Below are 112,840 nucleotides of genomic sequence, written 5' to 3'. Positions count from 1 at the left end.
CGACGTGATCCTGATCTCGCGTTTCCGTCTGAACATCGACGGCATCGTTGAAACCGATGGCGGCGTTGAGTTCTCGGCTCGTGTTCGTCTGCAAGCTGACGAAAACGCCGGTAACGGCGAAGCTGGCGAAGCTCAGCTGAGTGGTGCACGCTTCACCGTTCAGTACGGTGGTCTGCGTGTTGACGCGGGCAACGTATCGGGCGCCTTCGACAACTTGGCAAACTACTACGGTAACGAGCCTGGTCTGGAAAACTTCATCGGCCAGTACTCGGGCGTGAACTATGACTTCCTGGCCTTCTCGTCGACCGGCGCAGGTTCGAACGCTGTGTTCTTCCAGTATGCTGTTGGTGACTTCGCGTTCGGCGCGTCTTACGACCAGCTGACCGGTGGTCTGAATGGCGAAGCGATTGATCTGGACCGCTGGGACATCAGCGCGACCTACACCTTCAACAACATCACCGCGGCGATCGCTTATGGTCAAACCGACGCTGGTGACCTCGGCCTCGAAGATCCGAGCCTGCTGGTTCTGACCCTGGGTGCTGACTTCGGCGACTTCTCGGGTACCGTGTTCATCGCTGACGATAAAACCGAAATCGACGCAACCGACGGCACTGCATGGGGTGTTTCGGCAGCCTACAATGTTGGCTCCGCTCTGACCCTGACCGCAGCTTACGGTGACGGTAACGCAGATGCTGACACTCAGCAGTACGGTATCGGCGCGATCTACGACCTGGGTGGCGGTGCATCGCTGCAAGGTGGTATCGGCAACAGCGACTGCGACATCTGCGAAGACTCGACTCTGCGCGCAGACTTCGGTGCTCGCTTCAACTTCTAAGTTGAGCTGAACCGCAAGGTTTAAGGGCAGGTCTTCGGGCCTGCCCTTTTCTTTTGCGCCGACATGGTGTTTTCCTGCGCTCAGGTCAATTCGAGGGAACCCATGCCGCTGCACGATATCTCAACCCGTATCACCAAGGCCGAGGCTGCCGCAGGACGCGTTGCTGGCTGTGTCAAACTGATCGCGGTGTCCAAGGTCCAGCCGAACGACCGCGTACTGGACGTTCTGGCGCAGGGCCACAGGTGCTTTGGGGAAAACCGGGTGCAGGAAGCGGCCGGAAAGTGGCCCGGTTTCATGGAAATATATCCCGATGTCGATTTGCACCTGATCGGCCCTTTGCAAACCAACAAAGCCCGTCAGGCGACCGAGCTGTTCAGCACAATACACTCAGTTGATCGCCCCAAGCTGGCCAAGACACTCGCACGGTTGGCGCAAGAAGTGGGCGCGTGCCCTGACCTGTTCATTCAAGTCAACACGGGGGAAGAGGCGCAAAAGGCTGGCATTAAACCATCCGAAGCTGACACGTTTATTGCCGAATGCAGGGCGCTGGATCTGCCGGTCGTCGGGCTGATGTGCATCCCTCCGGTCGATGAAGAAGCCGCACTGCATTTTGCATTGCTGGCGAAGATCGCCGCCCGCAATGGGCTTGAGGGGCTGTCGATGGGTATGAGCGACGATTTCGAAAAGGCCATCGCCTTAGGTGCAACCCATGTGCGTGTCGGCTCGGCGATCTTTGGCGAACGCGTCAGGCCCGAGGAATAACTACCCGCGTCCCGGGCAGCACCCTTTGCGCGATCCAGAGCAGATGATCGCGCCGAAAGGCAATGCAACCTTCGGTCGGAAATCCGGGTCGCCGCCATTGATGCAGAAAAATGGCCGACCCACGACCCGGAACTGCATTGGGCCAGTTCCAATCCGTCAGCAGCACAACATCGTAGAGCGGATCAGCGCGGCGCAGTCTCTCGTGGCTGAACGGGTAGGGCGCGCGTACCAGTTGATTATATCGAGAATCGCTTCCGTCATCGGACCACAGATCCTGCGGTCCAGTCGGGATCGCCCAAGAGGTCGGCGCCACAACACGATCCGGTCGGTACAGAAGCCCGACGATGTGATGAATGCCGGTCGGGGTCGCCCCATCGCCCTCGCGTTTGTCGTTGCTCAGCCCGCCTTTGCCGATTGAGCAAGGAAACAAACGCCCGGCAAACCGAACGCCGCGCGGGGTCAGAACCAGATCTTGCGGGGTCACAGCAAGTGGCCGGACTTGGCCGCCTTGGTTGCCAGATATCCGCGGTTATGCGCGGTTTCGCCCACCTTCAGCGGTACACGCTCGGTCACGGCGATGCCGGTTTTCTCCATCATCGCAATCTTGGCAGGATTGTTCGTCAGCAATCGGACCGAGTTGAATCCCAGCGATTTCAGAATATCCGAACCCAATCGGAAATCACGCTCGTCATCCTCGAAACCCAGCCGGTGGTTGGCTTCGACCGTGTCGAACCCCTGATCTTGCAGGAAATAGGCGCGCATCTTGTTGGCCAACCCAATGCCCCGCCCCTCTTGGTTGAGGTAGAGCAGCACCCCGGCGCCCTCCGAACCCATCTGCGCCAGTGCCCCCCGCAGTTGCGGGCCGCAATCGCATTTCAAGCTGCCCATCAGGTCGCCGGTGAAACAGGCCGAATGCAGCCGCGCCAATACTGGTTTGCTTCGGTCCGGTCGGCCGATTTCGATGGCGTAATGTTCTTCGCCGCCATCTTCGGGGCGGAATACGTGCAACCGGCCTGCCTCGGACACCTCCATCGGAAGGCGCGCGGCGACAACGGCATTCAGGATGCTGCGATCGGCCAGATGCGGTGCGGCGCGAGTGTGGTCGATGCAGGTCAGACCGTGCGCCGCGGCAAATGCGCGCCCGTCCTCGACCGGGACCACAACGGCTGCGGGCAGCAGACGCGCTGACTTGGTCAGCGCAATGGCGATGCGGTGCAGATTGGCATTACCCTGACGTTCCGTCATCAGGGGGCCCTTCATAGGTGCGTTCAGATCGTCCGAAGGGTCGGCCACAGCCTGAACCCAACCGATATCGGTATCTGCCGGAATGACCACCCTCGCGAGATCACCGTCATAGGCCCGCGCTTTCAGAGTCTCAGCTCGTCTTACGGTGATTGCAACCACTGGCTCGCCGCCAAGGCTGCGCAAATCCGCAAGCCGTTGGGCGCTCAGGGTTTCTGAGGCAATGGCCAGCACGCTGAACCCACTGTCATCCGTTAGCACGACCGGGACACCCATACGCAGGTCCGCGCGGGCGCGTGCCAGCAGTTCCGATATGTCGGGGATAAGACTCATTTATGTTACCCTGTAACGATCAGCCTCTTTCTGTATCCTGATCCGCAGGAAATGTGAAATAATTCCTACTCGCCGGACACGAGGGCGTGAGACGATTGCAGCAAACCTTGTTGATTGCATATTCGACACGCAAGTGTCCGAAAAGGCTTAGGAGGACCGGGAATGGCACAGCTTAAGAAAATCCTGCTGGTGGATGATGATGAAGACCTGCGCGAGGCGCTGAGTGAGCAGCTCGTGATGACAGAAGACTTTGACGTGTTCGAAGCGTCAGATGGTGCCTCGGCCATGGAGCGAGCCCGCGAGGCGATTTATGACCTTGTTATTCTGGACGTCGGTCTGCCTGATACGGACGGGCGCGAGCTGTGCCGCCTGATGCGCAAGCAGGGCGTCAAAAGCCCGATCCTGATGCTGACCGGTCACGACAGCGACGCCGACACCATTCTGGGCCTGGATGCCGGTGCCAATGACTATGTTCCTAAGCCGTTCAAGTTCCCGGTTCTTTTGGCCCGCATCCGTGCCCAGCTGCGCCAGCACGAACAGTCCGAAGACGCCGTCTTTGTTCTTGGGCCGTATACGTTTAAGCCTGCGATGAAGATGCTGATCACCGAGGAGGATCGCAAAATCCGCCTGACCGAGAAAGAGACGAACATCCTTAAGTTCCTCTACCGCTCGGCGGATGGCGTGGTCGCGCGCGACGTGCTGCTGCACGAAGTGTGGGGTTACAACGCTGGTGTCACCACCCATACGCTGGAAACCCACATCTATCGCCTGCGTCAGAAGATCGAGCCTGATCCGTCCAATGCTCGCCTTTTGGTCACAGAATCGGGCGGATATCGTCTGGTCTCTTAACTGCCGGTGGATTGATGTGGATCAAAGTGATACCCTGAAGTCATCATTAGGTTACTCCCAACCCGCGCATGTCCGGGTTATGACATGCACCTCCCTGTTGGACTGCCGGGCCTGATGGCCCGGCCTTTTTTTGTGGAACGAGTCTGTATGACGCCTGGCCACCGTCAGTGACCACCCAAATTCCGGACGCGCTTGACTTGTCCCCCGGTACCGGTGCCAACTCGGCCCATCGTTTTGGGGGGGGATGGGATTTGTCCAATGACATTCGTGAATTGTTGAAGATTGAAAAGCCAATTTTGTCAGCGCCGATGGGGGGCGCGGCGGGACCGGATCTGGTGGCGGCTGTCTGCAATGCGGGCGGTTATGGCGTCATCCCGTTGTGGGGCAAACCCGCGGCGCAGGTTGCAAGCGGCATTGAGGCGGTGCGTGCCCTGACGGACCGTAACTTTGCGGTCAATATCAACCTTGAATTTCCGTATGAGGAACAGCTTCAGACCTGTATCGACAAACAGGTTCATGCGGTTTCGCTGTTCTGGGGGATGGAGCCTGAGGCGATTTCCAAAGCCAAAACGGGCGGCTTGCTGGTGATGGCCAGCGTCGGCAACGCAGCCGAGGCCAAGGCGGCGGAAGAGGCTGGCGCAGATATCATTGTCGCCCAAGGGTGGGAGGCCGGAGGCCACGTCTGGGGCCAGGTCGCAACCATGGCGTTGATTCCCGCTGTTGTGGACGCGGTTTCGGTTCCGGTTGTTGCGGCGGGGGGCATAGCGGATGGGCGCGGCATGGCGGCTGCGTTGATGCTGGGGGCTTCGGCCGTTTGGGTCGGCACCCGGTTTCTAGCCAGCGTTGAGGCCACGATTCATGACGAATACCGCCGCCGCGTCCTGAACGCGACCGAGGCGCAGACCGAATGGTACTACGACCTCTATGATGTGAAATGGCCGCAAGCCCCGCATCGGGCGCTGGCCAATTCCACCGCGCAAAAGTGGAAAGACGCAGGGTCCGCCGCGCCGGGCCAGCGTCCCAACGAACAGGAAATTATCGGCCACCGTCCTGATGGTGAGGCCGTGGTGCGGTACCAAAGCTATACCCCGCTGCCCGAAACACAGGGCGATGTCGAGGCAATGTCGCTTTGGTCCGGGCAAGGCGTTTCGATGGTGCGCGAGGTGATGCCCGCCGCACAGATCGTCGATGAGATATTCAACGAGGCGCAAGCCCTGCTGAATGCGGCGCCGTGCCGGCTCTGACATACCGGTTTTTCCGATGGCACCCCGCCCCGCACCGCGCTAACGTCGCGGCCAACCGCGACAGAGGAGTCCCCCATGCCCTTTACTCTTGCCACCTGGAACATCAATTCGGTCCGCCTGCGCGAGCCTATCGTGCTGAAATTGTTGCAGGAAGAGGCCCCAGATGTGTTGTGTCTGCAAGAGTGCAAGTCACCGGTCGAGAAGATCCCGACCGAAGGCTTCGCCGAACTGGGGTATACCCACATGGTCGCGCGGGGGCAAAAGGGCTACAACGGTGTCGCAATCCTGTCGCGCATCCCGATGGAGGAGGTGGGCGACAAGGATTTCGCCAGTCTCGGCCACGCCCGCCACATTGCGGCACGGCTGGAAAATGGCGTGACCATCCAGAACTTCTATGTCCCCGCAGGTGGCGATGTGCCCGACCGCGAGGTGAATGAAAAGTTTGGGCAAAAGCTGGATTACCTCGCCGACATGCGCGATTGGTTTCGCGCTGAAAAGCCCGAAAAATCCATTCTGGTCGGCGATCTGAACATCGCCCCACGCGAAGATGACGTGTGGTCGCACAAACAACTGCTCAAGGTTGTCTCGCACACCCCGATCGAGGTCGAGGCGCTGGCTGAGACGCAAGATGCAGGCGGTTGGGTTGATGTTACCCGTCAGAACATCCCCGAGGGGCAGCTCTATAGCTGGTGGTCCTACCGCGCGCGTGACTGGGAGGCAGCGGACAAGGGGCGGCGACTGGATCACGTCTGGGCCACGCCCGATATCTCGAACGCGGGACATTCCAGCCGCGTTCTTCGCGACGCGCGCGGGTGGGAAAAACCCAGCGACCACGCCCCGGTCTTTGCCACATTCGACCTGTAATCGCGCAAGTCAGCCCTTGGTTTCTGCCTGTTGCGGTTGCATATAGGGCGCAAGTACGAACGAAAGAGTGACAGCCATGGATATTCTGAATACCGCCCCCGACTCTGCCGCTGCCGACCTGATCAAGGAAGGGTCCGAGGCCACTTTCATGGCCGACGTTGTGGAATCCTCGCAAGAGGTGCCGGTCATCGTCGATTTTTGGGCCCCGTGGTGTGGCCCGTGCAAAACGCTGGGCCCGATGCTGGAAGAGGCCGTCACCGCCGCCAAGGGCGCGGTCAAGATGGTCAAGATCAACGTGGACGAGGCGCAGATGATCGCCTCGCAAATGCGCATTCAGTCGATCCCGACGGTCTATGCCTTTTTCAAGGGTCAGCCTGTCGACGGGTTTCAGGGCGCGCTGCCGGGGTCCGAGATCAAAGCGTTCGTTGATCGGGTGATCGAGGCGGCAGGTGGCGAAAGCCCCGGTGGTCAGTTGGACGAAGCTGTCGCGGCGGCCGAGGAAATGCTGGCCGAAGGTGCGGCAAGCGATGCGGCCCAGACTTTTGCCGCGATTTTGGGCGAAGATCCCAACCATGCCGGCGCTTATGGCGGTCTGGTGCGCGCGCATATCGCCGCAGATGATCTGGAACAGGCCGAGGCAATTCTGAACGGTGCCCCGGCGGAAATCTCCAACACTCCGGAACTGGAAGCCGCCCATGCGCAGTTGGAACTGGCCAAGCAGGCTGCGGATGCGGGCCCCGTAGCCGAGCTGACTGCGGCGGTTGAGGCGGACCCCGACAACCATCAGGCACGCTTTGATCTGGCGCAGGCGCTGCACGCGAACGGGGATGTGGAAGAGGCCGTCGCGCAATTGCTGGACCTGTTTCGCCGCGACCGCGAGTGGAATGACGGCGCCGCCAAGGCGCAGCTCTTCACGATCTTTGATGCGCTCAAGCCAAATGACCCGATTGTCTTGAACGGGCGGCGTAAACTTAGCTCGATGATATTTGCCTAATTTCTGAACAGAGCTACACTCCGGTCTATGATGCATCCCGCCGACCTGCCGGAAACGGTATCCGTTTTTCCTTTGCCCGGGGCGTTGCTGTTGCCCCGTTCGCGCCTGCCGCTGCACATTTTCGAGCCGCGCTATTTGCAGATGCTGGACGATGCCCTGAAAACGCCTGAGCGGTTGATCGGAATGGTGCAGCCGAACCCCTGTCAGAGCAACGACTCCAAACTGCATCAGATCGGTTGCGCCGGACGCGTCACTCAGTTCTCTGAAACCGAGGATGGGCGCTATCTGATCACGCTGACCGGCATTTCCCGGTTTCGGGTGAAATCTGAACTCGACGCTTTTACCCCTTATCGGCGGTGCGCGGTGTCATGGGACGGGTTCGACCGGGACTTGGGCAAAACCGAACAGGATGACGGGTTCAATCGACCGCGGTTCCTGAATCTGTTGGAAAAATTCTTTTCGTCGCAGAATCTTTCGACCGATTGGGACACGCTGAAAGACGCGGATGATGAGTTGCTGGTAAATTCGCTGTCCATGCTGCTGGATTTCGACCCTGAAGAGAAACAAGCCCTGCTTGAGGCCCCGTGCTTACGGACCCGGCGCGAGACGTTGGTAACATTGATCGAATTCGCCATGCGCGGCGGATCGAGCGAGGAACATTTGCAATGACTGAACACGCGTTTGACCGTCACATGCTCGAGGCGCTGATTTGCCCGCAGACCCACACGACCCTGCACTATGATGCGGACAAACAAGAACTGGTGTCGAAAGCCGCCGGTCTGGCCTTTCCGATCCGCAATGGCATTCCGGTGATGCTGGTGGATGAGGCGCGCGAGCTGGACTAAATCGCGCGACCCTGCAGCAATTTGGGCAGGTCCCCGGTCAACCCGGCGGCCTCGCGCACAAAGCCGCGTCGTAGGCCTGGCAGCGATCCGACGATTCCCATCCCGATATCGCGGCCTGCACGCAGAAGCGGATTGTCGTTGGAAAACAGCTTGTTGAACACGTCTGTCGCCATCGCCAGCGAGGCCGTGTCGAAGCGCCGCCACTCCTGATAACGCTCTAACACCAGCACCGATCCGATATCCTCACCCCGTCGCCCAGCTAGGGTCAGAACCTCGGCCAATGCGCCCACATCGCGCAGACCGGCATTCAGGCCTTGCCCTGCGATTGGGTGCATACCGTGGGCGGCGTCGCCCACCAGCGCCATGCGGTCGCCGATAAAGGAATTGGCGATGGTCAAGTTCAGCGGATAGGTGAACCGGTCACCTTGCAGCCGGATGTCGCCCAGAAAATCGCCGAAGCGGGGGCGCAGGACTTGCATATAGTCGGCCTCGGACAGAGCATTGATGCGCTCGGCAGCTTCGGACCGTTCGCTCCAGACGATCGAACTGCGATTGCCAGTCAGCGGTAGGATAGCCAGCGGGCCGGGCGGCATGAAGAACTGATGCGCGATACCGTGATGGGGCAGGTCATGTTCAATCGCACACACCAGCGCGGTTTGGCCGTAATCCCACCCCGTCCGCTTGATGCCCGCGCGCGCAGCGGTGCCGCTGCGGCGGCCATCGCAGCCCACCAGCAGCCCGCCCGTCACGGTCGCGCCATCATCCAGTTTCACGGTCACGCCGGTCGCGTCAGCCTCTTGCGCGACAACCGTGCGTCCGTTGATCTGCGTGATCCGGGTCTCGTCGGCCATGGCGTCCAGAAAGGCACGACGCAGGTGGCGATCTTCGACCATGTAGCCCATCGGGCCCTCTTCGATCTCGGCATGGTCGAAATGCATGAAGAACGGCGAGGGGCCCACGCCCGCATGTCCATCCGTGACCTTGATTTCAAGCATCGGCTGGGCGTGACCAGAGACCTTATCCCACACGCCCACAGCATCCAGCAGCCGTTGCGAGGCCAGCGCCAGTGCATAGGCACGCCCGTCAAACGCAGCGTTCTTGCGGACTTTCTGGGCCAAGCTGTCGATCACGGTGACAGAATGCCCTGTTTGGGCCAGCGCCAAAGCCAAAGCCGGGCCGTTCAGCCCGCCGCCTACGATCAGGATATCGGTCTTGTGTTTCATGCCTCGCAATATGCGCGCCCTTTCGGGATTGTCCATGTGCGGTCCTGTCGCTACCGTCGCCTCATAGCAGAATTTCCAAGGGGGTAGGGATGCAGGACTGGCTGACCATGACGGCGTGTGATCTGGGGCGGGGGATCGGCATGGGCCAGATTGACCCGGTCGAGCTGACCGAGACCTATCTGACCGCCATCGACGCCCATCCCTACCGCGACCGCATCTATGCGCGCGTCACCCATGATCGCGCCCGGGCCGAGGCGAAAGCCGCGCAGGATCGCGCCGCGCTGGGTCTGCGCCGGTCACTGCTGGACGGGGTGCCGATCAGCTGGAAAGACCTGTTCGATACCGCTGGTACCGGGACCGAGGCCGGATCAGCCCTGCTGAAAGGCCGTGTGCCGCAGGCGGACGCGGTTGTCGTGCGCAACGCCACGGCCATGGGCACGGTGTGTCTGGGCAAAACCCATATGAGCGAGTTGGCCTTCTCGGGCCTTGGTCTGAACCCCATCACCGACACACCGCCCTGCATTGATGATGTGGATGCCGTTCCGGGCGGGTCATCCTCGGGCGCGGCGGCATCGGTCGCTTGGGGCTTGGCGGCCTGTGGGATTGGGTCCGACACCGGAGGCTCGGTTCGTATTCCATCCGCATGGAACAATCTGGTGGGTCTGAAAACAACCGCAGGGCGGGTCAGCCTTGAAGGCACGGTACCACTGTGCCTGCGCTTCGACACTGTGGGCCCGCTGGCCCGGTCGGTTGAGGACGCGGCGCATATGCTAGCCCTGTTGGAAGGCGGCACACCCGCCGACCTGCGTGGCGCTGGCTTGAAAGGCCGCCGCTTTGCCGATCTGCAAAACATCGCCAAGGATGACCTGCGCGACGCTCCTCGTGCCGCCTATGGCAGCGCGCTGGAGCGGCTGCGCGATGCAGGGGCCGAGATCGTGCCGCTGGAAGTGCCCGAACTGGCGGATGCGATGGCGCTGTCTGGTGTGCTTTACACGACCGAGGCCTATGGCCTGTGGCGCGATGTGATCGAAGCCAACCCGGATGCGATGTATCCAGAAATCCTCGAACGGTTCCGCACGGGCAAGAATGTCTCGGGTGCGGATTACATCGCGGCGTGGTCCAAGCTGAAGGCCTCTCGCGCTGCCTGGGACGCGGCCACATCCGGGTTTGATGCTGTTCTGGCTGCAACAGCGCCGATTCTGCCGCCCAATCTGGAGCGTTTGCTGACCGATCACGACTACTACGTCACCGAAAACCTGCTGGCCCTGCGCAACACGCGGATCGGCAACCTGATGGGTCTGGCCGCGCTGACCTTGCCGACAGGAACACCGGGCTGCGGGTTGATGATGATGAGCTATCCGGGGTCCGAGGAGGCTCTGCTACGGATAGGATCAGCGGCCGAGGCGGCATTGGCCTGAATGCCACAATCCCCTGATTCGCCGCCACTTTGTCTGGACGAAGTGGGGTGCGGCCTGTAACCTGCCTTAAAACGGGGCGGTATGATCCCGAACTTGAGGCAGTAGATATGAATTTCCCCGAGCGGTTTTCGAACCTACCGGAATACGCTTTCCCGCGCCTGCGCACCCTGTTGGACCACCATCAACCGGGCGGCGGTGTGATTCACATGACCATCGGCGCGCCGATGCATGATTTCCCGGCCTGGGTGACGGATGTCATCGCTGAGAATGCCGCAGGATTTCAAGGGTATCCGCCCAACGAAGGCTCACCCGAGCTGCGTGGCGCGATCACCGACTGGATCGCGCGCCGCTATGGCGTGACGATGGACCCCGACACCAACGTGATGGCTCTGAACGGCACGCGCGAGGGGCTGTATAACGCCGCCATGGCGCTGTGCCCCGAGGAAAAACACGGTCAGAAACCGGTCATCCTGTGCCCGAACCCGTTCTATCAGGTCTATATGGTAGCCTCGATCTCGGTCGCGGCGGAACCGGTTTTTGTATCGGCCACTGCTGCCACTGGCCATCTGCCCGACTATGCAGGCCTGCCCGAGGATGTGCTGAACCGCACCGTCGCGGCTTATATCTGTTCGCCCGCCAACCCGCAGGGCGCTGTGGCCTCGCGCGACTATTGGGCCGAACTCATCGGGTTGGCCGAAAAGTACGATTTCCGCATCTTCGCGGATGAATGCTACTCCGAGATCTACCGTGAAGAGGCACCAGTCGGCGCCCTGACCATCTCGCAAGAGATGGGTGCAGACCCTGAACGTGTGGTGCTGTTCAACTCACTCTCGAAGCGGTCGAACCTGGCTGGGCTGCGCTCGGGCCTGATTGCGGGCGGGCCGGATACGATCAAACGGGTCAAGCAGCTGCGCAACTATGCCGGATCGCCACTGCCCCTGCCGTTGCAGGCCGCCGCTGCACGTGTTTGGGCCGACGAAGAGCATGTCATCCAAAACCGCGCGCTTTATCAGGAAAAATACGCCATCGCGGATGAGGTGTTTGCAGGTGTGCAAGGCTATATGTCACCCGAGGCCGGGTTCTTTCTGTGGTTGCCGGTCGAAAATGGCGAAGAAACCGCATTGAAGCTGTGGCGGGAAACCGGGGTTCGGGTTCTGCCGGGCGCATATCTTTCCCAAGGCGATCCGGGGCAAAACCCGGGCGAGCATTTTATACGAGCCGCGCTTGTGGCTCCAAAAACAGAGTTGCAGCAGGGGCTAATCACGCTCCGCGACTGCATCTATTCGTGAGGTACGAGGGCAAAATGGCATCATTGAACGCGCGCAACCGCGATCCATTGCTGGACAGTACAACGCAAGCCGCCATTGAACGGCGCAGCAAAGAGCTGATCGGGATTGCCTTGATCCTGCTGGGGTTGGCCTCGGCGGCGATGATCTGGTCCTACACGCCGGATGATCCGAACTGGATGGTCTCGACCGATGCGCCGGTGCAGAACTGGATGGGGCGGATTGGGGCCTCGATCGCGGCACCCTTGTTCATGATCGTGGGCTGGGGCAGTTGGAGCATCGCCTTGGTCCTGATCGGCTGGGGCGTGCGCTTTGCCGGGCATTTTGGCGAGGATCGCGCGATTGCACGGCTGATCTTTGCGCCGATTTGGATTGCCGTCGTCTCGGTCTATGCAGCGACTTTGGTGCCCGATGAGGCTTGGCGTTCGACCCATAGTTTTGGTCTGGGCGGGCTGTTTGGCGACACCGTCATGGGCGCGTTGCTGACACTGTTGCCGGTCGCATCGCATTTCATGGTCAAGCTGATGTCACTGGCCATGGCGCTCGGAATGCTGGCGCTGGGCGTTTTTGTTCTGGGCTTCACGCGCGACGATGTGCGCAAAGGATTCCGGGCGTTTCTGCTGGGTTTGGTTATGTCCTATGACGGGTTGATGAACCTGCTGGGTCGTGGGGCCGCCGCGACCGCGCAGGCCGCCCGTGATCGCCGCGCGCAATGGGATGAGCGCAAGGTCGCACGCGCCGAGGCCGCGGAGGCTGTGTTCGAAGATGAACTGGCCTACGCCGACCCGGTCTTTGACGAACCGCCGCTGACCGCGCCCGAGCCCGCGAAACCGGGCCTGCTGTCACGCATCCCCGATCTGATCCGCCGCCCCGATCCGATGCCCGAGCCCGAACTCATTGACCGGGAATCTCTGGTCGATGTTGACGAGATGCCAGGCGAGGACCGCATCCGGTCGAAGATTTCCGCCGCTGTACGCAACCGCAAGGTCGCCGCGGGTGAGATGGCGCCCGAATATGACCCGAACCTGCCGCTGACCAAGGGGCGGGGGCGTGGGCCTGATCCGTTGATCCTGAACTCAGGTGCGGGCGAATTGCCGCCGGAACCGCCGATGACTTCGACTGGTTTCCCGCCCAAGTCTATGCTGACGGCAGAACCAACCGAATGGCAGGAGCCCTTACATCAGGACTTCGCGCCCGAGCCGGACTATGACGACGCCGTATTCGAGGACACGCCCGAGCCTGCGCTGCAGTCTCGGCCCGCGATGAAAATCCCCGTGGCGGAGCCACGCAAACAGGTTGTCGCGCAACCTGTGCGCCGCGCGCCTCAGCCTTCGCGCCGCGCGCAGGCCGAAGCGCAGCCTGCGCTGTCGTTCGAGGACAAGCATTCCGATTTCGAATTGCCGCCTTTGGGCCTGCTGGCCAACCCGGCGAACATTCAGCGCCATCACCTCAGCGATGAAGCGTTGGAGGAAAACGCCCGGATGCTGGAAAACGTTCTGGATGACTATGGCGTCAAGGGGGAGATCGTCAGTGTTCGCCCGGGTCCGGTTGTTACTATGTACGAACTAGAGCCCGCGCCCGGTCTGAAAGCCAGCCGTGTGATCGGTTTGGCCGACGATATCGCACGCTCGATGTCGGCGCTGTCGGCGCGTGTTTCGACCTTGCCAGGGCGCTCGGTCATCGGCATCGAACTGCCCAACGAAAATCGCGAGATGGTGGTGCTGCGTGAAATCCTTGCCAGCCGTGATTTCGGCGACGGCAACCATGCGCTGCCGTTGGCCTTGGGTAAGGATATCGGCGGTGAGTCAGTCGTGGCGAACCTTGCCAAGATGCCTCACCTGCTGATCGCAGGGACCACGGGGTCCGGTAAGTCGGTGGCGATCAACACGATGATCCTGTCGCTGCTCTATAAGTTGACGCCTGATGAATGCCGCCTGATCATGATCGACCCCAAGATGCTGGAACTGTCTGTTTATGACGGTATCCCGCATCTGCTGTCGCCCGTTGTGACCGACCCGAAAAAGGCGGTTGTCGCCCTGAAATGGGTCGTTGGCGAGATGGAGGATCGTTATCGCAAGATGTCCAAGATGGGCGTGCGCAATATCGCGGGCTATAATGGCCGTGTGAAGGATGCGTTGGCCAAGGGCGAGATGTTCAGCCGCACGGTCCAAACGGGCTTTGACGATGAAACCGGCGAACCCACCTTCGAGACCGAAGAATTCGCGCCCGAGGCAATGCCCTATATCGTCGTCATCGTCGACGAGATGGCCGACCTGATGATGGTCGCGGGCAAAGAGATCGAGGCGTGTATTCAACGTCTGGCGCAGATGGCGCGGGCCTCGGGTATTCACCTGATCATGGCGACGCAGCGGCCCTCGGTCGATGTGATCACCGGCACGATCAAGGCAAACTTCCCCACCCGGATCTCGTTCCAGGTGACCTCGAAAGTCGACAGCCGCACCATTTTGGGCGAGATGGGTGCCGAGCAACTGCTGGGGCAGGGCGACATGCTCTATATGGCCGGCGGGGCCAAGATCACCCGTTGCCACGGCCCGTTCGTGTCGGACGAAGAGGTCGAAGAAATCGTCAACCACCTGAAACAGTTCGGCCCGCCCGATTACATGAGCGGTGTCGTCGATGGTCCGGCCGAGGAAAAGGCCGACAATATCGATGCAGTTCTTGGCCTGAATACCGGTGGCAACACCAATGGCGAGGACGCTCTCTATGATCAGGCTGTGGCGATTGTGATCAAGGATCGCAAGTGCTCGACCTCTTATATCCAGCGGAAACTTGCCATCGGTTACAACAAAGCCGCGCGTCTGGTTGAGCAGATGGAGGACGAAGGCGTTGTTTCCGCTGCCAATCACGTCGGAAAGCGCGAAATCCTCGTCCCCGAGCAATAGGATATTTAATAACAAGGGCAGAAGGCCTATCTGTGCCTCATGAAACAGATTGCTTTTGCCCTTGCTTTGACATTGTCCGCACCCGCCGCGTGGGCGGCGGACAAGCTGCCGCTATCGCAGATATCAAACTACCTGAACGAGCTGAAAACCGTTGAGACCACGTTCACGCAGGTCAACGACGATGGCTCGCTCAGCACCGGGAAATTGTGGATCGAACGCCCTGGCAAGATGCGGTTCGAATATGATCCGCCCAACAGCGCAGTGGTACTGGCGCGGGCTGGAACCGTTCAGATATTTGATCCCAAGTCCAACCAGCCGGCTGAGCAATATCCACTAAAACGTACGCCCCTGTCGCTGGTGCTGGCGCGGAATGTGAATCTGGGACAGGCCAATATGGTGGTCGGTCACGATTTTGACGGTACCGCCACGGTCGTGACGGCGCAGGATCCCAAGAACCCGGATTCGGGTCGGATCGAGCTGATGTTTACCGGTGATCCGGTCGAACTGCGCAAATGGGTGATCCACGATAACGCAGGCAGCCAAACGACCGTTCTGCTGGGGCAGCTGGAAACTGATGGCAAGCTGAACAGCGACCTGTTCACGAAAAGGACGCGGAGCGGGTCAGGCGATCGCTGACCCGCTGGGCTGTTAAATTCGGCAGCCCGCCAGCTGTGCCTGATAGAGTTTGGCGCGCGCGTCCACATCATTGGCCACGTTCAACAACCATGTTTTGCTGTAATGGCTCCCACGAGCGTAGCCGGTATGGCCTTCGTGATAGGCCAGATACTGGTTGCGGGTGTCATGCAGCTGGATGCCGTTGCGCTGGTTGGTTTTGTTCATGTACCAACCGATGAAATCCGACGCGTCGCGGATACGGTCGCGCTTGGCGCGGCGCTTGCCGGTTTCGCGCTGGTATTCCTCCCACGTGCCGTCCAAAGCTTGACTGAACCCATAGGCGCTGCTTTGACGGCCCATCGGGATGACACCCAACACGTATTTATGCGGGGTGCGCGCATCGTGGCGATAGCGGCTTTCCTGATAGATCGTCGCCATCTGAACGTGGACGGGGACACCCCATTTCCGCTCGGTGCTTTTGAAGGCTTTGATAAAATCAGGACGTTCACGCGCAATGCTGCACGCGTCATTTAGCTTGCTGGGCGGCTGTTTGGAGCCACCACTACAGGATGCCAAAAGCAGCACCCCGAAGAGTACGATAAGAATTCTGCTCATGTGCCTCGTGCCTTTTTTCTTTATTCTAGCGCAGATTGAGCCTTTAGGAAATCACAATCGCTACAACACAATAGCTAGAATTAAAGGCGACGCGCCCACAGACAGGACAGTTGACACCATAACCAGGCCTGCGACGGCGTCTGCGTCCGCTTCGAACCGTTCGGCCAGCAGGTACGAGGTCACAGCCACCGGGGTGCACATTTGCAGGACCAGAACGCCAAACGCGACGCTATCCAGGTCAAATGCCAGCGCGATGCCCCAGCCCAGCCCAAAGCACACCGCCAGTTTCAGCGCAGACAGCCAAAGCGCCTGTCCCAAACTGCGCGAGGTCAGCCGCGCGATCGCCACGCCCAGCGTGATCAGCATCAGGGGGATGGCCATTTGCCCAAGAAGGTCCAGCGTATTGGTCAGGAAAACGGGCGTTTCCCAACCGCGCCACAGGAACAGGGCACCCAGCAGGGTGGCCCAGACCATCGGTTCGCGCGCGGCTTTGCCGAACGCACCTTTGCCCGCCACAAGATAGATCCCATAGGTAAAGGAAAAGAGCGCCGTTACAGCCAGAAAAACCACCGCAAATCCCAGCCCCGCCTGCCCAAAGGCAAAGATGCACAGCGGCACCCCCAGATTGCCTGTGTTGCCAAAGATCAGCGGGGCCAGAAATGTGCGGCGATCCAAGCCGCTGAGCCGCACGAACAGGCCAAAGGCCACCGCAAGCACCACATGTCCGGTGATGGCCGCCAACGTGAACCGCGTCAACTCGGTGGCTGTGATCTCGGTCTGCATCAGGGCGACAAAGATCAGACAGGGCACCGCCAGCGTAACGCCCAGACGGGTCACAAATTGCAGCCGGTATTCGAACCCCAGCTTGACCCACGCAAATCCGATCCCGGCCAAAAGAAAGACCGGAGCCGCAATTTCGAACACTGTTAGTAGAAGGTTCACAGACTGTTTCCCTTAAAATCCGATCATTGATTGGCATTTCCGCCGGGAAAAGAGTAGTAAGTTCTTTGGGGGCTGAAGATATGCTGAAGACACATGCCAAGTACAAATTGGGCCAGGTGGTCCGTCACAAGAAACATCCCTTCCGAGGGGTGATTTTTGACGTGGACCCGGAATTCTCGAACACCGAAGAATGGTATCAGGCCATCCCCGAAGATAGCCGCCCGATCAAGGATCAGCCGTTCTATCATTTGTTGGCCGAAAACGACCAATCCTTCTATGTTGCTTATGTTTCTGAACAAAATCTGGTTGCCGATCAGTCCGGCGAGCCGGTGGAACATCCTGATATTCCAGACATGTTCGGCCCGTTTGAAAACGGCGCATACCCGCTGCATTTCCACCTAAATTGATCGGCGCATCGTGCGCGTTCAGGATCAGTAGCCAAGAGCGCAACCGTCTTTTCGGGGGTCGCTGGCACCTTCCAGAACACCGTCATCGCGGATTCGGATAGCCTGCGCTCCACCCAGTGGCGTTTCCGGGATTTGAACGTTGTGGCCCAGATCTGACAATTGTTGCACGACGCTGGGCGGAATTCCGCGTTCCAGTTTCATAACGTTTCCATCGGCGAAGGCGCGCGGGGCGTCGATGCTGTCCTGCAATCCCAACCCGTGATCCGTCAGGTTGGACAACAGGCGTGCGTGTCCGGTGGGTTGAAACGATCCGCCCATTACGCCGAATGGCATGGTGATGCGGTCGTTCTGTTTCAGCATACCGGGAATGATTGTGTGCATCGGGCGCTTGCCCGGCCCCATCTCATTCGGATGTCCGGCCTGCAAGGTAAAGCCAGCGCCCCGGTTTTGAAGCAGTATCCCGTATTTCGGTGAGGCGATGCCCGACCCAAAACTGTGAAAGATCGAATAGATCAGAGACACGGCCATCCGATCCCGATCGACGACGGTAATATAAACCGTATCCTTGTGGATCGCCTCGGTCAGCGGAGCGGCGGCTGGCATCGCCCGCTTAGGATCGATCAGGGCGGCGAGCTGATCTGCCAGCGCCTGATCGGTGAACTTTTCAGCCTGCGTGGCGTGATCAGGATCGGCGATAAAGCGATTACGCGCGTCATAGGCCACTTTTGAGGCCTCGGCCTCGATATGAATACGTTCCGCGCTGAACGGTTCCATCCCGGAAAGGTCGAAATTTTTCAGGATATTTAACAACAAAAGCGCCGTCGCCCCCTGACCGTTGGGGGGGTGTTCGTACATCTCGACACCGTTGTAGCTGCTGTTGACTGGTAGGGTGACGGTACATTGGGTGGTCCGAAAATCTTCGATCGTGTGAACACCGCCCAATTGCGACAGTGCGGCAACCATGTCCTCGGCAATGTCGCCGGTATAAAACGCATCGCGCCCGTGTTGTGCGATTTGGCGTAGAACTTCTGCCTGACCCGGAGAGCGGAAGATTTGCCCCGTTTTGGGGACCTTGCCGTCGATCAGGTAGTGATCTCGCGCGGACCCTTGCAGCGTGGCTGCTCCAATATTCCAGTCCAAAGCCACGCGCGGGGCCACAGGCACGCCGGTATCCGCATAGTGGATGGCAGGGCTAAGGACCGAATCCAACCCGATCCGGCCCTCGGTTTCGGCCAGGTGGCAAAAGGCATCGACCGCGCCTGGTATTGTCACCGCCTCGGGCGAGGTCAGGGGAACCGCATGCAGACCCTGTGAGCGCAAGGCGTCCGCATTGGCCATCGCGGGAGCGCGGCCTGATCCGTTAAGGGCGCGGATTTTGGTTTCGCCAGCACGGTTGAACAGGACAAAGCAATCTCCGCCCAATCCGGTCATCTGTGGCTCGCACAGTCCCAGCAGAACTGCGCCCGCAATCGCGGCATCCATCGCATTACCGCCCTGTTCCAGAATGCTTATCGCAACTTGCGCAGCCAGCGGGTGCGATGTTGCGCACATGCCTTCCGTTGACAGGACTTCGGACCGACCCGGAATGTGAAAATCGCGCATATCAGTATTCCCCATTAACTCGCGCCGAAGGTATCGCGCGGCGGTTTATTGTCCAGTCAAATCAAGGGGAAATTCCTCGGCGCCGTTCACTGGGTGGGGGCTGTGACACTTGGCGCCGAGGGAAGCTATCTGAGCTACAGGTAAATGTATGACCCTGATTTGCGGCGCGACAATGGTTCGATTTGGGCGTTATTGTGACCTTTTGCCTGTCACTCGGCGTCCGGGAAATCAAAGCGCAGGGACAGCCTGTTGCAGCCGTTGCTGCGCTCATACCGGATATCGCTGGTCAATTCATGGATCAGGAACCAGCCAAATCCGCCCTCGGGCAGTTCGTCGCGCGATGACCCCAGCGCCGCCGGCATGCCTTCGGGCACCCGAAATCCGGGCAGAGGGTTGCCGGTGTCCGAAATCAGTATTTCAAGCCAGTCTTGGTTCAGCCGACACCGCACCTTGACCTGAGCGGGTGTGACCCCGGCATAGGCATGCTCGACCACGTTGTTGATTGCCTCGGCTAGCGCGATTTTTACGTCCCCCGCCTTGTGCGCGGGCAGGCCTTGCGCTTTCAGGCAGGCGCTGAGCTGAGCGATGCCCGCGCTGGCATCGGACGCTGTGGCTGAGAACCGAAGATCCAGGCAGTTACCGGTACACATGGGCAGGGCGCTTATTCATTCGATCTGCGGGCTCAGTCGGTGGCGGACGCAAGCGCGTCGCCCAGCGTCGGGTATAGCTTGAAAACCGTGTCCATACGGGTCAGGCGAAAAACCTTTTCGACAAAGGGGTGCAACCCCGCCAGATCCAGCCTGCGATCACTGCCAAGCTGTTTCATGGCGGCGACGATCGCCCCGAGACCGCTGGAGTCGATGAATTCCACCCTCGTCAGATCTAGCACCACCCGCGCAGCACCGCCTTCGGCCTCTTGCCGCATCTCTTCCTTGAACTGGATGGCCATGGCGGCGTCGATCCGGTCGGAATGCACCGTGATAATCTGGGCCGAGTCGGTTGTTTTGCTGGTCAGGCTCATGCGCGCCGGTCCTCTGAATTGCAAATCATGCGTAGAAATACGCTAGACGCCAATTCTTACCATTCGGTATCCATCCATACGGAAAAGCAGAAAAGGAGCCTCCCGATGAAGCAAGTTGTAATCGCAGGTGCAGCACGGACCCCGATGGGTGGGTTTCAAGGGATGTTCGATGGCGTCAGCGCCGCTGATCTGGGCGGAACGGCAATCCGCGCCGCCTTGCAGGGCGCCGGGGCCGATACTGCGGACGAGGTGCTGATGGGCTGCGTCCTGCCCGCGGGTCAGGGCCAAGCCCCTGCGCGGCAGGCAGGTTTCGCCGCCGGTCTGGGTGAAGAGGTTCCCGCGACCACCCTCAACAAGATGTGCGGGTCGGGAATGAAGGCTGCGATGATGGCCTATGACCAGATCGCCTTGGGGCACGCAGACACGATGGTTGCTGGCGGGATGGAGAGCATGACCAACGCCCCCTATCTGTTGCCCAAAATGCGCGGCGGCGCCCGGATCGGCCATGGGCAGGTGGTTGACCACATGTTTTTGGACGGGCTCGAGGACGCCTATGACAAGGGGCGTTTGATGGGTACCTTCGCCGAGGATTGTGCAGAGGCCTATCAGTTCACCCGCGAGGCACAGGATGACTACGCGCTGCAGTCTCTGTCGAACGCGCTGCAGGCACAAGAAACCGGCGCCTTTGCGGATGAGATCACGCCTGTTACACTGAAAACGCGCAAAGGGGACGTCACACAATCCACCGACGAGCAACCTCTTTCGGCCCGGCCCGAGAAAATCCCGACCCTGAAACCGGCCTTCCGCAAGGATGGAACGGTGACAGCGGCCAATGCCTCGTCGATCTCGGACGGGGCTGCGGCCTTAGTGCTGGCGTCGGAGGAAGCCGCCCAGGCGCAAGCCCTGACCATCCGCGCCCGTATTCTGGGCCATGCCAGCCACGCACAAGCCCCCGGCCTGTTTACGACTGCTCCGGTGCCTGCCGCGCAAAAACTGCTGACGCAGATCGGTTGGACCACTGATGATGTGGACCTGTGGGAGGTGAACGAGGCCTTCGCCGTCGTGCCCATGGCCTTCATGCACGAAATGGGTTTGCCGCGCGACAAGGTGAACGTGAATGGCGGCGCGTGCGCTCTGGGCCATCCCATCGGCGCATCCGGCGCGCGGATCATGGTCACATTGCTGAATGCGCTCGAGAAACGAAACCTCAAACGCGGCGTTGCGGCCATCTGCATCGGGGGTGGCGAAGGCACCGCCATTGCCATAGAACGCGTTTGACCATTCTTCTTGTTTCAAATACGGCGGAGGTGAATTGAGCCACTGGCTCATGAGGGGGCAGCGCCCCCTGATACCCTTGCCTCAAAGTGCTGCCATGACCGTTGACTATTCCACCCTCGCAAAAACCATCGCCGCCCTGACCGAAGGCGAAACGGATCAGGTCGCCCTGATGGCCACTGTCACCTGCGAGGTGCATCACAGCGATGACCGCTTCAACTGGACCGGGTTTTATCGCGTGACCGAGCCCGAGGTGTTGAAGATCGGGCCGTATCAGGGCGGACATGGCTGTCTGGTGATCCCGTTTGCACGCGGCGTCTGTGGAGCAGCAGCCCGCACCGGAGAAGTGCAAATTGTACCCGATGTGGAGGCTTTTCCTGGTCATATCGCCTGTGCGTCCTCGACCCGGTCGGAACTGGTACTGCCTGTCTTTGACTCGCAGGGTGAGGTGATCGCGGTGTTTGATATCGACAGCGATCTACCAGATGCGTTTACCCAAGCGGATGCTGATGAGCTCGCTGCCATCTTGCGCGATGTGTTTGCGCGTTAAGGTCGGTTAGCCCAGCAACGGGGGCAGATAGGTGAAGGCCGCATAGCAAGCAGCGGCCTGAACTATCAGAATTGCAAACAGCCATGCTGAAAACCGGCCTTTGCGGGTTTTGTGGCGAAAAATCCAGCGCCCAACCACGGCTCCGGGGCCGCCACCCAGCGCCGCCAGCCACAAAAGGCGGCGTTCCGGCACCCGGCGCTTGCGCCGCCGCGCGCGAAGTTTGTCCCAGCCAAAGGCCAGCAGAGTCAGGGTATTGATCGCCCACAGATACATCACTGCTATCCACATGCGTGACCGATACCGAACCCGGCCGCGTGACCCAAGTGAAAAAACGCTTGGTTTTTTCATCGATTCGCGCCATCGTGAAAAACAGGGATGAAATTTCACGACAACGCGGAGCGGCAATTGAACTCGCAGGCCCCCCAAAGCGCGACCCTCGGTGCCGATATCCGCGCCTTGCGCAAAGCGCGCGGACTGACGCTGAGCGAGATTGCGGCAAAGCTGAACCGCTCGGTCGGGTGGCTGAGCCAGGTCGAGCGGGATATGTCTGACCCGTCCATCTCGGACCTGCGACAGATGGCCGATTGTCTGGGCGTGCCCATGTCGATGCTGTTTGCCCATTCTGCCGCCCCGGCGGCCGAACAGGGATATGTCGTCCGCGCAGGCTCGCGCCGTCCAATGGGATCGGGTGAGGAAGGACTGATCGAGGAATTGCTCTCACCCGATCTGACCGATGATTTTGAGATGGTGCATTCCACCTTCGAGCCCCGCTCGCAGATGCAGACCCCTGCCAATCGCCCGACGCAAGAGGTGGGCTATATGATCTCGGGGCGGTTGGACCTGACGATTGGAGGGCGGCAATTCTCGGTCGGGCCGGGGGACAGTTTCCGCATCAAACACGAACCCTATCATTGGGCGAACCCTTATGATGAGCCCGCCGTGGCCATCTGGGTCATCGCCCCGCCGGTGTATTGAATGAGCTTCGAGGCTTGGACCATATTCGCCCTGTTCTGGGTGGTGTTCGTCACCACACCGGGACCGAATGCGGTCAATTGTATCTCAAACGGGATGAGCCTGCCCTTTCCCAAGGCGATGCTGGGCGTGCTGGCGATCCTGACACAGGCCAGCGCCTTTCTGATTCTGTCCGCGTTGGGCGTCACGGCGCTGATTGCGGCCTCACCCACCGGGTTTTTCATCGCCAAACTGATCGGCGCGGGGTTCCTGATCTGGATGGGCATCCGCGGCTGGATCAATGCCAGCAAACCCGCGCCAGCCTCTGAGCGACCCGCGCGCCACGTCTATCTGCACGCGCTGGCGGTGGCGACGATCAACCCCAAAAGCGTGGCCGGGTATCTGGCAGCGTTTTCGCAATTCGTGCAGCCCGAGGTTCCGGTCTGGCAGCAGATGGGAGTGATCATGCCCACCGCGTTGGTCATCACAACGCTCAGCTATACCGGGTTCACCTTGCTGGGCGCGCTGATGGGCAAGGCTGCGCTGGGGGCTGTGTTCAACATCTGGGTCCGCCGCGTGATGGCGACCTGTTTCATCATCTACGGCGTGTTGCTGGGTACCAGCGCAACGCCTACAGCAAGGGGGTAAAGACATGCACACCGGTTCCTGCCTCTGCGGCAAGGTGGCGTTCACCATTGACGGAGACCTCGCCGCACCCAATGCTTGCCATTGCGGCCAATGCCGCAGGCAATCTGGGCATCTCTGGGCCTCCTCCGAGACGCATGAAGACAACCTCAACTTTACCTCCAGCGAGACGTTGGGCTGGTATCGCGCCTCGGACATCGCCAAGCGCGGCTTTTGCAGCGCCTGCGGCTCGTTCCTGTTTTGGCAGCACAATGATGAGGACACGATTGCGGTTTCGGTAGGGTCTTTGGATGAGCCCACCGGGCTGAAACTCGCCCAACATATCTTCGTCGCCGACAAGGGCGACTACTACGACATTCAGGACGATCTGCCCCAGCGGGCATACTAACAGGGAAGCAAAACCATGAGTGATTTTCCAACCAAGGCCCGTGTGGTCATCATCGGCGGCGGCGTCGTCGGCTGTTCATCGCTTTACCATCTGGCCAAGAAGGGCTGGACCGACTGCGTTCTGCTGGAAAAGAACGAACTGACAGCGGGCTCGACGTGGCACGCGGCGGGCAATGTGCCGACCTTTTCGACCTCATGGGCGATCATGAACATGCAGCGCTACTCGACCGAGCTGTATTCGCGGCTGGCGGATGAGGTCGATTACCCGATGAACTACCACGTCTCGGGCTCGATCCGACTGGCGCATAGCAAGGAACGGATGCAGGAGTTCGAACGCGCCCTGTCCATGGGCCGCTATCAGGGCATCCCGATGGAGATGTGGACAGCGGAAGAGGCCAAAGAGCGCTATCCCTTCCTTGAAACCCATGATCTTGAGGGCGTTCTGTACGATCCGACCGACGGCGATATCGACCCGGCGCAGCTGACGCAGGCTCTGGCCAAAGGCGCGCGGGACATGGGGCAAAAGATCATCCGTTTCTGCCCGGCAACCGGGGTGACACAGCACGATGATGGCACATGGACCGTTCACACCGATAAGGGCGATATCGACTGTGACTATGTGGTCAACGCCGCCGGGTACTATGCGCAGCGCGTGGGGGAATGGTTCAAACCCTTTGGCGGGCGCACGGTGCCTGCGATGGTCATGAGCCACCAGTACCTGCTGACCGACGAAATCCCCGAGGTTGAGGCATGGTCGAAGGAAAACGGCGGCAAGCTGCCGCTGCTGCGCGACGTGGATATCTCGTATTACCTGCGGCAGGAGAAGAACGGCTTTAACCTTGGTCCCTATGAACCCAACTGCAAGGGCCATTGGATGACCGAAGACGATCCGATGCCCGAGGATTTCAGCTTCCAGCTTTGGAACGATGATCTGGACCGGATCGAAGACATCGTCACTGACGCGATGGAGCGGGTGCCGCTGATGGCAACCTCGGGCGTTGGACGTGTCATCAATGGCCCGATCCCTTACGCGCCGGATGGGTTGCCTCTGATCGGGCCGATGCCCGGCGTAAGCAACGCGTTCGAGGCGCACACCTTCACCTTCGGCATCGCGCAGGGCGGCGGCGCAGGCAAGGTGCTGGCCGAATGGATCGTCGATGGCGCGACTGAATGGGATATGTGGGCCGTCGATCCGCGCCGTTACACCGATTACACCGATCAGGACTACTGCAATCAGAAGGGTATGGAGGTCTACGGCAACGAATACGCCATGCACTTCCCGCATCATGAATGGCCTGCAGCGCGGGACAAGAAGCTGTCTCCGGTCCATGACAAGATCAAGGAATTGGGCGGCGTGATGGGTGCCTATAACGGCTGGGAACGCGCCAATTGGTTCGCCAAGCCGGGCGACGATACCTCGCTGGATGCGACGCATACATGGGGCCGCTCGGGCCCGTGGGAGCAGCGGATCAAAGAAGAATGCGAAGCCGTGCGCGACCATTGCGGCGTGCTGGACCTGCCGGGTTTCTCGCGCTTCATGGTCAAGGGGGAAGGCGCGGCCGAGGCGCTGCGTGGGCTGGTGACGGGTGGTCTGCCCAAGGTGGGCCGGATCAATCTGGTCTATATCGCCGACGACCGGGGCCGCATCCTTACCGAAATGTCCTGCCTGCGTCTGGGTGAGGATGAGTTCGTCATGATCACCGCCGCCACCGCGCAATGGCATGACCGGGACATTCTGGTGAATGCGATGCCCTCAGGTGTCAGTGTCGAGGATGTGACCACCACACGCGACACGCTGATCGTCACCGGCCCAAAATCGCGTGAGATCCTGTCGGGTCTGACCGATGCCGACCTGTCGCTGGGCTGGCTGACCCATCAGGCCGCCACTGTGGCAGGGAAACCCGCCTATCTGATCCGCGTATCCTTTGCTGGCGAACTGGGTTGGGAGGTTCACGCTCTGAACGACGACATGCCTGCGATCTATGACGCGATCCTTGAGGCTGGTGCCACGCCGTTTGGCATGTATGCGCTGAACTCGCTGCGGATCGAAAAAGGCTACCGCGCGTGGAAGGGCGATCTGTCCACCGATTACTCGCTGTTGGAAGGCGGGCTTGGGCGTTTTGTCAAACTAGACAAGCCGCAGGATTTCCCCGGCAAGGCCGCGATCCTGAATGAAAAGCAGCAGGGGGTGAAGAAGTCGTTCGTGACTCTGACGGTCGAGGCAGGTGACTGCGACGCGCCCTATATGTCCTGCATCTGGCAAGGCGATCAGATCGTGGGTGAGACGACGTCCGGCGCATGGGGCTATCGCGTGGGCAAATCCATCGCGCTGGGCATGATCAAGTCGGAACTGGCAAATCCGGGCACTGCGTTGGAGGTCGAAATCTACGGTCAGAAATACCCCGCTGTGGTGCAAGAGGATCAACCCCTCTGGGATCCGGCCAACGACCGGCTGCGGGCCTGACCATGGCTGTTCCGCGCGTTATGCAGGGCGTTCACCTAACCCGCCACGGCGGGCCCGAGGCGCTGGAATTTCGCGCGGATATTCCCGTGCCGCAACCCGGACCCGGTCAGGTTCTGGTCCGGGTCGCGGCAGCCGGGGTGAACAACACCGACATCAACACGCGCGTCGGCTGGTATTCCTCGGATGTGACCGGCGCGACAGATGCTGTGGATCAGGAGGTCGACGCGGGCGGTTGGGGCGGTGCGCTTGAGTTCCCGCGCATTCAGGGCGGCGATCTGTGCGGCATCGTTGAACTTGCCGGACCCGAGACTGGGTTCCAACCCGGTCAGCGCGTCACCTGCCCGATCAACTTGCCGCGCCCACGCCCCGGCAATCCGACCGGCTTCATCGCGCTGGGGTCTGAGATCGACGGGGCCTTCGCGCAATATTGCCTGGTTGAAGCGTCGGACCTGTACGACGTCTCAGCGTCTCCGCTATCTGATGCCGAGATCGCGGCCATTCCCTGCGCTTTTGGAACGGCCGAGAACCTTCTGACCCGTGCAGGCGTTACTACAGGCCACAAGGTTCTGATCACCGGGGCCTCGGGCGGGGTCGGTCTGGCCGCTGTGCAACTGGCCCGGCTGCGCGGAGCGACCGTGTGGGGTGTCACCAGCCCAGCCAAAGCCGATGTGGTCAAAGATCAAGGGGCAACGGATACGTTTGACCGTAACGCGCCCTTGCCGAAAGACATGTTCGATGTGGTGATCGACGTCGTCGGCGGTCCCGCGTGGCCCAACCTGATCCTGTCGCTGAAACCCGGCGGGCAGTATGCGGTTTCCGGTGCCATCGCCGGACCCATCGTTCAGGCAGATCTGCGCGACATTTATTTGCGCGACATCACCATCCACGGCTGCACCCATCAGGCGTTCGAGGTCTTCGGACGATTAGTCGAACTGATGAATGCAGGCCGGATCAAACCTTTGATCTCAAGAACCTATCCGCTAAGAGATATCACCAAAGCGCAAGCGGACTTTCAGTCCAAAACATTTGCGGGAAAACTGGTTCTCATTCCCTGAGGAAAGGTAAGGCTATGGCGGATATAACCCTGTTGGACGGCTCGATCGGGCAGGAATTGGTCAAACGCGGCGGCGAAAAACCCACACCTCTGTGGTCGACGCGCGTGATGATCGACCAACCCGACCTGGTGGGTCAGGTCCACGCGGATTACTTCCAACGGGGCGCGACGGTTGCCACCACCAATACCTATGCCGTCCACCGCTCGCGCTTGGTGCGGGAAGGGATCGAGGATCAACTGCCTCATCTGATTGACCAAGCGTTGACCCAGGCCGAACGTGCGCGCGGATCACGCCACAAACGGATTGCGGGGGCGCTGGGGCCTCTGCTGGCGTCGTACAGACCAGACCTGAAGCCCGATGTAGACGATGCAGCGGTGAAATTTTCCGAACTGGTGCAGATGATGAACGACCGGGTGGACCTATTCCTGCTGGAAACCGTCTCGTCCCTGCAAGAGGCCGAAGGCGCGTTGCGCGGGACGGAAAGCGCAACCAAACCCGTCTGGCTGGCGCTGTCAGTGATGGACAATGACGGCACCCGCCTGCGTTCGGGTGAGCATCTGGCGCAGGTTGCGCCGCTGGTCGATCGCTTCGCGCCCGATGCGGTTCTGATCAACTGTACTCGCCCGGAATCGGTGATGCCCGCGCTGATGATCCTTGAAACGATGGGCCGCCCTTACGGGGCCTATGCCAATGGCTTCTCTGGCATCACGCAAGGGTTTTTAGAAGACGCCCCCACTGTTGATGCGCTGGAAGAACGTCGTGACCTGACCCCCGAAGCCTATGCCGATTTCGCGATGAAGTGGGTCGAACACGGGGCCACCATTGTCGGCGGCTGCTGCGAGGTCGGCCCCGATCATATCGAGGCGCTGGCCCAGGCGCTACACGCCGCCCGACACCGGATCGTCTAGGGCGATGGCGGCACAGCAGCATTTCGATATCCTCGTCGCCCCGGGCTATGTGCTGCTGGAACTGGCGTCGCTGGTCGAGGTGCTGCGGCTGGCCAATCGCGTCTGCCCGCACCCGCCCTTTACCTATGCATATAAGTCGCTGAAGGGTGGACCGATCCATTCCAGCAGCGATGCGATGATCCAGACCGAGGCTGTCAGCACCCAGCCCAAGGCGGATTACCTGTTTGTCATCGGCAATACCGACCCTGACCATCCCGACCTTTCGCTGGGTCGCGTGGTTTCGGATTACACATATCGTGGCGCACAGGTATTCTTGCTGGCTGAAGCCGCCAGCCGTTACATCGACGAACACGGTACCGAGGATATGGCGACCCATTGGGAAAACGCCTCATTCCTGCGCGAACGCGGTGCCCGGTTCGAGGCCAAGCTCTCCATCGCGACGCAACAAGGCGCCGTCGTCACCTGCGCGGGGATGGAGGCGACGACGGATGTGGCGTTGTCGGTGATTGGCCGTCACATTTCGGGACCCGCCAAGATGACCGTGGCCGATATCATGTTGCACGAGAACATCCGCGATTTTTCTTCGATGCAGCCGTTTTCCGGCACGCGTTTGACCGCCACCGGGGATGCCAAACTGGACCAGTGCATCAAGCTGATGCAGGCCAACATCGAAGACCCTCTGCCGATCCATCAGATCGTCGAGGAACTGCATCTGTCCAACCGCTCGCTTGAGCGGAAGTTCAAGACCTTCTTCGGCACCACCCCCAACGGTTTCTACCGCGAGATGCGGCTGGCGAAGGCCAATAACCTGCTGCTCAATACCACCATGAGCGTGCGCGAGATCGGCCTTGCCTGTGGATTCCCAAACGGGTTTTCCTCGGTTTACAAAAGCTTTTTCGGCGTCACGCCGTTTGTTCTACGCCGCGAAAAGCGCGCGACATATCGGTGAAAATTACTAGTATTGTGACGCTTTTGGTGCATTTATTGTCGATCCTTCGTGGCATTTTGGCCCAAACCTGACAGTGCGGAGATTTCAGGATGGTTGATCTTCCCCCAAAGGCCCGTGTGGTCATCATCGGCGGCGGCGTCATCGGATGCTCGGTCGCATATCACCTGACCAAGAAGGGCTGGAGTGATGTCGTTCTGCTGGAGCGCAAGCAGCTGACCAGCGGCACCACATGGCACGCCGCCGGCCTGATCGCACAGTTGCGGGCGACGGCGAACATGACCAAACTGGCGAAATATAGTCAGGAACTTTACGGCTCGCTCGAAGAAGAAACCGGTGTTGCCACGGGGTTCAAACGCTGCGGCTCGATCACCGTAGCTTTGACCGAGGAGCGTAAGGAAGAGATCTATCGTCAGGCTGCCATGGCCCGCGCCTTTGGGGTCGAGGTCGAAGAAATCTCGAACGAGCGCGTCAAGGAGATGTACCCACATCTGAATGTCGAAGACGTCAAGGGCGCGGTCTATCTGCCGCTGGACGGGCAGGGCGACCCGGCCAATATCGCACTGGCGCTGGCCAAGGGCGCGCGGCAACGGGGCGGGATCGTCAAGGAACGGGTGAAAGTCACCGAGATCGTCAAGCAGGGGCGTACAGTCACGGGCGTTGACTGGATTGCCGATGACGGCAGCGCCTCGGGCCATATCGAATGCGATATGGTGGTGAATTGCGCGGGCATGTGGGGGCATGAGGTCGGGCGCATGGCAGGCGTGAACGTCCCGCTGCACGCGTGTGAGCATTTCTATATCGTGACCGAAGGCATTGACGGCCTGACCCAGCTGCCGGTTCTGCGCGTGCCGGATGAGTGCGCCTATTACAAGGAAGACGCGGGTAAAATCCTGCTGGGCGCGTTTGAACCCAACGCAAAACCCTGGGCGATGGAGGGCATCCCCGACAGTTTCGAGTTTGACCAGTTGCCCGAGGATTTCGACCACTTTGAGCCGATCCTTGAGGCGGCGGTCAATCGGATGCCAATGCTGGCCGAGGCGGGGATTCATACCTTCTTCAACGGGCCGGAATCCTTCACGCCCGACGACGCCTATCATCTGGGCCTCGCGCCTGAGATGGACAATGTCTGGGTCGCTGCCGGGTTCAACTCGATCGGTATCCAATCCGCAGGCGGCGCAGGCATGGCGCTGGCCGAGTGGATGGGTAGCGGTGAGAAGCCGTTTGATCTGGGCGATGTGGATATCAGCCGGATGCAGCCGTTTCAGGGCAACAAAAAATACTTGTTTGAACGGTCCAAGGAAACGCTGGGACTGCTTTACGCCGACCATTACCCCTATCGCCAAAAGACCACCGCGCGTGGCGTGCGGCGCACGCCCTTCCACCATCACCTGCTGGAACAGGGTGCCGTCATGGGTGAACTGGCCGGGTGGGAGCGCGCCAACTGGTTCGCCAATGCAGGTCAAGAACGCGAATACCACTATAGCTGGAAACGTCAGAACTGGTTCGAAAACTCTGCCGCCGAACACCGCGCGGTGCGCGAGAATGTGGGCATGTATGACATGTCCTCTTTCGGCAAAATCCGCGTCGAAGGGCCGGATGCCGAGGCGTTCATGAACTACATTGGAGGTGGCGATTACTCAGTGTCCAATGGCAAGATCGTCTACACCCAGTTCCTGAACCGCACCGGTGGGATCGAGGCAGACGTGACCGTCACCCGCCTGACCGAGACCGCCTATCTGGTGGTCACCCCCGCAGCCACGCGCTTGGCCGATCAAACCTGGATGCAACGCCACGCGGGTGGGTTCAACGTGGTCATCACCGATGTCACTGCAGGCGAGGGCGTTCTGGCCGTCATGGGCCCCAACGCACGCACGTTGCTGCAAAAAGTCTCGCCTGCCGATTTCTCGAACGCGGCCAACCCGTTTGGCACAGCGCAAGAGATCGAGATCGGCATGGGCCTCGCCCGCGCGCATCGCGTCACCTATGTGGGTGAACTGGGGTGGGAGATCTACGTCTCCTCTGACATGGCGGGCCACGTGTTCGAAACTCTGCACGAGGCCGGGCAAGATATGGGTCTGAAACTCTGCGGGATGCATATGATGGACTCTTGCCGGATCGAGAAGGGATTCCGCCATTTCGGCCACGACATCACCTGTGAGGATCATGTAGTTGATGCGGGGTTGGGTTTTGCCGTGAAAACCGACAAGGGCAGTGATTTCATCGGTCGTGAGGCGGTTATTGCCCGTAAAGAAAGCGGACCGCAAAGCCGGTTGGTTCAGTTCAAACTGACCGACTCTGAGCCGCTGTTGTTCCACAATGAACCCATTCTGCGGGATGGCGAATATGTAGGCTATCTGAGTTCGGGCAACTACGGTCATACGCTGGGCGCGGCAATCGGCCTGGGGTATGTGCCGTGCGCGGGTGAAAAGGCCGCCGATGTACTGGCTTCTAGCTATGAGATCGACGTCTGCGGCGTGAAGGTCAAAGCCGAAGCATCCCTGAAGCCGATGTATGATCCCAAGTCCGAGCGTACAAAAGATTGAGCCGTAACTAGGGACGCTGCCCCCGCCGCCCTTTCCGGGCGACTCCCCCGGGATATTTGAAGCCAAATGAAGCAGGAATCCTTCATTCATCTGGCAATAAATATCCCGGAGCGCGAGGCAGAGCCTCGCATCTTGATGCTCAGACTTGGGTGCGACGTATCAGATTTCTTGATAGGGTTATTCACAGTTTTCTTGGTTCCCAAAACCATTTGATTTGCCATAGAGGAAATGGGCACCAACCGGAGACCAAACGTGGCAGATACCCCCACACCAATGAACCGTGAAGATACGCCAAAGGGGTTGGCCTTAGCAGTAACGGCCTATGTTTTGTGGGGCTTTCTGCCTCTTTACATGAAAGCGATGGCGCATGTCGGGCCGGTTGAGATTGTGGCGCATCGGATCATCTGGTCAGTACCGGTCGCCGGGGCGCTGCTGGTCGTGTTGGGACGAACACAAGATTTGAAGGCGGCGCTGGGCAATCCGAAGATGTTGGGCATGGCGTGTTTGACGGCGGCGCTGATCTCAGTGAACTGGGCGATTTATGTTTGGGCCATTGCGAGCGGGAATGCGTTGGATGCGGCGCTGGGTTACTACATCAACCCGTTGTTCAGCATTGCGCTGGGCGCTGTGTTGCTGCGGGAGCCGTTGAACCGTGCGCAGCTTGTCGCTGTAGGATTGGCAGCGACGGGCGTTTTGGTACTGATCTGGCAGGCGGGCAGCCTGCCATGGGCAGCCTTGGGATTGATGGTGAGCTGGGGGTTCTACGCCTTCTTCAAACGTTCGCTTCCCATTGGGCCAAATCAGGGGTTTTTGCTTGAAGTGCTGATTCTGCTGATCCCGGCCTTAGCCTATGTGACGTGGCTGGGCGCGCAGGGGACGGGGCGCTTTGGGGTGTCGGCTTCGGATACGATGCTGCTGCTTGGCTGTGGTATCGTAACCGCGATTCCGTTGTTGGTTTATGCCAATGGGGCCAAGCTGGTGCGCCTGTCTACGATGGGGATTCTCCAATACATCGCGCCGACCATGATCTTCATCACCGCTATCACTATGTTCGGCGAGCAGATCGACCAAGGCCGCATGATCGCTTTTCCGATGATCTGGGCTGCACTTGTTATCTATTCGATCCCGATGATCCGGCAGATGCGCGCTCAGCCTTGATGCAGCAGATGGGCGGCGGCCTCTGCCCAGATCGCGTAGGTTTTGGGACTGGGATGATAGCCATCCGGTGCGGCCAGTGCAGGGTCGTCCGGTAAGTCGAGGGCCAGGTGCCGGGCTTGCGCATATTGTGTGACAACCTTTTGAAGCGCCCGGTCCAGCCTGGCTGCCTGTTGACCCAGCACCCAGGCCAGAGGGTGGGGCAGCGCGGGAAAGCGGTGCATCTGTGGAACCGCCATCACAACAACGCGACGCACCCTTAGTGGGCCGGTCAACAGTTCCATCAACCGGGCCTGTCGGTCTGCGAAGACCTTCGCAGATACAAGACGGGTCACGTCGTTGACGCCCAGGGCCGTGATTGCCATGTCGAAGGGACCGTCTAGGCCCTCCAGTCGGGCGATCGTGTCTTCGGTGGTGTGGCCAGTGGTGGCCTCCAGTTGCCATTCGACGCAGTAGTGACGGGATAGATTGCGCACCACGCATCCTGACAGAGCTTGCGTTTGTGTGCCAGCGCCCACCCCAGCAGCCGAACTGTCACCAGCAATCAGCAAGCGCAGGCGCGGACCGCGGCCGAAACGCCCGGCACGGGGGCCCGTCGGTTCGGGCAGCAGCCGCGCGTTGCGCCGCACGGCCAGCCCTTGTGCCGCCAAGACCGGCAGCAGCGGGACCCGCAGCAATTGATCGGCGGCAAAGGGCATCTTAGCTGAGCGCGTCTTTGAACTTGAGGAACCGCGCGTCGGTCATAACGCGCGACATCATCGCTTCGCGCAGGGCACCAATGGTTTTGTAGGGGCGCATGACGACCTCGAATTCCTGAATCAGGCCGTCGTCGCTGAGTGTGATCAGGTCGACACCCACCGCATCCAGTTCTCCGACCTTGCATTGGAATTCTAGCGCCCAGTCCTTGCCCTCACCCATGATCCGGCGATAGTGGAAATCAGAAAACACCTGCCCCACATGCCCCAGCACGGCGGCCACGGGTTCGCGGCCCGTCCATGTGCTGTAGTAAGTTGGGGGCGAGAAGCGCACGTCCTCGGCCAGCAACTCATGGATCAGGGTTTCGTCTCCTTTGGCGACGACCTCTTGCATGCGGGCGATTGTGGGGTGCATGTGTTCTCCTCCGCTTTGGGCCAGATTTGCTGAACTGTTGAGTTCAGGCAAGCCCGACGTTGCGGGAGGTTGCGCTGTAGGATAGGCAGGCGCGCATGAGCGACGCCTATGATCCCCCCCTGACACCCTTGGATGTGCTGCACGAAGATGCCCACCTGATCGTGGTCAACAAACCTTCGGGGCTGCTATCCGTGCCGGGCCGGGGCGACCATCTGGCCGATTGCCTGCTGACGCGGGTTCAGGCCGCGTTCCCGCAGGCGCTGTTGGTGCATCGGCTGGATCGGGATACGTCGGGCGTGATGGTATTTGCGCAGACGCCCCATGCGCAGCGTCATCTGAGTATGCAGTTCGAAAAGCGTCAGACCCGCAAGACCTATGTCGCCCGCGTCTGGGGGCAGGTTGCTGACAAGACCGGCACCGTTGACCTACCGCTGATCGTCGATTGGCCCAATCGTCCGCGCCAGATGGTGTGTCATGAAACCGGCAAGCTCGCCGTGACCGACTGGCGCGTAGTAAAACATGAGGGTCAGACGACCCGAATCCGGCTGTTTCCGAAAACCGGCCGCTCGCACCAGTTGCGGGTGCATATGCAGGCGTTGGGCCATCCCATTCTAGGTGACCCGTTTTATGCCGAGGGTCCGGCGCGGGACTTCCCGCGCCTGATGCTGCATTCCGAGGAGTTAAGGCTAAAAAGCCCCGATGGCAGCGCGTCGATGAAGTTTCGCGCCAAGGCAGACTTTTAGAACAGCCCAACCCATAGCAGTTTCAAGTTCCCAAGAGACAAGCGCCTTCTTCGCCGACGCGGGGCGCAAGGTTGGCGCGCGGCCATGATCTCGCGCTCGATCTCGAAGGCGCGCAGCCTGTGGCCTTGGGACCACGGGCCCAATTGCAGTGTCATCATCACATGATTGTCGCGGCTTGGCATGGGGACCTCCTTTGTTGCAGGTCCAATCTGGCGGGTCACTGCTGACACCACCTTGTCAGGGGGCTGTGTTAAGGTGTCAGCAGATCAACCCCGGAGACGCCGATGCGCCGCTCGACCCGCTTGTTTGAAATCATCCAGATCCTGCGCGCCACAGACGCGCCGGTCACAGCCGAGGCACTGGCCGAAAAGCTCGAAGTGTCGGTGCGTACGGTGTACCGCGACATCGCCGCGCTTCAGGCGCAACGCACTCCGATCGAGGGCGAAGCCGGGGTCGGTTACATGATGCGGCGGGGGTATGACCTGCCGCCCCTGAATTTCGACGCCGAAGAGGTTGAGGCCCTGTGGGTTGGGTTGTCGATGCTGGCCCGGACGGGTGACAGTACCCTGCAGCAGGCTGCCGACCGGGTGTGTCGCAAGATCGAAGCCCTGCGTGCGCCTGCGGATTGGCTGCAAGTGGCCCCCTGGGGCGCGCCAATGGATGACCCTGCCAAGGGATGTGTCCCGATTGTCAATTACCGTGAGGCGATCCGTTCGGAACGCAAACTGCGCATCACCTATGTGAACGCCGAAGGCCAGCGGACCGAACGTATCGTGCGGCCTGTCGCGCTGATCTACCACATCGAATGCACCATGCTGGCGGCGTGGTGCGAGCTGCGCAACGGGTTTCGCCATTTCCGCACCGACCGCATCTGGGCCTGCGCCCCGACCGAGGATCACTTTTGCGGGCAAGGCGCGCCTTTGCGTTCGATCTGGCAGGAACAGGACCCTTGGACTGATCCCACGCCACCGCACTGAACGGCGTGATCCCGCCACGTTCACCCGATTGTTGCTTGAGCCTGCGTTCAAGCGGCGCGATATAATGCGGGAAAGAACGTGGCCCCGGCAAACGGGCGCCAGAGCAGAAGGTGAACTTATGACGATTTCCAAGTTTTTTGTTGCCGCCGGGCTTAGCTCGGCTTTGGTTTTGGGGGCCTGTACGGACCCCGGTACGCTGAACCTGCCCGCTGATCCCAATCAAAACGCCAAGCAAGGCGCGATTTTGGGTGGTCTGGTTGGCGCGGGCGTTGGCGCGATTGCCAATGATTCCGACCCCTTGTTGGGCGCATTGGCCGGTGGCGCCATCGGGGCCGCTGGTGGCGGTCTGATTGGTAACCAATTGGACCAGCAGGCCGCCGAGCTGCGCCAGCAACTGGCCAATGACGGTATCATCATCGTCAATGCCGGTAACCGCCTGATCGTAACTGTGCCAAACGACATCACGTTCAACACCGACAGCGCAACGGTGCGTCCGGCGCTGCGGGCCGATCTGGTAAAGGTCGGGCAGAACCTGAACAAATACCCCAACTCGAATGTTGAGGTCATCGGCCATACCGATAGCGATGGTGAGGCGTCGTATAATCAGGGTCTGTCCGAACGCCGTGCACGCTCGGTCGCGGATATCCTGCAGGCCAACGGCGTGAACGGATCGCGGATCACCACCATCGGTCTGGGTGAAAGCCGCCCGATCGCATCGAACCTGACCGCTGCGGGCAAAGCGCAAAACCGACGCGTAGATATCGAGATCACGCCCAACTGACGGGGCCGCTCTGATAAGAGCGATTTATGCACAGTGACTGCGCGTCAACCATGCTTTGGCGCGCAGCATTCTTGGACTAACTAAAAGGAAACGAACAACCCGGAGTTTCCTCATGTCCGAACCGATCCTGCTGGGCCTCTCTGGCTCATTGCGCAAAGACGCCACCAACCGCAAGCTGCTGCACGAGGCGGCACGCCTGTTCGAGGCGGGCACTTTCATTGACGCTGACCTGAACCTTCCCCTTTATGATGGTGATCTGGAGGCGCATGAGGGTATTCCCCCAGCGGTTCAAACACTGTCCGACCAGATCGCGCAGGCCCATGCGGTGATTATCTCGACCCCGGAATACAACAAAGGGCCGTCGGGTGTTCTAAAGAACGCGCTGGATTGGGTAAGCCGCACCAAGACAAAACCATGGGCTGACAAGCCGGTTGCCGTGATGTCGGCTGCCGCAGGTCGCGCCGGGGGTGAGCGCGCCCAGATGGTGCTGCGCGGCTTTATGGTGCCGTTTCAGCCACGCATTCTGCAAGGGCCCGAATTCCATCTGGCAGACAGCTCGAATGAGTTTGACGAGGCTGGCCGGCTACGCAGCGACAGGTACGAGAACATGCTGCACAGCCTGATGCAAAAATTGCGCGCCGAAGCAGGTCTCTGACCGGTTGTTCGGGACGGGCCGGATGCCTAGTCTGGCCCCATGCAACAGGACATCCAGACTGATATGATCGACCCGGTGCGCGCCTGTGCGATGCAGGCCGCGCTGGGTCAGAAGCCCTCCATCTCGACAGACACGGTGCTGCCGCCTTTTTTTCATCAGCTTTACTTCTGGACGACCGAGCCGCCACAAGGACTGGGTCGCGACGGCCATCCGAAACGGGGCGGCCTGATCCCCGATATGGGCCTGCCACGCCGTATGTGGGCGGGTGGGCGGCTGAGCTTCCACACCCCTCTGGTCGCCGGTGAGCGGGCCGAGCGTCGCTCTGTCTGCGAAAGCACCGCGCGGAAAACCGGACGCAGCGGGCCTTTGGGATTTGTGACACTGCGCCATGAGATCTCGCAGCGGGGCAGGCTGTGCTTGACCGAATGGCAGGATCTGGTCTACCGCGAAGACCCAACTGGCCCGGCCCCCACCCCCCCGAAGGCGCGGACAGATGAGACCGAGACGCAGCAAGTCGCCTTCGACACCACGTTGCTGTTTCGATACTCGGCACTGACCTTCAATGGCCACCGTATCCACTATGATCTGGATTACGCGCGCGATGTCGAAGGATATGCGAGGCTGGTCGTTCACGGCCCGCTATTGGCGCAGTTGCTGATGCTGTTTGCCGAGGCACAGATGGGACCTTTGGCGCGGTTTTCCTTCCGGGCGTCGTCGCCGCTGATGCATTTCGAAACCGCAACCTTGTGTCGGAACGAATCCGACCTGTGGGTGCGTGGTCCCGACGGGCGTCAATGTATGCAGGCTGAAGCGCATCCTCGGTCAGAGTGACGCTTCGGGGCGGAAGTCCTCGGGGATCGTGTCGCGCCCCTCAAGCATTAGATCGGCCATGACCTCGGCCACTTTCGGGGCCATGCCGAAGCCAATCTTGAACCCTCCGTTGGCGATGAACTGTCCATGATGCAGGGGATGCGCTCCCAACATCGGGGCGCGGCTTTTGCTGCGTGGGCGAACCCCGGCCCAGCGTTCCATTACTTCGGCCCCGTGCAGCAGTGGCACCGCCCGCATGGCGCGGTCCAATACGTCGTCCAGTGCATCATCGGTGTTGGTTGGATCGTCATAATCACGTTCCGAGGTCGACCCAATCGCCAGCGTGCCATCCGCATGGGGGACGAGGTGAATGGCATCGGCAAAAAGCTGCGGCACCTCTCCGGCATCAAATCGCAAAAGGGCGGCTTGTCCTTTTACGCCATTGCCGACCGTCTTGCCCAAGGCGTTATTGAGCTCGTGTAAACCCGCCAAGCCGGTGGCGTGGACAACCTGCCCCGCGTCGGGCGCATCGGACTGCACATGCACACCCATCACCTGCAACGCAGCGACCAACGCGGCACAGGCCCGGCGCGGGTGCATCCGCGCGCTGAGCGTGTCGTGGATCACAAAACCAGTGGGGCTGGGCGGGCACCATGCGCCTACTTCAGTGGTCTCGACCACGCGCCACTCGGCCCGGCCCTGCCATAGTTCGGCCGCTGTCACCGCGCGAGCGTGGGCCAGATCCAACATGCGTTGATCTGCGATGGGCTGCAGCCGACCCAATCGCCCATAACCGGGCGAGACGCCGCCCGTGGCCTCAACCTGCGTCCAGAACGGCTCGGCCATGATCAGGCTGTCGAATTGAAAGGCTTTCTTGGCGTTCCAGTTCTCGGGCACGTGCGGGGCCAGCGCACCCACTAATCCGCCGCTGGAGCCTGCGCCGGGGCCAAACGGGTCCACCACCTGCACCGTGGCGCCACGTCGGGCGCAGGTCCAAGCGATGGACAGGCCAAAGATACCCGCACCTCGCACCGTCACATCGACCATTGCCAAACCTCATTTCCTTGTTCAGTGTCGCGCCGCTTAGCTACAGGATTCCCCGATGGCAGACCAGCGTGCCGAACTGACATGGCGGGACGGGCAGATCCCCGTCTCGGACCGTTTCGACGATCCCTATTTTTCGCTCCAGAACGGGCTGGAGGAAACGCGGCATGTCTTTCTGGCGGGCAATGATCTGCCTGCACGGTTCGCGCCGGGATTCCGCATAGCCGAGCTGGGCTTCGGCACCGGGCTGAACATGCTGACGGTTTGGTCCGCGTGGGAGATCTCGGGCCAGACAGCCCCGCTGAGTTTCACCAGTTTCGAGGCCTACCCCATGGATGGCGATGACATGTCCCGTGCCTTGGCTGCCTTTCCCGATCTGACCCCGTGGGCCGAGCGGTTTCTAAGCGCATGGCAGGGTGAGACTTGTGATCTAGGCACCCTGCGGCTGGAGGTGATCGAAGGCGATGCGCGGCAGACTCTGCCTGCGTGGTCAGGGCAGGCGGATGCGTGGTTTCTGGATGGGTTCTCGCCTGCCAAAAACCCTGAACTATGGGGCGCGGACCTGATGCAACAGGTGGCGGATCACACGGCCAAAGGCGGCACTGCGGCGACCTATACGGCGGCCGGATTTGTTCGGCGCGGACTGGCCGATGCGGGCTTCACCGTGGCCCGAGCCCCCGGATATGGCCGCAAACGTCACATGACCCGCGCGGTGAAGGAATGAGCCAGCAGAACAATATCCGCGCCGGTATCGCGCTGATGATCGCGGCGACGGTTGTGTTTGCGTTGCAGGACGGGATCTCGCGCCATCTGGCGGCGACCTACAACACCTACATGGTCGTCATGATCCGCTATTGGTTCTTTGCGGCTTTTGTGATCGCATTGGCCGCACGCGCGCCCGGAGGGCTAAAGGCAGCGGCACAGACCAGCCAGTTGGGCTTGCAGGTCTTCCGGGGCGTCTTGCTCGCGGTCGAGGTTTGCGTGGCCGTGTTCGCCTTTACAGTGCTGGGCCTGATCGACAGCATGGCGGTGTTCATCTGCTATCCGCTGTTGGTGGCAGCGCTCAGCGGGCCGGTTCTGGGCGAAAAGGTTGGCTGGCGACGTTGGCTGGCGATCGGGGTGGGGTGCGTCGGCGTTCTGATCATCCTGCAACCGGGGATGGGCGTGTTCAACCCGTGGGCCATCGTGCCGCTGATCTCGGCCTTTCTGTTTGCGTTGTATGGCCTGCTGACCCGCTATGCTGCCCGCAAGGACAGTGCGGCCACCAGTTTCTTTTGGACCGGCATAGCTGGGGCAGTGGCGATGACCCTGGTCGGCATGTGGTTCTGGGAGCCGATGGCCCGTGCCGATTGGGCGTGGATGTTACTGCTTTGCGTCGGAGGTGTCTCGGGTCACTGGCTACTGATCAAATGCTATGAGCTGGCCGAGGCCAGCGCGGTGCAACCTTTTGCCTATTTCCATCTGGTCTGGACCGCTATCATCGGTATCTCGATCTTTGGCGAAGCCCTGCGCGCCGAGGTCATTCTGGGCGCAGCTTTGGTCGTTGCGGCGGGCCTCTTTACCCTATGGCGCGAACGCTGCCAAGGTTGAACCCGTCAGCTCTTGCGAGAACGGCACCGGCAGGGCAGGTTGCCCCAGCCGTGCGCGGTAAACCGGCAAGCTTTCCGCCACGCGCATCACGTAGTTACGGGTTTCGCTGAAGGGTATGGTCTCAATCCAGTCGACCACGTCAATCTCGCCTGCCCGCGGGTCGCCATAGCGCTCCATCCACGAGATCGGACGGCCCGGCCCGGCGTTATAGCCAGCCGCCATCATCACCACATTGCCGTTGAAGTCCTCGGCCAGACCGGACAGGTAATTCGCCCCCAGCTTGGCGTTATACTGCCAGTCCGACGTGAGGCTCGAGGTCTTGTGCCCGCTAAGGATGCCCAGATTCCGCGCCACGTTCTGGGCGGTGGCGGGCATCACCTGCATCAGTCCCCGCGCACCTGCGCCGCTGATCACGACAGGGTCAAATTCGCTTTCGCGACGGGCAATGGCCAGCGTCATCTCTTTGGCCATCGGAAGACCCAGATCAGCCACCGGATGCACCGGGTAATAGGCCGCAGGCAAAACAATGCCCACTGTGGCCGCGCGCTTGGCAATCATTACGGCCAGATGGGGTTCTTTCAGTTCAATGGCCAAATCGCCCAGTTGGTTGGCTTGCGTGGAGTCCAGGCTTTCGACCAGATGAGTCAGGAACCGTTCCGACAGGTTGTCCTCACCAGCCTGCAACAGCAATAAACCGGCCTCTAACACGCTGGAATCGGCAAAATCCGCCTGCTTCCAATGTGGTGCCCGGCGCGGGTTCGCCAATTCGCTGTCAAATGGACGCCCAATCTGTTCGGCCGCCAGCAAACCATAGAATGAAGTCTGATAGTCCGCCCCCATCGCATAGGCCGCATAAGCCTTGTCCGCATCGCCCAGCGCCGCGTAGGCTCGCCCCAGCCAATACCCGCCGCGTCCTTTCGAGATCGGAGATGCTACTGCATCCGAGAAATTCTGGAAATGCCGAACCGCCGTGGCCGGGTCATTCAGTTTCCGCAGCGCCAGAAACCCGGCCAGCCACTCCAGATCGGCATAGCCATACCCATTTTCGGGCGTCATATGGTGATTGGCCGCGATTTCATAGGCTTTGGCCGCGCTGCCATTGCGCATCTCAAGCCGCGCCAGCCGGCGGCGGCCCTCGGCCCATTTGTCGGGCTCACCCAGTGCATCGGGCCCGGTCGAGCGCGCGAGCATCAGGTCAATCGCGCTGTCGTCCAGCTCTTTCCTGTCGCGCCAGACAAAGCGGTCAAAGGCCAGCCCAGGCGCATCCACCAGTGATTTAGGCACTGCGGCAACCTTGCCATCCACGCCGGGCTGGCGTTTTTGCAAGGCGATCCGCGCCTCGGCCAGCTTGCGCTGATCGGCGCTAACCAAAGGCAGCATCTGCCCCGCACTGACCAGATGGCCATCCCACAGCATCCGATCCAGCCGTGCCGTGTGATGAGGTCGCAGCATGGCCTCAAAATTCTCAAGATAGTTTTTTTGCAGACCCGCCCCCATGGGCATGGTCCGCCATGCGGTCACGATATCGGCCTCGGCATCCCCGGTGCGTCCCTTGGCCTTCAGTGCCACGGCGTAGTTTAACGCCCCCTCAGCGGTTTGCGGCGGGAGGTCGTCATAGAACTTCACCACCCGGTCGGGATCAGCCCCGGTAAAGGCCGGTTCACTCTTGCGCCGCAGCCACGCCAGGCCTGGCCAATCAGGACGCCGATCCAGAAATACCAGTACATCGCCCGAGGTCCCGAACCCTTCACGCAGCCAATGCCAGACGATGATATCGCGCGACACCGATCCTCGTGCACCGGATTCGCGCAACGCTGCGTTCCAGTCACCCTTGCGCATCTCATTCATCCCGGCGCGCAGATCGTCTACCGCATCGGCCTTTGCTTGCCCGAATGAATTCAGAATCACAGCTGTCAAAAGCGCCAGAACGCGTGTCATGCCTTGCATTTCCCAACCAACCAAGGATAGAGCCATTCAGGATAAACCTTGCACCGCCGGGATCAACACACATCGCCAAGATTGTGATGCCGCGCGAGGCAAAAAATTGCTAACCGCACACCAAGGAGCGTGTCATGTTCAAAGGCTCAATGCCAGCCCTCGTCACCCCGTTCACAAACGGCGCGTTGGACTTGGATACGCTCAAACACTTGGTCGAGTGGCACATTCGGGAAGGCTCGACCGGATTGGTCCCTGTAGGCACGACGGGTGAAAGCCCCACACTCAGCCACGATGAACACGAAACCGTCGTGGCCGAGGTGGTCAAAGCTGCCGCTGGTCGCGTGCCGGTGATCGCGGGGGCGGGCTCGAACAATACCGATGAAGCCATCCGCTTTGTGCAATTTGCTCAAACGGTTGGGGCAGATGCGGCTCTTGTCGTGACCCCATACTACAACAAGCCCACGCAAAAAGGGCTGATCGCACATTTCCGCGCGTTGCATGAATGCGCGGATATCCCGATCATCATCTACAATATTCCGGGTCGTTCGGTCATCGATATGTCTCCCGAAACCATGGGCGAACTCGCAAAACTGCCGCGTATCATTGGCGTCAAAGATGCGACAGGCGATCTGGCGCGGGTCAGCCAGCAACGCGCCACCTGCGGTCCGGATTTCTGCCAGTTGTCGGGCGAGGACGCCACAGCGCTGGGCTTCAACGCCCATGGTGGCGTCGGCTGCATCTCGGTTACTGCAAACGTAGCCCCCAAACTCTGCGCCGAGTTCCAGCAGGCCACGCTCGCGGGCGACTATGCCAAGGCGCTGGACTATCAGGACCGTCTGATGCCTCTGCACGAGGCGATCTTCATCGAACCCGGCCTTGTCGGTGCCAAATACGCACTGTCCAAACTGGGCTTGTGCAGCACCGAGGTCCGCTCGCCGCTCACGGAATTGGAAGACAGCACCAAAGCCGCGATCGAGGCTGCGATGAAACACGCGGGCCTGCTGTAACGCCGGGCCTCAACTCGGGTCCGAACTTCATCTGGCCATAAATATCCCGGGGGGTGAATTGAGCCGCAGGCTCAAGAGGGGGCTGGCCCCCTCATGCCCTATCGTTTGCCGTAATACAGCCCAACAACATGTTCGGCCTGCGCAAAGAACAACCAGCGTGACACCGCAACTCCTGCCAAATGAGACAACACCGCCAAGGCGGCAAAGAAATGGCTGAACGGCAGAACCAGCAGTAACACCGGGAACATGAAGGCCAGAACAAACGCGATGATGCGCAGTTTCTCGGCGTGTTTGCGACCCACCACAAAGACGAATTCGCGCAGAAGGTAGTTGGTTCCCGTATGCGGCGGTTCAAAGGCCCGTACCGCGCCGCGCGCACCCAAACCGGTGGCAGTGCCAAGGTCTGTGCCAGAGGTGGCAAAGGCTTTGTCCCCTAGCCACCAATAAAATGCCTGAACAAACGCCGCCGCCAGCAAAAGCGGAACTGCGAGGCTCGTCTGACCCGCCAAGAGAGCCCCACCAGCAAGGCTGAAGCTGAGAAACATGGCTGGTGTCAGTTTCATGTTCCAGCGCGGGATCGTTTTGAGTTGGGTATATATCATCGAGGTTGTGAAAACGGTCGCCAAGGCGAATCCGGCGCCGATAAGGCCGAAAAGCCCCCAACGCTGGCCAAAGAAAACAAGACCAATGGCATAAAGCGCCATCACGAGCAAAGCGATCACAGCACACCAACCCTCACGGCTGAGCCAGCTGGAACGCCATTGGGTGAATGCCTTCAAAGCCCGTTCCGGGTGGCCAAGGTGGAAGGTCGAGGCCATCAGCCCTCCGACCGACAGGCCGTAGGCGATGACAAAAAACACAAAGGCCACCCAGCCCGAAACGTCAGGCATCCCGAGGCCCAGAAAGAACAGCAACCCAAATCCCAGGCCTGAAAGTGTGGTGAAGATGATGACGGAAGGGGCTGGATGCATCAGAGCTTCTCCAGTGTTTTATCGAGCCAACCAAGGAAGCCTTTGGGTTCTTCAGCGACTGGGGCCAGAAGCGGGGCGAGGATGTCGATCTGGTCCTCAATCTGGTCCTTGGGCCGCGGCGGCAGGTACTTGTTGACGGGTTTGGTGCCCATTTCGGGCATCAGATCCATGCCCTCGCGTTCGGCGACCAGCTTGCTGACATCGCTTTCCGGGTCGCCGAGGTCTCCGAAATGACGAGCGCCGGCGGGGCAGGTGCGCACGCAGGACGGCACGCGATCCACCTCGGGCAGGTTCTCATTATAGATGCGATCCACGCAGAGGGTGCATTTCTTCATCACGCCCTCCGCCTGATCCAATTCGCGCGCGCCATAGGGGCAGGACCACGCACAAAGCCCGCACCCAATGCAGTCGCTTTCATTGACCAGAACGATCCCGTCCTCGACCCGTTTATAACTGGCCCCGGTGGGGCAGACGGTGACGCAGGGGGCATCCTCACAATGCAGGCAAGACTTGGGGAAGTGGATGAGTTGTGCGGGACCTTCAGCGGGTCGCACCTCGTAGGAATGCACGCGGTTGAGGAAGGTGCCCGAGGGGTCGGCCCCATAGGCGTCCTGATCCGACAGTGGCGCGCCGTAGTTTTCGGTGTTCCAGCCTTTGCAAGAGATCACACAGGCGTGGCAACCGACGCAGGTGTCAAGGTCGATGACGAGGCCCATTTTGCGGTCGGTCGATGAGGGGAGTTGGGTCATGTGCTTTGACCTCCGCGTAGGTGGTGAGGGTCGGTGCAAGGGGCCAGCCCCTCGCGCTCCCCGGGATATTTTTGGCCAGATGAAGATTGGACCCTGCTCATTTGCCAACCTTCCATGCCAAGTCCTTGGGGCCGGTGCCGACTGGGGACTGAATCGGGGCGAATTCCGGCTGGCTTTCGGCGTCGGATGGCGGATCGGCCTTTTCGATCTTCACCTTGAGGTCGAACCACGCGGCCTGCCCGGTGATCGGGTCCGAGTTGGCCCAGCGCATTCCGTCGCCTTTTGGGGGGAGGAGTTCATGGATCAGGTGGTTCAGCAAGAAGCCCTTGGTGGCTTCGGGCGCGTCCTCTTGCAGGGCCCATGCGCCTTTCCGTTTGCCGATTGCGTTCCACGTCCAGACGGTGTTGTCGTTGAGCGCGGCCATCTCCATCGCCGGAACGGTGATTTCGCCGTGGGGCGAGGTGACTTTGGCCCAGTCGCCGTCTTGTAGCCCGTGTTCACGCATCAGTTTGGTCGGCACGTAGAGCGGGTTGCGTCCATGGAGTTGCCGTAGCCACGCGTTCTGGGTGCCCCAGGAATGGTACATCGCCATCGGGCGTTGGGTCAGGGCGTTGATGGTGAAGCCTTCGTTGCCCTGCTGGTCGGTCTCGTACCAGATGGGCAGCGGGTCCATCGTGTCTTTGAGGCGCTGACGCAGGTGCTCGGGGGGCTGGCGGTTGCCATGCCCTTCGGCGGCCAGTTGGAATTTGCGCATCGGCTCGGAGTAAAGCTGAAACAGGTAGGGTTGTGGGCTGTCATAGAGACCCATGCTAACCGCCCAGTCCTGATAGGCCGTGTTCCACGGTTTGTAGTAATCCGCACCTTCGGGGATATGGGCGACGTAGAAGCCGCCATTGTCTATATAGCGGTTCAGCTGGTCTGGATTGACCGCGCCGCGCCCTTCTTTGTCGCCATCCTCGCCCCGGAACCCCGCAAGCGGTCCGATGCCCGGTTTGCGTTCGTGGTTGACGATATAGTCGGCGTAGTCCTTCCATTTGGGCGTGCCGTCTTCGTTTGTGAAGCCCGGCAGGCTCATGCGGTTGGCCAGTTCGATCAGAACCGACTGGAACCCGCGCACGTCGCGGTCGGGCTCGACCACTGGCCAGCGGATCGCGTCGGCGGCGGCATCGGCCTCGCAGATCGGGCGGTCCAGCAGCGAGATACAGTCGTGCCGTTCGAGATAGGTGGTGTCGGGCAAGATCAGGTCGGCATAGGCCACCATTTCCGAGGAATAGGCATCCGAGTAGATGATCTTGGGGATGACATATTTGCCGTCTTCGGTTTTGGCCGAAAGCATCTCCATCACGCCCTTGGTGTTCATGGAGGAGTTCCACGACATGTTCGCCATATACATGAACAGCGTGTCGATCTTGTAGGGATCACCAGCGGCTGCGTTCGAGATCACCATATGCATCAGCCCATGGGCCGACATCGGGTTTTCCCAGGTGAACGCCTTGTCGATGCGCTGCGCGTTGCCGTGTTCGTCCAGCAGCAGGTCTTCGGGGCCGCGTGGGAAGCCAAGGTGCGGGCCTTCCAGAGGGCGACCGGGGCGGCGGTCTCCGTGCGGGGTGGGGTGCGCCTCGACCGGTTTGGGGTAGGGTGGTTTGAAGCGGAAACCGCCGGGGACCTCGACCGTGCCCAGCAGGATTTGCAGCACGTGCAGGGCGCGGCAGGTCTGAAAACCGTTGGCATGGGCTGAGATGCCGCGCATGGCGTGGAAGCTGACCGGGCGGCCTGTCATTTTCGAGTGTTTTTCGCCCCGGAAGTCGGTCCATTCGTGGTCCAGCTCGATCGCCTCGTCAAAGGCGACGCGCGCGATTTCGGCCGCAATCGCGCGGATGCGTTTGGCCGGGATGCCGCAGCGGTCGGCGACTTTTTCGGGGGCGTGGTCGTCGGACAGGTATTTCTCGGCCATCAGGTGAAAGACCGGGCGGTGCGTAACGCCGTCTTTGTCATAGGTGGCTGACAGGTCCGGACGGACACCGGGTTTGTCAAAGGCAGTTGGTTCGCCAGTCACGCGGTCGATGACAAGTGGCTTGCCGTCGTCGTCGCGCAGGAACAGCCCCTTCTCGGGGCCTTCGGCGGCGTTCACCAGAACAGGCGCGTTGGTGTAGCGGCTTAGATAGTCGAGGTCGATCCTGCCCGCTTTCATCAGCACATGAATCAGCGACAGGATGAACAGACCGTCGGTGCCGGGCGTAATCCCGACCCAATCGTCGGCCACCGCGTTATAGCCCGAGCGGATCGGGTTCACCCCGATCACCCGCGCGCCGCGTGCTTTGATCTTGCCGATGCCCATCTTGATCGGGTTGCTGTCATGGTCTTCGGCCACACCAAACAGCATGAACAACTTGGTGTGGTCCCAATCGGGCTGGCCGAACTCCCAGAACGCGCCGCCCATTGTGTAGATTCCGCCCGCCGCCATGTTGACCGAGCAGAACCCGCCATGGGCTGCATAGTTGGGAGTGCCGAAATTCTGCGCCCAGAAGCTGGTGAAGCTTTGGCTCTGGTCGCGGCCGGTGAAAAAGGCCAGTTTCTGCGGGGCGGTCTCATGCAGCTCGTTCAGCCAGCCGACAGCGGTGCTGATCGCCTCGTCCCACTCGATCTCGCGGAACTCGCCCGAGCCGCGTGGGCCAACTCGGCGCAGCGGTTTGCGCAGGCGTGAGGGCGCGTTGACCTGCATGATCCCGGCGCTGCCTTTTGCGCACAGAACGCCCTTGTTCACAGGGTGATCGCGGTTGCCTTCGATATAGGCAACCTTGCCGTCCTTCATGTGGACATTGATGCCGCAGCGACAGGCGCACATGTAGCAGGTGGTCTTGCGGACCTCGTCGGAAACCTTGGGCGAGGTGTCGATCACTGGCTGGTTCAAATGCGCCCCCTTTTCAGCTTGCGACCCGATCATTCCCACGTTTTGCGAAAAATCGGAATAATTTTTTCGTTTTTATGCCTTAAGACGACTTATGTCCCGGCATCATTGTGTTGCGCCTGAACGGCAGTGACGGCGATCATGTGCAGGATGTCTTCGGACGAACAACCGCGCGACAGGTCGTTCGCGGGTTTCGCCAGCCCTTGCAGTACTGGGCCGATGGCCTCGACCCCACCGATGCGCTGGGCGATTTTATAGCCAAGGTTCCCAGCATTCAGGCTGGGGAAGACAAAGACATTTGCCTCACCCTTGAGCGGTGAGTCCGTGGCCTTGGTGGCGGCGACTTCGGGAACGAAGGCAGCGTCGAATTGCAGCTCTCCGTCGATCAGCAGGGTTGGGTCCTTGGCGCGTGCAATCTGTGTGGCCTCGACCACTTTGGAAACTTTGGGGTGGTCTGCGCTGCCCGAGGTAGAAAAGGACAGCATCGCAACCCGCGCTGTGTCGCCAGTCAGGGTGGTGTAGGAGTCAGCTGAGGCACGGGCGATTTCCGCCATCTCTTGCGCGTCAGGGTCCACGACCAGACCGCAATCGGCGAAGATGCGGGCGCCTTTGACGTCGTGATGGTCCTGACAGAACAGCATCAGGAAGAAGCTGGACACCATCGCCGCCTCGGGCGCGGTCCCGATGATCTGCAACGCGGCGCGCACGGTGTCCGAGGTGGTTTCAACCGCTCCGCCGACCGTGCCGTCGGCGATATCCTGTTGCACCAGCATGGCAGCATAGGTCAGGCGGTTGGTGATCTGCTGGCGCGCCTCATCCAGCGTCAGGCCCTTGTGCTTGCGCCGCTCATGCAGGGCCTGCGCAAGGCCGGGTGTCAGGTCAGAGGTGACCGGGTCGTGGATGTCGATCCAATCCGGGTCATATCCCTCATGTGCGTTGAGAAGGGTCGAAACCTCGGCCCTGTCTCCGATCAGGATGATACGTGCAACATTCTCTTTCACGGCCTTGACGGCCCCTTCGACAACGCGGGGATCGTCGCCCTCGGACAGGGCGATGATCTTGTCCGACGCGCTTGCCGTCCCGAGAATGGCGCGCAGAGGCTTCACGCGGATTACGCCCCGGCCTGCGGGGTCATGTCATCGGCAGTGACGCCTGCAACGGCCACCGGTTTCTTCATCGCGTCGCGGCGGAAGGGTTCACCCAGTTCTTGGTTGATCATGGCTTCGATCAGGGTGGTGATGCCGTTCTTCTGGTCCTCGATGGCTTGGTTCAGGGCAGCTGTTAGCTCGTCCATGGTACGTGCCACCACGCCTTTCAGGCCGCACGCCTGCGCGATACCGGCGTACGAGACCTTGGTGTCCAGCTCGGTGCCCACAAAGTTGTCGTCGAACCACAGCGTCGAGTTCCGTTTCTCCGCCCCCCACTGATAGTTGCGGAAGACGATCTGCGTAATCGCGGGCCATTCTTCGCGCCCAATGGCGGTCAGTTCGTTCACGGCGATGCCAAATGCACCGTCACCAGCAAAGCCCACAACCGGCACATCCGGGCAGCCGATCTTGGCACCCATGATCGACGGCAGGCCATAGCCGCAGGGGCCGAACAGGCCCGGGGCCAGATATTTGCGGCCATCCTCGAAGGAAGGATAAGCGTTGCCGATGGCGCAGTTATTGCCGATATCGGACGAGATGATCGCCTCTTTCGGCAGGGCGGACTGGATCGCGCGCCACGCCATGCGGGGGCTCATCCAGTCGGGCTTGGCCGCGCGGGCGCGCTGGTTCCATGTGGTGCCCGGATCGTCATCCTCGTGGTCCATGCTGGACAGCTGCTGCGCCCAAGCGGATTTCTTCTGAGCGATTTTCGCCTTGCGCTCATCGCGACCGGCGTCGCCAGCTGTGTCGCTGAGATTTGCCAGAATGCCATTGGCCACCTTGGCCGCATCGCCGATGATGCCAACCGAGACCTTTTTGGTCAGGCCGATCCTATCCGGGTTGATGTCGACCTGAATGATCTTAGCGTCCGCAGGCCAGTATTCCATGCCGTAGCCCGGCAGTGTCGAGAATGGGTTCAAGCGGGTGCCAAGGCACAGAACCACATCGGCCTCGCTGATCAGCTCCATCCCGGCTTTGGAACCGTTATAACCCAGCGGACCAGCAAATAGAGGGTGCGAGCCGGGGAAGGCGTCATTGTGCTGGTAGCCGACACATACCGGCGCATCCAGACGCTCGGCCAGTGCCTTGGATGCCTCAATCCCGCCTTCGGACAGAACCACGCCCGCACCGTTCAGGATCACTGGATTCTTGGCGTTCGACAGCAGCTCGGCCGCCTGCGCCACGGCGCTTTCGCCGCCCGAGGGACGCTCGAATTCCACAATCGCGGGTAGGTCGACGTCGATAACCTGAGTCCACATATCGCGCGGGATGTTCAACTGCGCAGGGGCGCTGGCGCGTTTGGCCTGCATGATCACGCGGTTCAGAACCTCGCACACGCGGGTCGGATCGCGGACCTCTTCCTGATAGGCGACCATGTCTTCGAACAGTTTCATCTGCTCGACTTCCTGGAAACCACCCTGACCGATGGTCTTGTTCGCGGCCTGCGGCGTGACCAGCAGCAGCGGGGTGTGGTTCCAATAGGCGGTTTTGACGGCGGTGACAAAGTTGGTGATACCGGGGCCGTTCTGCGCGATCATCATCGACATCTTGCCGGTGGCGCGGGTATAGCCGTCGGCCATCATACCGGCGCTGCCTTCGTGTGCGCAGTCCCAGAACATGATCCCCGCTTTGGGGAACAGGTCTGAGATCGGCATCATGGCCGAGCCGATGATCCCGAACGCATGTTCGATCCCGTGCATTTGCAGAACCTTAACAAAGGCCTCTTCGGTGGTCATTTTCATCTGGTTGATCTCCGCGCATATATGAGTTTGGCCGGGCTGGCAGCCCCGCCTTTAGATATGGTTTTGGCGCAAGGGACAGGGTCGCGTTAGGGCCAGAAGTCAGGGCGGGTTAGGTCCAGATCGAAGTCAAGCTTTGCGGATCTTCTCGGCGATCCGTTTCACGCCTGGATCAATTCGGTCCTGTGGGATCGAAGAATAACCCAGACGATAGAAATTCCGCGGCCGGTTTGCGCCAGAAAAGAAGGGCGCGCCGGGCTCGATATGCACGCTCTGGTCTTGTAAGGCTCGGGCCAGATCGGTCGTGTCTATATGCTCGGGGGCTGACATCCACAGAGATGAGCCACCCATGATCCCCCGACCGGCGACGGTCAGACCATGGAGTTCAACCGCCTTGTCCATCGCTGCGCGTCGATACGCCAGCGCTTTGGACATGCGCCTGATCTGTGCATCGTAATGGCCAAGCGACAGGAAATAAGCCGCCGTGCGCTGGACATGCCCCGGCGGGTGGCGCAGAACCAGCGACCGAAGGGCGCGGGCTTCGCGGATGAACGGCGCGGACCCGACCATGTAGCCAAGGCGCAGTCCGGGAAACAGCGACTTCGAGAAGCTGCCTACATAGATCACCCGCCCGTCCTGATCCATGGATTTCAGCGCCGGAGAGGGTGCACCCAAAAAGGCCATCTCGAATTCATAGTCATCTTCGACCACCATCGCATCCAAAGCGCGGGCGCGCTCCAGCAACGCAGTGCGGCGTTCGATCGGCATGGTCGCGGTGGTGGGGCTTTGGTGGCTGGGGGTGGTAAAGATCACATCGGTCTGCTCGGGCAGCGCATCCGGTGGCAGCCCGTCACGGTCCACGGCGACCGGCGCCACTTTGCAGTCGGAATGGTTCAGCAGATCGCGCAGAGCATAATAGCAAGGGTCCTCGATCACCGCCGTTCGGTTGCGGTTCAATAAGATACGCGAGGCCAACCACAATGCGTTCTGCGCGCCCAGCGTGATCAGAATCTCCTCGGGTCTTGCGGCGATCCCGCGGCGGGGTAGGGTATGGCGGGCGATGAATTCGACCAGAAGAGGGTCGTCCTGATCCACATAATCCCCGGTCAGGGAATCGAAATCCTTGTGCCCCAGCGCCCGCACCGCACACAGGCGCCAATTGGCATGATCGAACAGCGACCGGTCGGCCTGACCGTAGATGAACGGATAGCGGTAATCGCGCCAGTCGCTGGGCTTTGTCAGAGTGTCCCCGTCCGAAAATTTGCGCGCCAGGGCGGTGCTCCAATCCACAGTCTCGTCGCCGCGCGGGGTGGGCGTGTATTTCGGGGGAACCGGCGCGTTTTCCGACACATAATACCCCGACCGCCCCTTGGCTGTTAAATAGTCATTGGCCAGAAGTTCCGTATAGGCCAACGTCACCGTGATCCGGCTGACGCCCAGATGGGCAGCCAGTTTGCGGGATGAGGGCAGTTTCTCACCCACATGAAAACGGCCCGACAGGATACCTTCGGCAATCATCTGCTGGATCTGCGCTTGCAGAGTGCCCTGACCGTTGAGTTCCAGAAAGAAAGTGTCGACCGAAATACCCATGCGTATCTTATAGGGTGGACTTATGGGGGGAGCAATCTGGACTTACGCATTTTTGACTGTTGACGGGGCGATGCGAATAACCTAAAAAACTAGAAATCTAGTTTAATGGGGTTGCGAAATGTGGGAAGCCGCCGCTGCGGGATTTTCTGCCATGGGGTCCGAGGCCCGGCTGAAGGTTCTAAAAACGCTGGTCCGCGCCGGTGAGGCCGGTCTGACGGTTGGAGAGATCCAGGACCGAACCGGGATTGCACCGTCAACGCTGGCACATCACCTGCGGTTTCTGGCCGCCGGAGGGGTGGTGCAGCAGGAGAAGATCGGCCGAACCACGATCAACCGCGCGAACTATGACGAGTTGAGGAAACTGGCGCAGTTTATCCTGTCCGAGTGCTGCGCCGACGAAGTGGGAAAGGCCGCAAACGATGGCTGAGCTAACACAAAACCCGAAGGTTCCGGCGAAAGTTGCGCTGGACCTGATCAAGACACCTTGGGCGGTGATCTTGGTCCTTCTGATTGGGGTCGCCGTTCTGGACCCGGCCAATTGGACCGAAGTGGTAACGTTTGCAGGCAAGGCGTTGGCGCATACCGGGCAGTATATCCTCTTTGCCGTGTTGTTACTGTCTTACCTCAAAGCCACCGGGGCCGAGGTCATGGTCGCGCGTGCCTTTGAGGGGCGCGAGACGCGGATGATTTTCCTCGCCGCTTTGTTCGGTGGCCTTGCCCCGTTCTGTTCATGCGAGGTGATCCCCTTCATCGCCGGTCTGCTGGCGCTGGGCGCGCCTTTGTCGGCGGTGATGGCGTTTTGGTTGAGCTCACCGCTGATCGACCCGCCGACCCTGCTGATCACGGCGGGCGCGCTGGGTTGGCCGTTTGCCATAGGCAAGGCCGTCGCCGCCGTTGCTTTGGGCCTGTTCGGAGGCTTCGTGGTGCGCGCGCTGATGCGTGGCGGAGCGTTCGCGGAGCCTCTGCGCGTTTACAAACCCGCCGGGTGCTGCGGCTGTGGTCCGAAACAGGACGACAAGCCGGTCTGGAAATTCTGGCAGGAACCGGAACGCCGCACGCGGTTCCGAGCTGAATTTGTCCAGAACGGGATGTTCCTGCTGAAGTGGCTGGCTTTGGCCTATGTACTCGAGGCGCTTCTAGTTAGCTATGTGCCCGCCGACCTGATCGCGCGTGTGGTTGGGGGCGAAGGCATTGTGCCGATCGTCATCGCGGCGCTGGTCGGAATGCCTGCCTATCTGAACTCTTACGTCGCACCGCCGTTGCTGGCGGGGCTGACCGAGCAGGGCATGAGCGCAGGCGCTGCCATGTCGTTCATGATCGCAGGCGCGGTCAGCTCGATCCCAGCGATGGCGGCAGTGTGGTCGCTGGTCAAGCCACGGGTTTTTGCGACCTACCTTGGGCTGGGGATCACCGGGGCGATCATCGCAGGGGTTATCTTTCAGATGATCTAAAGGAAAAACCGCCCGGAGATGCCTCCGGGCGGTTTTGCTTATTGATTGGCCTCGCAGAGGCTCGGCATTTTGAACCGGTACCGGGGCTCTTGGCTTTTGACGTAGACGCGTTTTTCGACGCAGGCGGTATCGCCGACGGTGCGAGCTACGTGTTCCTTGGATTCGTCGATCGAGATGGTGGACCCGTCGGGCAGTTGAACCGACGCGATGACGCCGTGTTTCAAGTCTCCATTCATCGGGGTCGCCGTCAGAACCGCAACCGTCAGGTACGAGTCGTGTTCATGCGCGCCGTCATCGTTGAGTATCAGCAGCGCTGCTGCGACCGAGACTGTGCCGACGATCGCCACCATCAGCAGGCCCCATGTTTTCAGAAATGCATAGATCGACACCGCACGGTGCGGGCCGAAGACAGAGGACAAAGCATTCAGCATAGGTATCTCGTGCAAAAAAGCCCCGGCCGTTTCGGGCCGGGGCTGATTAAGTATCAGAAGCGCGGATCTTCGTCTTCTTCCTCGTTGCCGCTGCCTTTGGGCAGGTTGAAGAAGCTGTCGGCGTCGACGATCGGCTCATCGTCTTTTTCCTCGACCGGGTCATCGGACAGCGAGAAGGTTTCCAGCCCCTCGATGGCGGTCGGGATTTTCGGTGCGGCGTCCATTTCCAGCGACTGTTCGGTCGAAACCAGCTTGCGGCGCTCATCATCGCTCATGACGCCACCTTCGGCGGCTTTCTTCGCGGCCGCTTTCTGGACAATCGCGTCCAGCTCGGACTGTTTGCACAGGCCCAACGCAACCGGATCGATCGGCTGCATGTTGGCGATGTTCCAATGCGTGCGCTCGCGGATCGACTGGATGGTGGGCTTGGTGGTGCCGACCAGCTTGGCGATCTGTCCATCGCTCAGCTCGGGGTGGAACTTAACCAGCCACAGGATCGAGTTCGGACGGTCCTGGCGTTTGGACAGCGGGGTATAGCGCGGGCCACGGCGCTTTTCCTCACCTGCCGCAGCGGCGTTGAACTTGAGCTTCAGCTTGTGCAGCGGGTTGTTCTGCGCCGAGTCAATCTCGTCCTGGGTCAGCTGGTTGTTGGCGATGGGGTCGAAACCCTTGACGCCAGCAGCCACGTCGCCGTCTGCGATGCCCTGCACTTCAAGCTCGTGCATTCCTACGAAATCCGCGATCTGCTTGAAACTGATCGTGGTGTTGTCCACCAGCCAAACGGCGGTTGCTTTGGCCATAAGCGGTTTTGCCATCAGCCTGCCTCCTAATGCATACATCTGTCCCGTCGCCGGAATTCGGCGGCCCCGTGGTCTTGGGGCAGGTTTCCGTTGTCGGGGAACTTCGCGCCTATATAGTCGCGCAAAGGCAAGAAGGGAAGAGGCGAATGCGCCACGGGATTCTAGCGCTGGTCATTTGGGCGTTCAGCGGGTTGGTCGCATTGGCCGACGGCGAGAAAGCGGGCGTGTTCGACTATTACGTCCTGTCGCTGAGCTGGTCGCCCAACTGGTGCGCGCGCGAAGGCGATGCGCGCGGCTCTGATCAATGCGATGCGCGGCATGATCATGGGTGGATCCTGCACGGGCTTTGGCCGCAATTTCATCAAGGCTGGCCGTCTTATTGCCCGACGGCCAAGGCGCCACCGTCGCGCGCGATGACGCGAGAGATGGCGGACATTCAAGGCACCTCTGGGCTGGCGTGGCACCAGTGGAAAAAGCACGGAACCTGTTCGGGCCTGTCTGCATTGGACTACTACGCCTTGTCGCGGCGGGCTTATGAGGGCGTCGCCCGTCCACAGGTGTTCCGTCAATTGGACGCTTCGGTCAAGCTGCCCGCCTCAGTGGTGGAAGAGGCGTTTCTCAAGGCCAACCCCGCGCTAGAGCGCGACATGATCACCGTCACCTGCAAACAGGGCTATATCGAAGAGGTCCGCCTGTGCCTGTCCCGCGATCTGTCGCCTGTGCCCTGTGGCCTGGACGTGATCCGCGACTGCGCGGCCAAGGATGCGTTGTTCGACCCGATTCGCTAGAGCTTGCGGTTCTGGCAATCGCGCGCATAGTCCAGCGCTTTGGCCGTGCCTTTAAGGTCAATCGCCATCACAACTTCGCCTGCTGGGTTGTAGACGGTCATCGTCCTGTTCTTTGCGATTGCCTCGACAAAGCTGCGGTCGGTGAAAAAGACGGTGGCACCGGGCACATCGCGCTGGTTGAACCCGATGGCAGTGGCATCAAAGCTCTGGCCGTCCAGTTCAAAACGGATCGGATAGCTTTCGCCCTGTTTGATATCACCCCAAGCCTTGTTGTAGACGGCAAAATACCCGCGATTGTCCAACGCATCATAGCCGATACGCACGACCGAGAGGTCTTGATAGATCGTCTGTATCAAGCACCCATTGCCAAGCGCTGGATCCATCATGATGTTCCAGCCGTCGACAAAGCCTTTGTCGACTAGCTGCTGCGAAAACGCAGTAGTGGCTGTAAAGGCGGCAAGTGCGGCAGCAAAAAGGCGTTTCATTAAAGTTCCCAAAATCAAATGGACAAGGTCAAAGCCATAGTACACGCCGCGTGCGGCAGGCAAAGGTCATTCTTGACTGATGTCGCCGCGAAGAAACACCTATGTGCATGGCGGAACCCGGCTTTGCCTTGCCAAGGGAACGCTTGAAACTTGGCTGTCGCACAATAGTTTTCGTCTCATAAAACAAGGAGCGAACAATGCCGCAACATCCAAGAGCTTTCTCTCACATCGGATTGTCTGTCCCAAACGTTGACGAGGCTGTACAGTTCTACTCCGAAGTCCTTGGTTTCTACGTGATCATGCCGCCGACCGATGTAGTAGAGGACGATACGGATATCGGTGTCATGTGTACCGATGTGTTTGGCCCGGAATGGAAAAAACTACGTATTGCACATCTCGCGACTGCTGATCGCATTGGGTTCGAGCTTTTCGAGTTTGACGGGAATTATGTACCGGAAAACAATATCGACTTTCGCCAGAATGGTACGTTCCATTTTTGCGTCCAAGACCCGGATGTCGAAGGCTTGGTGGAAAAAATCGTTGCAGCGGGTGGCAAGCAGCGGATGCCAATTCGATACTATTATCCCGGTGAGAAGCCCTACCGTATGGTCTATGTCGAAGACCCCTTTGGCATTGTCTTCGAGATTTATAGCCATTCCTACGAATTGACCTACTCGTCGGGGGCTTACACCTGACATATGAGACCGAAGCTTGTGTGTGGCCGGAAGGGGCCAAAGCGTTCCGGATGCTGCCGTTTTGCTAAGTTCAGAGCTCTTTTCGTGCCCTCAGTGCTGCCGTAATCGTCCCGTCATCCAGATAGTCCAGCTCGCCCCCAATCGGCACACCCTGGGCCAGTGAGGTCAGGCGGACCTGCCCCTCCAACTGATCGGCTATGTAGTGGGCTGTGGTCTGGCCGTCTACGGTGACGTTCAGGGCGAGGATGACCTCGGTGATTCCTTCGGCCGTGACCCGATCCTTGAGGCGCGGGATGCGCAGTTCGTCCGGGCCGACGCCGTCCAGTGCCGAGAGTGTCCCGCCCAGCACGTGATAGCGGCCTTTGAACACGCCTGCGCGTTCCATCGCCCAGAGGTCGGCTACGTCTTCGACTACGCACAGCTCTCCGGTGGCGCGGGCCTCGGCGTCGCAGATGTCACAGATGTCCATGGTGCCCACGTTGCCGCAGTTCAAGCATTCGCGGGCGGTGATGGCGACCTGCTGCATGGCGTCCGACAGGGGTGTCAGCAGCAGCGCACGTTTGCGGATCAGGTGCAGCACCGCGCGACGGGCCGAGCGGGGCCCAAGCCCCGGCAGTTTGGCCATCAGGTCGATCAGATTGTCGATGTCGCTGTTCGAACTCAACGCGTGTGCTCCTGCAAAAGGGCCGAGTTTGCGGGCCCGGCCTTTGGGTCGTCAGGAGTGTGTATCAGAACGGCAGCTTGATGTCTGCGGGCAGACCCATGCTTTCGGTCAGCTTGGCCATCTCTGCCTGCGCGCGTTCGGCGGCTTTGGTCTGTGCGTCCTTGATGGCGGCGAGGATCAGGTCTTCTACGACTTCCTTATCGTCGCCGTTGAAGATCGAGGGGTCGATGTCCAGACCTTTGAGTTCGCCCTTGGCGGTGGCAGTGGCTTTGACCAGACCTGCACCGGATTCGCCGACAACCATCAGATTGTTGAGTTCTTCCTGCATGTCGGTCATCTTGGTCTGCAGATCCTGCGCGGATTTCATCATCTTGGCCATATCGCCCAGACCGCCGAGTCCTTTGAGCATTACGTTTTCTCCTGCTAATCGGTTTGTCGCCTAGATACGGATAGCGCCCGTGCGGCACAAGGGGGCAGTGCCCTCCCGCCCGTCGTCGCGGTCTTTTGCAAGACCTCTCCTCCCGTTGGGCCCGGCAGAGCGCGGGCAACGCCCGCGCTCTGCCGGGCCCAAGGTCGCTCAGGGGTATCGGCGTCAGCCGATGGCCCGTGGCGGGCGCGGGAGGGTTAGTCCTCCTCGAACGGGTCCCATTCGTCTTCGACCTCGGGCAGGGCCTCGGCTTCGACCTTGGCGGCGCGTTCTTCGGGGGTTTCGATGCGTTTGATCTTGGCTTTGGGGAATTGAGCCAGCACCGCCTGCACCAGCGGGTGCTGTTCCGCCTCGGCTTTCAACGCCAGATCGGCGGCGTCGCGGATTTCGGCGATGGTTGCTGCCTTACCGTTGGCGACAATCGTCACCGCCCACCGATTGCCGGTCCAGCGTCGCAGTGCGGTACCCATGCGAGCGGCCAGGTCGGTTGGGGCCGAGCCCGTCGGTGTGAATTCGATCCGTCCGGGTTGGTACGAAACCAGCCGGACACCGTTTTCGACCTCGACCAGCAGTTTCACATCCCGGTTGGTGCGGATCAGTTCGACCACATGTTCGAAGGTCGGGTAGCGGGCCAGAGCCGTCTGCACATCCTGCGCCAGTGCCGCCGTCGGTGCACCTGCTCCGCCGCGGACGTGTGGCGCATAGGCAGAGGCCACGGGGGCCTGCACGGCGTGCGGTGGGGCGCTCATTCCGCCGCCGGGTCCGCCATTGGGTGACGGAGGCGGGGTGTCTTGCAAACGTTTGATCAACTCTTCCGGGCTGGGCAGGTCGGCAACATGGGTCAGGCGGATCACGGCCATCTCGGCGGCCATCATGGCGTTGGGGGCGGCTGAGACCTCTTCCAGAGCCTTCAATAACATCTGCCACATACGGGTCAGGACGCGCATCGGCAGGGCCTCTGCCATTTGCTGACCGCGCGCGCGTTCGTCGGGGGACACGGTCGGGTCTTCGGCGGCATCCGGCGTGATTTTCACGACCGAGACCCAATGGGTGATCTCGGCCAGATCGCGTAGCACGGCCAGCGGGTCGGCGCCTTCGGCATATTGCGCGCCAAGCTCAGTAAGCGCCCCGGCGGCGTCGCCGCGCAGGATCATGTCCATCAGGTCCAGCACTCGGCCACGGTCGGCTAAACCCAGCATCGCACGCACCTGATCGGCGCTGGTTTCCCCGGCACCGTGTGAAATCGCCTGATCCAGCAGAGAGGTCGCATCCCGCGCCGAGCCTTCAGCCGCGCGGGTGATCAACGCCATCGCGTCCTCGGCGATTTGCGCACCTTCGGCCTCGGCAATGCGGCGCAGCAAGCCGATCATGTCTTCGGGTTCGATCCGGCGCAGGTCGAACCGCTGGCAACGCGACAGAACCGTCACGGGTACTTTGCGAATCTCGGTGGTAGCAAAGATGAATTTCACATGCTCGGGTGGTTCCTCAAGCGTCTTGAGCAGCGCGTTGAAGGCGCTGGTCGACAGCATGTGGACCTCGTCGATGATGTAGATCTTGTAGCGGGCCGAGGCCGCGCGGTAGCGGACGCTGTCGATGATCTCGCGAATATCATTGACGCCGGTGCGGCTGGCGGCGTCCATCTCCATCACGTCCACATGGCGGCCCTCCATAATGGCCACACAATGTTCGCACTGGCCGCAGGGTTCGGTGGTCGGCTTGCCCTCGCCATCGGGGCCGATGCAGTTCATACCCTTGGCGATGATACGGGCCGTGGTGGTTTTGCCGGTGCCGCGAATGCCGGTCATGATAAAGGCTTGCGCAATTCGATCCGCCTCGAACGCGTTTTTCAGCGTGCGTACCATGGCGTCCTGACCGACTAGATCGGCGAAGGTTTCCGGGCGGTATTTGCGGGCAAGAACCTGATAGGCGGGGCTGGGCGTGTCGGTCATATCTGCTCTGTCGGATTCGGAGTCCGATGCAGCGTAGTGACCCCTGCCGCCCACGTCCACAGCAGCAGCGCAGGAAATTCGATTTGCAAGCAAGGACGCAGGCGATACATCATCGGTGCAGATTGATCGGAACGTGCCATGAATAATTTCGCCATCTATTCCCTGCGACTGGGGCCGGGTCGTCTGGGGATATCTCCGCTGCCCGGCGCGGGAGGTGCCTATGCGGCCGATCTGAAGACGGTGCAGGACTGGCGACCGGATCTGGTGATTTCAATGACCACAAGCTCTGAGATGAAAAACCTGGGAGCGGCGGCGTTCGGTGGCGATCTGGAGCGGCACGGGGTCGAATGGGCTCACCTGCCGGTCCAGGATTTTGGTGCGCCGGATGCGCGGATACAGGCCATTTGGTCCAATGTCAGCCAGCGGGCCCGTGCGCTGCTGTCCGGCGGCGGAGGCGTTTTGGTCCATTGTCGGGGCGGCTGCGGGCGATCGGGTATGGTTGCTTTGCGGTTGATGACGGATAGCGGACTGCCCGCAGATACCGCTTTGCAGATGCTACGGACAGTACGTCCCTGCGCCGTCGAGACCGAGGCGCAGATGGTCTGGGCCACTTCGGCGGCCCGGACGGGCAGCTGAATTCAGGCTGAAAGCTGGTGTTCGGTCGGCGCGGCTGGCTGGGGCGCCGTGGTAACCACTTCCATCATCGCGCAGGGCGGTGTCGGCAAAAGGCTGGCTGCGTGGGCGGTGAAATCTGCTCCGAACAACATATCCGCATAGCGATCCAGCCGCTCGGCCGGAGTGTCGGCGGCCACACCGCAGAACACCCGGATCTGATCGGGTTGGGCGCGAAACCGGGCCGAGCACCCTTCGGCGCAATGGGTCAAGTCGCTGCTGCCTTCGATCTCGAACGCATCGGTTGTTGCCGGACGGGCCGTGGCCATTGCATCCGTCAGGGCGCGTGCCATTCGGGCCAGTGCCGGGCAGGGGGCGCCGGTTTTTTGGCATACCGTCGCGGTGAATTCGTGGGTCTTGGTCTTCCAGATCATGATGCGCCCTCCGCGCGCTGGACGAGGGGCATGGATCAGGTGTGACAGCGTGCTGACGACCTGTCCCGGACACCCCGCCCGAGTTTCGGTTTTCGTTCGATGGCAGGTCTCCTGACTTGCGGGTCGTGGCTTTGCCGACCTTCCCAGCCTGTTGGCCAGTGGTATCTCGGCATTGCTCACCGCTTACAGTTGCGGGGGCAGTCTCGGCCTTGATCCGTTCCGGCAATGCCGGGCAGGATCGCACCGTGTTCCCTTTTCATCCCGCCCCGTGACCGGGGACGAGAACCATCACGCCATCGCTAGCGGTTGAGCGGGCTTCGAGTCAAGCGCCATTGAATCCCGGCGCGACGTTGGGTCAATTTCTCCACGGCTTGACTCTGATGACGGAACAGGGCCGACTGCGCGGGTGAACTAAACAGTTTAGAGCATGAGGCGCGGGCGATGTTGGACAATACGCATCCTGTTTTGACCGAAGATGTCCAGTTTCCGTCCGGTCCGGCGATGCTGTCGGGGCGGCTCTATCTGCCTGCTCTGCCTCCCAAGACAGTTGTGATGATCCATGCAGCGACCGGCGTGCCCCGCGACTATTATCAGCATTTTGCCCATTGGCTGGCGGCCGAGCAGGGTATGGCTTGTCTGACCTATGACTATCGGGATTTCGGCCATTCGCTGACCGGCCGATTGCAGGACTCGCAGGTAACTATGGCGGACTGGGCGCTGGTCGACATGCCCGCCGCCCGCGCGGAAATGCGCAGACGCTTCCCGGACGCGGAACAATGGAGCATCGGCCATTCCGTTGGCGGAATGTTGGGCCCGGTTCAGCCGGATATCGCGCAGATTGACCGCATGATCTGTGTTTGCTCCGGGCTTGTCACTCTGTCTGATCACCCGTGGCCGTACAAGGCGCTGGCGGGGTTGTTCTGGTATGGCCATGCACCGTTGGTTGTCAAAGCGGCGGGGTATTTGCCGGGCAGGGCTTTGGGCTTTGGGGCTGACCTGCCCGCGCGGGTCTACTGGCAGTGGCGTAAATGGTGCACGGCACCGACGAACTACCTGCCCGATTTGGGCAAGACCCTGCCCGAGGCGCACTGGGCAGGGCAGGGAGTGCCGGTCGATCTGATCGCATTCGACGACGATCAGGTGGTGCCGCCCAAAGCGGTGTGGCGTCTGGCCGAGCTTTATGGCCCGAATGCGCGGCGTAGGTTGTTGTCACTGTCAGATTTCGGGGTGAAAGAGATCGGGCATATCGGCGTGTTCGCCCGTCGCAACGCAGCGGTCTGGCCGCAGCTTATTGCCCAGGATCATGTGGTAGATAAGTGAGAGGTTGGACATCGACCCAAGCGGGGCTCGTTGTGGCTGCTTCCTTCCGGACCTGACCAGGTTGGCGAGGCGCTCGCCCGCGCCAACCTCTCAGCACGCGATATAGGCAAGTGCGGGACAAATGACAACCCGTCAGAGCGTCAAATGGATCAGCAGAAAACCGGCCTCGTCCTCTCCAGCGATGTTGGGTACAAATTCGGCGATGTCGTCCAGATGCTGCCAGGCCTTGTGGCCTGTACGCAGAACCGCCAACGCCCCGGCCACGGGGGACAGACGGAACGGACGCTCGAACACGGTGCCGGAATGAGGCCCGGCAGCCACGTAGTTTTTGACCAGATCTTGTAGGGGCAGAAACGGCAGCGGAACGCGCGTCGCCCGCCCGGCAAAGGGGAAGTGCCCACCGCCATTTGCGCGGTAATTATTCAACGCCACCACAAAGGTCTGCTCTGCATCCAAGGGTTGGCCTTCGAAACGAATCTCGCGGACGCGGCGGGCCGATGGGTGCAAAAGTGCCCCATCTGCGCCAAACCGAGCGGGCTGGCTAAGGTCGATCCGGTATGTCAGCCCATGCAGGACGTCAAAATTATGCCCCGCGCGGTCCGAGGCCAGCAGATCGCATCGTTGGCCGGGGATCATCCTGTTAAAGACGCCTGCGGACATTTCCAGCCAGTCTTCGATTTGCGAACCGGTGACGGCGACGGCCATCATCTCATCGGGAAAGACGTTCAAGTCCGTCACATGGCGCAGGCAGATTTCCCCGGCCGGGACGTCGGTAAAGAACCGAGGCCCGGCACGCCCGCCGAATTTCGACGGGGACACGGCAGACAGGATTGGGCAGTCCCGATAGTCCGTATCCTTCAAAAAAGGTCGCAACCCGGCGGTTTGAGCGGCGGCCACGAAAGCCAAGCCCCGGTCATAGCCGCAAAAGCTGAAATAGCTGTGCATGTGCTGCTGTACCTGTCCCACAGGTTCGGCCACCCGCCGCCGCGTCTCGGCGTGACCGGTGGCAAGTAGCTGCGTCAGTGCGGCGTCTTCATCTGACGCTTCTGTCGAAACCGAACGCACCTGCGCGTGTCCATGAAGTACCTGCCATTGGTCGTCCAGTGATGTGCCGAGGGTCAGGTCGATGACGCCCAGATATGACCCCGCCGCACCGGGCATCACGACGGGGGTGCTGTGCACCAGCCCGCGATCAACGTCGATATAGCCGCTGTATTCTTGTTCAGGGCTGGGAAAAACCATATGGGAATGCCCGCCCGCAATGGCGTCGATCCCGTCGATGGCGGCCAATGGTACCAACGCGTTTTCCATGCCGGGCGTGTCTTGCGCCGGACCGAACCCCGTATGCGCCAGCGCCACAACGATATCGCAGCCCAGTTCGTGCAGTTCAGCGACTTTGCGGCGCGCGCAGTCAAGGATGTCGCCGATCTGGACCGCACCTGCCAGCTTGTGCGCCTCCCATTTTGCGGTCTGGGGTGGCAGGACCGATAATATGCCGATTGCAAGCTCGTGCGCGTGCCCTTGGATATCGACCTGACGCCTGACAATCGTGTGCTCCTGCCAGACCTGCGGGCTGGTGGATTTGTGCGCATTGCTGCACAGAACAGGGCAGGGGGCGTGCCGCATGATCCGGTCCAGCACGTCCAGACCAAAGCCGAAATCGTGATTGCCCAGCCCAATGGCATCATAGCCCAGAAGGTCGAAGGCCTGCATCAGAACATGGCGCTCGGGGTGTTGAGCCACGGCCCAGTCGCCCAGCGGTGTGCCCTGGACCGAGTCGCCATTGTCCACCAGCAGAACCAACCCGTCCTGTACCTCGCTTCGGGCCTTGCGGATCAGGTCGGCGGTCCGGGTCAGGCCAATCGTCGGTTCGTGCCTGTCAGTGTAATAGTCATATGCCGTCAGATTCATATGCAGATCGGACGTGGCCAGAATCCGCAGTTGGACGGTTTGAGAGGAAGGAAAAGTCGGCACTACTCTACTTTAGGCAGTTTTATATTAATCATTTTCAACAAAAAGAGTGTTGCGTGCAATTTTCAAGGCGGACCTGCGGTCTTTCAGCGGCAGCGGGTGTTTTTTCGGAGTTCCATGAATACCCATTGCAACCCCAGAACCATCGTGGCAGCCCTATGCGCACAATCTGGGGGGCATGCAATGAAGAATGCAGAGTTTGTGACGTTCGGCGGATCAGGGCTGGACCGTGCGGCGCATATTCGGGGCGATGCCGACGCGCTGGCTGGCCTGGTGGCGGACCCGAATGCCAAATGCCTGCTGATATGGCGCGGCAAACCCCTTGTAGAGGGTGAGGCTTCGGATCGGTTGGGTCTGATCCCGGTGTCTCATGCGCTGGTCGAAAACGGACCGGGCGGAGTTGCGGATGGGCTGATTTTTCTGGGCCTGTCGGATGGTGTCCCGGTCTTTGCTGCCGATATCTCGAATTGGGAGCCTGACGGGCAGGATTTGTCCGAAGTAGGTGGTTTCGTGGATGGTTCGGAACAGCAGCATCCTGACCTGCCAGACGGGTTCGTATTTGCCGAACTGCGCCGGATCATGACATGGCTGTCCCCGCGTGATGCCGAGCTTGCGGCGACCGCCAAGGCGGTGATCGGCTGGCACGAAACCCATAAATTCTGCGCCCGCTGCGGCGCGGCCAGCGCGATGACGCAGGCCGGATGGCAACGAAGCTGCCCCACGTGCAGCGGCCAGCATTTTCCGCGCACGGACCCGGTGGTGATCATGCTGATCACCCATGGGGACTCGGTACTTATGGGGCGGTCTCCGGGTTGGCCCGAGGGGATGTATTCGCTGCTGGCGGGTTTTGTCGAACCCGGCGAAACGCTCGAAGCTGCTGTGCGCCGCGAAGTGTTCGAAGAGGCGGGCGTGCCCGTCGGCCCTGTCACCTATCTGTCCAGCCAGCCCTGGCCCTTCCCGGCCTCTTTGATGTTTGGTTGCGCGGGCCAGGCGCTGTCGCGTGACATCTCGATTGATCCCGTTGAAATTGAAGATGCCATGTGGGTCAGCAAGTCCGAGATGATGCAGGCCTTTGCCGGTGAGCACCCGGTTCTGAAACCTGCCCGTAAAGGAGCCATTGCACATTTCCTGTTGCAGAACTGGCTTGCAGATACGCTGGACTGACGAAATAGAGACGCAATAGATCAACGAACCAAAGGTCGGAATGCAGTTCGCAGTACAGGAAGATATTCAGGCACCGATCAACGCCGTTTTCGAAATGGTCGCCGATTTCGAACGGTTCGAACGTATGGCCATGCGCCGCGGGATCGAGGTGCGGCGGCTGTCCGGCCACACGGGGGTGGTGCCGGGCACCAAATGGCAGGCCGATTTCACCCTGCGGGGCAAGCCACGCCATGTTGAGATAACAATGGCACACAGCGACCCGCCCGCGCAAATGCGGTTCGAGGCAATCGGCAAAGGGGTCGGCGGTGTCACAGAGGTTGATCTTCTGGCTCTGTCCCAACGCCGAACCCGGTTAAGCGTGGATGTAACGCTGACGGCCAAATCCCTGCCCGCGCGGCTGTTTCTGCAATCGCTGCGGCTGGGCAAATCGCGGTTCCGGGCCCGGTTCCAATCCCGACTGACCGAATTCGCCCGCGAGATGGAGGAACGACACCTGCACGGGTCGTAAAACCGATATGAGCGATCTGATCCTGAGACAGGCAACCTCATACGACGCGCCGGGTATTGCTGGAGTGTTGCAAGCCCTTGTTTTGGCAGACAAGCGCAGCAAACCGGCAGATGCCGGGTTCGCCGAAACGCACTATGTCTCACATCCCGGTCAGATTCAGTGCCTTCTGGCGTTGGACGGGGACGAGGTGCTGGGGTTTCAATCGCTGAAGCAAGCGGTAGAGGGCAACCCCTATGGCGCGCCTGTCGGCTGGGGATTGATCGGCACGCATATTCGCCCTTCGGCGGCTCGGCGCGGGGTCGGGCGGGCGTTGTTTCAGGAAACCCTGCAAGCTGCCCGTGCGGCAGGCCTTGTGGCGATCGACGCGACGATTGGCGTCAACAATGCGGAAGGGCTGGCCTATTATCAGGCAATGGGGTTCGTGGACTACCGCCGAATTGACGGCGCGCGCCGCAAATCCTTCACCTTGTGACCGCCGCCGGGTAAACGCCTAGCACTTCGACATTTGTGGTGAAATGCTCCAGCTCTTCCATCGCCAGTTGCACATTGCGGTCGTCGGGGTGCCCCACGATATCGGCATAGAACTGCGTGGCGGTGAATGAGCCGTCGACCATATAGCTTTCCAGCTTGGTCATGTTGATCCCATTCGTGGCAAACCCGCCCATCGCTTTATATAGCGCGGCAGGGATGTTGCGGACCTGAAAGACGAAGCTGGTGATCATTCCGTGTTCACCGCGCCGCGTGCGGTCTTCCTCGCGTGACATTACAAGGAAGCGGGTGGTGTTGTCGTCATTGTCCTCGATATGTCGGGCCAGAACGTTGAGGCCATAAATCTCTCCGGCCAGTTCGCTGGCCAGCGCGGCCGAGTGAAGTTCGCCCTGTTCGGACACTTCGCGCGCGGCGCGGGCATTATCGGGGCTGACGCGCCCGTGGATGTTGTGCTGTTTCAGAAATCCCGCGCATTGGGGCAGCAGAACCAGATGGGAATGGGCCTCGGTAATATCGTCCAGCGTGGCACCCGGAACGGCCAGCAGGTTGATATGGACGCGGACAAAGGCCTCATCAATGATGTGCAGCCCGCTATGAGGCAGCAGGCGGTGGATATCGGCCACGCGCCCATAGGTCGTGTTCTCAACCGGCAGCATCGCCAGATCCGCCGCGCCCGAGCGCACCGATTCGATCACATCCTCGAAAGTGCGGCAGGGCAAGGCCTCCATATCGGGGCGTGCGTTACGGCAGGCCTCGTGACTATAGGCGCCGGGCTCCCCCTGAAATGCGATACGTTTGGTCATTTGGTCGATTCCGTGCAACAAGTTCCAGAATTGGGCGTTTAGTCGCGGTGTCTATACCTTGCCTCTTGTCAGGGGAAGCCTTAGACACCCCGCAGACAGCTGAAATGGACTCGCGATCAATGTTCGACACGATGACAGTTACCAAGGCCGCCGCAGGCCTGTTTGGCACCTTCCTGGTGCTGCTTCTGGCCAAATGGGCCGCCGAAGGCCTGTACCATGCCGATGGTCATGGCGAGACGGCCTCGTACATCATTGAAACCGAAAGCGCAGGCGAAAGCGCCGACGGTGAGGAAGTGGTGTTCGAAGACCTGCTGGCCGCAGCCGACCCGGAAAAAGGCGCACGCGTTTTCCGTAAATGCACCGCTTGCCACAAGCTGGAAGACGGCGCGAACGGCACAGGCCCTTATCTGTATGGCATCGTTGACCGTCCGGTCGCGTCGGCCAATGGCTTCACCGGCTACTCGGCCTCGATGCAGGCCCATGGCGGCAACTGGACACCCGAAGCGCTGGACGCCTTCCTTGAGCGCCCGAGCGCCTATATTTCCGGCACATCCATGAGCTTCGCGGGCCTGAAAAAGCCGCAAGAGCGTGCCGACCTGATTGCCTATTTGCAGACCATCGGCAACTGATCCTGCGAATAACCCGAAAAAACAAAGGCCGCTGCCCCGTGCAGCGGCTTTTTTTGTCTAAACAGAACTTCACAAAGCGCTCACGCATTCTAAACTTGAATTTGTAAGTGCTGGTATTTTAGCTGGCAAACGCAAGATTAAAACACGTGATGCAACAGGGGATGAGCAACATGAGGTCCAACCGGGAAATCGTTCAGGCGCGTGTATTGGATTTCAGAGGCGGGCTTTGGGCTCTGATGGCCGGTATGGTCATGGTGATGTTGATGGCACTGCCGGGGCGGGCCGAGGAAACGATCATCAAAAGTCACGGTTTCTCGGAATTTGGTGATCTAAAATATCCCGAAGGCTTTGCGCATTTCGCCTACGTCAACCCGAACGCCCCGCGCGGAGGAGAGCTTTCCTATGCCGCGCAGGGCACGTTTGACAGTTTCAATCCCTTCACCCGGCAGGGGCGAGCGGGCGCACGATCCGCAGACCAATACGAATCCCTGTTGATCGAATCTTATGACGAGCCTGCCTCTTATTACGGCTTGCTGGCGGAGAGTCTCGAATACCCGGAAAGTCAGGAATGGGTTATTTTCAATATGCGGCCCGAGGCACGGTTTTCTGATGGAACGCCAGTCACGGCAGAGGACGTCGTGTTTTCTCACAATCTGCTTTTAGATCAGGGTTTGAAATCTTACGCCGAGGCCGTTCGCAAGCGTATCCCCCGCGCCGAGGCATTGGATGAACATCGCGTAAAATTCTACTTTGCCCCTGATATCCCGCGCCGGGCGCTGATCTCTCAGGTTGGTGGCACGCCGGTGTTTTCCAAGGCGTGGTTCGAGGCAGACCCGGAAAACCGCCGTCTGGACAAATCTCGCCTTGAACCAGGCATCGGGTCGGCCCCCTATCTTCTGGACAGCTACGACATCAACCGACGCATCGTTTACAAGCGCAATCCCGACTATTGGGGCGATGAGATCAATGTGAATGTGGGTCGGAACAACTATGACACCATCCGCATCGAGTATTTCAGCGACTCGATTGCCGCGATGGAGGGGTTCAAGGCCGGAACATTCACTCTTCGGCAGGAAAACAACTCGAAAAGCTGGGCGACGGCTTATGATTTCCCGGCGATTGCAAATGGCAATGTCCTGCGGGTCGAGCTTGAGGACGGCAACGTCCCGTCGGCCTCTGGTTTCATCATGAACCTTGACCGGCCACAGTTTCAGGACCCCCGCGTGCGTGAGGCGGTTCAACTGGGCTATAACTTCGAATGGACCAATGAAAGCCTGCAATATGGCCTGTTCCAGCAGCGCGACTCGTTCTGGCAAGGCACGCATCTTGAGGCAACCGGCCTGCCCGAAGGGCGTGAGCTTGAGGTGCTGCAAAGTCTAGGCGATGCGGTGGACCCTGCTGTGCTGACCGAAGAACCGGTCTCGGCCCATGACTCGCGCCCGGCCCGTCAGAATGACCGCCGCAACCTGCGTGCTGCGATGCAACTGTTGGATGAGGCGGGCTGGAAAGTCGGAGACAACGGCGTCCGCAGCAATGACAATGGCGAAGTTCTGAAGATCGAGTTTCTGTCGGACCAGCCCACTTTGGATCGGATTATCCAACCATTTGTCGACAACCTGCGCGCCATGGGGATTGATGCGACCTATAACCGGGTCGACAACGCTCAGTTCACACTGCGCCGTCGGGATCGGGATTTCGACATGATCTTTGGCGGCTATCCGACCTCGTTGCAGCCATCCACAGGGCTCTATCAGCAGTTCGGGACCGAGGCAGCCGCGTATTCGGTGTTTAACCCGTCGGGCGCGCATGGCCCCGATATCGAACCGCTGATCGACAATATCGTCGCCGCGACTGACAGCGAAGAACTGCACGCCAATGTGCGGGCGCTGGATCGTGTGCTGCGGGCCAAGCGGATCATGGTTCCCACCTGGTTTCTGGGTAAATACTGGGTCGCCTACTGGGACATGTACGAGCACCCTGCGAATCTGCCGCCCTATGCGCTGGGCGTCGAGGACCTGTGGTGGATCAACGCCGAGAAAGAAGCCGAGTTGAAATCCTCGGGCGCCTTGAGGTAATCCGCCCTCATGGGAGCATATATTCTAAGACGTCTGTTGCTGGTCATCCCCACTTTGCTTGGGATTATGATCGTCAACTTTACGCTGGTTCAGTTCGTTCCGGGCGGCCCGATTGAACAGATTATCGCCCAGATGGAAGGTGGGGGTGATGTGTTCGAAGGCATTGCCGGCGGCGGCAGCGATATCGAGCAGCAAACCGGCGGCGCGAATGACCGCTATATCGGTGCGCGTGGGTTGCCGCCCGAGTTCATTGAAGAGTTGGAAAAAGAATTCGGATTCGACAAACCTCCGGTCGAGCGGTTTCTGGACATGATGGGCAACTATCTGACGCTGGATTTCGGCGAGAGCTATTTCCGGTCGATCAGCGTGATTGATCTGGTGCTGGAGAAAATGCCGGTGTCGATCTCGTTGGGGCTGTGGTCAACGTTGATTGCTTATCTGGTGTCGATCCCGTTGGGAATTCGCAAGGCGATGAAGGATGGTTCGACCTTTGATACCTGGACCAGCGGGGCAATCATCGTGGCCTATGCCATCCCCGGTTTCCTGTTTGCGATCTTGTTGCTGGTGCTGTTTGCCGGTGGCTCCTACTGGCAGATTTTCCCGCTGCGGGGGCTGACCTCGGACAATTGGGATGACCTCAGCGCGGTGGGCAAGGTGCTGGATTATTTCTGGCATATCGCTTTGCCGATCATTGCTCTGACAATCTCTGCCTTTGCGACGTTGACTTTGCTGACCAAGAACTCGTTCCTGGACGAGATCAAAAAGCAATATGTGATGACCGCCCGCGCCAAGGGCCTGAACGAGCGCAGGGTGCTCTATGGTCACGTGTTCCGTAACGCGATGCTGATCGTGATTGCGGGTTTCCCGGCAGTGTTCATTGGCGTGTTCTTTGGTGGGTCAATCATTATCGAGACGATCTTCTCGCTGGACGGTCTGGGCCGTCTGGGATTCGAGGCCGCAGTGGCGCGCGACTATCCGGTGATCTTTGGGACACTGTTCATCTTTGGTCTGATGGGGCTGGTTGTCGGCATCATCAGCGACCTGATGTATGTGCTGGTCGACCCGCGCATCGATTTCGAAAAGCGGGAGGGGTAAATGGCACTGTCCCCACTCAACCAGCGCCGCTGGCGCAATTTCCGCCGAAACGGACGGGCCTTCTGGTCGCTGATCATCTTCTCGGTGCTGTTCGGCCTGTCGTTGTTTGCCGAATTCATTGCCAATGACAAACCCATTCTGGTGAACTACCGGGGTGAGTATTTCACGCCGATCTTCAACTTCTATCCCGAAACGGCCTTTGGCGGCGACTTCCAGACCGAGGCGATCTATCGCGACCCCGAGGTTCAGTGTCTGATCGACAGCGGCGGGATCGAAGATTGCTTTGACGATCCCGAAGGCATCATTGAACAAATTCAGGCCGGAACATACGAGGCCGAAGGGTTCGAGCGTGGCTGGGCTATCTGGCCGATGATCCCCTATTCCTTCAACACCAGCGTGGATCGCCCCGGCGCGGCTCCGCTGCCGCCCAACGGGCAGAACCTGCTGGGCACGGATGACACCAAGCGCGATGTGCTGGCACGGGTGATTTACGGGTTCCGCCTGTCGATCCTGTTCACACTGATGGTCACCGGCGCGGCCAGCATCATAGGCATTTTTGCGGGGGCCATTCAGGGCTTCTTTGGTGGCTGGCTCGACCTGATTTTCCAACGCGTGATCGAGATCTGGTCGGCCACGCCCTCACTTTACGTGATCATCATCATGTTTGCCATTCTGGGCCGAAGTTTCTGGCTACTGGTGGCGCTGATGATTCTGTTCAGTTGGACCGGCCTTGTTGGCGTCGTTCGTGCTGAATTCCTGCGGGCGCGCAACCTTGAATATGTGCGGGCGGCGCGGGCGCTGGGTGTGGGCAACATGACCATCATGTTCCGCCATATGCTGCCCAACGCGATGGTAGCCACGCTGACCTTCATGCCCTTCATCGTCACAGGTACGATTGCCGGGTTGGCCTCGCTGGACTTTCTGGGGTTTGGCCTGCCGTCCTCGGCTCCGTCGCTGGGTGAGCTGACTTTGCAAGCGAAACAGAACCTGCAAGCGCCGTGGTTGGCTTTCACCGCGTTTTTCACCTTTGCCATCATGCTGTCGCTGCTGGTCTTCATCTTTGAAGGCGTGCGGGATGCGTTTGATCCCAGAAAGACCTTCTCATGAGCCTTTTGGATGTGAAAAACCTCAAGGTCTCGTTCAAGCAGGACGGGCAGGTCTCTGATGCGGTCAAAGGCGTGTCGTTCACCGTGGATCGCGGGGAAACGGTTGCACTGGTGGGCGAATCCGGCTCGGGGAAGTCGGTGACCGCGCTCAGCACCGTGTCGCTGTTGGGCGACAGCGCGATTGTCGAAGGCTCGGTCACCTATGACGGGGATGAGATGATCGGCGCCGTGCCAGCCAAGCTGATGGATGTGCGCGGCAACGATATCAGCTTTATCTTCCAAGAGCCGATGACCTCGCTGAACCCGTTGCACACGATCCAAAAACAGATGGCGGAATCGCTTGCGCTGCATCAGGGCGTCACAGGGGACGCCGCGCGCGAACGGATTGTCGAGCTGCTGACGAAGGTTGGCATCCGCGACCCGCGCGAGCGTTTGGACAGCTACCCGCACCAACTGTCCGGCGGACAACGTCAGCGGGTCATGATCGCCATGGCGCTGGCCAACAAACCCGACATCCTGATCGCGGATGAGCCCACAACAGCGCTAGATGTGACCATTCAGGCGCAAATCCTGGAACTGCTGGCCGAATTGCAGAAATCCGAGAATATGGGGATGCTGTTCATCACCCATGACCTTGGTATCGTGCGCCGCATCGCTGACCGGGTTTGCGTGATGAAGGATGGCGAGATCGTGGAGTCCGGCGAGACATCCGAGATCTTCGATAACCCGCAGCATCCCTATACGCGCAAATTGCTGGCCGCCGAACCTTCGGGTCATCCCGATCCTGTGGCGACTGACGCCGAAGAGGTCGCGCGCACTGATCACCTGAAGGTTTGGTTCCCGATTCAGCGCGGCTTGCTGAAACGAACCGTGGGTCACGTGAAGGCCGTGAACGACGCCACGCTCAGCGTGCGGGCGGGTGAGACGCTGGGCATCGTGGGCGAAAGCGGCTCGGGCAAGACGACATTGGCACTGGCGATCATGCGGCTGATCGCGTCCGAGGGTGGGATCACCTTCCGCGATCAGGACGTGCGCCGCTGGTCCACGCGCGAGTTGCGACGGCTGCGCAAAGATATGCAGATCGTGTTTCAGGATCCGTTCGGCAGCCTAAGCCCGCGTATGACCTGCATGCAGATCATTGCCGAGGGGTTGGCGATCCACAACGTCGACCCGCACCGCGCGCCCCGTGATCTGGTGGCCGAAGTGATGACCGAGGTGGGTCTCGACCCTGCCGCGATGGACCGTTATCCGCATGAGTTTTCGGGCGGGCAACGTCAGCGCATTGCCATTGCCCGCGCGATGATCCTGCGGCCCAAGCTGCTGGTTCTGGATGAACCGACCAGCGCGCTGGACATGACAGTGCAGGTGCAGATCGTCGATCTGCTGCGCGATCTACAGCGCAAATACGGGCTGGCCTATCTGTTCATCAGCCACGACCTAAAGGTTGTGCGCGCCATGTCGCATAACGTGATCGTCATGCGCAACGGCGACGTGGTCGAGATGGGCGCGGCTGAAGACCTGTTTGAGAATGCTCAGACAGAGTATACCCGCGAACTGATTGCGGCAGCGGGCTGAAAACAGCCCGCGCCATGTGTCAGGCGTTGGCTGTTTCCCTGACCGCTGCTTTTGGAACCGGGCCGCGTAATTCTTCATAGTGATCAAAGCTCAGCTTGACCCATCCTGTGCCACGCGTGGCGCTGGCAAGGCTCCGGTGCAACTCGTCCTGCGCCACCGCGGGAAGCTGGGCGTTGAAAATCTCCCAGCCCGAAGCGTTGGGATTGCCCTCGAACCCAAGAACCTGCCCCTGTAGCGAGCTGATTGTGGGCACCAGGTCGCCGACGAAATCCGATGGCAGGTGTATCTCGGCGTTCAAGATGGGTTGCAGCACCACGGGTTTGGCCTGTGGCAGCGCCTCACGCACTGCGTTCTTGCCCGCTGTACGAAACGCATAGTCAGAACTGTCCACATTATGATGTTTACCGTCGTTGAGCGTGACTTTGACATCGACAACAGGGAAGCCCTCGGGCCCCTGCACCAGCGCGTCTTTCGCACCATGCTCGACCGAGGGGATGTAGTTGCGCGGAACCGCGCCGCCTTTGACCACCTCTTCAAACTGGAACCCCGTGCCACGCGGCATCGGAGCGATTGAGATCACCACATCGGCAAACTGCCCCGCCCCGCCGGATTGCTTACGGTGGCGGTGGCGATGTTCGACGGGCGCACGGATGGTCTCGCGATAGGCGGTCTCGACCGGGTCGGCTTCGATCTCGATACCGAAATCCTCGGCCAGTTTCGCCGTCACGCGGCGCATGTGCTGCGGACCTTGCGAGCCCAGTACCGAATGACCGCTCAGCTCATCCTGATCCAGATGCAGACCGGGGTCGATCTCGACCAGCCGCGCCAATGCGTTGGACAGGCGCACATCGTCCCGCTCATGCGATGGTGAGACGACCTGACGATGCGCGGCCGGGTGGGACCAGGCCCATTCCGGCAGGGCGGTTGCGCCTTTGCTGTCATAGATATTACCGGGATTCAGATGGTCGGATTTCACCGCCAATCCGATTTGTCCAGCCTCCAGCGTGGCGATCTGGGTTTTGGCATCCAGCGTCGTCAGGTTGCCGACGGTTTCGCCGCCCAACGCTTCGTGGGCCTTGACGCCGTCACCAAGCCCGCGCAGCACGATGATCTTGCCGATATGCTTTTTCACATCAGCAAACCCGGCAATGGCGCGCGCGTTTTCGGCAGCCTCGTCCCGGTCGGCGGCGATGTTGAACTCGGGCGCTTCGTGCCGCAGGGCCTTCATCAGCCGGGTCAGGCCGTTGCCGTGGCTGGCGGCCCCCAAACAGGCGGGGATCAGTTGGTGGTTTTGCAAGACCTGTGCCGCCAGATCGTAAACCTCGCCACTGGGGGGCTGTTTGTCCTCGATCAGTTGCTCCAGCAAATGATCGTCAAAGTCCGACAGCGTTTCCAACAGTTCGGTCCGCGCCTCTTGTTCACGATCTTCAACGGATTGCGGCAGCTCGATCAGGGCCGAGGGTTGGCCTTCCTGATACTTCCACGCCCGCTCCGAGATCAGATCGACCGCACCGACAATCGTGTCGCCTTCGCGGATGGGTACCTGTCGCAAGGCGATGTGGTGTGTGCAATAGGTCTGCAGTGCCGAGATGATATCGCGGATGCGGCCATTGGGGCTGTCCATGCGGTTGATGAACAGAAAACAAGGAATGCCTGCCTCTTCGACAAGGCGCAGATAGGGCGCACACAGGACGGCTGCATCCGGGTCGGGTGGGACGACAACCACCGCTGCGTCCGAAATGGCCATGGCGGGGCCGACATAGCCCAGATTGTCGCCGCCTCCGTCGACGTCGATGGCACACCATGGCTCGTCCAAGTAAGAAAAACCGTGCACATGCACGGTTCCGGATACGTCGAATGTGGTGGGCCGCCCGTCGAGGCGGCTGATGGCCTCGACCAGAGTGGTTTTGCCCGATTGGCTGGGGCCGAGGACGGTGAAAACGCGCATGAGTGCTGTCCCTCTTTCAGGTTGCAGAAATACCTGCACGAAAAGGGCTGTCCGGCGCGGACGCGTCGGCAAGAACTGTCTGCGAATTCACCTGCCTCAGGGTGCGATACGCACAGCCCAAGTGTGGAGAAAACCAGGGGCCTGCGTCAAGCCCCTGTGCGGGTATGCATGGGCAGGCCCGCGTAGGGACCCACCGGGAAAGGGGTCAGATCGCCGAACTGTGCCCGGCCTTGCTGAGGTCATAGGCATCAAAGCTGCGGGCAATCATTCGGGTCAGAGGGCGCGCTTCGGGCGGGATGAACAGCCCGTCTTCGGTAATGGTGAGCAAATTGTCGAAGGCGGCATTGGCCGACTGATACATCTGGTTCAGCTCACTGGCCGAGATGTCGTGGTCGCGCAGAATCTCCGCCGAATTGATCTTGAAATCGCACATCAGCGCTTCGATCAGGCGTGATCTCAGAATGTCCTGCCCCTTGAACAGGTGCCCGCGCGAGGTCGAGAACCGCCCTTCGCGGATCGCCTTGGTATGCGCCGACGTGGCCGGAGCGTTCTGGGCATAGCCCTGCGGAAAGCGCGAAATCGAGCTGGCGCCGACACCGATCAGAACCTCGGCCTGATCATCGGTATAGCCCTGGAAGTTCCGCTTCAGCTTCCCGGTCTTCAGGGCGCGGGTCAGACCGTCTTCCTGAGTGGCAAAGTGATCGATGCCGATTTCGGCGTAATTGTCCCACATGAACAGGCGGCGGGCGGTGTCGAACAGGTCCAGACGCTGTTCAGGCGTAGGCAGCGCATCGGACGGGATCATCTGCTGCCGCTTGGCCATCCACGGCACATGGGCGTAGCCATACAGCGCAACCCGGTCGGGGTTGAGCGACAGCAGCTTCTGTACGCTTTCCGTCATCCGCGTTTTGGTCTGATGCGGCAGACCATAGAGGATATCGGCGTTCAGACTATGGATGCCCCGTTCGCGGATCATCTCGGCCGCTTTGCGTGTTGTGTCATAGCTTTGGATGCGACCGATGGTCTTTTGGATTTCATCATCGAAGTCCTGAACCCCAATCGACGCACGGTTCATGCCCGCCTCTGCCAGGGCATCCAGTCGGGCCTCGTCAATCTCGTTCGGGTCGATCTCGACCGAGAACTCGGCATCAGGGCCAAGTGGGACCACGTCGAGAATGTGGGCGGCCAGATCGCGCATCAGGTCGGGGTTCAGCAAGGTGGGCGTGCCGCCACCCCAATGCAGCCGCGACAGGGTCACGCCCTCGGGCAGGCGCGCGGCCAGCAGGTCCAGCTCGGCCTTGAGGACATCCACGTAGGCGATGACCGGATTGTCGGTTTGGGTGCCTTGCGTCCGGCAGGCGCAGAACCAGCACAGTCTGCGGCAGAATGGAACATGGATATACAACGAGATCGAACTTCCGGGTTTGATGCCGGAAATCCAGTCGCCATAAAGGCTTGACCCTACGTCGTTGCTGAAGTGCGGGGCAGTGGGATAGCTTGTATAACGCGGGACTTTCGCGTCAAATAGTCCAAGCTGTGCCAGTTGTGGTTTAACTATCATGACGGTACCGTTAGAGGACGCCACGAACAGATGCTTTGATAGAGATCAAGTGGAAGCGCGCATGACACCCACATTCAAGATCGACCATACGAACTGTGCAGACTGCCCGATCCGCCACCGGGCCGTGTGTGCGCATTGTGACGCGGATGAGCTGGAAGAGCTTGAAGGCATTAAATATTATCGCAGTTTCGAAGCCGGGCAGACGATCATATGGTCTGGTGATCAGATGAACTTTGTAGGCTCGGTCGTGTCTGGAATTGCGTCTCTGACGCAAACAATGGAAGACGGTCGTACCCAGATGGTCGGTCTTTTGTTGCCTAGCGACTTCGTCGGCCGTCCGGGGCGCGATTCGGCCCCGTATGACGTTCAGGCGACCACAGATCTGGTCATGTGCTGCTTTCGAAAGAAGCCCTTCGAAGAGTTGATGAACACGACTCCGCATATCGCGCACAGGTTGTTGCAGATGACTCTGGACGAGTTGGACGCCGCCCGCGAATGGATGCTGGTTCTCGGTCGAAAGACCGCCCGCGAAAAGATTGCGAGCCTGTTGTCCATCATCGCCCGCAGGGATGCCTCGGTCGGTCAAAGAGGTAGCGATGGCCCCATCGTATTCGATCTGCCCCTCACGCGTGAGGCGATGTCGGACTATCTCGGCCTGACTCTGGAAACGGTCAGCCGCCAGATTTCGGCGCTTAAGAAGGATGAGGTTATCCTGCTGGAAGGCAAGCGCCACGTGACGATTCCCGATATGGGACGCCTGATGGAAGAGGCCGGGGACGATTCGGATGGCGGCTTCCTAGTGTAACCGGCGCTAATGCGCCAGAAACACCGGTACTGAAGATTGTTCCAACATGTTCCGCGTCGCACCGCCCAGAATGGCTTCGCGGAACCGCGAATGGCCATAGGCGCCCATTACGATCATGTTGGCTTCGGTGTCCGAAGCGTGACGGTTCAGGATATCCGAAACCCGCGTCATGGTTTTGCTGAGAACGTCAATCTCGCATCGCACCCCGTGACGGGCCAGCATCTGTGATAGCATCCCGCCGGGGTCAGAACGATCCGGCCCATGGCGGGGCGGGTCGATCACCACGATCCTCACCAGATCGGCCTGTTTCAGAAATGGCAGGGCTCGACGGATAGCGCGCATGGCCTCTACGCTTTCGTTCCAGCCGATCAGAATCGTTCCAGGGCGGCTGAAAGGCTGCGCTTTGTCGGGGACGATCAGAACCGGGGCGTGACCTTCGAACATCGCAGCCTCGACAATTGGTTCTGCTTCGGCGCCGCGGTCCTCGCCATAGGGCTGTGGCAGAATCACCAGATCGGAAAACCGGGCGCGATGCGCCACGTGGCGCCCAAGATCGGCGATCTGGGCCACACCGTTTTCGGCAGACCAGCGCGTGCCGGATTTGGATAGGAAGGCCTTTGCATAATCCAGCACTTCCTCGGCCTCGGCATTGGCCCGGCTCAGCGTTTCTTGCAGGATCAGCGCATTGGCTCCTGCATAGTAGTAACCCGTCTGGCTGCGATCCACGCCAAGGCATAATGCCTCGACATGTGAGTCCTGCGCTTCGGCCAGCGCTACCATCTGCCCCAGTGCCGCATCTGAGGGTTTGGTTTCTGTCATCACGGTGAGAAGTGATTTGTAAGCCATCTTGACCTCTTGCCTACGGGGCGGGGCAAACTGCGACGTTCCAGCCCATTCGTTTCTGAAGCATAGTCACAATATCTGCCGACTCGTCTTGACACAGATCAAAGCAGTTAGAACCGCTGTGGTAGAAAACAGCAGCCAGTCAAAAAGGTCTCGCGACACATAAAGAATCGCGCGGGGCATGGCAAAGGGACGCAATATGTCAAATTATATCAAGCTGATCGTGCTTGGTGTGATTGCGGTATTCGCCGCGATCGCAACCAATTACGCACGCGATTTGGCGTATCAGGTGCACGCAATTCTGGTGATGTTGATCGCCGGTGGTTTGTTCATCTGGACGCTTAGAAACACGGATGAGCCAGAAACGTTCGTTGATCGCTCGGGTGAATACATGGATGGCGTGATCCGCTATGGCGTTATCGCAACCGCCTTTTGGGGGGTAATCGGGTTCCTGGCGGGGACCTTTATTGCGTTCCAGCTGGCCTTTCCTGCGCTCAACTTCGAATGGGCACAGGGCTATTTGAACTTTGGCCGTTTGCGTCCGCTGCACACCTCGGCGGTGATTTTTGCTTTTGGCGGCAACGCGCTGCTGGCGACCTCGTTCTATGTGGTGCAGCGTACAAGCGCCGCGCGCTTGTGGGGCGGAAACCTGGCGTGGTTCGTGTTCTGGGGCTATCAGCTGTTCATCGTTCTGGCCGCGACCGGCTATGTTCTGGGTGGCACACAGTCCAAGGAATACGCCGAGCCCGAATGGTATGTTGACCTGTGGCTGACCATCGTTTGGGTCGCCTATCTGGCCGTTTACCTGGGCACGATCATCAAGCGGAAAGAGCCTCATATCTACGTCGCCAACTGGTTCTACCTGGCCTTCATCGTCACCGTTGCGATGCTGCATGTGGTCAATAACCTGACCATCCCTGTCAGCATCTGGGGCTCGAAATCGGTCATCGTCTGGTCGGGCGTACAAGATGCCATGATCCAGTGGTGGTACGGCCACAACGCTGTGGGCTTTTTCCTGACTGCAGGTTTCCTGGGCATGATGTATTACTTCATCCCGAAACAGGCCGAGCGTCCGGTCTTTTCATACAAGCTGTCGATCATCCACTTCTGGGCGCTGATCTTCCTGTATATCTGGGCTGGTCCGCACCACCTGCACTATACCGCGTTGCCTGACTGGGCCTCGACGCTGGGCATGGTGTTCTCGGTCGTGCTGTGGATGCCTTCGTGGGGTGGTATGATCAACGGTCTGATGACCCTTTCGGGCGCATGGGACAAGCTGCGTACGGACCCTGTGATCCGCATGATGGTCATCTCGGTCGGTTTCTACGGCATGTCCACCTTTGAAGGCCCGATGATGTCGATCCGTGCCGTGAATTCGCTGTCTCACTACACCGACTGGACCATCGGCCACGTGCACTCTGGCGCGTTGGGCTGGAACGGTATGATCACCTTTGGTGCGCTCTACTATCTGGTGCCTGTCCTGTGGAAGCGTGAGCGTCTGTATTCGCTGCAGATGGTCAGCTGGCACTTCTGGCTCGCCACGATCGGCATCGTGCTCTACGCCGCGTCGATGTGGGTCACCGGTATTATGGAAGGCCTGATGTGGCGCGAAGTGGATGCCAACGGCTTCCTAGTGAACTCGTTCGCTGACACCGTGGCAGCCAAGTTCCCGATGTATGTGGTGCGTGCTCTGGGTGGCGTGATGTTCGTCGCTGGTGCCGTAATCATGTGCTACAACCTGTGGATGACTGTGCGGAAGGCACCGGCCAAAGAGGCCAGCCTGACCGTCGCGGTCCCGGCTGAATAAGGAGGGCCGGAGCAATGGCAATTCTCGACAAACATAAGATCCTCGAGACCAACGCGACCCTCCTGCTGGTGTTCAGCTTTCTGGTCGTGACCATTGGTGGCATCGTTCAAATCGCCCCGCTGTTCTACCTTGAGAACACCATCGAGAAGGTGGAGGGCATGCGCCCTTACACCCCTCTCGAGATGGCGGGCCGTGAGGTTTATCTGCGCGAAGGCTGCTATGTCTGCCACAGCCAGATGATCCGCCCCATGCGGGATGAGGTCGAACGGTACGGTCACTACTCGCTGGCGGCTGAGTCGATGTACGACCACCCGTTCCAGTGGGGCTCCAAGCGGACCGGTCCTGATCTGGCCCGCGTGGGCGGTCGCTATTCGGACCAGTGGCATGTGGACCACCTGCGTGATCCGCAGTCGGTTGTGCCGGAATCGGTTATGCCGAAATACGGCTTCCTCGAGCATCGCAAGCTGGACGGCAAGTATATCGGTGACATCATGAAAGCGAACGCCGTTGTCGGCACGCCTTACACCGAAGAGATGCTGGCCAATGCCGAAGCCGACTTCCGTGCGCAGGCCGATCCGGACAGCGACTATGACGGGCTGCTGGAACGCTATGGCGACAAGGTCAGCGTGCGCAATTTCGACGGTCAGCCAGAGCTGACCGAAGCGGATGCGTTGGTGGCTTATCTTCAGATGCTGGGCACGCTGGTTGATTTCTCGACCTTCACCCCGGACGCAAGTCGTTAAGGAGGGCGTTATGGAAGAATACACACTCCTCAGACAGTTCGCGGATAGCTGGATGCTTTTGCTGCTGTTCTCGGTCTTTGTCGGCATCATCATCTGGGTTTTCCGCCCCGGTGCCAGCAAGGAATACAAGGACACCGCCAACATCCCCTTCCGGCATCAAGATAAACCCGCCGAATCCAAGGAGGCGCGGCCATGAGCAAGACACCTGATAAACAGCCAGGCGATCCGAATACCACGGGTCACAGCTGGGACGGTATCGAAGAATTCGACAATCCGATGCCCCGCTGGTGGCTGTGGACCTTCTACGCCTGTATCTTCTGGGGCGTGATCTACACGATCATGTATCCAGCATGGCCGCTGGTTCAGTCGGCAACCGCAGGCGTCACTGGCTGGTCCTCGCGCGGGGAAGTGCAGCAGGATATTGTATCCTTCGAAGAAGCCAACGCGCCCTGGAACGCACGTCTGGTGGAAACCCCGCTGGAAGAGATTTCGGCCGATGCCGAGTTGCAGCAATACGCTGTGAACTCAGGCGGTGCCGTGTTCCGCACCTGGTGTGCGCAATGCCACGGCTCGGGAGCGCAGGGTGCTCCGGGTTTCCCGAACCTGCTGGATGACGCATGGCTGTGGGGCGGTTTACTTGAGGATATCGAGTTCACAATCGCCCATGGCATCCGGAACGAAGAAAGCGACGATGCGCGCTATTCCGAGATGCCGGCCTTTGGTGAGCTGCTTGAGAAAGAAGAGATTGCTCAGGTGGTTCAATACGTGATGTCGCTGACGAATGCCCAAAGCGATGATGCGGCGGCGCAGGCTGGCAAGGTTGTGTTCGAAGACAATTGCGCGGCTTGCCATGGCGAAGACGGCACTGGCGATGTCTTTCAAGGTGCGCCGAACCTGACCGACGCGATCTGGCTCTATGGCGGCAGCCAAGAGGCGCTGACCGAGACGGTGACTTACAGCCGGTTTGGCGTGATGCCCGCTTGGGAAAACCGCCTGACCGATGCGCAGATCCGCGCTGTCACGGCTTACGTCCACCAGTTGGGCGGCGGCCAGTAAGGCCAAAAGAATACCTTCGGACGGTTCGCCGCCCGAAGGTTGCAGCACCGGCTGTTCCATCTGTTCGCGCGTTTCCAGAACAGCCGGTGCTATTTCCCTACCGTAGAGTTCCGCCCATGACGGGTCCAGAACTTGGGTAAAGCGATCACAGATCGTTCAGATCGACATCGCGGAGCGGTTCTTTCCACCAATGACTGTCCGGCAACTACTCCTTCCTGGACTGGTTTGGCTTGGGCGCATCCCGGATGACCGGGGCATCGACGCGGGTTGCGGTCAGAAAAGTTCGTGCAAAAACGGTGAACATTGTCAGCCTCCTATACGCTGCGATCATGGGTTAAAGATTGACCTTTGGGCTTTGAAATGCGACTCAAATGAAACTCTAACGTGTAAGTTTGAATTGCATATGGATTGGCTATCTCTGCCCCCTTTGGCGGCCCTAAGGGCCTTTTCTGCCTTCGCCGAGCGGCGCAATGTGGTTGCAGCTGGTGCGGCGCTTAATGTCAGTCACGCTGCCATCAGTCAGCAATTACGCGCGCTTGAGAAACATCTGGGCGTGGCCCTGCTGGACCGGACCGGTAAATCCATGACCCTGACACCGGAAGGCGAGGAGCTGGCCCGCGCCCTGCATCTGGGCTTTGGCGCGATTGGCACGGCCATCGCTGATCTGACCAAGGCCCGGCAGGGGCGGCCCGTGCATGTGTCTTTGACCTCATCCTTCGCGGCATCCTGGCTAATGCCGCGCCTGCCTACGTTTCAGGCCAAATACCCGGATATCCATCTTGCGCTAGACCCTTCGCCCAAGCTGGTTAGCCTTACACCCGGTGGGGTGGATGTGGCCATACGCTATGGCGCGGGCGACTGGCCGGGTGTCAGCGCCGAGATGCTGCAACCCAGCCCCATGGTCATCGTCGCCGCACCTTCACTGCTGGATGGCAAGACCGACTGGACCGCGAAGGAGCTGAGCCAGTTACCTTGGCTTGAGGAATTCGGAACGACCGAGGCAACCACATGGCTGGCCCGGCAAGGTGTTGATCACGGACCGGGCGCCGGGCGCATCGCGCTGCCGGGCAACCTGCTGCTGGATGGGGTGCGCGCGGGGCAGGGCGTGACCGTGACCGCGCGGCATTTTGTCGAAGGCGACATATCATCCGGTCGTATCGTCGAACTGTTTCAGGAACCCGGCGACTTTGGTTATCATATCGTTCTGGGCGATGCGCCCCTGCGTCCTGCCGTAAAGACCTTTGTCGCGTGGCTTAGGCGTCAGGCGCGCGACCTGTGACAAAAGGTGTCTGTACGATGCGCTTTTGACCCATGTCAAAGTGCCGGGTGGTGTGATCTGGGACAAGGCGCAGAATAGAAGTGAGTCTGGAGCCAGCCCGTGAGCGATTCCGATCCCGCCCCTAGCCTTTACGCCGCACGAGAGCCGATTTTCCCCCGGCGCGTGTCCGGTCCGTTTCGCAATCTGAAATGGATCATCATGGCAGTGACGCTGGGTATCTACTACATCACTCCGTGGATCAGATGGGACCGTGGCCCCAGCCTGCCGGATCAGGCGGTGTTGCTGGATCTGGCCAACCGTCGCTTTTACTTCTTCTGGATCGAGATCTGGCCGCACGAGTTTTATTTCGTTGCCGGCCTGTTGATCATGGCTGGGCTGGGCCTGTTCCTGTTCACCTCGGCCTTGGGGCGTGTGTGGTGTGGCTATGCCTGTCCGCAGACGGTGTGGACTGATCTCTATATTCTCGTCGAACGCTGGATCGAAGGCGACCGCAACGCCCGCCTACGTCTGCACCGACAAGAAAAGCTGGATATGCGAAAGGCACGGTTGCGCCTGACGAAATGGACCGCCTGGTTCCTGATCGGTTTGGCAACCGGCGGTGCCTGGGTGTTCTATTTCGCCGACGCGCCCACATTGCTGCGTGATCTGGTGACGGGCAATGCGCACCCTGTGGCCTACACAACCATGCTGATCCTGACCGGCACCACCTTCCTGTTTGGTGGTTTCGCGCGGGAACAGATTTGCATCTATGCTTGCCCGTGGCCCCGCATTCAGGCGGCGATGATGGACGAGGATACTCTGGTCGTCGGCTACCGCGAATGGCGGGGCGAGCCGCGCGGCAAGGGCAAACGCACGGCGGATTCTGAGTTGGGCGATTGCATCGATTGCATGGCCTGCGTGAACGTCTGCCCCGTGGGCATCGACATCCGCGACGGGCAGCAGTTGGAGTGCATTACCTGTGCGCTCTGTATCGACGCTTGTGACGACATGATGGCCAAGATCGGCAAGCCTCGTGGTCTGATCGACTACATGGCGCTGAGTGACGAGACCCGCGAACGGGCGGGTGAGACCCCCAAGAATGTCTGGAAACACATTCTGCGGCCCCGCACGATCATGTATACGGCCATGTGGGCGGCGGTTGGTTTTGCGCTGCTTTTTGCGCTGTTCATCCGCTCGGATATCGACCTGACCGTCGCACCTGTGCGCAACCCGACCTTCGTGACCCTCTCAGATGGCACAATCCGCAACACCTATGACGTGCGTCTGCGCAACAAACATGGTGAGGAACGCCCGTTCAAGCTGACCCTGGCAGGCGACCCGGCCTTGCAAATCCAGATCGAGGGCATCGACGGAGACACTGTCAATGTCACCGCAGATACGGCACAATTGACCCGTGTCTACGTGGTGACCGCAGGTGATACCGGCCCTGCTGCTGCGGATGTGACGCCTGTGCGCATCTGGGTCGAGGATCTGGAAAGCGGCGAACGCGCCTATAAGGACACCACGTTTAACGGACGGGGGAACTGAGCATGGCTGAACGTCAATTCACCGGAAAACACGCGCTGGCCGTGTTTGTCGCGGCCTTTGGTGTGATCATCGCCGTCAATCTGGTGCTGGCATACAGCGCGGTGAAAACCTTTCCGGGGCTAGAGGTCAAAAACTCTTACGTCGCGAGCCAAGAGTTCAACGAGCGTTTGCAGGAACAACAAGCCCTTGGATGGTTCATCCGGGCCGAGGTTTCGGGCGGATTGCTGGTTCTGCACATCACCGATCAAACCGGCGCTCCGGTCGAAGTGGCCGAGTTGCAGGCCGTGGTTGGCCGCGCCACCCATGTTAAAGAAGATTTCGCCCCTGATTTCACCTTTGACGGTACTGCCTATGCAACCCCTGCGGCGCTGGGCAAGGGCAACTGGAACATCCGTCTGGTCGCCAAGGACCACAGCGGAGCGGAATTCGCGCAGCGCGTGCCGCTTTATGTGAAAGGGTAGGGGATCGTGGCGCAGCTCAGTTCCGGCACAGCGGCCTGTCCGGGCTGTATCGCGGCCCCGGCAGAACCGGCACGGCCCATTCCGCAGGACACACAGATCGCTCTGTCGTTGCCGGGCATCCATTGCTCGGCCTGTATCGCAACGGTGGAACGCGCGCTGAACGCCACTCCCGGCGTCGAGGATGCGCGCGTCAACCTGACCCTGAAACGCGCCATGATCAAAGCCGCGCCCGATCTGCGTGCTACCGATCTGATCCCAGTGCTGGAAAACGCGGGTTTTGAGGCACATGAGCTGGACCCCGGTGCCCTGTCCGCCACACAGGCTGACAAGGCGGGGCGCGACCTGCTGATGCGGCTGGCTGTGGCCGGGTTTGCCTCAATGAACGTGATGCTGCTGTCGGTCTCGGTCTGGTCCGGGGCGTCCGACGCCACACGGGACATGTTCCACTGGATATCGGCGGCGATTACGCTGCCCGCGATCGCGTTCTCCGCGCAGCCCTTCTTTGCGAATGCGTGGTCAGCCTTGCGCGTGCGGCGTCTGAACATGGACGTGCCGATCGTGCTGGCGATCCTGTTGGCGCTGGTCACATCGCTTTGGGAAACCACGCTCAGCGGCGAACATGCCTATTTCGACGCCGCCCTGACGCTGACGTTCTTCCTGCTGGCCGGGCGTTATCTGGATTACCGCACCCGCGCCGCTGCCCGATCTGCGGCCGAGGAGCTGACCGCGCTGGAAGTCCCCCGCGCCATTCGGGTCGTGGATGGCATCGAGGAAGAGGTCGCCGTTGCCACGCTGAGCGTGGGCGACCTGATCTTGATCCGCCCCGGCGGGCGGATGCCTGTGGATGGCGAAATTGTCTCGGGCCAGTCTGAACTCGACCGGTCCCTACTGACCGGAGAAACCCTGCCGGTGTTCGCCGAGGCGGGCACGACTGTCAGCGCTGGAGAAGTCAACCTGACCGGCCCTCTGACCATCCGCGCGACGGCGGTGGGTGAGGACACCTCGCTGCACCGCATGGCCGATCTTGTGGCCATCGCGGAATCGGGGCGCTCGCGATACACCTCGCTGGCCGACAAGGCGGCCAAGCTCTATGCGCCCGGTGTGCATATCCTGTCGGCGCTCAGCTTTGTGGGTTGGTATATCTATTCCGGTGACGTGCGCACGGCGCTGAACATCGCCGCCGCCGTTCTGATCATTACCTGCCCCTGCGCGCTGGGCTTGGCTGTGCCAGCGGTGACCACGGCGGCCTCGGGGCGGTTGTTCCGTAAGGGGATGCTGATCAAGCACTCTACCGCGCTGGAACGTCTGGCCGAGGTTGATACGGTTGTTTTCGACAAAACAGGCACGCTGACCTCTGGTATCCCTGAACTGACCAATCTGGGCGACCATTCCCGCGCGGATCTTGAGGTCGCGCTGGCCCTGGCCGAGGCGTCCTCGCACCCGTTGTCGGTTGCTTTGACCAAGGCCGCTCGCGAGGCTGGGATAAAACCCGCCACGCTGAAAGACGTCACCGAGGTTCCGGGCTACGGCACTGAGGGTACCTATCGTGGTCAGCGCGTACGTCTGGGCCGGGCGGCATGGACCGGCGCGGAAGAGGGCGACCAGACCGCCGCATGGCTGGCCATCGCCGGGCAAGCGCCGTCGGCATTCCTGTTCTCGGACGCGCTGCGCGTTGGTGCCGCGGATGCGGTCCAAACGCTGCGCGAAGCGGGCAAAGAGGTCATCCTGATCTCGGGCGATACGCAAGGCGCTGTTCAGGCGCTGGCGGGCAAGCTGGGGATTGAAAACTGGATTGCGCAGGCCCTGCCGCAGGACAAGGCCCAGCATGTCGAAGCTTTGCGCGATCAGGGCCATCATGTGCTTATGGTCGGTGACGGGCTGAACGACACGGCGGCGCTGGCGGTGGCGCATGTGTCGATCTCACCAGCGTCCGCACTGGATGCGGCGCGGGTGGCGTCAGATATCGTGCTGCTGGGCAACGACCTGTCACCTATCGCCGATGCCTGCGATACCGCTGCCAAAGCCACAAAACGGATTCGCGAGAACTTCCGCATCGCCACCGTCTATAATATCATCGCGGTGCCTTTGGCCGTGGTTGGTCTGGCTACGCCGCTGATCGCGGCGCTGGCGATGTCGACCTCATCAATCACTGTGTCTTTGAACGCGTTGCGGGTAAGGTAAAGCGATGGAAGTCTTGGCCTATCTGATACCGATTTCCCTTTTTCTGGGCGGGGTTGGGCTGGTTGCGTTTGTCTATACTGTCCGCTCGAATCAGTATGACGATCCCGAGGGGGACGCCCGTCGTATCCTCAGCGATGAATGGGACGACAAGCCCAAGCCCTGACAGCCCTTGAAATTGCCGCAATGCCCGGTTATGTCCGGCCCATCCGCTAGCAGAGAGAACACCGCCAAATGGCTACCATGAATCCGATCCAGTTCATTCAGCAAGTCCGCGCCGAAGTTGCAAAGGTCGTGTGGCCCACGCGCCGCGAGGTTCTGCTGACCACGGTCATGGTGTTCATCATGGCGGCTCTTACCGCTGTGTTTTTTGCATTGGTCGATCTGGGCATTCGCGGGGGTCTGCAACTGATCCTTGGTGCGTTCGGCTAAACCCGTTCGGGGTTGGGTGGAAACGCCGCTTCCCCCTTGCACAGCACGCGATGTCCTTGTAGGTCACGCGGGACTCTTCGGAATGGGCGTGCGGCGATTCGGACCGCGCGCCGCTTTTTATTCCGGATGACGTAACTGAATTCAAACGACGGGCGCAGTCGCGGCCCAAAGGCAAACAAGGACGACAGGTTCATGGCGAAACGGTGGTACTCGGTCAGCGTTCTTTCGAATTTCGAAAAGAAGATCGCAGAACAGATCCGCACGTCGGTGGCCGAACACGGCCTTGAGGACGATATCGACGAAGTTCTGGTGCCCACCGAAGAGGTGATCGAAGTGCGCCGGGGCAAGAAGGTCACGACCGAACGCCGTTTCATGCCTGGTTATGTACTGGTGCACATGGAAATGTCGGATCAGGGCTATCACCTAGTGAACTCGATCAACCGCGTCACCGGTTTCCTGGGCCCGCAAGGTCGCCCGATGCCGATGCGAGATGCTGAGGTGAACCAGATTCTCAACCGCGTTCAGGAAGGCGAAGAAGCGCCCAAGCTGATGATCTCCTTCGAGGTCGGCGAGAAGGTCAAGGTCAACGACGGCCCGTTCGAGGATTTCGACGGCATGGTCGAAGGCGTGGACGACGAGAATCAGAAGCTGAAGGTTTCGGTCTCGATCTTTGGCCGCGAAACACCGGTCGAGCTGGACTTTACACAGGTGACCAAGCAGGGCTGATTTAAGCCTTCACAGCAATTTCTAACGCCGCGCTGCCATGAGCAACGCGGCGTTTTTCTTTTCAGTGCCACAAAAGTTGGTTTTTAACGCTCCGCTTATTGCGCCTGCACCATGGCCGCACGCAAAAGCTGCGGGCGGTCGGTTTGCGACGGCAGGAACACCGCTTGCGATCCGGCGTCAAGCGCCGACAGGCTTGCGTCATACCATTGCATTGCAAGGTCCTGACGTTCCTGCACGCCAAAGCCTTCGCGCAGGTGGTGGCCGACCAGTTCTCCGTAGGCAGGCTCACCCAAGGCGACCAGCATCAGTGCCGAGCCAACTGCTGTATCCATGTTGTCCTGACGGTAGCCGAGCGACAGACAGACCTTGCTTGTGGCGGACAGATCGGCTGGGCTCAGCCCGGTATCCAGAGCGAATTTGCGCATCTGGCTTTCCGCATCGGCTTTCGAGCTGAGCGAAAGCGCAACCACCTGCGGCGACAGGGTGTCACCAAAGGCGGCACATTGCGTGCTGATCTGATCGGGGGTCAGGCCCTGAATGTCCTGGATCAGTTCTTCACCACGCGCCATGGCATAGCTGCGAGCCAGGCAGAACTGCTCGCTCAGGGCGAAATCGGGGTCCGACATATTGGCCAGTGTTGTGTACCCGCCATTGGTCGAGGTTTGCAGCATCACCGCACTGCACCGGTTGGCAAGTGAGGGCCGTGCTGTGCCACCGGCAAAGAGGCTGGGCAAGCTACCCGTCGATGCGGTTTCGGTTGGGGCTTCTGTGGGTGTGGTCTCGGGCTGGGCAGTCACAACCGGAGTGATAGGGGCCGGAGCCTGAGCCTGGGGCTGCGGGGCAGCCGCCAGCGCGGCGCCGCTGTGAACCTGCTGACGATAGGCAAACAAAAGTGGCTGACCCGACAGTTGCGTCGCCGCCTGCCCGCCGCTGGTCGCCCAGTAGTAGGCCTGGTTCAGAAAGTCGCTTTGATAGGGGGGGAAGTCATAGCCATTGACCGGATAGCCCATCGATGCCTGATACCGCTCGATCGCGGCGCGGGTACCGCCCCCGACTTGGCCATCGACTCGTCCGGCATTGTAGCCGAAATAGTTCAGGGCAGTCTGTGTTTGAGCCCCCTGTGAGGTGGACGGAATACCCGATCTGTAAGTCCGCGTTGTTGTCGATCGGCTGGATTGCTTCTTTCCTTGCTCTTTACCGATTGCGTAGCCAATGACGCCACCCACGACGGCACCGCCAAGAATTTCGCCCGCATCCGCTCGGGCCACCTGTGGAGCTGTAATGGCAAGCGAGAGCGCGATGCCCAGTGTTGTGATGAATCGAATAATCATAATAAACCTCCGCCAAATACGTATAGTTGCAGTCACTATAGCACAACTGCCCCTCGTGCAGTGTCACAATAGCCAAGACGTGATCGGTGCGCGGGGATTTGCTTTGCTGGCGGAGGTTTTTCCCGAGGCGCGATGCAGAAACAGGGTTATAACCTAGTGAACTCTATCAACCGCGTTCAGGAAGGCGAAGAAGCGCCGAAACTGATGATCAGCTGTGAAGTTGGCGAGAAGGCCAAGGTCAACGACGGCCCATTCGAGGATTTTGATGGCATGGTCGAAGGCGTGGATGACCAGATCCAGAAGCTGAAAGTTTCGGTCTCGATCTTTGGTCGGGAAACACCGGTGGAGCTGGACTTTACGCAGGTTACGAAGCAGGGCTAAACGCTCAGTGCCTGGAAATGGAACGCCCGCGCTGCCCAAAATACTGCGGCGCTTTTTTGGCAAGAAACGGTTGCAACACTCCGAGGTTAGGGCCGGCCGGGAATGAGTTCCTGTTGCTGAAGCACTGTCAATACATCCAGAATTGTTGACGGGCTGACATCAACAGACCCGTCAAGCAATATACCAAGTCCACCGTCTCCGATCTCGCGCGGGCCACCGCTTTCGTAGACCGGATCAAGTGAAGCGAGTTCTGCCGGCAATTCCGGGCACAATGGGGTTTCGTTGAGCACAAGATCTACAGCTGCCAGCATCAGTTCTTTTACGGACTCGAGGGTGTCGTCTTCCAAGATTTGTTCGCGCTGCGCTTCCGGCGCCGTGAGTGTGAGATCGATTAGTTTGATGTAGGCGCAATTGTCGCGCAGTTCGACAGTCGCTTCGGTGGACATGTTCGCCAGAATGGAATTCTTTTCTTGGCCGCGTTGAAAATCGCGCTCACTGGTGCGGCTGCACTCAAAGAGTGTAACAGTAACCTCGCCGTCTAAATCAATTGCATCGTCCTTGGCCCCAAAGCTTATGTCATCTAGCCTGACTTGCAGACCGCAATTATCGACTATCGCGTTGTCAGCCAGTCTTTCGGGCACAATTTTCTGTGCGCCCCGTAAGTCGAGTAATGCTCCGACGCCTATCCGTGTAGTGTCAACGGCAGTTAGGGTCAGATTTAGCTTGTAGGGCAAATCCGTATCGCGAACTGGCAATGTCGCGTCGATGATAAAATCCACCTGTTGGGCGTATGGGGCTCGGGCACCTACAACGGCTGCCATCAAGACTGGGATAATTAACCAAAGTCTCATTCAGCAAACTCCAAAACACCAAGGTTCTTTAGACCCGCAAGAACTTTGACTATTGTCTCGGCGCTTACGTCGGCTGATCCGACAACAGCAGCGCCCATTCCCCCGGGTGCAACTTCACGTGTTCCACCAGACTCGTAAATTGGATCAAGAACCGTGAATTCTTCTGGCAGTGGTGGGCAAACCGGGTTGGCTGCCAGAAACTCTCCACCCTTTTCAAGGACCGCTTCGTTGATGCGGTCGGTCAGCCCGAAAAGATTGGTAACAGTTCCGATGAACCCACGCGGGCTGAGGTCCGCGCTTTCGATACTGAATGTAAGGCATTGGCCCTTAACTTCCGCCTTGGCGACAGCAATTGCATCTACCGTGGCCCCAAAATATTGAAAGCCCGGTTCTTCATTCCGTTTGCACCGCGTGAATTGAGCACGAGCCGAACCCTTAACCTTTACGGTTTCACCTATGGCGGTGACGTCTTGGATGTCGAGATAGATCTGACGCTTGCAGGTTTCTTCCAACGGACCGGTCAGTATTTGCGGTGCCTTTTCCTGCAATCCGCGCAAATCCATGAACGCCCGCAATCGCAGCCGAGTTGGGCTGGATTCCTCCAGGCCGGCGTAGACTGTGAAGGGGACCGGAATACCGCGCAGCGGAACTTCCTTGGTCAGCTTGACCTGAAACTGACCCGAATAGGTGCTGGGATCAATTCCTGTCGCAGCGAAAGCAGCATCGGTGTTGGACACGCTGGTTTGGGAAGTTGCGCCGGACGCACCACCCTGATCCTGCGCTTTGCTGCCGCATCCGGGCAACATAGCTAGGAGCACACATATAAGTAGCCCCTTGTTTAGCCGAGATGACGCCATCCCTGATCACTTCTTTTGTAGCCAATTTGCTCCAAGATACCCGCCTTGTTTTCTGACGCAACTTATGTATTCAGATGAATTATTCTGTTTGACTGTTCCCAAAAGCCACTGAGGTCCGGTCAATACAAAAAGTCAAACTGGCAATAGCGCGACATCCACTTGCCAACCCCACAATTCCACTATAAATGCCGCCTCTATCGTCTTCGGGCGAGATTCTCTCGTGGGAGGTTGCTGGGATCGCGATCCCGGATCGGACCACGCAACATAGTCTGGGTGAAACGCGTTTCACCCGAGTTGAAAGGAAAACCAAATGGCCAAGAAGCTTGCTGGTACAATGAAGCTGCAGGTTCCTGCAGGTCAGGCGAACCCCTCGCCGCCAGTTGGTCCGGCGCTAGGTCAGCGCGGCATCAACATCATGGAGTTCTGCAAGGCGTTCAACGCCAAGACCGCAGACATGGAGCAAGGCGCCCCTTGCCCGACCGTGATCACCTACTATCAGGACAAGTCCTTCACCATGGACATCAAGACGCCGCCCGCGTCTTATTACCTGAAAAAAGCCGCTGGTCTGAAGCCGGTTGGCAAGCGTAACCGCCCCCGTGGCGCGGAAAACCCCGGTCGCGAGACCGTGGCAACCGTGACCTCGAAGCAGGTTCGCGAAATCGCCGAAGCCAAAATGAAAGATCTGAATGCCAACGATATCGAAGGCGCAATGCAGATCATCCTGGGCTCGGCCCGCTCCATGGGCATCGAGGTGAAGTAAGATGGCAAAACTTGGTAAACGCACCCGCGCTGCGCGCGAAGCTGTCGCCGGCAAGGAAAACCTGTCGGTTGAAGATGCAGTTGCCCTGGTCAAAGCCAATGCAACCTCGAAATTCGACGAGACCATCGAAATCGCGATGAACCTGGGCGTTGACACTCGTCACGCAGACCAGATGGTTCGCGGCGTTGTTGGTCTGCCCAACGGCACCGGTAAAGCGATGCGCGTTGCTGTGTTCGCGCGTGGTCCCAAGGCGGACGAAGCGAAAGAAGCAGGTGCGGATATCGTTGGCGCAGAAGACCTGATGGAAACCATTCAGGGCGGCACCATCGAATTCGATCGCTGCATTGCCACCCCGGACATGATGCCCATCGTTGGCCGTCTGGGTAAGGTTCTGGGCCCCCGCAACCTGATGCCGAACCCCAAGGTTGGCACCGTGACCATGGACGTTAAAGCGGCCGTGGAAGCAGCCAAAGGCGGTGAAGTTCAGTTCAAGGCGGAAAAAGGCGGCGTTGTGCACGCAGGCGTTGGCAAAGCTTCGTTCGACGAAGCCAAGCTGGCCGAAAACGTCCGCGCTTTCGTCTCGGCTGTGGCCAAGGCAAAGCCGTCGGGTGCAAAAGGCACCTACATGAAAAAGATCGCACTGAGCTCGACCATGGGCCCCGGTGTGACCCTGGATGTGGCGGCTGCGTCGGGCGAATAAGCCCTTCCGTCAATGCAGATTTGAAACCGGGTTGCCGAAATGCAGCCCGGTTTTTTTGCGTTTACAGGTAAGCGCGCAGAACCTCTGCCTCACGGGCGCTGATGGTCGAGGCAGCGGTTTCGCCGAAAGCAGAGACTCCGAATTTCAACATGGGGAATAGGGTTAGAATCTCGGACCGTTGGGCCTCTGACAGGGCGTGTTTGGCGGTGTCGCCAAAGAAATAGCTTTCAGTCAGTGCCCCGTTTGAGCGGACGATATGATGCCGGTCGAACATGAAATGTGTGTAGGTGATACTGTCCATTTCGCAGATTTCAACGCCAGGCAGGCCGCACAGGTGTTTGGCGGCAACGAAGACTTCGGATGAGCCGAACAGCATGTCGGTGACGGGGGCCGAGACCAGTACCCGGTGCTGTGGCGACAAGATAAGCTTGCGGCTGTTTCCAATCGCATCTTTTTCGATGACGACAGGGGCAAAGGCGCCGGTGCCTTGCACTTCGGTTGTGCCGATCCATAGAATGGGTTGGAACCCGGCGTCGCGGGTCCAGACCATTTGACCTTTTTTCAGCAGGGCTACGTCGACTTCGCCATCGACGGTTTCGATCAACGTGCCGGGGCCAAAGCAAGGGATATAGTCATCATAGGAAGACGACCCGGCGTTGGAACCGGAAATCTTGATGTAGGACGTGCCGGGTGTCAGCGGTTCGGATGTTGCAAACCCCCAAACGTCCGAGGTGATGCCATTTTGCGAAAAGACATAAATCTCGATCTCGGGGCCGGTAGGTACTCCGTTTTCGTCGAGGGCGCGGACAACGATTATGGATTCGGATTCGACCTGGGTACCGTCGGCGACGATACCGCCACCATCCGTGATGACGTGCCCGGCTTCTTGGTCATCGTTGAAGACGTTAGGGCTTCCGCTGGTGTCATCCAGCGTGACAGTGGTGCCAAAGCCTCCGGAGTATTCAAAAATCGTTCCGTCCGGCGTGTCCGAGTTGTTGATGATCGGATCGCCTTCAATCGAGCTGTCGGGGCTGGACGTGACGATCAGAGCTTCACTATCCTGGGCAAAAAAGCTGCGAAGTACCATTGAATACGAACACCTGTAGCTGCTGAAGATCCGGATCACGGATCATTTTTTCGAGGCAATCTGGACCAAAATATTGGTGCAGGTCGAGAGGGTAAATATCAAAACCTTTCCATGTCGTTACAAAAAAGCGTCAGTGTAGTCAGGGCTTTTGGAACGCAAGACGCAACCGGTCGCCGAGCCTTTTCCGCCTGTCCTCATCATAGGCGCTATATGGGTGATCAGCTTGCCAAAGGGACAGCCAGTCAATCAATAGTCGGGCACGCAGACAGAAATCGAGGACGTCCATACGGAACGGATGGCGATATCGACGTAGGAACATCTGTTTGTTGGCTTGCACGATTCCACTGCGGTCAATGGCGTCGGTCGGCGCGTTGCGGAATACATCTGATTTCAAAAAGTCTACAATATCATAAACCGCCAGTTTTTCGCGGGTTTCAGTAAAATCCAGCCCGACCATCTGCCCTTGCCCGACAATCAGGTTCTGGCTGTGGAAATCACCATGGGCCAGGACCTGGGTCTCGGGCGCGCCCCTCAGGCCAGCCATCTCGGCCAACAGCACCCTGAGCATGACGTCACTTTCTGCTCGAACCGAAGGTGGAACCTGTGCGTTTAACTCTGCAATCAGGTCAGTCATCCATTTGGGGCGAAATCTGTACTCCTTGGACGGACGGAAAGAATGTAGATCGTTCAGCCACGCGCCGGCGCGGCGATAGATCTGGGCGACTTGGGTGTCATCTATGCTGTTGTGGATCAGGTCTGCGGCGGTTGGTCGGTCGATGAAGGGGGTGACAAAGAACGCCTGAGACGGCGAAAGATAGACCGGGTGCACGACGTCGGAATCTTTCATAGGTGAAAAATACTCCGACAAGGCGGTGAGGTGGTCGAATTCCTGTTTCAGTCGTCCGGTGCCAGGGGAGTCGACGTCGATCTTGAGGGCGTACACCTCATGAGCAGCACGCAGTTTAATCACCATACGCGTGTCAGGAAAGTCATGAGATCGGTAGATGCAATCGAACGCACCAACCGGATTGGCCCCGATTTGCCGGGCGAACTCGTCCACATAGCGAGAGGCGCGGTGAAATTCTTCGTCCGAAAGAGGGTGCATTCTTGGAGGGAACCGTGTCCAGGCGTGTCTGATAATCTGCCCAATGGACGGGCAGTTGCAGCCCTTGTCAATGCCATGGCAAAACCGCGCCCAATCCGCAATTTACCTCTTGGAAACCCACGCCATCTGCCCTAAAGAGACTTGCGGAGTAAAGCGTGCGATTCGTCGTGCGCTTTATTTCGTTTCGTCCAAGACGGTGGGTGGTGCCATATGGCCCCTTAATCTCCTGCCTGAGACGGGTAAGACCAAAGAATTCTGAGGGTCGCGATCCTCGGGCGCATTTTGGCCAATCCCGTAACAACGGACCTGAACGCTGTGGTTTCGACCGCAGCAAATATGAGCCGGGATGTCCAACATCCCAAACTTGGAGAGAACTGTGGATAGAGCCCAGAAAGAGAAAGTGGTCGAGGAACTCGGCCAAATCTTCGAAAGCTCTGGCGTCGTAGTGGTAGCTCACTACGCCGGTCTGACAGTTGCCGAGATGCAGGACCTTCGCGCACGTGCTCGTGACGCGGGTGGTGCCGTGCGTGTTGCCAAGAACAGGCTCGCCAAAATCGCCCTCGACGGAAAGCCATGTGAGAGCATCGCTGACCTGCTGACGGGTATGACCGTTCTGACCTATTCCGAGGACCCCGTGGCAGCAGCCAAGGTGGCCGAGGACTTCGCCAAGGAGAACAAGAAGTTCGAAATCCTTGGCGGTGCAATGGGCGAGAACGCTCTGGACCGCAAAGGCGTCGAAACAGTTTCGAAAATGCCGTCTCGCGAGGAGCTTATTGCTTCGATCGTGGGCTGCATTGGCGCACCTGCTTCGAACATCGCCGGCGCGATTGGCGCACCTGCAAGCAACATCGCAAGCATCCTTTCCACCATCGAAGAGAAGGCGGAAGCTGCGTAAGCGGTTGGCACTGAATGATCTGCGTAGGGAACACTCCCTGACGTTGGAACACACACTGTAAACGGAAAGAGCTGATAAAATGGCTGATCTGAAAGCACTCGCAGAAAGCATCGTGGGTCTGACCCTGCTGGAAGCACAAGAACTGAAAACCATCCTCAAAGACGAATACGGCATCGAGCCCGCAGCTGGCGGCGCCGTAATGGTTGCAGCTGGTGGCGACGCCGGTGGCGCAGCTGAGGAAGAAAAAACCGAATTCGACGTCGTTCTGAAGAACGCCGGCGCTTCGAAAATCAACGTGATCAAAGAAGTTCGCGGCATCACCGGTCTGGGCCTGAAAGAAGCCAAGGAACTGGTCGAAGCTGGCGGCAAGATCAAAGAAGGCGTGTCGAAAGACGAAGCCGAAGAAGTCAAAGGCAAGCTGGAAGCAGCTGGCGCCGAAGTCGAGCTGGCCTAAGCCAACCGACAGGTGCATCGCTGATGCGCCGAAAATTCAGGCTGGGCCCAGAGAAATCCGGGTCCAGCCGAACCTGTCTTAGAAAGGGCCTCATATCTTGGGGCGTTTTCTAAGACACGGTTTTCGGATCGGGAGGCCACCTTCGGGACGGTGGCCACGAATTGATCCGGACGTGTCGTCTCGATTGTGCAAGATGCCGGGGCCCGACGGTGTCTTTGCCCGCTGAGAACATCGAAAGGTGACATCTGACATGGCTCAAACGTTCCTTGGCCAGAAACGTCTTCGTAAATATTACGGCAAAATCCGCGAAGTTTTGGAAATGCCGAACCTCATTGAGGTCCAGAAATCTTCATATGATCTTTTCCTGCGCTCCGGCGATGCAGAACAGCCCACAGACGGCGAAGGCATCAAAGGCGTGTTCCAGTCGGTTTTCCCGATCAAGGATTTCAACGAAACCTCCGTGCTGGAGTTCGTGAAATACGATCTGGAAAAACCCAAATATGACGTCGAAGAGTGCATGCAGCGCGACATGACCTACAGCGCGCCGCTGAAGGTTACTCTGCGTCTGATCGTGTTTGATGTCGATGAGGACACCGGCGCCAAGTCGGTCAAAGATATCAAGGAACAGGACGTGTTCATGGGCGACATGCCCCTGATGACACCGAACGGAACGTTCATCGTGAACGGCACCGAGCGTGTAATCGTCAGCCAGATGCACCGCTCGCCCGGTGTGTTCTTTGACCACGACAAGGGCAAGACCCACTCGTCCGGTAAACTGCTGTTTGCCTGCCGCATCATCCCGTATCGCGGCAGCTGGCTGGACTTTGAGTTCGACGCCAAGGACATCGTGTTCGCCCGTATCGACCGTCGCCGCAAGCTGCCTGTGACCACCCTGCTGTACGCACTGGGTCTGGATCAGGAAGCGATCATGGACGCGTATTACAACACCGTGTCCTACAAGCTGGACAAGAAGAAAGGCTGGGTCACGCCGTTCTTCCCCGAGCGTGTGCGCGGGACCCGTCCGACATACGACCTGATCGACGCGAAATCAGGTGAAGTGATTGCCGAAGCGGGCAAGAAAGTCACGCCGCGCGCCGTGAAGAAGCTGATAGACGAAGGCAACGTCACCGACCTGCTAGTTCCCTTCGACAACATCGTCGGCAAGTATGTCGCAAAGGACATCATCAACGAAGAAAACGGCGCGATCTATGTCGAAGCCGGTGATGAGCTGACTCTGGAATACGACAAGGACGGCGACCTGATCGGTGGCACCGTCAAGGACCTGATGGATGCGGGCATCACCGACATCCCGGTTCTGGACATCGACAACGTTAATGTCGGTCCCTACATGCGCAACACTATGGCTCAGGACAAGAACATGAGCCGCGAAACCGCGCTGATGGACATCTACCGCGTCATGCGTCCGGGTGAGCCGCCCACCGTCGAAGCGGCATCGGCCCTGTTCGACACGCTGTTCTTCGACAGCGAGCGCTATGACCTGTCCGCTGTTGGCCGCGTGAAAATGAACATGCGTCTGGCTCTGGACGCGCCTGACACTCTGCGTACCCTGCGCCGCGAAGACATCGTGGCCTGCATCAAGGCGCTGGTTGAGCTGCGTGACGGCAAAGGCGACGTGGACGATATCGACCACCTCGGCAACCGTCGTGTGCGCTCGGTGGGCGAACTGATGGAGAACCAGTACCGCGTCGGTCTGCTGCGCATGGAGCGCGCGATTAAAGAGCGTATGTCGTCAGTCGAGATCGACACCGTCATGCCTCAGGACCTGATCAACGCGAAACCGGCTGCGGCTGCTGTTCGTGAATTCTTCGGCTCGTCGCAGCTGTCTCAGTTCATGGACCAGACCAACCCTCTGTCTGAAGTCACCCATAAACGCCGCCTCTCGGCGCTTGGCCCCGGTGGTCTGACACGTGAGCGTGCAGGCTTTGAAGTGCGCGACGTTCACCCGACCCACTACGGCCGGATGTGCCCGATTGAAACGCCTGAAGGTCCGAACATCGGTCTGATCAACTCGCTGGCCACCTTCGCCCGCGTGAACAAGTATGGCTTCATCGAAACACCGTACCGCGTCGTTAAAGACGCCGAGGTGACCGATGAGGTTCACTACATGTCCGCGACCGAGGAAATGCGTCACACCGTGGCGCAGGCGAACGCGACTTTGGATGCGGATGGCAAGTTCATCAACGATCTGGTGTCGACCCGTCAGGCCGGTGACTACACCCTTGCCCCGCGCGAGAATGTTGACCTGATCGACGTGTCGCCGAAACAGCTGGTGTCGGTCGCTGCATCGCTGATCCCGTTCCTTGAAAATGACGACGCCAACCGCGCTCTGATGGGCTCGAACATGCAACGTCAGGCGGTTCCGCTGCTGCGGGCCGAGGCACCGCTGGTCGGTACCGGGATCGAGGAAAAGGTTGCGATTGACTCGGGCGCTGCGATTCAGGCGAAACGCGCCGGTATCATCGACCAGGTCGATGCCCAGCGTATCGTTATCCGCGCGACTGAGGATCTGGAACTGGGCGACGCTGGCGTTGACATCTATCGTCTGCGCAAATTCCAGCGGTCTAACCAGAACACCTGCATCAACCAGCGTCCGCTGATCAAGGTGGGTGACACCGTCCAGAAGGGCGAGGTCATTGCTGACGGTCCGTCGACCGATATGGGTGAACTGGCCCTTGGTAAGAACGTGGTCGTCGCGTTCATGCCGTGGAACGGCTACAACTACGAAGACTCGATCCTGATCTCGGAACGTATCGCGCGTGATGACGTGTTTACCTCGGTCCATATTGAGGAATTCGAAGTCGCCGCCCGTGACACCAAGCTGGGCCCGGAAGAGATCACCCGCGACATCCCGAATGTCGGTGAAGAAGCGCTGCGCAACCTCGACGAGGCGGGCATCGTTTACATCGGCGCGGATGTTGAGCCGGGCGATATTCTGGTCGGCAAGATCACTCCGAAGGGTGAAAGCCCGATGACCCCGGAAGAAAAGCTGCTGCGCGCCATCTTTGGTGAAAAAGCATCTGACGTGCGCGACACCTCGCTGCGCGTGAAACCGGGCGATTACGGTACGGTCGTTGAGGTCCGCGTCTTCAACCGTCACGGCGTCGAGAAAGACGAGCGTGCGCTGCAGATCGAGCGTGAGGAAGTCGAACGTCTGGCCCGTGACCGGGACGACGAGCTGGCGATCCTGGACCGCAACATCTATGCGCGTCTGCAAGGTCTGATACTGGGTAAAACCGCTGTCAAAGGCCCGAAAGGCGTCAAGGCAGGGTCGGTGATCACCGAGGAGCTGCTGGAAACCCTGACCCGTGGTCAGTGGTGGCAGCTGGCGCTGGAAGGCGAGCAGGACGCACAGATCGTCGAAGCTCTGAACGAGCAATACGAAGTGCAAAAGCGTGCTCTGGACGCCCGTTTCGAAGACAAGGTCGAGAAAGTCCGCCGTGGCGACGACCTGCCGCCGGGTGTGATGAAAATGGTCAAAGTCTTCATCGCCGTGAAGCGCAAGCTGCAGCCGGGCGACAAGATGGCCGGTCGTCACGGGAACAAAGGTGTGATCTCCAAGGTTGTTCCGATGGAAGATATGCCGTTCCTGGCCGATGGTACTCCGGTTGACTTCTGTCTGAACCCTCTGGGTGTGCCTTCGCGTATGAACGTTGGTCAGATCCTTGAAACCCACATGGGTTGGGCCGCGCGCGGTCTGGGTCTGAACATCGACGACGCTCTGGGTGAATACCGCCGGTCCGGCGATCTGACCCCGGTGCGCGAAGCGATGAAGCTGGCCTATGGCGAGAATGTCTACGAAGAAGGCATCACGGGTCTGGACGAGGATGGCCTGATCGAGGCTGCGGGCAACGTGACCCGCGGTGTTCCGATCGCAACCCCGGTCTTTGACGGTGCCAAAGAGGCTGACGTCAACGACGCGCTGGTGCGTGCAGGCTTCTCGGAAAGCGGTCAGTCGGTTCTGTTCGACGGCCGTACCGGTGAGCAATTTGCACGTCCGGTCACTGTGGGCATCAAGTACCTGCTGAAACTGCACCACCTTGTGGACGACAAAATCCACGCGCGTTCGACCGGGCCGTACAGCCTTGTGACCCAGCAGCCGCTGGGTGGTAAAGCGCAGTTCGGTGGTCAGCGCTTTGGTGAGATGGAAGTCTGGGCTCTGGAAGCTTACGGCGCCGCCTACACCCTGCAGGAGATGTTGACCGTGAAATCGGATGACGTCGCCGGCCGGACCAAGGTCTATGAGTCGATCGTCAAGGGCGAGGATAACTTTGAAGCGGGCGTACCGGAATCGTTCAACGTTCTGGTTAAAGAAGTCCGTGGCCTCGGCCTGAATATGGAACTCCTGGATGCGGAGGTTGAGGAGTAAGGGCGCTGCCCTTTCTCCCGTCCCCCCTTCCGCAAGATTTGAGGTAACAAATGAACCAGGAAATCACCAACAACCCGTTCAACCCGCTGACGCCCCCGAAGGTCTTCGACGAGATCAAGGTCTCGCTGGCGTCGCCTGAGCGGATTCTGTCTTGGTCCTATGGCGAGATCAAGAAACCCGAAACCATCAACTACCGGACGTTCAAGCCCGAGCGTGACGGTCTGTTCTGCGCGCGTATCTTTGGCCCGATCAAAGACTACGAATGTCTGTGCGGCAAGTATAAGCGGATGAAGTATCGCGGCGTTGTCTGCGAGAAATGCGGTGTGGAAGTCACCCTGCAGAAAGTCCGCCGCGAGCGTATGGGTCATATCGAACTGGCCGCGCCTGTTGCGCACATCTGGTTCCTGAAATCGCTGCCGTCCCGCATCGGTCTGATGCTGGACATGACGCTGCGCGATCTGGAACGTGTTCTGTACTTTGAAAACTATGTCGTCATCGAGCCCGGTCTGACCGACCTGACCTACGGCCAGATGCTGACCGAAGAAGAGTACATGGATGCGCAGGATGCCTATGGCATGGACGCGTTCACCGCCAATATCGGTGCCGAAGCCATCCGTGAAATGCTGGCCCAGATTGATCTGGAAGCCGAAGCCGAGCAGCTGCGCGCTGATCTGGCCGAAGCAACCGGCGAACTGAAGCCCAAGAAGATCATCAAGCGTCTGAAGGTTGTTGAATCCTTCCTCGAGTCGGGCAACCGGCCCGAATGGATGGTGATGACCGTGATCCCGGTCATTCCGCCGGAACTGCGTCCGCTGGTTCCGCTGGATGGTGGCCGTTTCGCGACTTCGGATCTGAACGATCTGTATCGCCGTGTCATCAACCGGAACAACCGTCTGAAGCGTCTGATCGAACTGCGCGCACCTGACATCATCGTCCGCAACGAAAAGCGGATGCTTCAGGAATCTGTTGACGCTCTGTTCGACAACGGCCGTCGTGGCCGCGTAATCACCGGTGCCAACAAGCGTCCGCTGAAATCTCTGTCGGACATGCTGAAGGGTAAGCAGGGGCGCTTCCGTCAGAACCTTCTGGGTAAACGCGTCGACTTCTCGGGCCGTTCGGTCATCGTGACCGGTCCGGAGCTTAAGCTGCACCAGTGTGGTTTGCCCAAGAAGATGGCGCTGGAGCTGTTCAAGCCGTTCATCTACTCGCGCCTTGAAGCCAAGGGTCTGTCTTCGACTGTCAAACAGGCGAAGAAGCTGGTCGAGAAAGAGCGTCCCGAAGTGTGGGATATCCTCGACGAGGTGATCCGCGAACACCCTGTCATGCTGAACCGTGCGCCGACGCTGCACCGTCTTGGCATTCAGGCGTTCGAACCGGTTCTGATCGAAGGTAAAGCCATCCAGCTGCACCCGCTGGTCTGTTCGGCCTTTAACGCCGACTTCGACGGTGACCAGATGGCTGTTCACGTCCCGCTGAGCCTTGAGGCCCAGCTGGAAGCCCGTGTTCTGATGATGTCGACGAACAACGTTCTGTCGCCTGCAAACGGCGCGCCGATCATCGTTCCGTCGCAGGATATGATCCTGGGTCTCTACTATGTGACCCTGGAACGCGAAGGCATGCCGGGCGAAGGCAAGGTGTTCGGTTCGATCGACGAAGTTCAGCACGCGCTGGATTCCGGTGAAGTGCATCTGCACACCAAGATCACCGCCCGGATCACGCAGATCGACGACGAAGGCAACGAAGTTCAGAAGCGCTATGAGACCACTCCGGGCCGTCTGCGCCTGGGTGCCTTGCTGCCGATGAACAACAAAGCGCCGTTCGATCTGGTCAACCGTCTGCTGCGGAAGAAAGAAGTGCAGCAGGTGATCGACACCGTCTACCGGTATTGCGGTCAGAAAGAGTCGGTTATCTTCTGTGACCAGATCATGTCGATGGGCTTCAAAGAAGCGTTCAAGGCGGGCATCTCGTTCGGTAAAGACGACATGGTCATTCCGGACGACAAGTGGGGTATCGTTGATGACACCCGCGGTCAGGTGAAGGACTTTGAACAGCAGTACATGGACGGCCTGATCACTCAGGGCGAAAAGTACAACAAAGTTGTCGATGCTTGGTCGAAGTGTAACGACCGCGTCACCGAGGCGATGATGTCGACGATCTCGTCGTCGGATCGGGCTGAGGACGGCTCCGAGCAGGAACCGAACTCGGTCTACATGATGGCCCACTCGGGTGCGCGTGGCTCGGTCACTCAGATGAAACAGCTGGGCGGTATGCGCGGCCTGATGGCCAAGCCGAACGGTGACATCATCGAAACGCCGATCATCTCGAACTTTAAAGAAGGTCTGACCGTTCTCGAGTACTTCAACTCGACCCACGGTGCCCGTAAGGGTCTGTCGGATACCGCTCTGAAGACGGCGAACTCGGGGTACCTGACCCGTCGTCTGGTGGACGTGGCGCAGGACTGTATCGTGCGTGAGATCGACTGTGGCACAGAACGTGCAATCACAGCCGAAGCAGCCGTGAACGACGGTGAGGTTGTTGCCTCGCTGGCCGAACGTGTGCTGGGCCGTGTGGCGGCTGACGATGTCCTGCGTCCGGGCACCGATGAGGTGATCGTCGCAGCAGGTCAGCTGATCGACGAACGTATGGCCGACACCATCGACGAGGCCGGTGTTGCGTCGATGCGCATCCGTTCGCCTCTGACCTGTGAGTCCGAGGAAGGCGTCTGTGCAACCTGCTATGGTCGTGACCTTGCACGCGGCACCATGGTCAACACGGGTGAAGCTGTCGGCATCATCGCCGCGCAGTCGATCGGTGAACCCGGTACTCAGCTGACTATGCGGACCTTCCACATCGGTGGTGTTGCGCAAGGCGGTCAGCAGTCGTTCCAGGAAGCCAACCAGGAAGGTGTTGTTGCGTTCGAGAACCCGCAGATTCTGATCAATGCCGCAGGCGAAAGCCTGGTCATGGGCCGGAACATGAAGCTGGTTATCAACGACGAACACGGCGAAGAGCGTGCCAGCTTCAAGCTGGGTTACGGATCCAAGCTGTTCGTCAAGGATGGCGCAACCGTTTCCCGTGGCGACAAGCTGTTCGAATGGGATCCGTACACTCTGCCGATCATCGCCGAGAAAGCCGGTACTGCGAAATACGTTGACCTTGTTTCGGGCCTTGCTGTCCGCGACGAGACCGACGAAGCAACCGGTATGACCCAGAAGATCGTGATCGACTGGCGCGCGGCCCCCAAAGGCAGCGACCTCAAGCCCGAGATCATTCTGGTTGGTGAAGATGGCGAACCAGTCCGCAACGACGCGGGCAACCCGGTTCACTATCCGATGTCGGTGGATGCGATCCTGTCGGTCGAAGACGGTCAGACCGTCGAAGCCGGTGACGTTGTCGCGCGTATCCCGCGTGAAGGTGCCAAGACCAAGGATATCACCGGTGGTCTGCCGCGTGTGGCCGAACTGTTCGAAGCCCGCCGTCCAAAAGATCACGCGATCATCGCAGAAGCCGATGGTTACGTGCGCTTTGGCCGCGACTACAAGAACAAGCGCCGCATCAGCATCGAACCGGCGGACGAGTCCATGGAGACCATCGAGTACATGGTGCCCAAGGGCAAGCACATCCCGGTCGCCGAAGGGGACTTCATCCAGAAGGGTGAATACCTGATGGACGGTAACCCGGCTCCGCACGACATCCTGTCCATCATGGGTGTCGAAGCGCTTGCGGATTACATGATCGACGAGGTGCAGGACGTGTATCGTCTGCAGGGCGTGAAGATCAACGATAAGCACATCGAGGTTATCGTGCGCCAGATGCTGCAGAAGTGGGAGATCCTGGATTCAGGCGACACCACCCTGCTGAAAGGCGAGCATGTCGACAAGCAAGAGTTCGACGCGGCCAACGAGAAGACCATCGCCCGCGGTGGTCGTCCGGCACAGGGCGAACCGATCCTTCTGGGGATCACCAAAGCCTCGCTGCAAACGCGTTCGTTCATCTCGGCGGCGTCGTTCCAGGAGACCACTCGTGTCCTGACCGAAGCTTCGGTTCAGGGCAAGAAAGACAAGCTGGTTGGCCTGAAAGAGAACGTCATCGTCGGTCGTCTGATTCCCGCCGGTACCGGCGGTGCCACTCAGGCCGTGCGTCAGGTCGCCCAAACCCGCGATAACGTCGTCATCGAAGCCCGCCGGGAAGAGGCCGAAGCCGCCGCTGCTCTGGCTGCGCCGCTGATCGATGACGACATGGTCGGGGATGAACTGGACATCGTGGTCGACGCCCCCGAAAGCCGCGAATAAGCGCGGTTTCAGAACAGAGAACAGGCCCTGCGGAAACGCGGGGCCTTTTCTTTTGCGTTGGGAAACGACTGCTTGCATCTGCCGGGCAATTTGGTGTTCGTTCCCACTATGAATGAAGATGGCCTCACTATTTATTTTTACGCGCAAACAGATCTTTACGCTGAGTTTTCTAACTTTGCACCTTTTGGCATTGCCATGGACGGTGTGTGGTGGCGCACGGTGGAACACTATTTTCAAGCTCAGAAGTTTCATGACGCCGCCTACCGCGAGCGTATTCGTCAGAGCATTAAACCCAAGGATGCCAAGGCTTTGGGCATGACCCGCAGCATTCCTTTGCGGTCAGACCGGGAAGAGGTGAAGGACCGTATCATGCTGGACGCCGTTCGCGTCAAATTCGCAACCCATGAGACCCCGCGCGTTTTGCTGCCGTCGACGGGCACAGCGCAAATCGTCGAGAACGCGCCGATGGATTCCTATTGGGGGTGCGGGCCAGACGGGCAGGGTTGGAACAAGCTTGGTAAGATATTGATGCAAGTGCGCTCGGAACTGCGGGTTGAATAAATGCAAATTGAAAACTGGAGAATTCGATCACAAGAGGATTTGATCTGCGCTGTCTACGCGGCTGTCAAAGGACACTACTGGACAGTCGAAGACCTCTCTAACTGGGCAGCGGATTTATTGTTGCAGGTCGAAGCGCCGCCAGAATGGCTGATGGATTTCGTGATCGTAAGGGGTTTGGGTGACTTGCAGAGTGCATTTTTTAAAGCCTACGGTGCACTTCGTGAAATGCGGCTTGATGATATGGAAGAATTTCGGGTGCGTTTCGCCTTATTGGCGTATCAAGAGGGTGCGCTTAACGAAATAGACGCCAAAGCTGTGCTTGCGGATATAACCGATCCGTGGCCCGTTCTGGAAATCACCGTGGAGGATGTGGATCGGCTTTGCTTGGATGAATGGACCACAGAAGATGTTGTTGGCAAAGCACGCAATCTGGTGGGGCAGATTAGTTCGAAACACATAGTATCTGTATTTAAAAACTGCTGACTGGGATACTTGGATGACCCCAAACATAAAAGGCGCCCTACTGATGATGGGCAGTATGGCGGCCTTTACCATCAACGATACGCTGATCAAGCTGGCAGGGGCCGAGGTGCCTCTGTTCCAGATGGTGGCCATGCGCGGGGTATTGGCGACGGTTCTTGTGTATCTTATGGCGCGCAACCTGGGGGCGCTGCATTTGCACTTCCCGCGACATGACAAGTGGCTGATCGGTGCGCGTAGCCTGGCCGAGCTGTCGGCCACGTTCTTTTTCCTAACCGCTCTGCTGCATATGCCGCTTGCCAATGTGACGGCGGTCTTGCAGGCACTGCCGCTGACCGTGACTTTGGGTGCGGTTCTGTTTTTTCGCGAACAGATCGGGTGGCGGCGCATTCTGGCTATCGGGATGGGGTTTGTGGGGATGCTGCTGATCGTCCGACCGGGGCCTGAGGGGTTCAGCATCTATGCAATTTACGCACTGATCGCCGTGATCTCGGTCACGGTGCGGGATCTAATCACGCGGCGCATGTCTAGTGAGGTGCCGTCGCTGGTTGTGACGCTGGCCACAAGCGTCACCATCACCGTTTCGGCCTCGATTGCGACCGTATCAACAGGTTGGGTGCCAGTTTCGCCCGGAGCGGGCGTGATGGTGGGGACGGCGGCGGTGTTTGTACTGATGGGCTATCTGTTCAGCGTCATGGTTATGCGCGAGGGCGATGTGGGGTTCATCGCGCCGTTTCGTTACTCCAGCTTGCTTTGGGCCCTGGGTTTGGGTTGGGTCGTGTTCGGAGACTGGCCAGACGCTGTAACCATGGCAGGTGCCGCGCTGGTCGTGGGTGCCGGGCTTTTCACCCTATTCCGTGAGCGGGCAGTTCACCCACCCGAGTGAACCCGACGCACGGCGTCCTGATCGATGGCAAAGCGGGCGATGAACTCGCCCTCTTGTTCGGGGGTCAGGGGTGCAAGCTGAGTGTTGCTTTTGCGGGCATGGGGTGAATCGTTGTACGAATTCAGCGTGCGCACCCACATCGGCGCGTCTGGATAGCTGATCACCGGCATGTAGTTACCGATCCGGTGATGCCCAAAATTCATGATTGTCAGATCACTTCCACCCCGCACGTACATGGCAAACCCGATCCCCAGCAGCGGTTGAAACACTTGCGCGGCGTGAATGCCCTCGGGCCCGAACCGTGCCAGAAACCCTTGGTTATAGTCGATGGCAACCGTTTTGTGGTTGCGCATCAGCGCGCCGCCTTCGTCAGCGGCGATACGTAGCCGTTCGACGAAATCCACCGACACGGCGTCGTCATCATCATGCCGGAATTGGATGCAGGGCATGTTGGGATCGTGACGTGCGGCGTTCAGGATCTCTTTCATCACCCGGCGGTGGCGCATGGGGCGACGGGCGATGATCTGCACCTGCTTCATGCCTGTGGTCAGGTCGTGCAGCCGATCAAAGGCGGGTTTCGGTAGGCAATCCCCGATCACGATGAGCAATTGGAAATCCTCATCCGTCTGTTCGCGCAGACAGGGCAGGGTGGTGGTTTCGAACAGGCGAAACCTCTCTTCCAGCCGGGTAGGGTGGTAGAGATAGGCGCGCCGTTCCTCGATCGTGTCATGTTCGACCTGAAAGCCGCCATGAGCGGGGTAGGAAAAGCGGCACAGGCCGATGATTTGCATGGGTCATCCGTAGTGCGTGGCGTTGTGGCTGACTATGCCCCTGCGGTCGCGAACTCGCAACGGTCAGCAGTACTGGCGGCCGACAATCGGACCGGATATATCAGCGCAAAGCGGCCTGTCGTGCGGTGGGTCCGGTGTACTGTTGACACTTGCGCCGACTCCCCCTATTACGCGCCCATCTCGGTACCGGGGGCCGCCCCAAAACCGATCTCAGTAATGGACTGGTCAAGACCCGGACAATTTTGCAGTTCGCGTCCTCTGATAACCAACCGCGACGTTCACCTCGGAATGGGAGCGCTCGCGGGTTTTGCGCTTGTGGACGCATGAGCGCAGCAAAGTTTAACCGCACGCAATGCGCGTGCATGTCATGTGTGTTGCAAAACGGGGAAGAAACCGGAATGCCAACTATTCAACAGCTGATCCGCAAACCGCGGCAGCCCAAAGTAAAACGCTCGAAGTCCATGCACCTGGAGCAGTGCCCGCAGAAACGCGGCGTCTGCACCCGTGTGTATACCACCACTCCGAAAAAGCCGAACTCGGCTATGCGTAAGGTTGCCAAAGTGCGCCTGACCAACGGGTTCGAGGTCATCTCGTACATCCCCGGTGAAAGCCACAACCTGCAGGAACACTCGGTTGTTCTGATCCGTGGCGGCCGTGTAAAAGACCTTCCCGGTGTGCGTTACCACATCCTGCGCGGTGTTCTGGATACTCAGGGCGTCAAAGATCGTAAGCAACGTCGTTCGAAATACGGCGCGAAGCGTCCCAAGTAAGAAGGAGAGGCTGATATGTCACGTCGTCACGCCGCCGAAAAACGCGAAGTCCTGCCTGACGCCAAATTTGGCGACAAGGTTCTGACCAAGTTCATGAACAACCTGATGATCGACGGCAAGAAGTCGGTCGCAGAGCGCATCGTTTACAACGCCTTTGACCGTGTTGAGAACAAGATCAAGCGCGCACCTGTCGAAGTGTTCCACGAAGCGCTCGACAACATCAAACCGTCGGTCGAGGTTCGCTCGCGCCGGGTTGGTGGTGCAACCTATCAGGTTCCGGTCGAAGTACGCCCCGAGCGCCGCGAAGCACTGGCCATCCGCTGGCTGATCACCGCCGCGCGTGGTCGCAACGAAAACACCATGGAAGAACGCCTCGCCGGTGAGCTGCTGGACGCTGTACAGTCCCGCGGTACTGCCGTGAAGAAGCGCGAAGACACCCACAAGATGGCCGAGGCGAACAAAGCCTTCAGCCACTACCGTTGGTAATCCAGAGGCTTATCCAAAATGGCACGCGAATATCCGCTCGAACTATACCGTAACTTCGGTATCATGGCGCACATCGACGCAGGTAAGACCACCTGCTCGGAGCGTATCCTGTATTACACTGGTAAATCTCACAACATCGGTGAGGTGCACGATGGTGCAGCCACCATGGACTGGATGGAGCAGGAGCAGGAACGCGGCATCACCATCACTTCGGCTGCGACCACCACTTTCTGGGAGCGCACCGAGGACGGTAAAACCGCCGATACCCCTAAGCACCGCCTGAACATCATCGACACCCCCGGCCACGTTGACTTCACCATCGAAGTTGAGCGTTCGCTGGCGGTTCTCGACGGTGCCGTCTGCGTTCTGGATGCAAACGCCGGTGTTGAGCCCCAGACCGAAACCGTGTGGCGTCAGGCTGACCGCTACAAGGTTCCGCGTATGGTTTTCGTCAACAAGATGGACAAGATCGGCGCAGACTTCTTCAACTGCGTTCGCATGATCGAAGACCGCACCGGCGCACGCGCCGTTCCGGTTGGCATTCCGATCGGCGCCGAGTCCGAGCTGGAAGGTCTGATCGACCTGGTTACCATGGAAGAGTGGCTGTGGCAGGGCGAAGATCTGGGCGCAAGCTGGATCAAAGCTCCGATCCGCGACAGCCTGAAAGACATGGCTGACGAATGGCGCGGCAAGATGATCGAAGCGGCCGTCGAAATGGACGACGACGCGATGATGGAATACCTGGAAGGCAATGAGCCCGACGTTCCGACCCTGCGCGCCCTGCTGCGCAAAGGTACTCTGGACATCGCGTTTGTTCCGGTTCTGGGTGGTTCGGCGTTCAAGAACAAAGGCGTTCAGCCTCTGCTCAACGCTGTGATCGACTATCTGCCCAGCCCGCTGGACGTTGTTGATTACATGGGCTTCAAACCCGGCGACGAGGAAGAAGTTCGTGACATCGCACGTCGTGCAGACGACGACATGGCCTTCTCGGGTCTGGCGTTCAAAATCATGAACGACCCCTTCGTTGGCTCGCTGACCTTCACCCGGATCTACTCGGGCACCATGAACAAGGGTGACTCGATCCTGAACTCGACCAAAGGTAAGAAAGAGCGCATCGGTCGTATGATGATGATGCACTCCAACAACCGGGAAGAGATCGAAGAAGCGTTTGCAGGCGACATCATCGCGCTGGCGGGTCTGAAAGACACCACCACCGGTGACACCCTGTGTGACGCGAAGGATCCGGTGGTTCTGGAAACCATGACCTTCCCCGATCCGGTGATCGAGATCGCGGTTGAGCCCAAAACCAAGGGCGACCAAGAGAAGATGTCCCAGGGTCTGGCCCGTCTGGCCGCCGAAGACCCGTCCTTCCGTGTGGAAACTGACCTGGAATCCGGTCAGACCATCATGAAGGGCATGGGCGAACTTCACCTGGACATCCTGGTTGACCGTCTGAAGCGCGAGTTCAAGGTTGAAGCGAACATTGGTGCACCGCAGGTGGCCTATCGCGAAACCATCTCGATGCCGGTTGAACACACCTACACCCACAAGAAACAGTCGGGTGGTTCGGGTCAGTTCGGTGAAGTTAAGCTGGAAATCCAGCCGACCGAGCCAGGCGAAGGTTATTCGTTCGAAAGCCGCATCGTTGGTGGTGCCGTTCCGAAGGAATACATCCCGGGTGTTGAAAAAGGCATCAACTCGGTCATGGATAGCGGCCCGCTGGCTGGCTTCCCCGTGATCGACTTCAAGGTTGCCCTGCTGGACGGTAAGTTCCACGACGTTGACTCGAGCGTTCTGGCGTTCGAAATCGCGGCCCGTATGTGTATGCGTGAAGGCATGCGCAAAGCTGGCGCGAAACTGTTGGAACCGATCATGAAGGTCGAGGTGATCACCCCGGAAGAATATACCGGCGGTATCATCGGCGACCTGACCTCGCGTCGTGGCCAGGTGTCTGGTCAGGAACCGCGCGGCAACGCGATCGCGATCGACGCGTTCGTTCCGCTGGCGAACATGTTCGGCTACATCAACACTCTGCGTTCGATGTCGTCGGGCCGTGCCCAGTTCACCATGCAGTTCGACCACTACGATCCGGTTCCGCAGAACATCTCGGACGAGATCCAGGCGAAATACGCATAACCAAAGATTTGAGGGGGTCCGGTTCACGGGCTCCCTTCATTACCGAAAAAGGAGGCCATCATGGCAAAGGAAAAGTTTGAGCGTACAAAACCGCACGTCAACATCGGCACGATTGGCCACGTTGACCATGGTAAGACCACGCTGACCGCAG

At 59.6% G+C, this 112,840-nt stretch carries 109 protein-coding genes, 1 other RNA gene, 1 pseudogene and 1 riboswitch (1 of these 112 cut by a window edge); of the genes and pseudogenes, 72 read left to right on the top strand and 39 right to left on the bottom strand.

Annotated elements, in window-relative coordinates:
- A protein-coding gene (locus ACR0C5_RS13205; protein WP_170774811.1) for a porin crosses the window boundary here: on the top strand, positions 1-835 show its 3' portion. Its footprint begins 200 nt before the window's first position; the window shows 835 of its 1,035 coding nt (coding positions 201-1,035); its start codon lies off the left edge, out of view; it ends in the stop codon at positions 833-835.
- 102 nt (positions 836-937) lie between these two features.
- Positions 938-1,597: a YggS family pyridoxal phosphate-dependent enzyme gene (locus ACR0C5_RS13200; protein WP_480877208.1), complete on the top strand. Its 660-nt coding sequence runs from the start codon at positions 938-940 to the stop codon at positions 1,595-1,597.
- On the opposite strand, the gene ACR0C5_RS13195 is transcribed toward ACR0C5_RS13200, so the two are convergent.
- Entirely contained in the window at positions 1,581-2,081 is a 501-nt protein-coding gene (locus ACR0C5_RS13195) for a L,D-transpeptidase family protein (protein ID WP_480505269.1), read from the bottom strand. The genes ACR0C5_RS13200 and ACR0C5_RS13195 overlap by 17 nt on opposite strands.
- Positions 2,078-3,172: a GTP cyclohydrolase II gene (gene ribA, locus ACR0C5_RS13190; protein WP_170774805.1), complete on the bottom strand. Its 1,095-nt coding sequence runs from the start codon at positions 3,170-3,172 to the stop codon at positions 2,078-2,080. The genes ACR0C5_RS13195 and ribA overlap by 4 nt, the downstream gene beginning before the upstream one ends.
- Before the next feature lie 162 nt (positions 3,173-3,334).
- Here ribA and ACR0C5_RS13185 point away from each other — a divergent pair, with 162 nt between their 5' ends.
- The 6 genes from ACR0C5_RS13185 (at position 3,335) to ACR0C5_RS13160 (ending at position 7,968) form a co-directional block, all read left to right on the top strand.
- Positions 3,335-4,021: a response regulator transcription factor gene (locus ACR0C5_RS13185; protein WP_170355386.1), complete on the top strand. Its 687-nt coding sequence runs from the start codon at positions 3,335-3,337 to the stop codon at positions 4,019-4,021.
- Positions 4,022-4,188: 167 nt separating this feature from the next.
- Positions 4,189-5,265: an NAD(P)H-dependent flavin oxidoreductase gene (locus ACR0C5_RS13180; protein WP_480877205.1), complete on the top strand. Its 1,077-nt coding sequence runs from the start codon at positions 4,189-4,191 to the stop codon at positions 5,263-5,265.
- Positions 5,266-5,340: 75 nt separating this feature from the next.
- Complete coding sequence (locus ACR0C5_RS13175) at positions 5,341-6,129, top strand: exodeoxyribonuclease III (RefSeq protein ID WP_480877202.1); 789 nt, start codon at positions 5,341-5,343, stop codon at positions 6,127-6,129.
- A gap of 76 nt (positions 6,130-6,205) precedes the next feature.
- Complete coding sequence (gene trxA / locus ACR0C5_RS13170) at positions 6,206-7,123, top strand: thioredoxin (protein ID WP_480877199.1); 918 nt, start codon at positions 6,206-6,208, stop codon at positions 7,121-7,123.
- 27 nt (positions 7,124-7,150) lie between these two features.
- Entirely contained in the window at positions 7,151-7,792 is a 642-nt protein-coding gene (locus tag ACR0C5_RS13165; protein ID WP_170783076.1) for an LON peptidase substrate-binding domain-containing protein, read from the top strand.
- The gene (locus ACR0C5_RS13160; RefSeq protein ID WP_170355381.1) at positions 7,789-7,968 is read left to right on the top strand and encodes a Trm112 family protein; all 180 of its coding nucleotides are present in this window, start codon (positions 7,789-7,791) and stop codon (positions 7,966-7,968) included. Before ACR0C5_RS13165 ends, ACR0C5_RS13160 begins: the two co-directional genes overlap by 4 nt.
- On the opposite strand, the gene ACR0C5_RS13155 is transcribed toward ACR0C5_RS13160, so the two are convergent.
- Positions 7,965-9,227, bottom strand: a complete 1,263-nt coding sequence (locus ACR0C5_RS13155) for an FAD-dependent monooxygenase (protein WP_480877196.1) — start codon at positions 9,225-9,227, stop codon at positions 7,965-7,967. The genes ACR0C5_RS13160 and ACR0C5_RS13155 overlap by 4 nt on opposite strands.
- 53 nt (positions 9,228-9,280) lie before the next feature.
- Here ACR0C5_RS13155 and ACR0C5_RS13150 point away from each other — a divergent pair, with 53 nt between their 5' ends.
- The 4 genes from ACR0C5_RS13150 (at position 9,281) to ACR0C5_RS13135 (ending at position 15,434) form a co-directional block, all read left to right on the top strand.
- A complete protein-coding gene (locus ACR0C5_RS13150) occupies positions 9,281-10,609 on the top strand; it encodes an amidase (protein WP_480877193.1) in 1,329 nt (442 codons plus the stop codon).
- Between the two features lie 107 nt (positions 10,610-10,716).
- Positions 10,717-11,898 (top strand): aminotransferase class I/II-fold pyridoxal phosphate-dependent enzyme, encoded by a 1,182-nt coding sequence (locus ACR0C5_RS13145; RefSeq protein WP_480877191.1) that lies wholly within the window; start codon positions 10,717-10,719, stop codon positions 11,896-11,898.
- 14 nt (positions 11,899-11,912) lie between these two features.
- Positions 11,913-14,798, top strand: a complete 2,886-nt coding sequence (locus ACR0C5_RS13140) for a DNA translocase FtsK (RefSeq protein WP_480877189.1) — start codon at positions 11,913-11,915, stop codon at positions 14,796-14,798.
- 39 nt (positions 14,799-14,837) lie between these two features.
- Entirely contained in the window at positions 14,838-15,434 is a 597-nt protein-coding gene (locus tag ACR0C5_RS13135; RefSeq protein ID WP_170791204.1) for a LolA family protein, read from the top strand.
- A 12-nt stretch (positions 15,435-15,446) separates the two neighbouring features.
- On the opposite strand, the gene ACR0C5_RS13130 is transcribed toward ACR0C5_RS13135, so the two are convergent.
- Both ACR0C5_RS13130 and ACR0C5_RS13125 read right to left on the bottom strand, forming a co-directional pair.
- A complete protein-coding gene (locus ACR0C5_RS13130; RefSeq protein ID WP_170774790.1) occupies positions 15,447-16,028 on the bottom strand; it encodes a transglycosylase SLT domain-containing protein in 582 nt (193 codons plus the stop codon).
- Positions 16,029-16,088: 60 nt separating this feature from the next.
- A complete protein-coding gene (locus tag ACR0C5_RS13125) occupies positions 16,089-16,970 on the bottom strand; it encodes an AEC family transporter (protein ID WP_480877185.1) in 882 nt (293 codons plus the stop codon).
- Positions 16,971-17,050: 80 nt separating this feature from the next.
- Between ACR0C5_RS13125 and hspQ the strand changes: the two genes are divergently transcribed.
- Positions 17,051-17,377 (top strand): heat shock protein HspQ, encoded by a 327-nt coding sequence (gene hspQ / locus ACR0C5_RS13120; protein ID WP_170774786.1) that lies wholly within the window; start codon positions 17,051-17,053, stop codon positions 17,375-17,377.
- Between the two features lie 24 nt (positions 17,378-17,401).
- On the opposite strand, the gene ggt is transcribed toward hspQ, so the two are convergent.
- The 3 genes from ggt to ACR0C5_RS13105 form a co-directional block, all read right to left on the bottom strand.
- Positions 17,402-18,979, bottom strand: a complete 1,578-nt coding sequence (gene ggt, locus ACR0C5_RS13115) for a gamma-glutamyltransferase (RefSeq protein ID WP_480877182.1) — start codon at positions 18,977-18,979, stop codon at positions 17,402-17,404.
- Between the two features lie 209 nt (positions 18,980-19,188).
- Positions 19,189-19,629: an ATP-binding protein gene (locus tag ACR0C5_RS13110; RefSeq protein ID WP_480877179.1), complete on the bottom strand. Its 441-nt coding sequence runs from the start codon at positions 19,627-19,629 to the stop codon at positions 19,189-19,191.
- A 32-nt stretch (positions 19,630-19,661) separates the two neighbouring features.
- Positions 19,662-20,000, bottom strand: coding sequence for an STAS domain-containing protein (locus ACR0C5_RS13105; RefSeq protein WP_480877176.1), 339 nt, complete (start codon positions 19,998-20,000; stop codon positions 19,662-19,664).
- 105 nt (positions 20,001-20,105) lie between these two features.
- On the opposite strand from ACR0C5_RS13105, the gene ACR0C5_RS13100 reads away from it, so the two are divergent.
- Positions 20,106-21,278 carry an acetyl-CoA C-acyltransferase gene (locus tag ACR0C5_RS13100; protein ID WP_480505290.1) on the top strand — a complete coding sequence of 391 codons (1,173 nt, stop codon included), beginning with the start codon at positions 20,106-20,108 and terminating at the stop codon, positions 21,276-21,278.
- Positions 21,279-21,372: 94 nt separating this feature from the next.
- Positions 21,373-21,825: a GAF domain-containing protein gene (locus ACR0C5_RS13095; RefSeq protein ID WP_170774774.1), complete on the top strand. Its 453-nt coding sequence runs from the start codon at positions 21,373-21,375 to the stop codon at positions 21,823-21,825.
- 6 nt (positions 21,826-21,831) lie between these two features.
- On the opposite strand, the gene ACR0C5_RS13090 is transcribed toward ACR0C5_RS13095, so the two are convergent.
- Complete coding sequence (locus ACR0C5_RS13090; protein WP_237215654.1) at positions 21,832-22,098, bottom strand: DUF1294 domain-containing protein; 267 nt, start codon at positions 22,096-22,098, stop codon at positions 21,832-21,834.
- Between the two features lie 102 nt (positions 22,099-22,200).
- Here ACR0C5_RS13090 and ACR0C5_RS13085 point away from each other — a divergent pair, with 102 nt between their 5' ends.
- The 9 genes from ACR0C5_RS13085 to rarD all read left to right on the top strand — a co-directional run bounded on the left by ACR0C5_RS13085 (position 22,201) and on the right by rarD (position 32,885).
- Entirely contained in the window at positions 22,201-22,800 is a 600-nt protein-coding gene (locus tag ACR0C5_RS13085; RefSeq protein WP_237217553.1) for a helix-turn-helix domain-containing protein, read from the top strand.
- Positions 22,801-23,424 carry a LysE family translocator gene (locus tag ACR0C5_RS13080; protein WP_480877172.1) on the top strand — a complete coding sequence of 208 codons (624 nt, stop codon included), beginning with the start codon at positions 22,801-22,803 and terminating at the stop codon, positions 23,422-23,424.
- Positions 23,425-23,428: 4 nt separating this feature from the next.
- A complete protein-coding gene (locus ACR0C5_RS13075) occupies positions 23,429-23,809 on the top strand; it encodes a GFA family protein (RefSeq protein WP_480877169.1) in 381 nt (126 codons plus the stop codon).
- Between the two features lie 15 nt (positions 23,810-23,824).
- Entirely contained in the window at positions 23,825-26,272 is a 2,448-nt protein-coding gene (locus tag ACR0C5_RS13070) for a GcvT family protein (protein ID WP_170791187.1), read from the top strand.
- A 2-nt stretch (positions 26,273-26,274) separates the two neighbouring features.
- Positions 26,275-27,327 (top strand): zinc-binding dehydrogenase, encoded by a 1,053-nt coding sequence (locus tag ACR0C5_RS13065; protein WP_480877167.1) that lies wholly within the window; start codon positions 26,275-26,277, stop codon positions 27,325-27,327.
- A 14-nt stretch (positions 27,328-27,341) separates the two neighbouring features.
- Complete coding sequence (locus ACR0C5_RS13060; protein WP_480877165.1) at positions 27,342-28,235, top strand: homocysteine S-methyltransferase family protein; 894 nt, start codon at positions 27,342-27,344, stop codon at positions 28,233-28,235.
- Between the two features lie 4 nt (positions 28,236-28,239).
- Positions 28,240-29,184, top strand: a complete 945-nt coding sequence (locus ACR0C5_RS13055) for a GlxA family transcriptional regulator (RefSeq protein ID WP_480877163.1) — start codon at positions 28,240-28,242, stop codon at positions 29,182-29,184.
- Positions 29,185-29,273: 89 nt separating this feature from the next.
- Complete coding sequence (locus tag ACR0C5_RS13050) at positions 29,274-31,727, top strand: GcvT family protein (protein ID WP_480877162.1); 2,454 nt, start codon at positions 29,274-29,276, stop codon at positions 31,725-31,727.
- Positions 31,728-32,000: 273 nt separating this feature from the next.
- Entirely contained in the window at positions 32,001-32,885 is an 885-nt protein-coding gene (gene rarD, locus ACR0C5_RS13045; protein WP_170775004.1) for an EamA family transporter RarD, read from the top strand.
- Here rarD and ACR0C5_RS13040 read toward each other — a convergent pair.
- Both ACR0C5_RS13040 and ACR0C5_RS13035 read right to left on the bottom strand, forming a co-directional pair.
- Positions 32,876-33,580, bottom strand: a complete 705-nt coding sequence (locus ACR0C5_RS13040) for an SGNH/GDSL hydrolase family protein (RefSeq protein ID WP_480877160.1) — start codon at positions 33,578-33,580, stop codon at positions 32,876-32,878. The two genes, rarD and ACR0C5_RS13040, sit on opposite strands and share 10 nt — an antisense overlap.
- Before the next feature lies 1 nt (position 33,581).
- Positions 33,582-33,992 carry a nuclear transport factor 2 family protein gene (locus tag ACR0C5_RS13035; RefSeq protein ID WP_480877158.1) on the bottom strand — a complete coding sequence of 137 codons (411 nt, stop codon included), beginning with the start codon at positions 33,990-33,992 and terminating at the stop codon, positions 33,582-33,584.
- Between the two features lie 95 nt (positions 33,993-34,087).
- Between ACR0C5_RS13035 and ACR0C5_RS13030 the strand changes: the two genes are divergently transcribed.
- Complete coding sequence (locus tag ACR0C5_RS13030) at positions 34,088-34,735, top strand: RluA family pseudouridine synthase (RefSeq protein WP_170774754.1); 648 nt, start codon at positions 34,088-34,090, stop codon at positions 34,733-34,735.
- Here the strand turns inward: ACR0C5_RS13030 and ACR0C5_RS13025 are convergent.
- Positions 34,732-34,917 carry a hypothetical protein gene (locus ACR0C5_RS13025; RefSeq protein ID WP_170774752.1) on the bottom strand — a complete coding sequence of 62 codons (186 nt, stop codon included), beginning with the start codon at positions 34,915-34,917 and terminating at the stop codon, positions 34,732-34,734. The two genes, ACR0C5_RS13030 and ACR0C5_RS13025, sit on opposite strands and share 4 nt — an antisense overlap.
- Before the next feature lie 102 nt (positions 34,918-35,019).
- Between ACR0C5_RS13025 and ACR0C5_RS13020 the strand changes: the two genes are divergently transcribed.
- The 4 genes from ACR0C5_RS13020 to ACR0C5_RS13005 all read left to right on the top strand — a co-directional run bounded on the left by ACR0C5_RS13020 (position 35,020) and on the right by ACR0C5_RS13005 (position 37,979).
- Entirely contained in the window at positions 35,020-35,712 is a 693-nt protein-coding gene (locus tag ACR0C5_RS13020) for a helix-turn-helix transcriptional regulator (RefSeq protein ID WP_170774750.1), read from the top strand.
- A gap of 118 nt (positions 35,713-35,830) precedes the next feature.
- Positions 35,831-36,493: a YiaD family glycine zipper/OmpA-like lipoprotein gene (locus ACR0C5_RS13015; protein WP_170774748.1), complete on the top strand. Its 663-nt coding sequence runs from the start codon at positions 35,831-35,833 to the stop codon at positions 36,491-36,493.
- A gap of 112 nt (positions 36,494-36,605) precedes the next feature.
- Positions 36,606-37,148 (top strand): NADPH-dependent FMN reductase, encoded by a 543-nt coding sequence (locus tag ACR0C5_RS13010; protein ID WP_170774746.1) that lies wholly within the window; start codon positions 36,606-36,608, stop codon positions 37,146-37,148.
- A 39-nt stretch (positions 37,149-37,187) separates the two neighbouring features.
- Positions 37,188-37,979, top strand: a complete 792-nt coding sequence (locus ACR0C5_RS13005) for an HTD2 family dehydratase (RefSeq protein ID WP_480877154.1) — start codon at positions 37,188-37,190, stop codon at positions 37,977-37,979.
- On the opposite strand, the gene ACR0C5_RS13000 is transcribed toward ACR0C5_RS13005, so the two are convergent.
- Positions 37,971-39,005 (bottom strand): NAD(P)/FAD-dependent oxidoreductase, encoded by a 1,035-nt coding sequence (locus ACR0C5_RS13000; RefSeq protein ID WP_480877152.1) that lies wholly within the window; start codon positions 39,003-39,005, stop codon positions 37,971-37,973. The genes ACR0C5_RS13005 and ACR0C5_RS13000 overlap by 9 nt on opposite strands.
- Before the next feature lie 55 nt (positions 39,006-39,060).
- Between ACR0C5_RS13000 and mnmC2 the strand changes: the two genes are divergently transcribed.
- Positions 39,061-39,726 (top strand): tRNA (5-methylaminomethyl-2-thiouridine)(34)-methyltransferase MnmC2, encoded by a 666-nt coding sequence (gene mnmC2 / locus ACR0C5_RS12995; RefSeq protein WP_480877150.1) that lies wholly within the window; start codon positions 39,061-39,063, stop codon positions 39,724-39,726.
- Positions 39,723-40,592, top strand: a complete 870-nt coding sequence (locus ACR0C5_RS12990) for a DMT family transporter (protein WP_480877147.1) — start codon at positions 39,723-39,725, stop codon at positions 40,590-40,592. Before mnmC2 ends, ACR0C5_RS12990 begins: the two co-directional genes overlap by 4 nt.
- Here ACR0C5_RS12990 and ACR0C5_RS12985 read toward each other — a convergent pair.
- The gene (locus ACR0C5_RS12985; protein ID WP_480877380.1) at positions 40,566-42,530 is read right to left on the bottom strand and encodes a lytic transglycosylase domain-containing protein; all 1,965 of its coding nucleotides are present in this window, start codon (positions 42,528-42,530) and stop codon (positions 40,566-40,568) included. The two genes, ACR0C5_RS12990 and ACR0C5_RS12985, sit on opposite strands and share 27 nt — an antisense overlap.
- Before the next feature lie 134 nt (positions 42,531-42,664).
- Here ACR0C5_RS12985 and dapA point away from each other — a divergent pair, with 134 nt between their 5' ends.
- Positions 42,665-43,537 carry a 4-hydroxy-tetrahydrodipicolinate synthase gene (gene dapA / locus ACR0C5_RS12980; protein ID WP_480877145.1) on the top strand — a complete coding sequence of 291 codons (873 nt, stop codon included), beginning with the start codon at positions 42,665-42,667 and terminating at the stop codon, positions 43,535-43,537.
- A gap of 98 nt (positions 43,538-43,635) precedes the next feature.
- Here dapA and ACR0C5_RS12975 read toward each other — a convergent pair whose 3' ends face one another.
- The 6 genes from ACR0C5_RS12975 to pdxR form a co-directional block, all read right to left on the bottom strand.
- On the bottom strand, positions 43,636-44,508 hold the full coding sequence (locus tag ACR0C5_RS12975) for a dimethyl sulfoxide reductase anchor subunit family protein (RefSeq protein ID WP_480877142.1): 873 nt from the start codon (positions 44,506-44,508) through the stop codon (positions 43,636-43,638).
- Complete coding sequence (locus ACR0C5_RS12970; protein WP_170783045.1) at positions 44,508-45,257, bottom strand: 4Fe-4S dicluster domain-containing protein; 750 nt, start codon at positions 45,255-45,257, stop codon at positions 44,508-44,510. The genes ACR0C5_RS12975 and ACR0C5_RS12970 overlap by 1 nt, the downstream gene beginning before the upstream one ends.
- A 97-nt stretch (positions 45,258-45,354) precedes the next feature.
- Positions 45,355-48,201, bottom strand: a complete 2,847-nt coding sequence (locus ACR0C5_RS12965; RefSeq protein WP_480877139.1) for a molybdopterin oxidoreductase family protein — start codon at positions 48,199-48,201, stop codon at positions 45,355-45,357.
- A gap of 56 nt (positions 48,202-48,257) precedes the next feature.
- Positions 48,258-49,271 (bottom strand): phosphate acetyltransferase, encoded by a 1,014-nt coding sequence (pta, locus tag ACR0C5_RS12960; protein WP_170774726.1) that lies wholly within the window; start codon positions 49,269-49,271, stop codon positions 48,258-48,260.
- A 5-nt stretch (positions 49,272-49,276) separates the two neighbouring features.
- Positions 49,277-51,055 carry a sulfoacetaldehyde acetyltransferase gene (gene xsc, locus ACR0C5_RS12955; protein ID WP_170774724.1) on the bottom strand — a complete coding sequence of 593 codons (1,779 nt, stop codon included), beginning with the start codon at positions 51,053-51,055 and terminating at the stop codon, positions 49,277-49,279.
- Positions 51,056-51,181: 126 nt separating this feature from the next.
- Positions 51,182-52,642 carry a MocR-like pyridoxine biosynthesis transcription factor PdxR gene (pdxR, locus tag ACR0C5_RS12950; protein WP_480877134.1) on the bottom strand — a complete coding sequence of 487 codons (1,461 nt, stop codon included), beginning with the start codon at positions 52,640-52,642 and terminating at the stop codon, positions 51,182-51,184.
- Positions 52,643-52,760: 118 nt separating this feature from the next.
- Here pdxR and ACR0C5_RS12945 point away from each other — a divergent pair, with 118 nt between their 5' ends.
- The gene (locus ACR0C5_RS12945) at positions 52,761-53,069 is read left to right on the top strand and encodes an ArsR/SmtB family transcription factor (protein ID WP_480505327.1); all 309 of its coding nucleotides are present in this window, start codon (positions 52,761-52,763) and stop codon (positions 53,067-53,069) included.
- A complete protein-coding gene (locus ACR0C5_RS12940; protein WP_480505329.1) occupies positions 53,062-54,093 on the top strand; it encodes a permease in 1,032 nt (343 codons plus the stop codon). Before ACR0C5_RS12945 ends, ACR0C5_RS12940 begins: the two co-directional genes overlap by 8 nt.
- 38 nt (positions 54,094-54,131) lie before the next feature.
- On the opposite strand, the gene ACR0C5_RS12935 is transcribed toward ACR0C5_RS12940, so the two are convergent.
- On the bottom strand, positions 54,132-54,524 hold the full coding sequence (locus tag ACR0C5_RS12935; RefSeq protein ID WP_170783039.1) for a hypothetical protein: 393 nt from the start codon (positions 54,522-54,524) through the stop codon (positions 54,132-54,134).
- A gap of 53 nt (positions 54,525-54,577) precedes the next feature.
- Positions 54,578-55,339 (bottom strand): DUF1013 domain-containing protein, encoded by a 762-nt coding sequence (locus ACR0C5_RS12930; RefSeq protein WP_480877130.1) that lies wholly within the window; start codon positions 55,337-55,339, stop codon positions 54,578-54,580.
- A gap of 131 nt (positions 55,340-55,470) precedes the next feature.
- Here ACR0C5_RS12930 and ACR0C5_RS12925 point away from each other — a divergent pair, with 131 nt between their 5' ends.
- Positions 55,471-56,112 carry a ribonuclease T2 family protein gene (locus tag ACR0C5_RS12925; RefSeq protein WP_480877127.1) on the top strand — a complete coding sequence of 214 codons (642 nt, stop codon included), beginning with the start codon at positions 55,471-55,473 and terminating at the stop codon, positions 56,110-56,112.
- On the opposite strand, the gene ACR0C5_RS12920 is transcribed toward ACR0C5_RS12925, so the two are convergent.
- Positions 56,109-56,597: a hypothetical protein gene (locus tag ACR0C5_RS12920; protein ID WP_480877125.1), complete on the bottom strand. Its 489-nt coding sequence runs from the start codon at positions 56,595-56,597 to the stop codon at positions 56,109-56,111. The genes ACR0C5_RS12925 and ACR0C5_RS12920 overlap by 4 nt on opposite strands.
- Positions 56,598-56,794: 197 nt before the next feature.
- Here ACR0C5_RS12920 and ACR0C5_RS12915 point away from each other — a divergent pair, with 197 nt between their 5' ends.
- Positions 56,795-57,292 (top strand): lactoylglutathione lyase family protein, encoded by a 498-nt coding sequence (locus tag ACR0C5_RS12915; protein ID WP_480505333.1) that lies wholly within the window; start codon positions 56,795-56,797, stop codon positions 57,290-57,292.
- 70 nt (positions 57,293-57,362) lie between these two features.
- Here the strand turns inward: ACR0C5_RS12915 and recR are convergent, their stop codons facing one another.
- The 3 genes from recR to ACR0C5_RS12900 all read right to left on the bottom strand — a co-directional run bounded on the left by recR (position 57,363) and on the right by ACR0C5_RS12900 (position 60,332).
- The gene (recR, locus tag ACR0C5_RS12910) at positions 57,363-57,956 is read right to left on the bottom strand and encodes a recombination mediator RecR (protein ID WP_170791144.1); all 594 of its coding nucleotides are present in this window, start codon (positions 57,954-57,956) and stop codon (positions 57,363-57,365) included.
- A gap of 64 nt (positions 57,957-58,020) precedes the next feature.
- Complete coding sequence (locus ACR0C5_RS12905) at positions 58,021-58,365, bottom strand: YbaB/EbfC family nucleoid-associated protein (protein ID WP_170355334.1); 345 nt, start codon at positions 58,363-58,365, stop codon at positions 58,021-58,023.
- A 215-nt stretch (positions 58,366-58,580) separates the two neighbouring features.
- The gene (locus tag ACR0C5_RS12900) at positions 58,581-60,332 is read right to left on the bottom strand and encodes a DNA polymerase III subunit gamma/tau (protein ID WP_480877120.1); all 1,752 of its coding nucleotides are present in this window, start codon (positions 60,330-60,332) and stop codon (positions 58,581-58,583) included.
- Positions 60,333-60,470: 138 nt separating this feature from the next.
- Between ACR0C5_RS12900 and ACR0C5_RS12895 the strand changes: the two genes are divergently transcribed.
- The gene (locus tag ACR0C5_RS12895; protein ID WP_170774701.1) at positions 60,471-60,968 is read left to right on the top strand and encodes a protein-tyrosine phosphatase family protein; all 498 of its coding nucleotides are present in this window, start codon (positions 60,471-60,473) and stop codon (positions 60,966-60,968) included.
- A 2-nt stretch (positions 60,969-60,970) separates the two neighbouring features.
- Here ACR0C5_RS12895 and ACR0C5_RS12890 read toward each other — a convergent pair whose 3' ends face one another.
- A complete protein-coding gene (locus tag ACR0C5_RS12890; RefSeq protein WP_170774699.1) occupies positions 60,971-61,378 on the bottom strand; it encodes a hypothetical protein in 408 nt (135 codons plus the stop codon).
- Positions 61,379-61,462: 84 nt separating this feature from the next.
- A riboswitch (cobalamin riboswitch) is annotated at positions 61,463-61,683 on the bottom strand.
- A 136-nt stretch (positions 61,684-61,819) separates the two neighbouring features.
- On the opposite strand from ACR0C5_RS12890, the gene ACR0C5_RS12885 reads away from it, so the two are divergent.
- Positions 61,820-62,698, top strand: coding sequence for an alpha/beta hydrolase family protein (locus ACR0C5_RS12885; RefSeq protein WP_480877116.1), 879 nt, complete (start codon positions 61,820-61,822; stop codon positions 62,696-62,698).
- On the opposite strand, the gene ffs is transcribed toward ACR0C5_RS12885, so the two are convergent.
- Both ffs and ACR0C5_RS12875 read right to left on the bottom strand, forming a co-directional pair.
- An RNA gene (gene ffs, locus ACR0C5_RS12880) (signal recognition particle sRNA small type) lies at positions 62,693-62,791 on the bottom strand. The two genes, ACR0C5_RS12885 and ffs, sit on opposite strands and share 6 nt — an antisense overlap.
- A 39-nt stretch (positions 62,792-62,830) precedes the next feature.
- The gene (locus tag ACR0C5_RS12875) at positions 62,831-64,672 is read right to left on the bottom strand and encodes a bifunctional 2',3'-cyclic-nucleotide 2'-phosphodiesterase/3'-nucleotidase (RefSeq protein ID WP_480877113.1); all 1,842 of its coding nucleotides are present in this window, start codon (positions 64,670-64,672) and stop codon (positions 62,831-62,833) included.
- A gap of 180 nt (positions 64,673-64,852) precedes the next feature.
- Between ACR0C5_RS12875 and nudC the strand changes: the two genes are divergently transcribed.
- Genes nudC through ACR0C5_RS12860 form a run of 3 tightly spaced genes read left to right on the top strand, consistent with a single transcriptional unit; the run spans position 64,853 to position 66,813 of the window.
- Positions 64,853-65,833 (top strand): NAD(+) diphosphatase, encoded by a 981-nt coding sequence (nudC, locus tag ACR0C5_RS12870; protein ID WP_480877110.1) that lies wholly within the window; start codon positions 64,853-64,855, stop codon positions 65,831-65,833.
- A 40-nt stretch (positions 65,834-65,873) separates the two neighbouring features.
- The gene (locus ACR0C5_RS12865) at positions 65,874-66,341 is read left to right on the top strand and encodes an SRPBCC family protein (RefSeq protein ID WP_480877107.1); all 468 of its coding nucleotides are present in this window, start codon (positions 65,874-65,876) and stop codon (positions 66,339-66,341) included.
- A 7-nt stretch (positions 66,342-66,348) separates the two neighbouring features.
- Positions 66,349-66,813 (top strand): N-acetyltransferase family protein, encoded by a 465-nt coding sequence (locus ACR0C5_RS12860; RefSeq protein ID WP_480877105.1) that lies wholly within the window; start codon positions 66,349-66,351, stop codon positions 66,811-66,813.
- Here ACR0C5_RS12860 and ACR0C5_RS12855 read toward each other — a convergent pair.
- Positions 66,803-67,633: a prephenate dehydratase gene (locus tag ACR0C5_RS12855; RefSeq protein ID WP_170774687.1), complete on the bottom strand. Its 831-nt coding sequence runs from the start codon at positions 67,631-67,633 to the stop codon at positions 66,803-66,805. The genes ACR0C5_RS12860 and ACR0C5_RS12855 overlap by 11 nt on opposite strands.
- 119 nt (positions 67,634-67,752) lie before the next feature.
- Here ACR0C5_RS12855 and ACR0C5_RS12850 point away from each other — a divergent pair, with 119 nt between their 5' ends.
- The 5 genes from ACR0C5_RS12850 (at position 67,753) to ACR0C5_RS12830 (ending at position 74,113) form a co-directional block, all read left to right on the top strand.
- Positions 67,753-68,262, top strand: coding sequence for a c-type cytochrome (locus ACR0C5_RS12850; RefSeq protein ID WP_170775003.1), 510 nt, complete (start codon positions 67,753-67,755; stop codon positions 68,260-68,262).
- A 170-nt stretch (positions 68,263-68,432) separates the two neighbouring features.
- The gene (locus tag ACR0C5_RS12845; protein ID WP_480877102.1) at positions 68,433-70,337 is read left to right on the top strand and encodes an extracellular solute-binding protein; all 1,905 of its coding nucleotides are present in this window, start codon (positions 68,433-68,435) and stop codon (positions 70,335-70,337) included.
- A 9-nt stretch (positions 70,338-70,346) separates the two neighbouring features.
- Positions 70,347-71,432: a microcin C ABC transporter permease YejB gene (locus tag ACR0C5_RS12840; RefSeq protein WP_170774684.1), complete on the top strand. Its 1,086-nt coding sequence runs from the start codon at positions 70,347-70,349 to the stop codon at positions 71,430-71,432.
- Complete coding sequence (locus tag ACR0C5_RS12835; RefSeq protein ID WP_480877099.1) at positions 71,433-72,539, top strand: ABC transporter permease; 1,107 nt, start codon at positions 71,433-71,435, stop codon at positions 72,537-72,539.
- On the top strand, positions 72,536-74,113 hold the full coding sequence (locus ACR0C5_RS12830) for an ABC transporter ATP-binding protein (protein ID WP_480877096.1): 1,578 nt from the start codon (positions 72,536-72,538) through the stop codon (positions 74,111-74,113). The genes ACR0C5_RS12835 and ACR0C5_RS12830 overlap by 4 nt, the downstream gene beginning before the upstream one ends.
- Positions 74,114-74,132: 19 nt before the next feature.
- On the opposite strand, the gene ACR0C5_RS12825 is transcribed toward ACR0C5_RS12830, so the two are convergent.
- Both ACR0C5_RS12825 and hemN read right to left on the bottom strand, forming a co-directional pair.
- Entirely contained in the window at positions 74,133-76,061 is a 1,929-nt protein-coding gene (locus ACR0C5_RS12825) for an elongation factor G (protein WP_480877093.1), read from the bottom strand.
- A gap of 205 nt (positions 76,062-76,266) precedes the next feature.
- A complete protein-coding gene (gene hemN / locus ACR0C5_RS12820) occupies positions 76,267-77,622 on the bottom strand; it encodes an oxygen-independent coproporphyrinogen III oxidase (protein ID WP_170774676.1) in 1,356 nt (451 codons plus the stop codon).
- Between the two features lie 61 nt (positions 77,623-77,683).
- On the opposite strand from hemN, the gene fnrL reads away from it, so the two are divergent.
- On the top strand, positions 77,684-78,427 hold the full coding sequence (gene fnrL / locus ACR0C5_RS12815; RefSeq protein WP_170774674.1) for a transcriptional regulator FnrL: 744 nt from the start codon (positions 77,684-77,686) through the stop codon (positions 78,425-78,427).
- A gap of 6 nt (positions 78,428-78,433) precedes the next feature.
- Here the strand turns inward: fnrL and ACR0C5_RS12810 are convergent, their stop codons facing one another.
- Entirely contained in the window at positions 78,434-79,273 is an 840-nt protein-coding gene (locus tag ACR0C5_RS12810; protein WP_480877089.1) for a universal stress protein, read from the bottom strand.
- 196 nt (positions 79,274-79,469) lie between these two features.
- Between ACR0C5_RS12810 and ccoN the strand changes: the two genes are divergently transcribed.
- The 11 genes from ccoN to nusG all read left to right on the top strand — a co-directional run bounded on the left by ccoN (position 79,470) and on the right by nusG (position 89,479).
- Positions 79,470-81,077, top strand: coding sequence for a cytochrome-c oxidase, cbb3-type subunit I (gene ccoN / locus ACR0C5_RS12805; protein WP_170774670.1), 1,608 nt, complete (start codon positions 79,470-79,472; stop codon positions 81,075-81,077).
- 14 nt (positions 81,078-81,091) lie between these two features.
- Entirely contained in the window at positions 81,092-81,820 is a 729-nt protein-coding gene (gene ccoO / locus ACR0C5_RS12800) for a cytochrome-c oxidase, cbb3-type subunit II (protein WP_170774668.1), read from the top strand.
- Between the two features lie 10 nt (positions 81,821-81,830).
- On the top strand, positions 81,831-82,016 hold the full coding sequence (locus tag ACR0C5_RS12795) for a cbb3-type cytochrome c oxidase subunit 3 (protein WP_170774667.1): 186 nt from the start codon (positions 81,831-81,833) through the stop codon (positions 82,014-82,016).
- Complete coding sequence (ccoP, locus tag ACR0C5_RS12790; RefSeq protein ID WP_480877085.1) at positions 82,013-82,876, top strand: cytochrome-c oxidase, cbb3-type subunit III; 864 nt, start codon at positions 82,013-82,015, stop codon at positions 82,874-82,876. Before ACR0C5_RS12795 ends, ccoP begins: the two co-directional genes overlap by 4 nt.
- A 403-nt stretch (positions 82,877-83,279) precedes the next feature.
- Entirely contained in the window at positions 83,280-84,155 is an 876-nt protein-coding gene (locus ACR0C5_RS12785) for a LysR family transcriptional regulator (RefSeq protein ID WP_170774662.1), read from the top strand.
- Positions 84,156-84,254: 99 nt separating this feature from the next.
- A complete protein-coding gene (gene ccoG / locus ACR0C5_RS12780; protein ID WP_170774660.1) occupies positions 84,255-85,682 on the top strand; it encodes a cytochrome c oxidase accessory protein CcoG in 1,428 nt (475 codons plus the stop codon).
- Positions 85,683-85,684: 2 nt separating this feature from the next.
- Positions 85,685-86,143 carry a FixH family protein gene (locus ACR0C5_RS12775; RefSeq protein ID WP_170774659.1) on the top strand — a complete coding sequence of 153 codons (459 nt, stop codon included), beginning with the start codon at positions 85,685-85,687 and terminating at the stop codon, positions 86,141-86,143.
- Between the two features lie 3 nt (positions 86,144-86,146).
- Complete coding sequence (locus ACR0C5_RS12770) at positions 86,147-88,324, top strand: heavy metal translocating P-type ATPase (RefSeq protein WP_480877378.1); 2,178 nt, start codon at positions 86,147-86,149, stop codon at positions 88,322-88,324.
- A 4-nt stretch (positions 88,325-88,328) separates the two neighbouring features.
- Positions 88,329-88,487 carry a cbb3-type cytochrome oxidase assembly protein CcoS gene (gene ccoS / locus ACR0C5_RS12765; RefSeq protein ID WP_170355309.1) on the top strand — a complete coding sequence of 53 codons (159 nt, stop codon included), beginning with the start codon at positions 88,329-88,331 and terminating at the stop codon, positions 88,485-88,487.
- A 68-nt stretch (positions 88,488-88,555) separates the two neighbouring features.
- The gene (secE, locus tag ACR0C5_RS12760) at positions 88,556-88,753 is read left to right on the top strand and encodes a preprotein translocase subunit SecE (protein ID WP_058272489.1); all 198 of its coding nucleotides are present in this window, start codon (positions 88,556-88,558) and stop codon (positions 88,751-88,753) included.
- 192 nt (positions 88,754-88,945) lie between these two features.
- A complete protein-coding gene (nusG, locus tag ACR0C5_RS12755; RefSeq protein ID WP_170774657.1) occupies positions 88,946-89,479 on the top strand; it encodes a transcription termination/antitermination protein NusG in 534 nt (177 codons plus the stop codon).
- A gap of 95 nt (positions 89,480-89,574) precedes the next feature.
- Here the strand turns inward: nusG and ACR0C5_RS12750 are convergent, their stop codons facing one another.
- The gene (locus ACR0C5_RS12750; RefSeq protein WP_170774655.1) at positions 89,575-90,810 is read right to left on the bottom strand and encodes a peptidoglycan-binding domain-containing protein; all 1,236 of its coding nucleotides are present in this window, start codon (positions 90,808-90,810) and stop codon (positions 89,575-89,577) included.
- 132 nt (positions 90,811-90,942) lie between these two features.
- Between ACR0C5_RS12750 and ACR0C5_RS12745 the strand changes: the two are divergent.
- Positions 90,943-91,191 (top strand): annotated as a pseudogene (locus tag ACR0C5_RS12745) (transcription termination/antitermination protein NusG); the annotation flags it as partial.
- An 86-nt stretch (positions 91,192-91,277) separates the two neighbouring features.
- On the opposite strand, the gene ACR0C5_RS12740 reads toward ACR0C5_RS12745, so the two are convergent.
- Both ACR0C5_RS12740 and ACR0C5_RS12735 read right to left on the bottom strand, forming a co-directional pair.
- Positions 91,278-92,042 (bottom strand): hypothetical protein, encoded by a 765-nt coding sequence (locus ACR0C5_RS12740; protein ID WP_170774653.1) that lies wholly within the window; start codon positions 92,040-92,042, stop codon positions 91,278-91,280.
- A complete protein-coding gene (locus ACR0C5_RS12735) occupies positions 92,039-92,848 on the bottom strand; it encodes a hypothetical protein (protein ID WP_480877079.1) in 810 nt (269 codons plus the stop codon). The genes ACR0C5_RS12740 and ACR0C5_RS12735 overlap by 4 nt, the downstream gene beginning before the upstream one ends.
- A 361-nt stretch (positions 92,849-93,209) precedes the next feature.
- Here ACR0C5_RS12735 and rplK point away from each other — a divergent pair, with 361 nt between their 5' ends.
- Positions 93,210-93,659 carry a 50S ribosomal protein L11 gene (rplK, locus tag ACR0C5_RS12730; protein WP_170774649.1) on the top strand — a complete coding sequence of 150 codons (450 nt, stop codon included), beginning with the start codon at positions 93,210-93,212 and terminating at the stop codon, positions 93,657-93,659.
- A 1-nt stretch (position 93,660) separates the two neighbouring features.
- Positions 93,661-94,359 (top strand): 50S ribosomal protein L1, encoded by a 699-nt coding sequence (rplA, locus tag ACR0C5_RS12725; RefSeq protein ID WP_170774647.1) that lies wholly within the window; start codon positions 93,661-93,663, stop codon positions 94,357-94,359.
- 61 nt (positions 94,360-94,420) lie between these two features.
- On the opposite strand, the gene ACR0C5_RS12720 is transcribed toward rplA, so the two are convergent.
- Both ACR0C5_RS12720 and ACR0C5_RS12715 read right to left on the bottom strand, forming a co-directional pair.
- Complete coding sequence (locus ACR0C5_RS12720) at positions 94,421-95,446, bottom strand: Hint domain-containing protein (protein ID WP_480877076.1); 1,026 nt, start codon at positions 95,444-95,446, stop codon at positions 94,421-94,423.
- Between the two features lie 139 nt (positions 95,447-95,585).
- The gene (locus tag ACR0C5_RS12715) at positions 95,586-96,551 is read right to left on the bottom strand and encodes a phosphotransferase (protein WP_480877073.1); all 966 of its coding nucleotides are present in this window, start codon (positions 96,549-96,551) and stop codon (positions 95,586-95,588) included.
- Positions 96,552-96,927: 376 nt separating this feature from the next.
- Between ACR0C5_RS12715 and rplJ the strand changes: the two genes are divergently transcribed.
- From rplJ to ACR0C5_RS12680, 7 genes are all read left to right on the top strand, one after another.
- On the top strand, positions 96,928-97,446 hold the full coding sequence (gene rplJ / locus ACR0C5_RS12710) for a 50S ribosomal protein L10 (protein WP_170774641.1): 519 nt from the start codon (positions 96,928-96,930) through the stop codon (positions 97,444-97,446).
- Positions 97,447-97,525: 79 nt separating this feature from the next.
- The gene (gene rplL / locus ACR0C5_RS12705) at positions 97,526-97,900 is read left to right on the top strand and encodes a 50S ribosomal protein L7/L12 (RefSeq protein WP_010441182.1); all 375 of its coding nucleotides are present in this window, start codon (positions 97,526-97,528) and stop codon (positions 97,898-97,900) included.
- Positions 97,901-98,150: 250 nt separating this feature from the next.
- A complete protein-coding gene (gene rpoB / locus ACR0C5_RS12700) occupies positions 98,151-102,287 on the top strand; it encodes a DNA-directed RNA polymerase subunit beta (RefSeq protein ID WP_480552811.1) in 4,137 nt (1,378 codons plus the stop codon).
- Between the two features lie 50 nt (positions 102,288-102,337).
- Positions 102,338-106,579, top strand: coding sequence for a DNA-directed RNA polymerase subunit beta' (gene rpoC, locus ACR0C5_RS12695; RefSeq protein ID WP_170791100.1), 4,242 nt, complete (start codon positions 102,338-102,340; stop codon positions 106,577-106,579).
- 108 nt (positions 106,580-106,687) lie between these two features.
- On the top strand, positions 106,688-107,140 hold the full coding sequence (locus tag ACR0C5_RS12690) for an NADAR family protein (protein ID WP_480877376.1): 453 nt from the start codon (positions 106,688-106,690) through the stop codon (positions 107,138-107,140).
- Positions 107,141-107,623 carry a hypothetical protein gene (locus ACR0C5_RS12685; protein WP_170791099.1) on the top strand — a complete coding sequence of 161 codons (483 nt, stop codon included), beginning with the start codon at positions 107,141-107,143 and terminating at the stop codon, positions 107,621-107,623.
- 13 nt (positions 107,624-107,636) lie between these two features.
- Positions 107,637-108,506 (top strand): DMT family transporter, encoded by an 870-nt coding sequence (locus tag ACR0C5_RS12680; RefSeq protein WP_170783012.1) that lies wholly within the window; start codon positions 107,637-107,639, stop codon positions 108,504-108,506.
- Here the strand turns inward: ACR0C5_RS12680 and ACR0C5_RS12675 are convergent.
- Positions 108,491-109,297, bottom strand: coding sequence for a putative rhamnosyl transferase (locus ACR0C5_RS12675; RefSeq protein ID WP_480877068.1), 807 nt, complete (start codon positions 109,295-109,297; stop codon positions 108,491-108,493). The two genes, ACR0C5_RS12680 and ACR0C5_RS12675, sit on opposite strands and share 16 nt — an antisense overlap.
- A 398-nt stretch (positions 109,298-109,695) precedes the next feature.
- Between ACR0C5_RS12675 and rpsL the strand changes: the two genes are divergently transcribed.
- The 4 genes from rpsL to ACR0C5_RS12655 form a co-directional block, all read left to right on the top strand.
- Positions 109,696-110,067 (top strand): 30S ribosomal protein S12, encoded by a 372-nt coding sequence (gene rpsL / locus ACR0C5_RS12670; protein ID WP_005621086.1) that lies wholly within the window; start codon positions 109,696-109,698, stop codon positions 110,065-110,067.
- 15 nt (positions 110,068-110,082) lie between these two features.
- On the top strand, positions 110,083-110,553 hold the full coding sequence (rpsG, locus tag ACR0C5_RS12665; RefSeq protein WP_039529242.1) for a 30S ribosomal protein S7: 471 nt from the start codon (positions 110,083-110,085) through the stop codon (positions 110,551-110,553).
- 18 nt (positions 110,554-110,571) lie between these two features.
- The gene (fusA, locus tag ACR0C5_RS12660; protein WP_170774631.1) at positions 110,572-112,689 is read left to right on the top strand and encodes an elongation factor G; all 2,118 of its coding nucleotides are present in this window, start codon (positions 110,572-110,574) and stop codon (positions 112,687-112,689) included.
- 60 nt (positions 112,690-112,749) lie between these two features.
- The coding region (locus tag ACR0C5_RS12655) for a GTP-binding protein (protein WP_215675807.1) at positions 112,750-112,840 on the top strand (91 nt) is incomplete at its 3' end.

Source organism: Ruegeria sp. N8, assembly GCF_056531325.1.
This window is presented reverse-complemented; position numbering and strand designations above follow the sequence as displayed.

Bases quoted from the DNA above. Each gene is read 5' to 3' on its own strand.
- ACR0C5_RS13200 (WP_480877208.1), top strand. From the start codon at position 938: ATGCCGCTGCACGATATCTCAACCCGTATCACCAAGGCCGAGGCTGCC.
- ribA (WP_170774805.1), bottom strand. From the start codon at position 3,172: ATGAGTCTTATCCCCGACATATCGGAACTGCTGGCACGCGCCCGCGCG.
- ACR0C5_RS13185 (WP_170355386.1), top strand. From the start codon at position 3,335: ATGGCACAGCTTAAGAAAATCCTGCTGGTGGATGATGATGAAGACCTG.
- ACR0C5_RS13175 (WP_480877202.1), top strand. From the start codon at position 5,341: ATGCCCTTTACTCTTGCCACCTGGAACATCAATTCGGTCCGCCTGCGC.
- trxA (WP_480877199.1), top strand. From the start codon at position 6,206: ATGGATATTCTGAATACCGCCCCCGACTCTGCCGCTGCCGACCTGATC.
- ACR0C5_RS13165 (WP_170783076.1), top strand. From the start codon at position 7,151: ATGATGCATCCCGCCGACCTGCCGGAAACGGTATCCGTTTTTCCTTTG.
- ACR0C5_RS13160 (WP_170355381.1), top strand. From the start codon at position 7,789: ATGACTGAACACGCGTTTGACCGTCACATGCTCGAGGCGCTGATTTGC.
- ACR0C5_RS13155 (WP_480877196.1), bottom strand. From the start codon at position 9,227: ATGGACAATCCCGAAAGGGCGCGCATATTGCGAGGCATGAAACACAAG.
- ACR0C5_RS13150 (WP_480877193.1), top strand. From the start codon at position 9,281: ATGCAGGACTGGCTGACCATGACGGCGTGTGATCTGGGGCGGGGGATC.
- ACR0C5_RS13145 (WP_480877191.1), top strand. From the start codon at position 10,717: ATGAATTTCCCCGAGCGGTTTTCGAACCTACCGGAATACGCTTTCCCG.
- ACR0C5_RS13140 (WP_480877189.1), top strand. From the start codon at position 11,913: ATGGCATCATTGAACGCGCGCAACCGCGATCCATTGCTGGACAGTACA.
- ACR0C5_RS13135 (WP_170791204.1), top strand. From the start codon at position 14,838: ATGAAACAGATTGCTTTTGCCCTTGCTTTGACATTGTCCGCACCCGCC.
- ACR0C5_RS13130 (WP_170774790.1), bottom strand. From the start codon at position 16,028: ATGAGCAGAATTCTTATCGTACTCTTCGGGGTGCTGCTTTTGGCATCC.
- hspQ (WP_170774786.1), top strand. From the start codon at position 17,051: ATGCTGAAGACACATGCCAAGTACAAATTGGGCCAGGTGGTCCGTCAC.
- ggt (WP_480877182.1), bottom strand. From the start codon at position 18,979: ATGCGCGATTTTCACATTCCGGGTCGGTCCGAAGTCCTGTCAACGGAA.
- ACR0C5_RS13110 (WP_480877179.1), bottom strand. From the start codon at position 19,629: ATGTGTACCGGTAACTGCCTGGATCTTCGGTTCTCAGCCACAGCGTCC.
- ACR0C5_RS13105 (WP_480877176.1), bottom strand. From the start codon at position 20,000: ATGAGCCTGACCAGCAAAACAACCGACTCGGCCCAGATTATCACGGTG.
- ACR0C5_RS13100 (WP_480505290.1), top strand. From the start codon at position 20,106: ATGAAGCAAGTTGTAATCGCAGGTGCAGCACGGACCCCGATGGGTGGG.
- ACR0C5_RS13095 (WP_170774774.1), top strand. From the start codon at position 21,373: ATGACCGTTGACTATTCCACCCTCGCAAAAACCATCGCCGCCCTGACC.
- ACR0C5_RS13090 (WP_237215654.1), bottom strand. From the start codon at position 22,098: ATGTATCTGTGGGCGATCAATACCCTGACTCTGCTGGCCTTTGGCTGG.
- ACR0C5_RS13085 (WP_237217553.1), top strand. From the start codon at position 22,201: ATGAAATTTCACGACAACGCGGAGCGGCAATTGAACTCGCAGGCCCCC.
- ACR0C5_RS13080 (WP_480877172.1), top strand. From the start codon at position 22,801: ATGAGCTTCGAGGCTTGGACCATATTCGCCCTGTTCTGGGTGGTGTTC.
- ACR0C5_RS13075 (WP_480877169.1), top strand. From the start codon at position 23,429: ATGCACACCGGTTCCTGCCTCTGCGGCAAGGTGGCGTTCACCATTGAC.
- ACR0C5_RS13070 (WP_170791187.1), top strand. From the start codon at position 23,825: ATGAGTGATTTTCCAACCAAGGCCCGTGTGGTCATCATCGGCGGCGGC.
- ACR0C5_RS13065 (WP_480877167.1), top strand. From the start codon at position 26,275: ATGGCTGTTCCGCGCGTTATGCAGGGCGTTCACCTAACCCGCCACGGC.
- ACR0C5_RS13060 (WP_480877165.1), top strand. From the start codon at position 27,342: ATGGCGGATATAACCCTGTTGGACGGCTCGATCGGGCAGGAATTGGTC.
- ACR0C5_RS13055 (WP_480877163.1), top strand. From the start codon at position 28,240: ATGGCGGCACAGCAGCATTTCGATATCCTCGTCGCCCCGGGCTATGTG.
- ACR0C5_RS13050 (WP_480877162.1), top strand. From the start codon at position 29,274: ATGGTTGATCTTCCCCCAAAGGCCCGTGTGGTCATCATCGGCGGCGGC.
- rarD (WP_170775004.1), top strand. From the start codon at position 32,001: ATGAACCGTGAAGATACGCCAAAGGGGTTGGCCTTAGCAGTAACGGCC.
- ACR0C5_RS13040 (WP_480877160.1), bottom strand. From the start codon at position 33,580: ATGCCCTTTGCCGCCGATCAATTGCTGCGGGTCCCGCTGCTGCCGGTC.
- ACR0C5_RS13035 (WP_480877158.1), bottom strand. From the start codon at position 33,992: ATGCACCCCACAATCGCCCGCATGCAAGAGGTCGTCGCCAAAGGAGAC.
- ACR0C5_RS13030 (WP_170774754.1), top strand. From the start codon at position 34,088: ATGAGCGACGCCTATGATCCCCCCCTGACACCCTTGGATGTGCTGCAC.
- ACR0C5_RS13025 (WP_170774752.1), bottom strand. From the start codon at position 34,917: ATGCCAAGCCGCGACAATCATGTGATGATGACACTGCAATTGGGCCCG.
- ACR0C5_RS13020 (WP_170774750.1), top strand. From the start codon at position 35,020: ATGCGCCGCTCGACCCGCTTGTTTGAAATCATCCAGATCCTGCGCGCC.
- ACR0C5_RS13015 (WP_170774748.1), top strand. From the start codon at position 35,831: ATGACGATTTCCAAGTTTTTTGTTGCCGCCGGGCTTAGCTCGGCTTTG.
- ACR0C5_RS13010 (WP_170774746.1), top strand. From the start codon at position 36,606: ATGTCCGAACCGATCCTGCTGGGCCTCTCTGGCTCATTGCGCAAAGAC.
- ACR0C5_RS13005 (WP_480877154.1), top strand. From the start codon at position 37,188: ATGCAACAGGACATCCAGACTGATATGATCGACCCGGTGCGCGCCTGT.
- ACR0C5_RS13000 (WP_480877152.1), bottom strand. From the start codon at position 39,005: ATGGTCGATGTGACGGTGCGAGGTGCGGGTATCTTTGGCCTGTCCATC.
- mnmC2 (WP_480877150.1), top strand. From the start codon at position 39,061: ATGGCAGACCAGCGTGCCGAACTGACATGGCGGGACGGGCAGATCCCC.
- ACR0C5_RS12990 (WP_480877147.1), top strand. From the start codon at position 39,723: ATGAGCCAGCAGAACAATATCCGCGCCGGTATCGCGCTGATGATCGCG.
- ACR0C5_RS12985 (WP_480877380.1), bottom strand. From the start codon at position 42,530: ATGACACGCGTTCTGGCGCTTTTGACAGCTGTGATTCTGAATTCATTC.
- dapA (WP_480877145.1), top strand. From the start codon at position 42,665: ATGTTCAAAGGCTCAATGCCAGCCCTCGTCACCCCGTTCACAAACGGC.
- ACR0C5_RS12975 (WP_480877142.1), bottom strand. From the start codon at position 44,508: ATGCATCCAGCCCCTTCCGTCATCATCTTCACCACACTTTCAGGCCTG.
- ACR0C5_RS12970 (WP_170783045.1), bottom strand. From the start codon at position 45,257: ATGACCCAACTCCCCTCATCGACCGACCGCAAAATGGGCCTCGTCATC.
- ACR0C5_RS12965 (WP_480877139.1), bottom strand. From the start codon at position 48,201: ATGATCGGGTCGCAAGCTGAAAAGGGGGCGCATTTGAACCAGCCAGTG.
- xsc (WP_170774724.1), bottom strand. From the start codon at position 51,055: ATGAAAATGACCACCGAAGAGGCCTTTGTTAAGGTTCTGCAAATGCAC.
- pdxR (WP_480877134.1), bottom strand. From the start codon at position 52,642: ATGGGTATTTCGGTCGACACTTTCTTTCTGGAACTCAACGGTCAGGGC.
- ACR0C5_RS12945 (WP_480505327.1), top strand. From the start codon at position 52,761: ATGTGGGAAGCCGCCGCTGCGGGATTTTCTGCCATGGGGTCCGAGGCC.
- ACR0C5_RS12940 (WP_480505329.1), top strand. From the start codon at position 53,062: ATGGCTGAGCTAACACAAAACCCGAAGGTTCCGGCGAAAGTTGCGCTG.
- ACR0C5_RS12935 (WP_170783039.1), bottom strand. From the start codon at position 54,524: ATGCTGAATGCTTTGTCCTCTGTCTTCGGCCCGCACCGTGCGGTGTCG.
- ACR0C5_RS12930 (WP_480877130.1), bottom strand. From the start codon at position 55,339: ATGGCAAAACCGCTTATGGCCAAAGCAACCGCCGTTTGGCTGGTGGAC.
- ACR0C5_RS12925 (WP_480877127.1), top strand. From the start codon at position 55,471: ATGCGCCACGGGATTCTAGCGCTGGTCATTTGGGCGTTCAGCGGGTTG.
- ACR0C5_RS12920 (WP_480877125.1), bottom strand. From the start codon at position 56,597: ATGAAACGCCTTTTTGCTGCCGCACTTGCCGCCTTTACAGCCACTACT.
- ACR0C5_RS12915 (WP_480505333.1), top strand. From the start codon at position 56,795: ATGCCGCAACATCCAAGAGCTTTCTCTCACATCGGATTGTCTGTCCCA.
- ACR0C5_RS12905 (WP_170355334.1), bottom strand. From the start codon at position 58,365: ATGCTCAAAGGACTCGGCGGTCTGGGCGATATGGCCAAGATGATGAAA.
- ACR0C5_RS12900 (WP_480877120.1), bottom strand. From the start codon at position 60,332: ATGACCGACACGCCCAGCCCCGCCTATCAGGTTCTTGCCCGCAAATAC.
- ACR0C5_RS12895 (WP_170774701.1), top strand. From the start codon at position 60,471: ATGAATAATTTCGCCATCTATTCCCTGCGACTGGGGCCGGGTCGTCTG.
- ACR0C5_RS12890 (WP_170774699.1), bottom strand. From the start codon at position 61,378: ATGATCTGGAAGACCAAGACCCACGAATTCACCGCGACGGTATGCCAA.
- ACR0C5_RS12885 (WP_480877116.1), top strand. From the start codon at position 61,820: ATGTTGGACAATACGCATCCTGTTTTGACCGAAGATGTCCAGTTTCCG.
- nudC (WP_480877110.1), top strand. From the start codon at position 64,853: ATGAAGAATGCAGAGTTTGTGACGTTCGGCGGATCAGGGCTGGACCGT.
- ACR0C5_RS12865 (WP_480877107.1), top strand. From the start codon at position 65,874: ATGCAGTTCGCAGTACAGGAAGATATTCAGGCACCGATCAACGCCGTT.
- ACR0C5_RS12860 (WP_480877105.1), top strand. From the start codon at position 66,349: ATGAGCGATCTGATCCTGAGACAGGCAACCTCATACGACGCGCCGGGT.
- ACR0C5_RS12855 (WP_170774687.1), bottom strand. From the start codon at position 67,633: ATGACCAAACGTATCGCATTTCAGGGGGAGCCCGGCGCCTATAGTCAC.
- ACR0C5_RS12850 (WP_170775003.1), top strand. From the start codon at position 67,753: ATGTTCGACACGATGACAGTTACCAAGGCCGCCGCAGGCCTGTTTGGC.
- ACR0C5_RS12845 (WP_480877102.1), top strand. From the start codon at position 68,433: ATGAGGTCCAACCGGGAAATCGTTCAGGCGCGTGTATTGGATTTCAGA.
- ACR0C5_RS12840 (WP_170774684.1), top strand. From the start codon at position 70,347: ATGGGAGCATATATTCTAAGACGTCTGTTGCTGGTCATCCCCACTTTG.
- ACR0C5_RS12835 (WP_480877099.1), top strand. From the start codon at position 71,433: ATGGCACTGTCCCCACTCAACCAGCGCCGCTGGCGCAATTTCCGCCGA.
- ACR0C5_RS12830 (WP_480877096.1), top strand. From the start codon at position 72,536: ATGAGCCTTTTGGATGTGAAAAACCTCAAGGTCTCGTTCAAGCAGGAC.
- ACR0C5_RS12825 (WP_480877093.1), bottom strand. From the start codon at position 76,061: ATGCGCGTTTTCACCGTCCTCGGCCCCAGCCAATCGGGCAAAACCACT.
- hemN (WP_170774676.1), bottom strand. From the start codon at position 77,622: ATGATAGTTAAACCACAACTGGCACAGCTTGGACTATTTGACGCGAAA.
- fnrL (WP_170774674.1), top strand. From the start codon at position 77,684: ATGACACCCACATTCAAGATCGACCATACGAACTGTGCAGACTGCCCG.
- ACR0C5_RS12810 (WP_480877089.1), bottom strand. From the start codon at position 79,273: ATGGCTTACAAATCACTTCTCACCGTGATGACAGAAACCAAACCCTCA.
- ccoN (WP_170774670.1), top strand. From the start codon at position 79,470: ATGTCAAATTATATCAAGCTGATCGTGCTTGGTGTGATTGCGGTATTC.
- ccoO (WP_170774668.1), top strand. From the start codon at position 81,092: ATGGCAATTCTCGACAAACATAAGATCCTCGAGACCAACGCGACCCTC.
- ACR0C5_RS12795 (WP_170774667.1), top strand. From the start codon at position 81,831: ATGGAAGAATACACACTCCTCAGACAGTTCGCGGATAGCTGGATGCTT.
- ccoP (WP_480877085.1), top strand. From the start codon at position 82,013: ATGAGCAAGACACCTGATAAACAGCCAGGCGATCCGAATACCACGGGT.
- ACR0C5_RS12785 (WP_170774662.1), top strand. From the start codon at position 83,280: ATGGATTGGCTATCTCTGCCCCCTTTGGCGGCCCTAAGGGCCTTTTCT.
- ACR0C5_RS12775 (WP_170774659.1), top strand. From the start codon at position 85,685: ATGGCTGAACGTCAATTCACCGGAAAACACGCGCTGGCCGTGTTTGTC.
- ccoS (WP_170355309.1), top strand. From the start codon at position 88,329: ATGGAAGTCTTGGCCTATCTGATACCGATTTCCCTTTTTCTGGGCGGG.
- secE (WP_058272489.1), top strand. From the start codon at position 88,556: ATGGCTACCATGAATCCGATCCAGTTCATTCAGCAAGTCCGCGCCGAA.
- nusG (WP_170774657.1), top strand. From the start codon at position 88,946: ATGGCGAAACGGTGGTACTCGGTCAGCGTTCTTTCGAATTTCGAAAAG.
- ACR0C5_RS12750 (WP_170774655.1), bottom strand. From the start codon at position 90,810: ATGATTATTCGATTCATCACAACACTGGGCATCGCGCTCTCGCTTGCC.
- ACR0C5_RS12740 (WP_170774653.1), bottom strand. From the start codon at position 92,042: ATGAGACTTTGGTTAATTATCCCAGTCTTGATGGCAGCCGTTGTAGGT.
- ACR0C5_RS12735 (WP_480877079.1), bottom strand. From the start codon at position 92,848: ATGTTGCCCGGATGCGGCAGCAAAGCGCAGGATCAGGGTGGTGCGTCC.
- rplK (WP_170774649.1), top strand. From the start codon at position 93,210: ATGGCCAAGAAGCTTGCTGGTACAATGAAGCTGCAGGTTCCTGCAGGT.
- rplA (WP_170774647.1), top strand. From the start codon at position 93,661: ATGGCAAAACTTGGTAAACGCACCCGCGCTGCGCGCGAAGCTGTCGCC.
- ACR0C5_RS12720 (WP_480877076.1), bottom strand. From the start codon at position 95,446: ATGGTACTTCGCAGCTTTTTTGCCCAGGATAGTGAAGCTCTGATCGTC.
- ACR0C5_RS12715 (WP_480877073.1), bottom strand. From the start codon at position 96,551: ATGCACCCTCTTTCGGACGAAGAATTTCACCGCGCCTCTCGCTATGTG.
- rplL (WP_010441182.1), top strand. From the start codon at position 97,526: ATGGCTGATCTGAAAGCACTCGCAGAAAGCATCGTGGGTCTGACCCTG.
- rpoB (WP_480552811.1), top strand. From the start codon at position 98,151: ATGGCTCAAACGTTCCTTGGCCAGAAACGTCTTCGTAAATATTACGGC.
- rpoC (WP_170791100.1), top strand. From the start codon at position 102,338: ATGAACCAGGAAATCACCAACAACCCGTTCAACCCGCTGACGCCCCCG.
- ACR0C5_RS12690 (WP_480877376.1), top strand. From the start codon at position 106,688: ATGAATGAAGATGGCCTCACTATTTATTTTTACGCGCAAACAGATCTT.
- ACR0C5_RS12685 (WP_170791099.1), top strand. From the start codon at position 107,141: ATGCAAATTGAAAACTGGAGAATTCGATCACAAGAGGATTTGATCTGC.
- ACR0C5_RS12680 (WP_170783012.1), top strand. From the start codon at position 107,637: ATGACCCCAAACATAAAAGGCGCCCTACTGATGATGGGCAGTATGGCG.
- ACR0C5_RS12675 (WP_480877068.1), bottom strand. From the start codon at position 109,297: ATGCAAATCATCGGCCTGTGCCGCTTTTCCTACCCCGCTCATGGCGGC.
- rpsL (WP_005621086.1), top strand. From the start codon at position 109,696: ATGCCAACTATTCAACAGCTGATCCGCAAACCGCGGCAGCCCAAAGTA.
- rpsG (WP_039529242.1), top strand. From the start codon at position 110,083: ATGTCACGTCGTCACGCCGCCGAAAAACGCGAAGTCCTGCCTGACGCC.
- fusA (WP_170774631.1), top strand. From the start codon at position 110,572: ATGGCACGCGAATATCCGCTCGAACTATACCGTAACTTCGGTATCATG.